This is a genomic window from Geminicoccus harenae, assembly GCF_019800005.1.
Lineage (GTDB): Bacteria > Pseudomonadota > Alphaproteobacteria > Geminicoccales > Geminicoccaceae > Geminicoccus > Geminicoccus harenae.
Genome location: NZ_JABGCL010000008.1, coordinates 56,222 through 168,048, shown reverse-complemented (window position 1 = coordinate 168,048; position 111,827 = coordinate 56,222). Strand labels below are relative to the sequence as shown.

113 protein-coding genes and 1 tRNA gene (1 of these 114 cut by a window edge) are annotated in these 111,827 nt (G+C 69.7%); 60 read left to right on the top strand and 54 right to left on the bottom strand.

Features of this window, described 5'->3' with window-relative positions; all coding sequences use genetic code 11:
- Nucleotides 1-220 precede the first annotated feature (220 nt).
- Together HLA95_RS09845 and HLA95_RS09840 are read left to right on the top strand one after the other, a co-directional pair.
- Nucleotides 221-673: an MgtC/SapB family protein gene (locus tag HLA95_RS09845; protein ID WP_191059283.1), complete on the top strand. Its 453-nt coding sequence runs from the start codon at nt 221-223 to the stop codon at nt 671-673.
- Nucleotides 674-760: 87 nt separating this feature from the next.
- Nucleotides 761-1,024, top strand: a complete 264-nt coding sequence (locus HLA95_RS09840) for a hypothetical protein (protein ID WP_222183143.1) — start codon at nt 761-763, stop codon at nt 1,022-1,024.
- Between the two features lie 745 nt (nt 1,025-1,769).
- On the opposite strand, the gene HLA95_RS09835 is transcribed toward HLA95_RS09840, so the two are convergent.
- Nucleotides 1,770-1,845: transfer RNA gene (locus tag HLA95_RS09835), tRNA-Phe, on the bottom strand.
- 537 nt (nt 1,846-2,382) lie between these two features.
- Between HLA95_RS09835 and HLA95_RS09830 the strand changes: the two genes are divergently transcribed.
- Nucleotides 2,383-2,814 carry a c-type cytochrome gene (locus tag HLA95_RS09830; RefSeq protein ID WP_222183141.1) on the top strand — a complete coding sequence of 144 codons (432 nt, stop codon included), beginning with the start codon at nt 2,383-2,385 and terminating at the stop codon, nt 2,812-2,814.
- Nucleotides 2,815-2,818: 4 nt separating this feature from the next.
- Nucleotides 2,819-3,655, top strand: coding sequence for a c-type cytochrome (locus HLA95_RS09825; RefSeq protein ID WP_191061346.1), 837 nt, complete (start codon nt 2,819-2,821; stop codon nt 3,653-3,655).
- Nucleotides 3,656-3,920: 265 nt separating this feature from the next.
- Here HLA95_RS09825 and HLA95_RS09820 read toward each other — a convergent pair whose 3' ends face one another.
- On the bottom strand, nt 3,921-4,115 hold the full coding sequence (locus tag HLA95_RS09820) for a hypothetical protein (protein WP_191061345.1): 195 nt from the start codon (nt 4,113-4,115) through the stop codon (nt 3,921-3,923).
- A 140-nt stretch (nt 4,116-4,255) separates the two neighbouring features.
- On the opposite strand from HLA95_RS09820, the gene HLA95_RS09815 reads away from it, so the two are divergent.
- From HLA95_RS09815 to meaB, 3 genes are all read left to right on the top strand, one after another.
- Nucleotides 4,256-4,678: a hypothetical protein gene (locus tag HLA95_RS09815; RefSeq protein WP_222183139.1), complete on the top strand. Its 423-nt coding sequence runs from the start codon at nt 4,256-4,258 to the stop codon at nt 4,676-4,678.
- Between the two features lie 367 nt (nt 4,679-5,045).
- Nucleotides 5,046-5,384, top strand: a complete 339-nt coding sequence (locus tag HLA95_RS09810; protein WP_191061343.1) for a hypothetical protein — start codon at nt 5,046-5,048, stop codon at nt 5,382-5,384.
- Between the two features lie 49 nt (nt 5,385-5,433).
- A complete protein-coding gene (gene meaB, locus HLA95_RS09805) occupies nt 5,434-6,462 on the top strand; it encodes a methylmalonyl Co-A mutase-associated GTPase MeaB (protein ID WP_191061342.1) in 1,029 nt (342 codons plus the stop codon).
- Here meaB and HLA95_RS09800 read toward each other — a convergent pair.
- Nucleotides 6,420-7,118, bottom strand: coding sequence for a hypothetical protein (locus tag HLA95_RS09800; protein WP_222183137.1), 699 nt, complete (start codon nt 7,116-7,118; stop codon nt 6,420-6,422). The genes meaB and HLA95_RS09800 overlap by 43 nt on opposite strands.
- Before the next feature lie 115 nt (nt 7,119-7,233).
- On the opposite strand from HLA95_RS09800, the gene HLA95_RS09795 reads away from it, so the two are divergent.
- The gene (locus HLA95_RS09795; protein ID WP_191062508.1) at nt 7,234-7,656 is read left to right on the top strand and encodes a GatB/YqeY domain-containing protein; all 423 of its coding nucleotides are present in this window, start codon (nt 7,234-7,236) and stop codon (nt 7,654-7,656) included.
- Between the two features lie 37 nt (nt 7,657-7,693).
- Here the strand turns inward: HLA95_RS09795 and HLA95_RS09790 are convergent, their stop codons facing one another.
- Together HLA95_RS09790 and HLA95_RS09785 are read right to left on the bottom strand one after the other, a co-directional pair.
- On the bottom strand, nt 7,694-9,085 hold the full coding sequence (locus tag HLA95_RS09790; protein WP_222183135.1) for a class I SAM-dependent methyltransferase: 1,392 nt from the start codon (nt 9,083-9,085) through the stop codon (nt 7,694-7,696).
- Nucleotides 9,086-9,188: 103 nt separating this feature from the next.
- A complete protein-coding gene (locus HLA95_RS09785) occupies nt 9,189-9,923 on the bottom strand; it encodes an isochorismatase family protein (RefSeq protein ID WP_223861797.1) in 735 nt (244 codons plus the stop codon).
- A 171-nt stretch (nt 9,924-10,094) separates the two neighbouring features.
- On the opposite strand from HLA95_RS09785, the gene dapB reads away from it, so the two are divergent.
- On the top strand, nt 10,095-10,892 hold the full coding sequence (gene dapB / locus HLA95_RS09780) for a 4-hydroxy-tetrahydrodipicolinate reductase (RefSeq protein ID WP_222183183.1): 798 nt from the start codon (nt 10,095-10,097) through the stop codon (nt 10,890-10,892).
- Between the two features lie 11 nt (nt 10,893-10,903).
- Here dapB and HLA95_RS09775 read toward each other — a convergent pair whose 3' ends face one another.
- The gene (locus HLA95_RS09775) at nt 10,904-11,359 is read right to left on the bottom strand and encodes a DUF4332 domain-containing protein (RefSeq protein ID WP_191060731.1); all 456 of its coding nucleotides are present in this window, start codon (nt 11,357-11,359) and stop codon (nt 10,904-10,906) included.
- A gap of 360 nt (nt 11,360-11,719) precedes the next feature.
- Nucleotides 11,720-12,211: a DUF2244 domain-containing protein gene (locus HLA95_RS09770; RefSeq protein ID WP_191060732.1), complete on the bottom strand. Its 492-nt coding sequence runs from the start codon at nt 12,209-12,211 to the stop codon at nt 11,720-11,722.
- 84 nt (nt 12,212-12,295) lie between these two features.
- On the opposite strand from HLA95_RS09770, the gene nth reads away from it, so the two are divergent.
- Nucleotides 12,296-12,991 (top strand): endonuclease III, encoded by a 696-nt coding sequence (gene nth, locus HLA95_RS09765; protein WP_191060735.1) that lies wholly within the window; start codon nt 12,296-12,298, stop codon nt 12,989-12,991.
- Here the strand turns inward: nth and HLA95_RS09760 are convergent.
- Nucleotides 12,925-14,412 carry an alkaline phosphatase family protein gene (locus tag HLA95_RS09760; protein WP_191060733.1) on the bottom strand — a complete coding sequence of 496 codons (1,488 nt, stop codon included), beginning with the start codon at nt 14,410-14,412 and terminating at the stop codon, nt 12,925-12,927. The genes nth and HLA95_RS09760 overlap by 67 nt on opposite strands.
- A 142-nt stretch (nt 14,413-14,554) precedes the next feature.
- Here HLA95_RS09760 and HLA95_RS09755 point away from each other — a divergent pair, with 142 nt between their 5' ends.
- The 5 genes from HLA95_RS09755 (at nt 14,555) to HLA95_RS09735 (ending at nt 19,723) form a co-directional block, all read left to right on the top strand.
- Nucleotides 14,555-15,820 carry an ABC transporter substrate-binding protein gene (locus HLA95_RS09755; protein ID WP_222183132.1) on the top strand — a complete coding sequence of 422 codons (1,266 nt, stop codon included), beginning with the start codon at nt 14,555-14,557 and terminating at the stop codon, nt 15,818-15,820.
- A gap of 68 nt (nt 15,821-15,888) precedes the next feature.
- Nucleotides 15,889-16,800 carry a carbohydrate ABC transporter permease gene (locus tag HLA95_RS09750; RefSeq protein WP_191062006.1) on the top strand — a complete coding sequence of 304 codons (912 nt, stop codon included), beginning with the start codon at nt 15,889-15,891 and terminating at the stop codon, nt 16,798-16,800.
- Entirely contained in the window at nt 16,797-17,633 is an 837-nt protein-coding gene (locus HLA95_RS09745) for a carbohydrate ABC transporter permease (protein ID WP_191062007.1), read from the top strand. Before HLA95_RS09750 ends, HLA95_RS09745 begins: the two co-directional genes overlap by 4 nt.
- Before the next feature lie 28 nt (nt 17,634-17,661).
- Nucleotides 17,662-18,693, top strand: a complete 1,032-nt coding sequence (locus HLA95_RS09740) for an ABC transporter ATP-binding protein (protein WP_222183130.1) — start codon at nt 17,662-17,664, stop codon at nt 18,691-18,693.
- A 79-nt stretch (nt 18,694-18,772) separates the two neighbouring features.
- Complete coding sequence (locus HLA95_RS09735; RefSeq protein WP_191061028.1) at nt 18,773-19,723, top strand: aminotransferase class IV; 951 nt, start codon at nt 18,773-18,775, stop codon at nt 19,721-19,723.
- A 40-nt stretch (nt 19,724-19,763) separates the two neighbouring features.
- On the opposite strand, the gene HLA95_RS09730 is transcribed toward HLA95_RS09735, so the two are convergent.
- Nucleotides 19,764-20,120 (bottom strand): hypothetical protein, encoded by a 357-nt coding sequence (locus tag HLA95_RS09730; protein WP_191061029.1) that lies wholly within the window; start codon nt 20,118-20,120, stop codon nt 19,764-19,766.
- Between the two features lie 836 nt (nt 20,121-20,956).
- Here HLA95_RS09730 and HLA95_RS09725 point away from each other — a divergent pair.
- The 6 genes from HLA95_RS09725 to HLA95_RS09700 all read left to right on the top strand — a co-directional run bounded on the left by HLA95_RS09725 (nt 20,957) and on the right by HLA95_RS09700 (nt 26,189).
- Nucleotides 20,957-22,360, top strand: coding sequence for a M20/M25/M40 family metallo-hydrolase (locus HLA95_RS09725; protein WP_223861641.1), 1,404 nt, complete (start codon nt 20,957-20,959; stop codon nt 22,358-22,360).
- Between the two features lie 166 nt (nt 22,361-22,526).
- A complete protein-coding gene (locus HLA95_RS09720; RefSeq protein ID WP_191060583.1) occupies nt 22,527-23,651 on the top strand; it encodes a Re/Si-specific NAD(P)(+) transhydrogenase subunit alpha in 1,125 nt (374 codons plus the stop codon).
- A gap of 20 nt (nt 23,652-23,671) precedes the next feature.
- The gene (locus tag HLA95_RS09715) at nt 23,672-23,959 is read left to right on the top strand and encodes a proton-translocating transhydrogenase family protein (RefSeq protein ID WP_159712282.1); all 288 of its coding nucleotides are present in this window, start codon (nt 23,672-23,674) and stop codon (nt 23,957-23,959) included.
- 11 nt (nt 23,960-23,970) lie between these two features.
- Nucleotides 23,971-25,389 (top strand): NAD(P)(+) transhydrogenase (Re/Si-specific) subunit beta, encoded by a 1,419-nt coding sequence (locus HLA95_RS09710; protein WP_191060582.1) that lies wholly within the window; start codon nt 23,971-23,973, stop codon nt 25,387-25,389.
- A 117-nt stretch (nt 25,390-25,506) separates the two neighbouring features.
- A complete protein-coding gene (locus HLA95_RS09705) occupies nt 25,507-25,758 on the top strand; it encodes a type II toxin-antitoxin system Phd/YefM family antitoxin (RefSeq protein ID WP_191060581.1) in 252 nt (83 codons plus the stop codon).
- A complete protein-coding gene (locus HLA95_RS09700; protein WP_191060580.1) occupies nt 25,755-26,189 on the top strand; it encodes a PIN domain-containing protein in 435 nt (144 codons plus the stop codon). Before HLA95_RS09705 ends, HLA95_RS09700 begins: the two co-directional genes overlap by 4 nt.
- Nucleotides 26,190-26,200: 11 nt before the next feature.
- Here the strand turns inward: HLA95_RS09700 and arfB are convergent, their stop codons facing one another.
- Entirely contained in the window at nt 26,201-26,623 is a 423-nt protein-coding gene (gene arfB / locus HLA95_RS09695; RefSeq protein WP_191060579.1) for an alternative ribosome rescue aminoacyl-tRNA hydrolase ArfB, read from the bottom strand.
- A gap of 116 nt (nt 26,624-26,739) precedes the next feature.
- Here arfB and HLA95_RS09690 point away from each other — a divergent pair, with 116 nt between their 5' ends.
- Nucleotides 26,740-27,498, top strand: a complete 759-nt coding sequence (locus HLA95_RS09690; RefSeq protein ID WP_191060578.1) for an SDR family NAD(P)-dependent oxidoreductase — start codon at nt 26,740-26,742, stop codon at nt 27,496-27,498.
- 9 nt (nt 27,499-27,507) lie between these two features.
- Here HLA95_RS09690 and HLA95_RS09685 read toward each other — a convergent pair whose 3' ends face one another.
- The 8 genes from HLA95_RS09685 to rpsU form a co-directional block, all read right to left on the bottom strand.
- Complete coding sequence (locus HLA95_RS09685) at nt 27,508-28,674, bottom strand: MFS transporter (RefSeq protein WP_222183128.1); 1,167 nt, start codon at nt 28,672-28,674, stop codon at nt 27,508-27,510.
- 136 nt (nt 28,675-28,810) lie between these two features.
- Nucleotides 28,811-29,854, bottom strand: a complete 1,044-nt coding sequence (locus HLA95_RS09680) for a sulfate/molybdate ABC transporter ATP-binding protein (RefSeq protein WP_191061438.1) — start codon at nt 29,852-29,854, stop codon at nt 28,811-28,813.
- A gap of 24 nt (nt 29,855-29,878) precedes the next feature.
- A complete protein-coding gene (cysW, locus tag HLA95_RS09675) occupies nt 29,879-30,760 on the bottom strand; it encodes a sulfate ABC transporter permease subunit CysW (RefSeq protein ID WP_191061439.1) in 882 nt (293 codons plus the stop codon).
- Nucleotides 30,757-31,539, bottom strand: a complete 783-nt coding sequence (gene cysT / locus HLA95_RS09670; RefSeq protein WP_370467480.1) for a sulfate ABC transporter permease subunit CysT — start codon at nt 31,537-31,539, stop codon at nt 30,757-30,759. The genes cysW and cysT overlap by 4 nt, the downstream gene beginning before the upstream one ends.
- Nucleotides 31,540-31,634: 95 nt before the next feature.
- Nucleotides 31,635-31,901 (bottom strand): hypothetical protein, encoded by a 267-nt coding sequence (locus HLA95_RS09665; protein WP_222183126.1) that lies wholly within the window; start codon nt 31,899-31,901, stop codon nt 31,635-31,637.
- 83 nt (nt 31,902-31,984) lie between these two features.
- Nucleotides 31,985-32,488 (bottom strand): hypothetical protein, encoded by a 504-nt coding sequence (locus HLA95_RS09660; protein ID WP_222183124.1) that lies wholly within the window; start codon nt 32,486-32,488, stop codon nt 31,985-31,987.
- A complete protein-coding gene (locus HLA95_RS09655; protein WP_222183122.1) occupies nt 32,485-33,234 on the bottom strand; it encodes a phosphoadenylyl-sulfate reductase in 750 nt (249 codons plus the stop codon). The genes HLA95_RS09660 and HLA95_RS09655 overlap by 4 nt, the downstream gene beginning before the upstream one ends.
- A gap of 262 nt (nt 33,235-33,496) precedes the next feature.
- A complete protein-coding gene (rpsU, locus tag HLA95_RS28125; protein WP_159712318.1) occupies nt 33,497-33,703 on the bottom strand; it encodes a 30S ribosomal protein S21 in 207 nt (68 codons plus the stop codon).
- A gap of 160 nt (nt 33,704-33,863) precedes the next feature.
- Between rpsU and def the strand changes: the two genes are divergently transcribed.
- From def to HLA95_RS09635, 3 genes are all read left to right on the top strand, one after another.
- Nucleotides 33,864-34,424, top strand: a complete 561-nt coding sequence (def, locus tag HLA95_RS09645; protein ID WP_191062116.1) for a peptide deformylase — start codon at nt 33,864-33,866, stop codon at nt 34,422-34,424.
- Nucleotides 34,421-35,095, top strand: a complete 675-nt coding sequence (locus HLA95_RS09640; RefSeq protein ID WP_222183120.1) for a COQ9 family protein — start codon at nt 34,421-34,423, stop codon at nt 35,093-35,095. The genes def and HLA95_RS09640 overlap by 4 nt, the downstream gene beginning before the upstream one ends.
- Before the next feature lie 111 nt (nt 35,096-35,206).
- The gene (locus HLA95_RS09635) at nt 35,207-35,995 is read left to right on the top strand and encodes a sulfotransferase family protein (RefSeq protein WP_191061691.1); all 789 of its coding nucleotides are present in this window, start codon (nt 35,207-35,209) and stop codon (nt 35,993-35,995) included.
- Here the strand turns inward: HLA95_RS09635 and HLA95_RS09630 are convergent.
- On the bottom strand, nt 35,971-37,248 hold the full coding sequence (locus HLA95_RS09630) for an MFS transporter (RefSeq protein WP_191061692.1): 1,278 nt from the start codon (nt 37,246-37,248) through the stop codon (nt 35,971-35,973). The two genes, HLA95_RS09635 and HLA95_RS09630, sit on opposite strands and share 25 nt — an antisense overlap.
- Nucleotides 37,249-37,375: 127 nt before the next feature.
- Between HLA95_RS09630 and HLA95_RS09625 the strand changes: the two genes are divergently transcribed.
- A complete protein-coding gene (locus HLA95_RS09625) occupies nt 37,376-39,973 on the top strand; it encodes a DUF2339 domain-containing protein (protein ID WP_222183118.1) in 2,598 nt (865 codons plus the stop codon).
- Between the two features lie 6 nt (nt 39,974-39,979).
- Nucleotides 39,980-41,959, top strand: coding sequence for a hydantoinase/oxoprolinase N-terminal domain-containing protein (locus HLA95_RS09620; protein ID WP_222183115.1), 1,980 nt, complete (start codon nt 39,980-39,982; stop codon nt 41,957-41,959).
- 7 nt (nt 41,960-41,966) lie between these two features.
- On the opposite strand, the gene HLA95_RS09615 is transcribed toward HLA95_RS09620, so the two are convergent.
- From HLA95_RS09615 to HLA95_RS09590, 6 genes are all read right to left on the bottom strand, one after another.
- Nucleotides 41,967-42,905 carry a lysylphosphatidylglycerol synthase transmembrane domain-containing protein gene (locus HLA95_RS09615; protein WP_222183113.1) on the bottom strand — a complete coding sequence of 313 codons (939 nt, stop codon included), beginning with the start codon at nt 42,903-42,905 and terminating at the stop codon, nt 41,967-41,969.
- Nucleotides 42,902-43,894 carry a glycosyltransferase family 2 protein gene (locus tag HLA95_RS09610; protein WP_191061129.1) on the bottom strand — a complete coding sequence of 331 codons (993 nt, stop codon included), beginning with the start codon at nt 43,892-43,894 and terminating at the stop codon, nt 42,902-42,904. Before HLA95_RS09610 ends, HLA95_RS09615 begins: the two co-directional genes overlap by 4 nt.
- Nucleotides 43,891-45,414, bottom strand: a complete 1,524-nt coding sequence (locus HLA95_RS09605; protein WP_191061128.1) for a glycosyltransferase family 39 protein — start codon at nt 45,412-45,414, stop codon at nt 43,891-43,893. The genes HLA95_RS09610 and HLA95_RS09605 overlap by 4 nt, the downstream gene beginning before the upstream one ends.
- A gap of 84 nt (nt 45,415-45,498) precedes the next feature.
- On the bottom strand, nt 45,499-45,906 hold the full coding sequence (locus tag HLA95_RS09600; protein ID WP_191061127.1) for an SRPBCC family protein: 408 nt from the start codon (nt 45,904-45,906) through the stop codon (nt 45,499-45,501).
- Nucleotides 45,903-47,078, bottom strand: a complete 1,176-nt coding sequence (locus tag HLA95_RS09595) for a hypothetical protein (RefSeq protein WP_222183111.1) — start codon at nt 47,076-47,078, stop codon at nt 45,903-45,905. Before HLA95_RS09595 ends, HLA95_RS09600 begins: the two co-directional genes overlap by 4 nt.
- 7 nt (nt 47,079-47,085) lie before the next feature.
- Nucleotides 47,086-47,436, bottom strand: a complete 351-nt coding sequence (locus tag HLA95_RS09590; RefSeq protein ID WP_191060635.1) for a hypothetical protein — start codon at nt 47,434-47,436, stop codon at nt 47,086-47,088.
- 218 nt (nt 47,437-47,654) lie between these two features.
- Between HLA95_RS09590 and HLA95_RS09585 the strand changes: the two genes are divergently transcribed.
- Together HLA95_RS09585 and HLA95_RS09580 are read left to right on the top strand one after the other, a co-directional pair.
- Complete coding sequence (locus HLA95_RS09585) at nt 47,655-49,055, top strand: L-serine ammonia-lyase (protein ID WP_191060634.1); 1,401 nt, start codon at nt 47,655-47,657, stop codon at nt 49,053-49,055.
- Between the two features lie 155 nt (nt 49,056-49,210).
- Nucleotides 49,211-50,347, top strand: coding sequence for a PDDEXK family nuclease (locus HLA95_RS09580; protein ID WP_191060633.1), 1,137 nt, complete (start codon nt 49,211-49,213; stop codon nt 50,345-50,347).
- 34 nt (nt 50,348-50,381) lie between these two features.
- On the opposite strand, the gene HLA95_RS09575 is transcribed toward HLA95_RS09580, so the two are convergent.
- The gene (locus HLA95_RS09575; RefSeq protein ID WP_255513235.1) at nt 50,382-51,278 is read right to left on the bottom strand and encodes a DMT family transporter; all 897 of its coding nucleotides are present in this window, start codon (nt 51,276-51,278) and stop codon (nt 50,382-50,384) included.
- A 345-nt stretch (nt 51,279-51,623) separates the two neighbouring features.
- On the opposite strand from HLA95_RS09575, the gene HLA95_RS09570 reads away from it, so the two are divergent.
- The 5 genes from HLA95_RS09570 to HLA95_RS09550 all read left to right on the top strand — a co-directional run bounded on the left by HLA95_RS09570 (nt 51,624) and on the right by HLA95_RS09550 (nt 56,239).
- Nucleotides 51,624-52,094: a YbaK/EbsC family protein gene (locus HLA95_RS09570; protein WP_191060631.1), complete on the top strand. Its 471-nt coding sequence runs from the start codon at nt 51,624-51,626 to the stop codon at nt 52,092-52,094.
- A gap of 138 nt (nt 52,095-52,232) precedes the next feature.
- A complete protein-coding gene (locus tag HLA95_RS09565; protein ID WP_191061972.1) occupies nt 52,233-53,837 on the top strand; it encodes a GMC family oxidoreductase in 1,605 nt (534 codons plus the stop codon).
- A 1-nt stretch (nt 53,838) separates the two neighbouring features.
- The gene (locus tag HLA95_RS09560; protein ID WP_222183109.1) at nt 53,839-54,342 is read left to right on the top strand and encodes a GNAT family N-acetyltransferase; all 504 of its coding nucleotides are present in this window, start codon (nt 53,839-53,841) and stop codon (nt 54,340-54,342) included.
- A gap of 137 nt (nt 54,343-54,479) precedes the next feature.
- Nucleotides 54,480-54,866 (top strand): hypothetical protein, encoded by a 387-nt coding sequence (locus tag HLA95_RS09555; RefSeq protein WP_191059946.1) that lies wholly within the window; start codon nt 54,480-54,482, stop codon nt 54,864-54,866.
- 317 nt (nt 54,867-55,183) lie between these two features.
- On the top strand, nt 55,184-56,239 hold the full coding sequence (locus tag HLA95_RS09550; protein ID WP_191059945.1) for an acyltransferase family protein: 1,056 nt from the start codon (nt 55,184-55,186) through the stop codon (nt 56,237-56,239).
- Between the two features lie 506 nt (nt 56,240-56,745).
- On the opposite strand, the gene acs is transcribed toward HLA95_RS09550, so the two are convergent.
- Both acs and HLA95_RS09540 read right to left on the bottom strand, forming a co-directional pair.
- Nucleotides 56,746-58,677 (bottom strand): acetate--CoA ligase, encoded by a 1,932-nt coding sequence (acs, locus tag HLA95_RS09545; protein WP_191059944.1) that lies wholly within the window; start codon nt 58,675-58,677, stop codon nt 56,746-56,748.
- Between the two features lie 290 nt (nt 58,678-58,967).
- Nucleotides 58,968-59,660 (bottom strand): arylesterase, encoded by a 693-nt coding sequence (locus HLA95_RS09540; RefSeq protein WP_191059943.1) that lies wholly within the window; start codon nt 59,658-59,660, stop codon nt 58,968-58,970.
- Nucleotides 59,661-59,691: 31 nt separating this feature from the next.
- Between HLA95_RS09540 and HLA95_RS09535 the strand changes: the two genes are divergently transcribed.
- From HLA95_RS09535 to HLA95_RS09520, 4 genes are all read left to right on the top strand, one after another.
- Entirely contained in the window at nt 59,692-60,399 is a 708-nt protein-coding gene (locus HLA95_RS09535; RefSeq protein ID WP_222183107.1) for an ABC transporter ATP-binding protein, read from the top strand.
- Nucleotides 60,396-62,948 carry an ABC transporter permease gene (locus tag HLA95_RS09530; RefSeq protein ID WP_222183105.1) on the top strand — a complete coding sequence of 851 codons (2,553 nt, stop codon included), beginning with the start codon at nt 60,396-60,398 and terminating at the stop codon, nt 62,946-62,948. Before HLA95_RS09535 ends, HLA95_RS09530 begins: the two co-directional genes overlap by 4 nt.
- Before the next feature lie 350 nt (nt 62,949-63,298).
- Nucleotides 63,299-63,994, top strand: coding sequence for a Bax inhibitor-1/YccA family protein (locus HLA95_RS09525; protein WP_322100120.1), 696 nt, complete (start codon nt 63,299-63,301; stop codon nt 63,992-63,994).
- A 98-nt stretch (nt 63,995-64,092) separates the two neighbouring features.
- Nucleotides 64,093-65,085 (top strand): esterase-like activity of phytase family protein, encoded by a 993-nt coding sequence (locus tag HLA95_RS09520; protein WP_191060881.1) that lies wholly within the window; start codon nt 64,093-64,095, stop codon nt 65,083-65,085.
- Nucleotides 65,086-65,101: 16 nt separating this feature from the next.
- Here the strand turns inward: HLA95_RS09520 and HLA95_RS09515 are convergent, their stop codons facing one another.
- Both HLA95_RS09515 and rpmB read right to left on the bottom strand, forming a co-directional pair.
- Entirely contained in the window at nt 65,102-65,659 is a 558-nt protein-coding gene (locus HLA95_RS09515) for a VUT family protein (protein ID WP_191060880.1), read from the bottom strand.
- Between the two features lie 25 nt (nt 65,660-65,684).
- Nucleotides 65,685-65,981, bottom strand: coding sequence for a 50S ribosomal protein L28 (gene rpmB, locus HLA95_RS09510; protein ID WP_159712367.1), 297 nt, complete (start codon nt 65,979-65,981; stop codon nt 65,685-65,687).
- A 262-nt stretch (nt 65,982-66,243) separates the two neighbouring features.
- On the opposite strand from rpmB, the gene HLA95_RS29095 reads away from it, so the two are divergent.
- The gene (locus tag HLA95_RS29095; protein ID WP_222183103.1) at nt 66,244-66,621 is read left to right on the top strand and encodes a phasin family protein; all 378 of its coding nucleotides are present in this window, start codon (nt 66,244-66,246) and stop codon (nt 66,619-66,621) included.
- Nucleotides 66,622-66,737: 116 nt separating this feature from the next.
- Nucleotides 66,738-67,778, top strand: coding sequence for an alpha/beta hydrolase family protein (locus HLA95_RS09500; protein WP_222183101.1), 1,041 nt, complete (start codon nt 66,738-66,740; stop codon nt 67,776-67,778).
- On the opposite strand, the gene HLA95_RS09495 is transcribed toward HLA95_RS09500, so the two are convergent.
- Entirely contained in the window at nt 67,751-68,332 is a 582-nt protein-coding gene (locus HLA95_RS09495) for a nitroreductase family protein (protein WP_191062359.1), read from the bottom strand. The genes HLA95_RS09500 and HLA95_RS09495 overlap by 28 nt on opposite strands.
- Before the next feature lie 162 nt (nt 68,333-68,494).
- Here HLA95_RS09495 and HLA95_RS09490 point away from each other — a divergent pair, with 162 nt between their 5' ends.
- From HLA95_RS09490 to HLA95_RS09440, 11 genes are all read left to right on the top strand, one after another.
- A complete protein-coding gene (locus tag HLA95_RS09490; protein WP_191062358.1) occupies nt 68,495-68,932 on the top strand; it encodes a MaoC family dehydratase in 438 nt (145 codons plus the stop codon).
- A 72-nt stretch (nt 68,933-69,004) separates the two neighbouring features.
- Nucleotides 69,005-69,964 (top strand): bifunctional riboflavin kinase/FAD synthetase, encoded by a 960-nt coding sequence (locus tag HLA95_RS09485; RefSeq protein ID WP_191060988.1) that lies wholly within the window; start codon nt 69,005-69,007, stop codon nt 69,962-69,964.
- Nucleotides 69,964-72,783 (top strand): isoleucine--tRNA ligase, encoded by a 2,820-nt coding sequence (gene ileS, locus HLA95_RS09480; RefSeq protein WP_191060986.1) that lies wholly within the window; start codon nt 69,964-69,966, stop codon nt 72,781-72,783. The genes HLA95_RS09485 and ileS overlap by 1 nt, the downstream gene beginning before the upstream one ends.
- Entirely contained in the window at nt 72,780-73,253 is a 474-nt protein-coding gene (gene lspA / locus HLA95_RS09475; protein WP_191060985.1) for a signal peptidase II, read from the top strand. The genes ileS and lspA overlap by 4 nt, the downstream gene beginning before the upstream one ends.
- Nucleotides 73,250-73,864, top strand: coding sequence for a DUF3035 domain-containing protein (locus HLA95_RS09470; RefSeq protein WP_222183099.1), 615 nt, complete (start codon nt 73,250-73,252; stop codon nt 73,862-73,864). The genes lspA and HLA95_RS09470 overlap by 4 nt, the downstream gene beginning before the upstream one ends.
- Before the next feature lie 14 nt (nt 73,865-73,878).
- Nucleotides 73,879-75,201 carry a M16 family metallopeptidase gene (locus tag HLA95_RS09465; protein WP_222183097.1) on the top strand — a complete coding sequence of 441 codons (1,323 nt, stop codon included), beginning with the start codon at nt 73,879-73,881 and terminating at the stop codon, nt 75,199-75,201.
- A 59-nt stretch (nt 75,202-75,260) separates the two neighbouring features.
- On the top strand, nt 75,261-76,514 hold the full coding sequence (locus HLA95_RS09460) for a M16 family metallopeptidase (protein WP_223861684.1): 1,254 nt from the start codon (nt 75,261-75,263) through the stop codon (nt 76,512-76,514).
- A 26-nt stretch (nt 76,515-76,540) separates the two neighbouring features.
- On the top strand, nt 76,541-78,358 hold the full coding sequence (mutL, locus tag HLA95_RS09455) for a DNA mismatch repair endonuclease MutL (RefSeq protein ID WP_222183095.1): 1,818 nt from the start codon (nt 76,541-76,543) through the stop codon (nt 78,356-78,358).
- Nucleotides 78,359-78,553: 195 nt separating this feature from the next.
- The gene (gene fdxA / locus HLA95_RS09450; RefSeq protein ID WP_191059640.1) at nt 78,554-78,895 is read left to right on the top strand and encodes a ferredoxin FdxA; all 342 of its coding nucleotides are present in this window, start codon (nt 78,554-78,556) and stop codon (nt 78,893-78,895) included.
- Between the two features lie 251 nt (nt 78,896-79,146).
- Nucleotides 79,147-79,650 (top strand): CarD family transcriptional regulator, encoded by a 504-nt coding sequence (locus HLA95_RS09445; protein ID WP_159712393.1) that lies wholly within the window; start codon nt 79,147-79,149, stop codon nt 79,648-79,650.
- Nucleotides 79,651-79,752: 102 nt separating this feature from the next.
- Nucleotides 79,753-80,157, top strand: a complete 405-nt coding sequence (locus HLA95_RS09440) for a GNAT family N-acetyltransferase (RefSeq protein ID WP_191059641.1) — start codon at nt 79,753-79,755, stop codon at nt 80,155-80,157.
- A 68-nt stretch (nt 80,158-80,225) separates the two neighbouring features.
- Here the strand turns inward: HLA95_RS09440 and gshB are convergent, their stop codons facing one another.
- Nucleotides 80,226-81,188: a glutathione synthase gene (gene gshB, locus HLA95_RS09435; RefSeq protein ID WP_191059642.1), complete on the bottom strand. Its 963-nt coding sequence runs from the start codon at nt 81,186-81,188 to the stop codon at nt 80,226-80,228.
- Between the two features lie 93 nt (nt 81,189-81,281).
- Between gshB and HLA95_RS09430 the strand changes: the two genes are divergently transcribed.
- Nucleotides 81,282-81,641, top strand: coding sequence for a histidine triad nucleotide-binding protein (locus HLA95_RS09430; protein WP_191059646.1), 360 nt, complete (start codon nt 81,282-81,284; stop codon nt 81,639-81,641).
- A 3-nt stretch (nt 81,642-81,644) separates the two neighbouring features.
- Here the strand turns inward: HLA95_RS09430 and HLA95_RS28120 are convergent, their stop codons facing one another.
- Together HLA95_RS28120 and mdoH are read right to left on the bottom strand one after the other, a co-directional pair.
- Nucleotides 81,645-81,770: a hypothetical protein gene (locus HLA95_RS28120; RefSeq protein ID WP_255513187.1), complete on the bottom strand. Its 126-nt coding sequence runs from the start codon at nt 81,768-81,770 to the stop codon at nt 81,645-81,647.
- 103 nt (nt 81,771-81,873) lie between these two features.
- Nucleotides 81,874-83,619 (bottom strand): glucans biosynthesis glucosyltransferase MdoH, encoded by a 1,746-nt coding sequence (gene mdoH, locus HLA95_RS09425; protein WP_222183093.1) that lies wholly within the window; start codon nt 83,617-83,619, stop codon nt 81,874-81,876.
- Between the two features lie 582 nt (nt 83,620-84,201).
- Between mdoH and HLA95_RS09420 the strand changes: the two genes are divergently transcribed.
- The 7 genes from HLA95_RS09420 to HLA95_RS09390 all read left to right on the top strand — a co-directional run bounded on the left by HLA95_RS09420 (nt 84,202) and on the right by HLA95_RS09390 (nt 90,406).
- Complete coding sequence (locus tag HLA95_RS09420) at nt 84,202-85,491, top strand: nucleotide sugar dehydrogenase (protein ID WP_306422268.1); 1,290 nt, start codon at nt 84,202-84,204, stop codon at nt 85,489-85,491.
- Complete coding sequence (locus tag HLA95_RS09415) at nt 85,466-86,035, top strand: tetratricopeptide repeat protein (protein WP_191059644.1); 570 nt, start codon at nt 85,466-85,468, stop codon at nt 86,033-86,035. Before HLA95_RS09420 ends, HLA95_RS09415 begins: the two co-directional genes overlap by 26 nt.
- A gap of 75 nt (nt 86,036-86,110) precedes the next feature.
- Nucleotides 86,111-87,244 carry an MlaE family ABC transporter permease gene (locus HLA95_RS09410; RefSeq protein WP_222183091.1) on the top strand — a complete coding sequence of 378 codons (1,134 nt, stop codon included), beginning with the start codon at nt 86,111-86,113 and terminating at the stop codon, nt 87,242-87,244.
- Nucleotides 87,245-87,246: 2 nt separating this feature from the next.
- The gene (locus HLA95_RS09405) at nt 87,247-88,026 is read left to right on the top strand and encodes an ABC transporter ATP-binding protein (RefSeq protein ID WP_191059720.1); all 780 of its coding nucleotides are present in this window, start codon (nt 87,247-87,249) and stop codon (nt 88,024-88,026) included.
- Nucleotides 88,027-88,036: 10 nt separating this feature from the next.
- A complete protein-coding gene (locus HLA95_RS09400) occupies nt 88,037-89,011 on the top strand; it encodes an MlaD family protein (protein WP_191059721.1) in 975 nt (324 codons plus the stop codon).
- A complete protein-coding gene (locus HLA95_RS09395) occupies nt 89,008-89,676 on the top strand; it encodes an ABC-type transport auxiliary lipoprotein family protein (protein WP_191059722.1) in 669 nt (222 codons plus the stop codon). Before HLA95_RS09400 ends, HLA95_RS09395 begins: the two co-directional genes overlap by 4 nt.
- A gap of 28 nt (nt 89,677-89,704) precedes the next feature.
- Nucleotides 89,705-90,406, top strand: a complete 702-nt coding sequence (locus tag HLA95_RS09390; RefSeq protein ID WP_191059723.1) for a hypothetical protein — start codon at nt 89,705-89,707, stop codon at nt 90,404-90,406.
- Here the strand turns inward: HLA95_RS09390 and HLA95_RS09385 are convergent.
- Nucleotides 90,403-91,389: a 2-hydroxyacid dehydrogenase gene (locus HLA95_RS09385; RefSeq protein WP_191059724.1), complete on the bottom strand. Its 987-nt coding sequence runs from the start codon at nt 91,387-91,389 to the stop codon at nt 90,403-90,405. The genes HLA95_RS09390 and HLA95_RS09385 overlap by 4 nt on opposite strands.
- 170 nt (nt 91,390-91,559) lie before the next feature.
- Between HLA95_RS09385 and HLA95_RS09380 the strand changes: the two genes are divergently transcribed.
- Nucleotides 91,560-92,057: an SH3 domain-containing protein gene (locus tag HLA95_RS09380; RefSeq protein ID WP_191059725.1), complete on the top strand. Its 498-nt coding sequence runs from the start codon at nt 91,560-91,562 to the stop codon at nt 92,055-92,057.
- A gap of 100 nt (nt 92,058-92,157) precedes the next feature.
- On the opposite strand, the gene irrA is transcribed toward HLA95_RS09380, so the two are convergent.
- From irrA to miaB, 19 genes are all read right to left on the bottom strand, one after another.
- Nucleotides 92,158-92,595 carry an iron response transcriptional regulator IrrA gene (gene irrA / locus HLA95_RS09375; RefSeq protein ID WP_191059726.1) on the bottom strand — a complete coding sequence of 146 codons (438 nt, stop codon included), beginning with the start codon at nt 92,593-92,595 and terminating at the stop codon, nt 92,158-92,160.
- Between the two features lie 122 nt (nt 92,596-92,717).
- Complete coding sequence (locus HLA95_RS09370) at nt 92,718-94,136, bottom strand: NAD(P)H-dependent flavin oxidoreductase (protein ID WP_191059727.1); 1,419 nt, start codon at nt 94,134-94,136, stop codon at nt 92,718-92,720.
- A 202-nt stretch (nt 94,137-94,338) separates the two neighbouring features.
- Entirely contained in the window at nt 94,339-96,606 is a 2,268-nt protein-coding gene (gene pnp / locus HLA95_RS09365; protein WP_222183089.1) for a polyribonucleotide nucleotidyltransferase, read from the bottom strand.
- A gap of 202 nt (nt 96,607-96,808) precedes the next feature.
- Entirely contained in the window at nt 96,809-97,078 is a 270-nt protein-coding gene (rpsO, locus tag HLA95_RS09360; RefSeq protein ID WP_191061312.1) for a 30S ribosomal protein S15, read from the bottom strand.
- Nucleotides 97,075-98,019, bottom strand: coding sequence for a tRNA pseudouridine(55) synthase TruB (truB, locus tag HLA95_RS09355; protein WP_191061311.1), 945 nt, complete (start codon nt 98,017-98,019; stop codon nt 97,075-97,077). Before truB ends, rpsO begins: the two co-directional genes overlap by 4 nt.
- A complete protein-coding gene (gene rbfA / locus HLA95_RS09350) occupies nt 98,016-98,453 on the bottom strand; it encodes a 30S ribosome-binding factor RbfA (RefSeq protein ID WP_222183087.1) in 438 nt (145 codons plus the stop codon). Before rbfA ends, truB begins: the two co-directional genes overlap by 4 nt.
- Nucleotides 98,450-101,161: a translation initiation factor IF-2 gene (infB, locus tag HLA95_RS09345; RefSeq protein ID WP_222183085.1), complete on the bottom strand. Its 2,712-nt coding sequence runs from the start codon at nt 101,159-101,161 to the stop codon at nt 98,450-98,452. The genes rbfA and infB overlap by 4 nt, the downstream gene beginning before the upstream one ends.
- Entirely contained in the window at nt 101,158-101,832 is a 675-nt protein-coding gene (locus HLA95_RS09340) for a DUF448 domain-containing protein (protein ID WP_191058360.1), read from the bottom strand. Before HLA95_RS09340 ends, infB begins: the two co-directional genes overlap by 4 nt.
- Nucleotides 101,829-103,370, bottom strand: a complete 1,542-nt coding sequence (gene nusA, locus HLA95_RS09335; RefSeq protein ID WP_191058363.1) for a transcription termination factor NusA — start codon at nt 103,368-103,370, stop codon at nt 101,829-101,831. The genes HLA95_RS09340 and nusA overlap by 4 nt, the downstream gene beginning before the upstream one ends.
- Before the next feature lie 8 nt (nt 103,371-103,378).
- Complete coding sequence (gene rimP / locus HLA95_RS09330; protein ID WP_255591731.1) at nt 103,379-103,933, bottom strand: ribosome maturation factor RimP; 555 nt, start codon at nt 103,931-103,933, stop codon at nt 103,379-103,381.
- Between the two features lie 101 nt (nt 103,934-104,034).
- Nucleotides 104,035-104,508 (bottom strand): hypothetical protein, encoded by a 474-nt coding sequence (locus tag HLA95_RS09325; RefSeq protein ID WP_191058358.1) that lies wholly within the window; start codon nt 104,506-104,508, stop codon nt 104,035-104,037.
- Nucleotides 104,486-105,208 (bottom strand): tRNA (guanosine(46)-N7)-methyltransferase TrmB, encoded by a 723-nt coding sequence (trmB, locus tag HLA95_RS09320; RefSeq protein WP_191058357.1) that lies wholly within the window; start codon nt 105,206-105,208, stop codon nt 104,486-104,488. Before trmB ends, HLA95_RS09325 begins: the two co-directional genes overlap by 23 nt.
- Before the next feature lie 2 nt (nt 105,209-105,210).
- Nucleotides 105,211-106,386, bottom strand: a complete 1,176-nt coding sequence (metK, locus tag HLA95_RS09315) for a methionine adenosyltransferase (RefSeq protein ID WP_191058356.1) — start codon at nt 106,384-106,386, stop codon at nt 105,211-105,213.
- A 170-nt stretch (nt 106,387-106,556) separates the two neighbouring features.
- Entirely contained in the window at nt 106,557-107,081 is a 525-nt protein-coding gene (locus HLA95_RS09310) for a helix-turn-helix domain-containing protein (RefSeq protein ID WP_191058355.1), read from the bottom strand.
- An 18-nt stretch (nt 107,082-107,099) separates the two neighbouring features.
- Nucleotides 107,100-108,662 carry an apolipoprotein N-acyltransferase gene (lnt, locus tag HLA95_RS09305; RefSeq protein WP_191058354.1) on the bottom strand — a complete coding sequence of 521 codons (1,563 nt, stop codon included), beginning with the start codon at nt 108,660-108,662 and terminating at the stop codon, nt 107,100-107,102.
- Nucleotides 108,655-109,572, bottom strand: coding sequence for a hemolysin family protein (locus HLA95_RS09300; protein WP_191058353.1), 918 nt, complete (start codon nt 109,570-109,572; stop codon nt 108,655-108,657). Before HLA95_RS09300 ends, lnt begins: the two co-directional genes overlap by 8 nt.
- The gene (ybeY, locus tag HLA95_RS09295) at nt 109,569-110,078 is read right to left on the bottom strand and encodes an rRNA maturation RNase YbeY (protein WP_191058352.1); all 510 of its coding nucleotides are present in this window, start codon (nt 110,076-110,078) and stop codon (nt 109,569-109,571) included. Before ybeY ends, HLA95_RS09300 begins: the two co-directional genes overlap by 4 nt.
- Nucleotides 110,075-111,133 carry a PhoH family protein gene (locus HLA95_RS09290; RefSeq protein ID WP_223861399.1) on the bottom strand — a complete coding sequence of 353 codons (1,059 nt, stop codon included), beginning with the start codon at nt 111,131-111,133 and terminating at the stop codon, nt 110,075-110,077. Before HLA95_RS09290 ends, ybeY begins: the two co-directional genes overlap by 4 nt.
- Nucleotides 111,130-111,827: the 3' portion of a tRNA (N6-isopentenyl adenosine(37)-C2)-methylthiotransferase MiaB gene (gene miaB, locus HLA95_RS09285; protein WP_191058351.1), read on the bottom strand. 667 nt of this gene lie beyond the right edge of the window; the window shows 698 of its 1,365 coding nt (coding positions 668-1,365); its start codon lies beyond the right edge, outside the window; the stop codon is at nt 111,130-111,132. The genes HLA95_RS09290 and miaB overlap by 4 nt, the downstream gene beginning before the upstream one ends.

The following is a 111,827-nucleotide window of genomic DNA, read 5'->3' as shown; positions in this document are numbered from 1 at the left end:
CATCATCGGGTCGGCGGCCGCCTCGCTGCCGGGCCGGCAGGAAGTCGGCCGGGCCTGTGCCGGACCGGCTCGAAGGGGAAGCTCCTCCCTGTGTATCGTTACACAAGACTTTACGGATCCGGCCGCCGCTGACAAGCAGCCAACTGCCGGGATATGCCCTGGCTGGCGGGGCGGAGATCGGGGGCGTGGGTCCGCCACCAGCCAGCCGGGGGAGCGGGCCGTGGAACTCGAAGAAATCGCCACTCGGATGGGGCTCGCCACCGGTGCCGGCCTGCTGCTGGGCCTGGACCGGGAATTGCGCGGGATCTCCGCCGGCATCCGCACCCATGCCCTGGTCGCAATGAGCTCGGCACTGATCATGATCTCGAGCCTGATGCTGTTCACCGAGCTGCGCGGCGAGACGGGTGCCACCATCGATCCGCTGCGCTCCATCCAGGGGCTGGCCCAGGCGATCGGCTTCGTGGCGGCCGGCGCCGTGTTCGTTTCCAAGTCCAACGTCCACAACCTGACCTCCGCGGCCAATCTGTGGCTGGCGGCAGCACTCGGCATCGCGGCGGGTGCCGGCCAGTACCGGCTGGTGCTGGTGGGCCTGGTCCTGGGCTTGGTGATCGTGACCCTGGTGCGCGTGCTGGCCCGCTTCATCCCCGGCAGCGCCAAGATCAACGAGGACTGAGCCGGGCGACATCGCCCATGGCGGCCGCCGCCAACATTGACTCTCCCGCGTCCAAAGGTTACGGTTCATCCATGTTCGGGAGGATGAATGATGTTTCTGATGGACATGCTGGAAACCCTGCTCCGTACGCTTGGCGGCATGTGCGGCCGGATCATCGCCGAGGCCCGGGAGTGCCCCGGCCTGAGCACGCTGCTGGTTGCCGCCGCGATCCTCGGCAGCGGCGGGGCGATCCTACTGGCCCTGGCCGCGGCGACCGCCACCTACGTTCTGCTGGGTGGCATCCGGCGCGACCGCATGGACCTGGCGACGCGCCAGGAACAGGCACTCCACCGCCATGTGTTCGGCGACTGAGCCCCCACGCTGACCTCGTCCTGCTTCGCCTGCCTGGCAGAATATTCGCCCGGCAGGCGAGGCGATCCGCTCCTCTGCCTCATGCCCTGGCCTTTCCCCGGGCTCGTCATGCCTTCGAACGGCTTGCGGAGCGGCGAGGGCAGAGCACAGCCAGCGTTACGGCCGCGGTCACGAGCCGGTATGGCCTGATCATGGCACCCGCTCCTGGCTGACCGTATCAGCGCGGCCGTCGGACCCTTGCTTGTCCGGCCGGCGGCACCGGTGAGGAAGCTGGTGTGCTGGCCGCTAGATGCGGCGAGGGGGCTGACGCGGGCTCCCTGATCAGGCCCGCCTTCGCACGGCACCGGGTCATGCTCTGTGGGGCGCCGATGGGCCGATGAGCATGGCGGACGAGCGACAGGGCTTCATCGTCTGGCGCAGTCTGCGGCTGCGCCATCACACGGTTGCAGACGGTGTCGGGTTCCCAGGGGACCGGGCGGCGGGGCCCGATTCTGTCCAGCACCATGTGTAGCCGCTCAGGCGCCAGCACTGTCGACCGCCAAGTAGCTCATCTCAGGCATAGCCTTGCCCTAAGCCCGTTCGCCCTGCATCGCCGCCGTCTCCGCATTCCTGAAGATCAGGATAATCTTGCAGCTGGGAACCAAGCCCCGCCGCCAGCCGGTGGCGACCGTGTGCAAGAAACGGATGCGGCCGCCGAGCCTGCTGCTCGTCGAAGCCCGTGATCCTGCCATGCGCATGAAGGGAGTGGTGCCCAGGGACGGATTTGAACCGCCGACACGCGGATTTTCAGTCCGCTGCTCTACCAACTGAGCTACCTGGGCGCCCGCGTCGGTGGCGGGTTGTTAGCGACGGTCGGCGGCGCTGGCAAGCCTTCCCGTTGTGCTGGCTCCGCTTCGAGATGAAACGCGCGGCCGGCGCGGCAGGAACCACCGCTGCATGGGCATGCGTGCCATCCTCAGGAGGGCCGGGTCCGCCGCACTCGAGCCCTGCGCATGCTCAGGCAGGCGAATGCGATCATCCGATGTGGAAAATCCTTCTTCGGGCCTCGAACTGCCAGCCGGCCGCGCCGCAGGCCCGGCCGAAGCGGCAAGGGCAGGGGGCAACGGCCAGCACATTCGACAGTCAGGCCCGCCGGAACTCGACCAGCTTGTCGACCTGTCGAACAATATCCCGCCTACGTCGCGAACTTGCGCTGCTGTGCTGCTTCGGAACACGCCGTGCCGAGCCGGTCGGGCGGGCGCGGCCGGTTCGATTTTTCTCTCCCCTGGCCGCAACGAGAGCTTCGCGGCACCCCGGATTCATTCTAGAAAAAGCCATGTTCTGCTGGAGAGGCTGATATGCGCTTATCCCGATATGCCGTGATTTTCGCCGTCGTCGCCGGATCGACCCTGGGTGCCGGCTCGATCCTCGCTGCCGACGGCGTCATTGCCAAGCGTCAGGCCGACATGAAGGCCATGGGCAAGGAGATGGGTGGGATCAAGGACACGCTGGCCGCCAAGGGCGACCTGGCCAAGGTCCAGGCCCATGCCGAGACGATCCGCAAGATCATGGCCGATGTGCCGGCCCTGTTCCCGGCCGGCAGCGATACCGGTCCCACCGATGCCCTGCCCGCGATCTGGACCGATCAGGCCGGCTTCGACACCGCGGCCAAGCGCGCCGACGGGCTGGCCGATGCCCTGGCTACGGCCGCCGGCACCGGCGAGACCGCCGCCGCCACCGCGGCCTTCGCAGCGCTCGGCAAGAACGGCTGCGGCGGCTGCCACCAGACCTACCGCAAGCCGCAAGGCTAAATCTTTGCGCCTGGCATGCACGATCCTGCTGGCTGGGCTGGGCTTCGCCTGGCCCGCGGCCGGCATGGAGCGGGGTGAGCTCCTGTTCCACCTGGGCGGCTGCCAGTCCTGCCACTCGAGAGAGGGCGCGCCGCCGCTTGCCGGCGGTGCGCCCCTGGTCACCCCGCTCGGCACCTTCCACCCGCCCAACATCACGCCCGACCCTAAGACCGGGATCGGCAACTGGAGCGAGGACGACTTCCTGCGCGCCATGGCCGAGGGGATCGCCCCGGACGGCTCCCCCTATTATCCGGCCTTTCCGTTCGCCAGCTATGCGCGGATGACCAAGGACGACCTGCGGGCACTCTGGGCCTATCTGCGCGACGAGGTGGCGCCGGCGGAACATCCGTCGCCGCCACACGAGCTGACCTTCCCGTTCTCGCTGCGCACCGGCCTCTGGGCCTGGCGCTGGCTGTTCTTCGACCCGGCGCCGATCGAGCCTGATCCGGCGCGGGACGCGGCGTGGAACGAGGGCGCCTATCTGGTGCGGGGTCCCGGCCACTGCGCGGAGTGCCACAGCCCCAGGACCTTCTGGGGCTTCGGCGTCCCGGATCCGGACCAGGAGCTCGCCGGCAATCCCGGCGACCTGATCACCGGCCGGGCCCCCGCGATCACCCCCGATCCAGAGCATGGCATCGGCAAGTGGAGCCCCAGCGACGTGGACTTCTTCCTGTCGCTCGGCATGACTCCCGAGGGCGACTTCGTCGGCGGCGAGATGGCCAAGGTCGTGGAGAACTCCACCGGGCCCATTCCTGAACAGACCCGCGCCGCCATTGCCTTCTTCCTCCTTACGCCCCGCTAGCCACCCCCGGACCCGCAGCCGGAGGGGAGGGCGGCAAGGTGGAACATGGCGACGCGCCCACGGGATCTGCCGACCGGCGTCTGCGGCCACGGGTTTTGAGGCAGCTAGGAAGCCCTCTCTGTTGAACCTGCCGTGGTTGATCGAGGGCGGCACTGTTCCAGCATCTGCGTTGGCGGCACCGGCTTGAGCTGGTCCACATCACGTCCGCCAGCACAGTGCGCATCGTGGACCGTCCAGATGCAGTCACGTCGGCAGTTCACCAGCGTCAGCTTGGATCGGCACTCAGGCGTTCAACAAGTGATCGTTCGACGCGCGGGTTACTGACCAGAACAACCAGTACCTCATGATCGGCTGCCGCGTCGTTCATCTGCACCAGCAGGCGGCAAAGGGCTTCTCCGGGAGCGCCTGGATGGCTCTCCCGCCACATCTGCGGCCGGAACAGATCCAGGCAGCGCTGCAAGGGACGGTTCGGCTGGCAGGTCAGGCTGTAACACAGGCGCGCCCGATCTCCCGCGCCTCCACGGGCTTCATGCCTGCCCCGCACCTCGCACTATGTCACGTGGCGTGCCGGCATCACTGAGGTCGGCCTGGCTGGCTCACATGGACGAAGGTGCTCTGGATCAAACCGACATTGCTCCTGGCGCAGCGGGTCAGGCCAGATCGATTGGCGACTTTGGCGGTCTTATTCCGCTCTATGCCAAGGTCGCCGATGCCATCGTGGATGACCAGCCGGTCGTCGATGCCGGTCACGACAGCGAGGCCAGCGACCGCTTCCGCCAAGAAGGGCCAGGGATCGACAGCCTGATCCCGGCCAGGAAGTGTCGTCCCGCTGCTGTGCCCGCCACCTCCTGTGCCGGCAGGAGACGGCCAGAAGATGGGGTAAAGAGGCGATCTCTCGATCAGCCTAGCCATTCACGGCCTTCTGTAAGGGCCTTGGCAAGACCAACTCGTGACGAATTCGAGGTGGATCAGGCCGGTGACAGCAGGTGGAAGTCGGTGGTGATGTGGACGCGTTGGCCGTAGCGGACGGTGAGGGGGACGGAACCGGCTGAACCAGGCCATGCTGCGCTCGATGATCCATCGCTGCTGCCCGAGCTTCTCGCTATGCTCGATCCTGCGTCGGGCGTTATCCTGCGTCGGTGCAGTGCTCTGCGGCAGAAGCCAGATTCGCAGCCGCCGGATCAGGTCCGGGCGGGTTCTTGACCGCGTGCAGCTTGTCCGGCCGGTTCCCGGCCTGCCGATGCTGCCGAATCGGTGGCACCGCCTCGACCAGTGGCCCCTCGGCAGCATTCTGGCTGCCGTCCCTTTGGGCGACGGATCCATGGCCATCTGACCGTAGATGGGGCCGGGCCTGCCGCGGCCGGTCGGGCGCAGCCTCCGCCAGCAGGTCATGTCTGACCTGCAGTCCATCTCCTTCGGCAGGAAGCTCATGGATCGACAGCAGATGGTCGGCCCGATCCGTACAGCGGGTGCGGCCAGCACGGAGCAAGGACCCGATGGCTACGGGCAGCACGAACACCGTGCCTTCCAGTTCTCCGCGATCATCAACCTGCGGGCGGCCACTCCTCGGGTGTGGTCCACGCGTCGGCAGGAGTGGTTGGGCCACTCGGCGCACCGCGCCGACACGTGCAGCAGGTCTTGTGACGGGCTCCTGAGGCTGCGCCGTCACGAGGCGATTGTCGGCTCGTTCGCTCCTGCCAGCCGGCTGCCGCCACTATGGAAGCTGTGAACCGGGCTACCCTGGGCTTTGCCCAGCGGCTAGGTGGGGAGCGATGAGCATGACGAACATCGCGCCGGTGACCGCCGATCTGGCCAGGCGCCTGCTCGCCGGGGAGCGGGCGGCGCTGGCCCGTGCGATCACCCTGATCGAGAGCCGCAGGCCCGACCACCAGGCGGAGGCGCAGGCACTGCTGCGCCTGGTCCTGCCGCATGCCGGCCGTGCCAGGCGGATCGGCATCACCGGTGTTCCGGGCGTGGGCAAGAGCAGCTTCATCGAGGCGTTCGGCACCATGCTGACCGGGGCCGGGCACAAGGTGGCGGTGCTCGCGGTCGACCCTTCCAGCACGCGCACCGGCGGCTCCATCCTGGGCGACAAGACCCGCATGGCCAGACTGGCGACAGACCCTGCCGCCTTCGTCCGCCCGTCGCCATCGGCCGGCATGCTGGGCGGGGTGGCGCGCGCCACCCGGGAGGCAGGCCTCCTGTGCGAGGCGACGGGCTATGACGTGGTGCTGGTCGAGACGGTGGGGGTGGGCCAGTCGGAGACGAGTGTCGCCGACATGGTCGACCTGTTCCTCGTGCTGATGCTGCCGGGTGCCGGCGACGAGCTGCAGGGCATCAAGAAGGGCCTGATCGAGCTGGCGGACCTGATCGCGGTCAACAAGGCGGACGGCGAGCAGCGGCTCGCCGCGGAGCAGGCGCGCCGTCACTATGCCAATGCGTTGCGCATCCTGCTGCCCGAGGACGCGGCTTCACGTCCGGACGTGCTGACGGTCTCGGCCCTGACCGGGGCGGGTCTGCCCGAGCTGTGGGCGGGCATGGTGCGCTGGCTGGACCGGATGAGTGCCACCGGCCAGCTCGACCAGAAGCGCCGGACCCAACAGCTGCGCTGGCTGGACGCGCTGCTGCATGCCCGGCTCCTGGAGCTGCTGGCCCGCGATCCGGGCAGCGCCGCGGAGCTGGCGCGTTGCCGGGCGGAGGTGGCGGCAGGCACGGAGACGCCGTTGCGGGCGGTCGAGCGGGTGCTCGCCGCCTTCGCCGCGGATCAGAAGCCGAACCCGATGCCTACCCCGACCCTGCTGCCGTAACTGCCGAAGCTGCCGAACCCGCCATAGCCGACGCCGCTATAGCGGTCATAGGCGTAGCGCTCGTACGGGTCGGGGAACAGCCGGTCGCCCACGGCCTGGAGCAGGTCCGTCGCATCCGCCGGCGTGTCGCCGGCGGCGACCGCCCGCAGATGCGCCACCGTGCTGGGGCCGTCGCAGACCAGGGCGGCCACCCGCCGGCCGTCGCCGAACCCGGAGCCCAGCACCGCGTCGGGCGCGCAGGCGCGCCAGGGCGAGAGCTGTTCCGGCGGGCCGAACAGGAGCAGCACGCGCGGCCCGCTGTTCTGCGCCTCCGGCTGGATCGTGAAGTCAGCACCTCCCCTTACTCCTTGCGCCAGGGCCGCTGCCACTTCCGGCGGGGCCAGGCCGCCCGGTGCGGTGCCCGTGGTCACCACCGGCATCGGCCCGCTCCGGTTGACGTTCTCCAGCAGGGTCCGGGCGGAACGAGGGTCGCCGTCCGCGGCCGGCCCTACCTCCGGCCCACCGGCGCAGGCGCCAAGCGCCAGCAGCCCGGCCAGGCAGGCTGCGCGCAGCGGCGGCGATCCCGTCCTTCTCGCATGCGTCCCTGCCGTCCGCTCATCCCGCATCGTCGCAGCCCCATCCACCTTGCCGCAAAGGCAGGCCCGCCGCCGCGACACCGTTTCGCTCCCGGCTCCGCGACCCTACATCTGCATCAACGCCGGGCGATCTGCCCGGCTCCCTGCCGGGCCGCCAGCGCGCCGGCCGGGCTTCTTCCCCCTTCCGGACGATGTCATGGCCCTGTTCGATCAGCTCCGCTCCGACCGGCTCGCCGCGATGAAGGCGCGCGACGAGGTCGCCAAGAACCTGCTGGGTACCCTGATGGCGGCGGCCGGCAAGGACGACAAGTCGCCGGACGACGAGACGGTGGTGCGCACGGTCCGCGCCTTCCTCAAGAATGTCGAGGAAACCATCGGCCACCTCGCCGGCCGCGACACGTCCGTCCAGGAGCGTGAGCGCGCGATCCTCACCGGCTACCTGCCGGTCATGCTCGACGAGGCCCAGACCCGCGCCGAGGTCGAGGCGGTGGTCGCGGCCCTGCCCGAGCGCTCGCCACGGCAGATGGGCAAGGTGATGGCGGAGCTGAAGGCCCGCCACGGCTCGGCCATCGACCTCAAGCTCGCCAGCCCGATGGTGAAGGCGGCGCTGGAAGGCTGAGCAGCGCCGGTCGCTCCGGGCGGGCACCGGCACCTCGTCAGGCAGCCCGTCGGGGAATCTGGGCGAAGCGGGCGTTGCGCGAGCGCAGCATGGCCGGGCTGGGCTCGAAGCCTTGAGCCTCGCCGAGCCGGCGGGCGAACAGCTGGCGCCGCCGCTCCAGCTCCGGGGTGAATGCCCGGCTGTGCCGGTAGCGGTTGAGCCAGGGATACAGGAAGGCCCCGCCGTGGAAGCCGGAATGGGCGACCAGGCGCGCGGTTGCATGGATCAGCCCGAGCTCGGCCGTTTCGGGCGCATCGGCCGCCATCGCCAGCTCCCAGCGCGCCGGCCCGTCCGCATCACCCGCCTGGTCCGCCCGCGGCAGGATCGGCAGGAACGGCTCATCCAGGCGCAGTTGCCCGGCCTGCAGCAGGTGCAGGAGCGGGCGCATCGCCTCCAGGGCAGCGCCTCTCGCACCGGTGGCGGCCAGCAAGGCGGCCAGGGTGGTCAGCCGGGCCGGGCGGTCCATCAGGTCGACGAAGTCGCGCAGGCCGCCGAGCCATGCCCGGACCAGCCGCCCGGTCCAGGCGATCCGCGCCGGCAGCGGCAGGCCCGCCGCCAGCCCGGCCTCGATCCTGCGCACTAGATCCGGCCAGCCCGGGGCCAGCGGCCCCGGCAGGGGCGGGACATCCAGCTCAGCCCGTGCCAGTTCCTCGGCATGCGCCAGCAGGCCTCGCTCGGCCAGCCCGGCCTGACGCTCCAGCGGGCAGGCGATCAGATTGGTGGTGAAATCGTCCAGGAAGCCGGCATCGAGCGGTGCTGCCGCGCCAAAGCCCGGCAGGAGATGGTGCAGCGCATAGCCATGTTCCTGGAGCAGCAGGCCGGCCTCGCCGGCGGACCCGCCATCGGCCGGGCCGATGGGCAGCACCAGGATCGGCCGGGACGATTCCAGCAGTCGTCGGCTACCTGCGAGCATAGCGAGCGGGTCGGAACCGAGCCGGACCAACTCGAACGGCCCATGGTCCGCAGCCAAGCGGTCCAGCGTGGTAGCCGGCTGCGCGGCGCCGGTTTCCTCCGGCGAGGCGATCCGGGCCAGAAGGGGTGTCAGCGGGTCCAGGCGGTTGCCGGCGCGGATCGCCTGGAGGCGGGCATGACCTGCCGGCAGCGGATCGCAGGCCAGCACGGCGCCGGAGGGGCCGACCCGCCCTGTCAGCGTCGCCGGGAGGATCCCGCAGCCCGGTGCGGTGTCCAGCACGCGCCAGCCCGGCCGCACCAGCCGTCGCAGCCAGCCATGTTCCGGCTCGTACCAGTCCTCCTGCTCGAACATGACCCAGGACGCCATGGCGCCCAGATCGTTGGCGGCCAGGATCCGCACGCCGCCCGTGACCTCAATCTCGATCGCCTCACCGCGTCGGCGGGCCGGGTCGAGGCGCAGGTCCGCCCCTCCCGTCAATCGTCTGTGTCGCCCCGTCATGTCCTGTCCCGCCGGCCGCCATCCGGGGCGAGCATAGACGGCGCCGGTTAACGCATTCCTAATGGCCGGCCCATGCGCCGGGTCAGTCCCGGATCTCGCTGGCGAGCACGGCCCCGCGCGCGGCCATCACGTAGAGGCCCATATGGTGGGTGAGCGCCTGCGGGTGGGCGGCGGTGTCCGGCAGGCCCAGATGGCGGGCCGTCTCGAGCGGCAGATCGTAGGTGGCGCAGGCCGGCTCCAGCACCACGACATCGCGCAGCGTGGACAGGAGCCCGTGATTGCGCGCCGACAGCACGGTCGCGACGAAGTCCAGCACGCAGATGTCCGTGCAGATCCCGGTCACCACGATCGAGCGGAGCCGGTTGAGCGCGATCCAGTCCACCACCCGGTTGTGGGTGACGCCGTGACCCGGATGGGCCGGCTCGATCGCGCTGACGAAGCCGTTGATGCAGTCCGAGCGGAGCAAGGTGGCGAGCGGCTCGCCTTCCAGCCAGGCCAGCTCGTCGACCAGCTCCTCGTGGCCACTGCCGCGCAGGCAGTGGGGCGGGTAGGGCGGCTCGGGCCGGTCGGGCTCATGGGTGTCTAGAAAGGCCAGGATCGGGTGCCCGGCCGCCGTGAACCGGCGGGCGAGATCATCGATCTCGCGGATCATCCGGCTGACCTGCGGGTTCGGGACGGCGGGCGCCAGCGGACCGGCGCCGACCGTGCAGAAACCATGGACGACGTCGACAATCACGAGGCCGACTGGCCCCTCGCCAGGCGACCACGGCGCCATCGCGACGGGCAACTGTTCCTGGATCGATCCTGCTGCGCTCACCGCTGGCCCCTCCTAGTTGCGTTCAGCCCGCAAGCGGAGAGTAACGGCTCCCCGCGTGCGCGTCGCCTTGCTTGCGCCGTCCTGCGGAAACGGGCACCACCGCCGCGGCTGGTGATGGCGGGCGCAAGCCCCGCGCCGGCCGGACGGGGGCGGAGAGTGGACATGGAGCAGATCAAGGTCGGGATCATCGGCTGTGCCGGGCGGATGGGGCGCAGCAACCTCGCCGCCGTGCTGGATGCTCCCGGTCTGGCCCTGGCCGGGGGGGTCGAGCGCCCGGACCACCCGGCCCTGGGCGAGGACCTCGGGCTGCTGGCAGGCCGGGATCCAGTGGGCCAGCCGGCCAGTGCCGACCTCGCGGCACTGGTGGCGGCGGCCGATGTCCTGATCGAGTTCTCGAGCCCGGAGGCGACGCTGGCCCATCTGCAGGTCGTGGCCGCCGCCGGCAAGGCCCAGGTGGTCGGCACCACCGGCTTCTCGCAGGCGGAGTTCGCCGAGCTGGTGCGGCTCGCGGGCACCTGCCCGGTGCTCTGGGCGGCCAACATGAGCCTGGGCGTGAACCTGCTGCTGGGCCTGGTCGAGCGGGTCGCCGCCACGCTCGACGACGACTGGGACATCGAGATCCTGGAGATGCACCACCGCAACAAGGTCGACGCGCCATCGGGCACGGCGCTGGCGCTGGGCCGGGCGGCGGCTGCCGGGCGCGAGGTCCGGCTCGACGAGGCCGCGGTGCGCAGCCGCGACGGGATCACCGGGGCCAGGCAGCCGGGCACGATCGGCTTCGCCACGCTGCGCGGCGGCGATGTCGTGGGCGAGCATGTCGTGCTGTTCGCGGGCGATGCCGAGCGGATCGAGCTCGGCCACCGCGCCACCGACCGGCGGATCTTCGCCCATGGTGCGGTGCGGGCGGCGCGCTGGCTGGCCGGCCGGCCGGCCGGGCTCTACGGCATGCGCGACGTGCTGGGTCTCTGACTGGAGCGCCGCTAGCGGCGCAGCGACATGCCCAGCGTGCTGGCGGCATGGCGCGGATCGTCGACCCGCTTGGGCAGGTGCCGCGCCTGGGTGACCCAGTCCGCGACCTCCTCCGGCGTGGGCGAGCGGCGCGAGATCCGTTCCTGGCGATTATACTCGCGTACCCGGTGATGGAGCTGCGCCGGCTCTTCGGCGGCGAGCTGCGCCACCGTGCTGATGCCGATCTCCTCCAGGATCAGGCCGAACACCGCGCCCAGCCCGTCGATGCGCGCCAAGTCGGCGCGGTGCACGATGACCATGAGGTCGGCCTCGTCGAGCCTGGTCTGGGCCAGGAGGATGCGGCGGGCGGACTCGCTGCCGGCCGCGCGCAGCAACTGCTCGCAGGTGGTGATGCGGCGGCCCTTGAGCGCCAGGCGGATCGCCGAGGGCAGGCCGCGCAGCTTGCTGAGCGGCAAGTCGCTGGCCATTCGGGCGCCCTCTGACGAAGTCATTCTCATCGAGTTCATGTCGTCTTCGCCTGTCACGCACCGGGATCCTGCATTCGCGCCGTGACGGCTACACCTATAGCGCGAATCTCGTCTGCCGATACCCAGGCGAATAAGGCAAACATTGCTTCCGGTCCACATTCCTGATCGTCGCACCGGAAATAAGACCAGTTCAGCGAGGTCTTCATACAAAAAACCGACGCGGACCTTCAGATCTGGCTACCGGCTCGTGAACGCAACGCACCGTACGGTGCCGAGTATCCGGGTGACGATAGAACCTGTCCAACGGAATGTGTGTGGCTTCCTTCCGGAAATGGTGGAGACGAGCCGCACGCTTCCGGCTCAGAGCGGCATGAGGGTCTTGGTACTGCCCAGTGCGGTACGCAGCGCCTGTGCCAGCTCGGCACGTTCGCGCGGCGTCAGGAACGCACCGATATGCACTCTTGTGGTGTGGTCGCGGACCCGCACCAGGCTCAGATGGCCGGCCGGCTGGTCCAGCTCGACCCGGGTGAAGTAGGGCAGGAGCCGCCATTCGGCCGAGCGGCCGCGATGGTCGACCCGGCGGATGGTCAGCCGCTCCCGCACCAGGTGCACGGCCTCGAAGGCGCGCGCACGGCGCCGTACCACGGCAAAGCCCAGGGCCAGCGCCAGCACGTCCAGGCCGAGAAAGCCGATCACCGGCCAGGCACCGGCCAGGAAGGTGGCGAGCCCGATCGCGCCCGACAGGACGGCGAAGCCGCCCACCACCAGGATGAAGCCGTTCCGCGAGATCGGCGGGTTCGGGTAGATCACCGCGTCGAACAGCACCGGTTCGGCCACGGGGCGCTCGCTCATTGTCACCTCGATCGCAGGCAGCAACGGATATATGACCGGCGGCAACCCGGAACAGCCCCGACCAGGCGGACCATGAGCCAGGCCATGACAGCGGAGCGGGTCGAGGCGATTTTCGCCCGACTCGCCCAGAATGATCCAGCCCCGCAGACGGAACTCGTCTACACGACTCCCTTCACATTGCTGGTAGCGGTGGTCCTCTCGGCACAGTCGACCGATGTCGGCGTGAACAAGGCGACCAAGGGGCTGTTCGCCGCGGCACCGGATGCCAGGAGCATGGCGCGGCTGAGCGAGGCGGAGGTGGGCGAGCATATCCGCACCCTCGGCCTGTGGCGCAACAAGGCGAAGAACGTCGTGGCGCTGGCCCAGGAACTGGTGGAGCGCCATGGCGGCGAGGTGCCCCACGACCGGGCCGCCCTGGAAGCCCTGCCGGGGGTGGGGCGCAAGACCGCCAACGTGGTCCTGAACGTCGCGTTCGGCGAGCCCACGATCGCGGTCGACACCCATATCTTCCGGGTCGCCAACCGCACCGGCCTGGCACCAGGCAAGACCGTGGAGAAGGTCGAGCAGGGCCTGCTGGAGGTCGTGCCGGAGCAGTACCGCATGGGTGCGCACCACTGGCTGATCCTGCATGGCCGCTATGTCTGCAAGGCTCGCCGGCCGGAATGCTGGCGCTGCGTGATCGAGCCCTGGTGCCTCTACCCGGACAAGCAGCTCTATTCGAAGCGGCCGACCGGACCCGCCGGGGTCAGCAGTGCCGAGGACAGGCGGCGGTCGGCGTAGCGCATCCGCCAGGACAGCATGCCGGACGCGAGCCGGGCGTACACTGGCGCCAAGGCGGGGTCTCCGGCACGGTCGGCCAGCCAGTGCGGGTCGCTGGCGAGGTCGAACAGGAGGTCGGGCAGGCCGGCGAAGGCCACCAGCGCATGGTGCCCGTCCATCCGCACCGCCAGCCCGCATTGGTGGTCGCCCAGGCCCAGCGCGTTGCGGTGCCAGCCGGTCTCCAGGTCGCCGACATCGTGCTCGTAATGGACGGCATCGCGCCAGCGCTGCGGCTCCTGGCCCTGGATGAAGCCTCCAAGGTCATGGCCGTCGCACTGGAGCGGGACCGGCAGGCCCGCCGCCTGCATGAGGGTGGGCATCAGGTCGACATGCTCGGTGAACGCCGCCACCCGCCGGCCGCGGGCACCCGCCGGGTGGCGCGCGATCATCGGTACGTGGAAGGCCTGCGGGAAGAAGCCGGACTTGCCGATCATCCAGTGGTCGCCGGCCATCTCGCCATGGTCGGCGGTGAACAGCACCAGCGTGCGTTCCAGCAGCCCGGTTCTGGCCAGATGCGCCAGGAGGCGGCCGACATGGTGGTCCACCTCCTCGATCAGGCCCAGATAGACCTGCCGGATCCGTTGCAAGGGCAGGCCATCCAGGCCTTGCGTGCCGCCCAGATGCGGCTGGAACCAGTCGCCCAGGGGGCGGCGCAGATGAGCGGCCAGCCAGGGGTGCAGCAGGCCTTCGGCGGCCGGGTCCGCGCGGCGCACCGACGGGGGCAGGAGTTCCGGATCGACCGAGGCGTGCCAGGGAGCGGCGGCCACAAAGGGTGGGTGCGGCTTGATGTAGGAGAGGTGCAGGAAGAAGGGGTGGGGGCTCCGCCGTTCCAGGAACGCGATGGCCTGGTCGGTCAAGAAGGCGGTCTCGCTGTCCTCGGCCCGGAACGGCGCTGGGGCGCCCAGCGGGCCACCATAGAGTTCGGCCAGGGAGCGCTCGCCATAGCCTCGCTCCCGCAGATGCTCCAGCCAGGGCAAGGCACTCTCCAGCATCAGGCAGACCGGCCGGTAGCCGGGTGCGATCCCCTCGTAGGTGAGGAGGCGCGGATCCGTGGCAGGGAGGTCACGCGGGTCGGCGCTGGTGTCGGTATAGCCGAACAGGATGGGATCCCAGCCCGCCTTGTGCAGTTCCACCGCGAGCGTGGTGTGGCGCCGGTCGAGCGGCGTCCCGTTGCGGATCGAGCGGTGGTTGAAGCCGTAGGTGCCGGTGTGGAGGCAGGCGCGCGACGGCCCGCAGGGAGTCATGTTGGAGAAGTGCCGGGTGAACAGCACGCCGTCCGCGGCCAGCCGGTCGAGGTTCGGCGTGCGCACGGCCGGGTGGCCGACCGCGGAGAGGCAGTCGCCGCGCCACTGGTCCGCCGTGATGAAGAGAATGTTCAGCACGCCTGCCCCCGCCGCCGCGGGCGATGGTGACGCGGGAACGGCGCCTGGGCAACCGGGCGGCCCGGGTAGGCAGGAGGGGTGGACAAGCGGGAGCGGTGCGCGCCACCCTTCCGGCGGAAACGAATGGTCGGGGAGAACGACGATGCCGAAGCTCGCGACGTTCGCGGCACTGGCCGCCCTGATGGTCGGCGCCAGTGCGCAGGCTGCCACGATCTCGATCTCCTGCGGTTCGGTCGGGGCGGAGCTGGAGTTCTGCCGGACCGGCGCGGAGGCCTGGGCGAAGCAGACCGGCAACGAGGTGGAGATCGTCTCCACGCCCAATTCCGCCACCGAGCGCCTGGCGCTCTACCAGCAGCTGCTCGCGGCCGGCTCGGGCGATGTCGACGTGTTCCAGATCGACGTGGTCTGGCCGGGCCTGCTCGGCAGCCATTTCCTCGACCTGTCCGGCGAGTTCTCCCAGGAGGAGGTCAGCGCGCACTTCCCGGCGATCATCGAGAACAACACAGTGGAAGGTGCACTGGTGGCGATGCCCTGGTTCACCGATGCCGGCCTGCTCTATTACCGCAAGGACCTGCTGGAGAAGTACGGCCTGCAGCCGCCCGAGACCTGGGAGGAACTGTCCGCGGCCGCCAAGCAGGTCCAGGACGGCGAGCGCGCCGCCGGCAACGACCGGATGTGGGGCTATGTCTACCAAGCCAAGGCCTATGAAGGGCTGACCTGCAACGCCCTGGAATGGATCGACAGTTTCGGCGGCGGCCAGATCGTGGATGCGGAGGGCAAGATCACGGTGGCCAACCCGCAGGCGGCAGCGGCCCTGACCTGGGCCGCCTCGACCGTGGGCCAGATCTCGCCCGAAGGCGTGCTGAACTACCAGGAGGAGGAGGCGCGCGGCGTCTTCCAGGCCGGCAACGCCGTGTTCATGCGCAACTGGCCCTATGCCTGGGGGCTCGGGCAGGCGGAGGACAGCCCGGTCCAGGACAAGATCGGCGTGGCGGCCCTGCCCAAGGGCGGCGAGAACGGCAAGACGACCGGGACGCTCGGCGGCTGGCAGCTCGCAGTCAGCAAATATTCCGACAGCCCTGCCGAGGCGATCGACCTGGTCCGCTTCCTGAGCTCGCCCACCGAGCAGAAGCGCCGGGCGATCGAGGGGGCCTACAACCCGACCATCCCGGCCCTCTACCAGGACACCGACGTGCTGGAGGCGGCCCCCTTCATGGGCGACCTCTACGAGACCTTCACCAACGCGGTGGCGCGGCCGGCCCGGGTGACCGGCGCCAGGTACAACCAGGTCAGCGCCGAGTTCTACAACGCGGCGCACCAGGTGCTGAGCGGCCGGGCCGAGGCCGCGGCGGCGCTCGATGCGCTGGCCGACCGGCTGGACCGGCTCAGCCGCGGCGGCCGCTGGTGAGCCCGGCTGCCGGGAGCACCGTGCAGGCAGGGGCATCCGGCCGCGCTGGCAGGCAGTAGGCGGGCGCCATGGCAGGGCCGACCATCTCCCGCCTGACCCGGACGCGCACCCGGGCCGCCTGGCTGTTCCTGGCGCCGATGCTGGTGGCACTGGCCCTGGTGGCGGCCTGGCCGCTCGGCCGGACGGTCTGGTTCGCCTTCACCGACGCCAACCTCTCCGACATGGGTGCGGCCGGGTTCGTGGGCCTGGCCAATTTCGAGTATCTGCTGACCGACCCGGACTGGTGGCGCTCGGTCTGGAACACGCTGTTCTTCGCCCTGGTCTCGGTGTCGATCGAGACGGTGCTGGGGCTGGCCATCGCCCTGGCGCTCAATGTCCACCTGCCCGGCCGCGGCCTCCTGCGTACCGCCGTGCTGATCCCCTGGGCGATCCCGACCATCGTCTCGGCGCAGATGTGGGCCTGGATGCTCAACGACGTGTACGGCGTCCTGAACGAGCTGCTGATCCTCTTGGGCATCATCGACCAGGGCATCGCCTGGACCGCCAATCCCGATACCGCCATCTGGGCGGTGATCATGGTGGATGTGTGGAAGACCACGCCGTTCATGGCGCTCCTGCTGCTGGCCGGCCTGCAGATGCTGCCGACCGAATGCTACGAGGCGGCGAAGGTCGACGGGGTGCATCCGGTGGAGGTGTTCTGGAAGGTCACCCTGCCGCTCCTGATGCCGGCCCTCCTGGTCGCGGTGATCTTCCGCCTGCTCGATGCGCTCCGGATCTTCGACGCGATCTACGTGCTCACCGGCAACAACCAGGCGACCATGTCCATGTCGGTCTACGCCCGCCAGCAACTGGTCGACTTCCAGGACGTGGGCTTCGGCTCGGCCGCCTCGACCCTCCTGTTCCTGACCATCGCGCTGTTCACCGCGGTCTACCTGACGCTCGCCCGGATCGGCAGCGGCCAGGCGGAGGAGCGACCATGAGCCGCCGCACCCGCCGCCGGCTCGGCCGGGTCGGCTTCTACCTCCTGATGGCGCTGATCGTGCTCTACGCGGTCTTCCCGTTCTATTGGGCGATCGTGAGCTCGTTCAAGCCGGGCTCGGAGATGTTCCGGATCGACTTCTTCCCGCCGCCCAATCTCGCCAACTACTACGCCGTGTTCGCCGAGCAGCCGTTCGGCCGCAACATCCTGAACTCGCTGATCGTGGCCTCCGCCGTGGTGGTGCTGTCCCTGGCGCTGGGGCTGCTGGCCGCCTTCGCGCTGGGCAGGATCCGCTTTCGCGGCCGCTCGCTGCTCCTGTTCACCATCCTGGGCGTGTCGATGTTCCCGCAGGTGGCGGTGCTGTCCGGCATGTTCGAGCTGGTCCGCGCACTCGGCCTCTACAATCGGCTGCCGAGCCTGGTCCTGAGCTACCTGATCTTCACGCTGCCGTTTACCGTCTGGGTGCTCACCACCTTCATCCGGGCACTGCCCAAGGAGTTGGAGGAGGCGGCGATCGTGGACGGGGCGAAGCCCTTCACCATCGTGACCCGGGTATTCCTACCGCTGCTGGGCCCGGCGCTGATCACGACCGGCCTGCTCGCCTTCATCGCCGCCTGGAACGAGTTCCTGTTCGCGCTGACCTTCACCCTGTCCGGCGAGCAGCGCACCGTGCCGGTGGCGATCGCCCTGATCTCGGGTGCTTCGGCCTATGAGCTGCCCTGGGGCAACATCATGGCCGCGAGCGTGGTGGTGACCGTGCCGCTGATCGTGCTGGTCCTGATCTTCCAGCGCCGGATCGTGTCGGGGCTGACCGCCGGGGCCGTGAAGGGGTGAGTGCCATGCTGCGGCCGGGGGGAGAGTGATGGCCAGGATCGAGCTCGCCGGAGTCGGCAAGCGGTTCGGCTCGGTGGAAACCATCCGGGACGTGAACCTCGACCTCCATGACCGCGAGTTCGTGGTGTTCGTCGGGCCTTCGGGATGCGGCAAGTCCACCCTGCTCCGGCTGGTGGCCGGGCTGGAGGACGTCAGTGCCGGCGAGATCCGCTTCGACGGCGAGGTGGTCAACGAGCTGACCCCGCCCGAGCGCGGCATCGCCATGGTGTTCCAGTCCTACGCGCTCTACCCGCACATGAGCGTGTACGAGAACATGATGTTCGGCCTGAAGCTGGCGAAGACCGACCGGGCGGCGGCCGAGCGGCGGGTGCGCGAGGCGGCGCGCATCCTCCAGCTCGACCGGCTCCTCGACCGCAAGCCGCGCGAGCTGTCCGGCGGGCAGCGCCAGCGGGTTGCGATCGGCCGGGCGATCACCCGTGACCCGAGGGTCTTCCTGTTCGACGAGCCGCTCTCCAACCTGGACGCCGCGCTGCGGGTGCAGATGCGCATCGAGATCGCCAAGCTGCACCGGCGGCTGGACGCGACCATGATCTACGTGACCCACGACCAGGTCGAGGCGATGACGCTGGCCGACCGGATCGTGGTGCTGGATGCCGGCGAGGTCCGCCAGGTCGGCACGCCGATCGAGCTCTACCAGCATCCGGCCAACCGGTTCGTCGCGGGCTTCATCGGCTCCCCAAAGATGAACTTCCTGCCGGCCACCTACCCCAAGGGCATTGCGATCCCGCACGAGGCGGTGGAGGTCGGCGTGCGGCCCGAGCATCTGCGGCTGGGCGAGCCGGCGGATGCATCGGTGGAGGGGCGGGTGCTGGCGGTGGAGCGGCTGGGGGCGGAGAGCTGGGTCTATGTCGACCTGGGCCTCGATGACCCGCTGGTGGTCAAGCATGCCGGCATGGCCGACCTGCCGCCGGAGGGTGCGGTGACGGTCGGGCTGCCGGCCGAGGCCTGCTACCTGTTCGACGGGCAGGGGCGCAGCCTGCCGCGGGCCGCCTTCGGCTGAGGCTCGCTGCGCTGGCGCTTCCCGTCCCGTCCTTCTACGCTGTCGCAAATGGCCTTCGGTGCAGGGGAGGGGCGAAGCGATGACGTTGCCGAACGAGCGGGTTGCGTGGTTCAACGGCGAGTTCATGCCGGAGCGCGAGGTGCGGATCCCGTTCCGCGATTCGAGCTGGATCTATGGCGACGGCTGCTTCGACATGACCCGCAGCTTCGGCCACAAGCTGTTCAAGGTGAAGGAGCACGTCCAGCGGCTCTACCGCTCCCTGAAATATCTGCGGATCGACCCGGGCTATGGGCCCGAGGAGATGTGCCGGCTCAGCGAGGAACTGTTCGAGCGCAACCGGCACCTGCTGGGCCCTGACGACGACTACTGGCTGGCCCAGCGGATCAGTCGGGGCGTGCGGCCGGTAGAGGGCGACAATCTCGACCATCACGGGCCGAACATCGTGCTGGAATGCATGCCGCTGCCGTTCCGCCAGCGCGCCAGCCTGTACGAGGAAGGCATCAAGGTGGCGGTGCCGTCCGCGAGGCGCACCCCGCCGGAAAGCCTGAGCCCCAGGATCAAGTCGCACAACTACCTGAACCTGATCGTGGCGAGCCAGGAAGTGCACGCCATGGACCCATCGGCCTGGGCGATCCTGCTCGACATCAACGGCAACCTGTCCGAGGGCCTGGGCTCCAACATCTTCGTGGTCAAGGACGGGGTGATCCTGACCCCGCACGAGCGCTACGTGCTGCCCGGCGTGTCGCGGCAGACCGTAATCGACTTGGCGAGGTCCGAGGGGCTGCGGCTGGAGGAGGCGGATATCGACCTCTACGACGCCTATAATGCCGACGAGGTGTTCATCACCTCGACCTCGCTCTGCCTCTGCCCGGCCAGCCGGGTGAACGGCGTGGAGATCGGGCCCAAGGGGCAGGTCTGGGGGCCGGTCACGCGCCGGCTGGCGGACGCCTATTGCCGGCTGGTCGATTTCGACTGGGTGGCGCAGTACCGCCGCCATCTCGACCCGAGCGCGCCGTCCCGGCCGTTCTGACGGATACCTGTGCCTGAGTGCTGCTCGATCCCGAGCGCGCTCAGCGCAGCTCGAAGGTCTGGCCGTCCACGGTGATCACCGTGACCTCGAGCAGGTGCGGGTCGGTGAGGCTCGGGTGGCCAGCCACCACCACCGGGGTGCCGGGGGCGAGCTGCGCCTCCGTCAGGCCCTGCGCGGCCAGGGCCGCGGGCGAGTCCAGCAGGCAGCGCCAGCTCTGCTCCTGCGCAGCCAGCACGACCACGAGCTCGGGCGGGCGATAGGTCACCTCCGCCACCGGGGCCTCGATCGTCAGCAGGGCGTTGGGGTCGAAGCCCGCCGGGACGTCCCGGCCTGGAGGTGCTGCTGCGCATCCCGCCAACACGCCCGCGAGCATGGCGATCGTCACGCGCCGGTGCATGGTCGTCTCCTCGGAGGGGCCGATGTCTTCCAGGCGGGAATGACCACGGCATAGCCCTGCCTGGGAAGCGGGTGCTCCCAAGAAAAACGGGCAGCCGGTTGCCCGGCTGCCCGTCCATCCAGCCTGACCCACTGTGCGAGCCAGTGGCGGCTGACCATACAACTGCGACGCAAAACAGGCGCCGGCTAAAAATCTAGTATCGCACGCAGCACATATTCATGAGGATTTGTCTCGCGCAGACGCAGGACCTCGGGGATCGATCCGAAGTAATTCTTCGGCTCATCAATCTTGAGGAAACGGCTCCTGAACGTCCGATGCGATCCGTATCTTCGTCACGAGGGCAAGGCGTCAGCGACGAACTTCATCGCGGGCGACCTGACCTGGGGACGGCCGTACGTAACTATCACCTTTTTGAGTGCCAATCTGTCGGCACGCGCACAATCTCCGATTTTGAACGGCTGATCAACTATTTCCTGCGACATAAAACGTTCAAGATCTAGCTTTTCCAGGAAAAGCCGGCCAGTGGCTGGCAAGGTGAAACGGCTGGCAGGCAAGATCAACCGTTACCATTCACAAGCTGAACCACCCGGACGATGCAACGCAGTCATCCGGCAAGCATGCCGGAGTATGCGGGTTATTGCCGGAAGCGTCGGCCTTTCGCCCGGCCATACCAACCTGGGACCCGAGGTGACAGGTATGTTCTGTTTTCGTCGTTCCGGTTACTTCCGGAAAGACATGCGGGCCGATCCCGGGGAGCCCGTCTCGCCCCTGGTCGCGCCTCGCGCAGGCTGGTAGCAGCCAGCCACAATCTGACCGCTGCCGGAGTAGCCGATCCCGTGACCCAGCTCGAACTCGCCCCCGTCCTGGCCGAGGTGGATCGGCAGTTCCCGGCGGCGCTGGAGCGGCTCAAGCAGTTCCTGCGCTTCCCCTCGATCGCCACCGACCCGGCCTATCATGCGGCCAGCCGCGACTGCGCCGCCTGGCTGGCGGCGGAGCTGGGCGCGATCGGGTTCGAGGCAGGGCTTCGGCAGACGCCGGGCATGCCGATGGTGGTGGCTCACCATCCCGGCCCGCCGGGCGCGGACGTGCCGCATCTGCTCTATTATGGCCACTACGACGTCCAGCCGGTGGATCCCGTCGAGCTGTGGGACAGCCCGCCCTTCGAGCCGACCGTGGTGGGGGCGCCGGGGGCGGAGCGGGTGGTCGCGCGGGGTGCCGTGGACGACAAGGGTCAGGTGATGACCTTCGTCGAGGCGTTCCGCGCCTGGATGCAGGTGCACGGCACGCTGCCCTGCCGGGTGACCGTGTTCGTCGAGGGCGAGGAGGAGGGTTCCTCGCCGTCGCTCGAACCGTTCATGCGGGCCAACCGGGACGAGCTGCGGGCCGATCTGTGTCTGATCTCGGACACCGGCATGGTCTCTCCTGACCAGCCCGCCATCACCACCTCGCTGCGCGGCCTGGCCTATGTGGAGGTCACGGTGCACGGGCCCGCCATGGATCTCCATTCCGGCATGTATGGCGGGGTCGCGGTCAACCCGAACAACCTGCTGGTGCGGATCCTGGCCGAGATGACCGACGCCGACGGGCGGGTCACCATCCCCGGCTTCTATGACGGCATCGAGGAACCTTCGCCGGCGGTACTGGCCTCCTGGCGGGACTTCCCGGTCACCGAGGCCGAGTTCCTGGGTGCGGTCGGCCTCACCGGCCCCCATGGCGAGCGCGGCCGCTCCTTCCTGGAGCGCAACTGGACCAGGCCGACCCTGGACATCAACGGGATCTGGGGCGGCTATACCGGCGACGGCACCAAGACCGTGATCCCGGCCAAGGCGTCCGCCAAGATCAGCGCGCGGCTGGTGCCAGGGCAGCACTGGGAGCGGATCGCGCCGGCGATCCGCCAGTTCGTGGTGGACCGGCTGCCGCCCGACTGCCGCCTGACCTTCCAGGATTTCGGCTCCTCGCCCGGCATCACCGTGCCGACCGAGGGGCCCTGGATCGAGGCGGCGCGCGCCGGAATCCGGCAGGTGTTCGGCCGGGAGCCGGTGCTGATGGGCTGCGGCGGCTCGATCCCGGTGGTCGGCAGCATCCGCGAGATCCTGGGCATGGACACGCTGCTGGTGGGCTTCGGCCTGGATGACGACCGGGTGCACAGCCCGAACGAGAAGTTCGACCTGATCTGCCTCCGCCGCGGCATCGCCACCCACGCGGCGCTGCTGGACCGGCTGGCGTCCGTGCGGCGCTGACCACCGCCGGCGGGAGCACCCCGGACCGGCAGGAGGAGGCCGGCTGCGGCCGCCTGCCGTGCCGGCCGGGTGCATCTGCCCACTTGCCGGATCGGTTTCGCTTCCCTAAGGCGCCCTGGGTGCGACATCGTAGCGCCCGATCAACTCTCGGCGGGAAGAGCGTCCAATGCAGATCGGGGTGCCGAAGGAGCGCGCCGCGCACGAGCGTCGTGTCGCGGCGACACCAGAGACGGTAAGAAAGCTGAAGGCGCTCGGGGTCGACGTGCTGGTCGAGGCCGGTGCCGGTGCCAGTTGCGAGATCGCCGACCAGCTGTTCGCCGATGCCGGGGCCACGATCGTGCCGGATGCGGCCGCCGTGTTCGCCGCCGACATCGTGCTGAAGGTCAAGCGGCCGGACGAGCGCGAGATGGCGCTGCTCCGCCCGGGCCAGGTCCTGGTGGGTCAGCTCGACCCCTACATGAACAAGGACCAGGTGCAGGCCTATGCGGGGAAGAAGGTCGCGGCCTTCGCCCTGGAGCTCCTGCCGCGCACCACGCGCGGCCAGGCGATGGACGTCCTGTCCAGCCAGGCCAACCTCGCCGGCTACAAGGCGGTGCTCGATGCGCTGGAGCATTATGCCCGCGTGATGCCGATGATGATGACCGCGGCCGGCACGGTCACCGCCGCCAAGGTCTTCATCATGGGGGCTGGTGTGGCCGGCCTGCAGGCGATCGCGACCGCACGGCGCCTGGGTGCCGTGGTCACCGCCACCGACGTGCGCCCGGCCGCCAAGGAGGAGATTGCCTCCCTGGGTGCCAAGTTCGTGGGCTTCATCCCCGAGGGTGCCGCCACCGCCGGCGGCTATGCCCGCGCACTCACGGCCGAGGAGCAGGCCAAGCAGCAGGAAGTGATTGCCGAGCACATCAGGAACCAGGACATCGTGATCACCACCGCCCTGATCCCGGGCCGCAAGGCACCGGTCCTGGTGACCGAGGCGATGGTGGCTTCGATGAAGCCGGGCTCGGTGATCGTGGACCTGGCGGTGGAGACCGGCGGCAATGTCGCGGGCTCGGCGGTAGGCGAGGTGGTGGAGAAGAACGGCGTGAAGATCGTGGGCAACCCGAACGTGGCTTCCCGCCTAGCGCCGGCCGCCTCGACCCTCTATGCCCGCAACCTCCTGAACTTCGTGACCCTCCTGGTCGACACCGAGACCAAGGGGCTGGTCATCAACCGCGAGGACGAGCTGATCAAGGGCACCCAGCTCACCGATGCGAATGGTGCCGTGGTCCACGACGCGTTCCAGGCCGCCTGAACGACGCTGGAGAAGAGAACATGGAACTGATCGATCACAGCGTCTTCAACCTGATCATCTTCGTGCTGGCGATCTTCGTCGGCTACTACGTGGTCTGGTCGGTCACCCCCGCGCTGCATACGCCGCTCATGGCGGTCACCAACGCGATCAGCTCGGTGATCATCGTGGGCGCCCTGGTGGCCATGGGCTCCGGCAGTACCATCGCCCTGGTGTTCGGCTTCATCGCCGTGGTTCTGGCGGCGGTGAACATCTTCGGCGGCTTCGCGGTGACCCACCGGATGCTCGCCATGTTCAAGAAGCGCGGCTGAGGAGTGCCCGGATGAGCCCCAACCTCGCCGCCATTGGCTACCTGATCGCCGCGGTCTGCTTCATCGTCAGCCTGCGCGGACTGTCCTCGCCGGCCACCTCCCAGCGCGGCCTGCAGGCCGGCATCCTGGGCATGGGCCTGGCGATCGTCATCACGCTCCTGTCCCTGCAGCAGCCATCCGTCCTGGCCTACGTGCTGATCGCCGCAGCGCTGGTGATCGGCGGTGGCGCCGGCTTCTACATCGCCCGCACCGTGGCGATGACTGCGATGCCGCAGCTGGTCGCGGCCTTCCACTCCCTGGTGGGCCTGGCCGCGGTGTTCGTCGCCGCCGGTGCGTTTGCCAGCCCCGAGGCCTTCCACATCCTGGTGCCGGGCACCACCGACACGATCAAGGGCCTGTCGCTCGTCGAGATGGGCCTGGGTGCGGTAGTCGGTGCCATCACCTTCACCGGCTCGATCATCGCCTTTGCCAAGCTGCAGGCGATCATGGGCTCGGCGCCGATCATGCTGCCGGCCCGCCACCTCATCAACATCGCGATCGGCGTGGCCATCCTGCTGCTGCTGATCTGGCTGATCGTGGCGCAGAGCACCACCGCCTTCGTGCTGCTGATCCTGTTCTCGCTCCTGATCGGCGTGCTGCTGATCATCCCGATTGGCGGCGCCGACATGCCGGTCGTGGTGTCGATGCTGAACAGCTATTCCGGCTGGGCGGCGGCCGGCATCGGCTTCACCCTGAACAACCAGGCGCTGATCATCACCGGCGCCCTGGTCGGCAGCTCGGGTGCGATCCTCAGCTACATCATGTGCAAGGCGATGAACCGCTCGTTCATCTCCGTGATCCTGGGCGGGTTCGGCGAGAGCGGCGGTGCCGCCGTTGCCGGTGGCGAGCAGAAGCCGGTCAAGTCGGGTGCTGCCGAGGACGCCGCCTTCATGATGCAGAACGCGCAGAAGGTCATCATCGTGCCAGGCTACGGCATGGCGGTGGCCCAGGCCCAGCACTCGGTGCGCGAGCTCTACGACGCGCTCACCAAGGAGGGCGTGGAGGTCAAGTTCGCGATCCACCCGGTGGCGGGCCGCATGCCCGGCCACATGAACGTGCTGCTGGCCGAGGCCAACATCCCCTACGACGTCGTCTTCGAGATGGACGACATCAACAGCGAGTTCGGTCAGGCCGACGTGGCCTACGTGATCGGCGCCAACGACATCACCAACCCGGCCGCCAAGACCGACAAGACCTCGCCGATCTACGGCATGCCGGTGCTCGACGTGGACCGGGCCAAGGCGGTGTTCTTCGTGAAGCGCTCGATGGCGGCCGGCTATGCCGGCATCGAGAACACGCTGTTCAGCCAGGACAACACGATGATGCTGTTCGGCGACGCCAAGAAGATGACCGAGTCGATCGTCAAGGCGATGAGCGGCGGCGGGCACTGAGCGGCCGGCATCTGGCGATGCATGGCGACGGCGCCGGGGAAGACCCCGGCGCCGTTGTCGCTTGTGGAGGCCGGGCTCATGTCCTACATTTGCCGGTAATGTAGGACGGGGTCGACCATGCGGAAGGTCAGCGCTCGAGAAGCCAACCAGAACTTCGCCAAGCTGCTGGCAGACGTCGCAGCCGGTGAAACGGTGGTGATCACTAAACGTGGCCAGGAGATCGCAAAGATGGCGCCGGTCTCGTCCCAACCACGTGGCACGGAAGCGGAGCGGCAGGCCAGGATCGACGAGTTCATCCGCTGGCTGCGTCGAGGCGTCGAGTTTCCCGAAGCATTCGAGTTCAACCGGGACGAGATCTACGACCGTTGATCGGGGTCGACACCAACGTCCTCGTCTATGCAGCGCGGCGGTCGGATGATCCGCGTCATTTCAGGGCTGCGGCGATCGTCGAGATCCTGCTGACCGAGCAGCGCCTGTTCCTCCCGCTGCAGACCCTGGCCGAGCTGCATCATGTGCTGCGCCGCAAGGCCGGCATGGCGCCGCAGGAACTGGCCAGCAGGATCGGCACCTACCTGGAACTCGCCACGGTCGAGCCATACCGGCCGGACGACCTCACACGCGCGATGGAAGCGGTTGCAAGGCATCGGCTGTCGCTTTGGGACGCGCTGATCTGGGCGGTGTGCGATCGGATGGAGGTGGCGGTCCTGCTGAGCGAGGACCTGCAGGATGGCCGGATGCTCGGCGGGGTGATGTTCGTCAATCCGTTCGGTGGCCGGATGGCGCGCTTCCTGACGATCTGATCGACCTCTCTTCAGTCGTGCTCCGCCGGCCGCCGGCGCATCGACTTCACGCCCGAGCGTTGTGACTTTGCCTGCAGCCGGCGCTCCTTCGCACCCTTGGATGGCCGGGTAGCACGGCGGGTCTTGGGCCGGATCGCGGCTGCCTGGATCAGCGCCACCAGGCGGGCCAGGGCGTCCTCGCGGTTGCGCTCCTGGGTGCGGAAGTTCTGCGCATGGATGATCAGGATGCCGTCCTGGGTCAGGCGCGAGCCGGCCAGGCGGATCAGGCGCTGGCGGACGTCCTCGGGCAGGGAGGGCGAGTTCAGGACGTCGAAGCGCAGCTGCACTGCGGTCGACAGCTTGTTGACGTTCTGGCCGCCCGGGCCGGACGCGCGCACGAAGCTCTCGTCCAGCTCGCGCGGATCCAGCTGAATGGTCGGGGTGACGGGGATCATCGGCGGGTTTCCGGCCAGGGGCGGCTCTTCATAGCGGAAGGCCGGCGGCGTTGACCACCATGGCACCGGCCGCGAATCATCCAGCGCCCTTCAGCCAGAATAGCGAGAACCTGCCCATGCTCCTTGCCGACAAGACCATCCTCGTCACCGGCGCCACTGCCGGCATCGGCCAGGCGATCGCCCGGGAGATGGCCGGGCGTGGTGCCAGCCTGCTGCTCACCGGCCGCAACGAGGCAGCCGGCCGGGCGCTGGAGGCGGAGCTGGCGGGCAGTGGCGGGAAGGCCCGCTTCGTCCAGGCCGACGTGACCGATCCGGGCGCGGCCAAGCTGCTGACGGAAGCGGCCGTCGCGACGTTCGGCCGGCTGGACGTGCTGGTGAACAATGCGGGCATCGTCATCCGCGGCGACGTCCTGCACTGCACCGACGAGGACTGGGAGCGGATCATGGCGACCAACGTCACCGCCCTGTTCCGGCTGAGCCGCGAGGTGCTGCCGGTGATGCAGCGCCAGGGCGGCGGCGCCATCGTCAACATCGCCTCGGACTGGGGGCTGGTCGGCGCGGTAGGCGCGGTGGCCTATGGCGCCAGCAAGGGGGCGGTCGTGCAGATCACCCGCTCCATGGCGATCGACCACGCGCGCGACGGCATCCGGGTCAATGCCGTCTGTCCGGGTGATACCGATACGACCATGCTGGACGGAGCGATGGCGGGACCGGACCGGGCGGCCGAACTCGAACGGATGGGCCAGGCCCTACCGCTCGGCCGGGTGGGCCAGCCCATCGAGATCGCGAAAGTCGTAGCCTTCCTCGCCTCGGACGATGCCAGCTTCATCACCGGTGCCTGCCTGCCCGTGGATGGCGGCAACACCGCACAATAGCGGCGGCGCTCAGTCGCCCGCGACGACCCGGCCGGCCGCCAGCAGCAGCACGACGCCCGCCAGTGCCAGCAAGCCCAGGGAGGCGGCGAGGCCGATCCCGTGGGCGAGCAGACCGATCAGCGGCGGGCCGGCCAGGAAGCCGAAATAGCCGATCGTGGTGACCGCGGCGACGCCGGCACCCGGGCTCACGCCCGGCAGGCGGGCCGCAGCGCCGATCAGGATCGGCACGATGTTGGCGGCGCCTAAGCCGATCAGGCCGAAGCCCGCCGCTGCCAATGGCGCCACCGGCACCAGCGTGGCGACCAGGAAGCCCAGTGCTATCAGGATGCCGCCGCCGCGCAGCACGGTGACCCGGCCGAAACGTGCGGTAGCCGCGTCGCCGACGAAGCGGCAGCCGGCCATTGCCAGCGAGAAGGCGGCAAAGCCCGCCGCCGCCGTGGCCGGGGTAGCGCCGGTGTTCTGGATCAGGTGCAAAGCACTCCAGTCGGCCGAAGCACCTTCGACCACCATCACCATCATGGCGAGCAGGCCCAGCGCCAGCGAGGCCCGGTTGGGCAGCATGAAGTGCGGCTCGGACTCGTGGCGGTCCGGGTCCGGCAGGGGCTGTACCCAGCGCCACACCAAAGCCAGCGCCAGGGCGAACAGGACGGCGGCCAGCAGCATGGCACCGCCCTCGTCCAGCCCCATCCCGATCAGCAGCCCGCCGATCGCGGCACCCGCCAGCCCGCCCAGACTCCAGAAGCCGTGGAACGAGGACATGGTCGGGCGCGCCCGGGCCCGCTCGACATCGGTGGCCTGTGCGTTCATCGCGACGTCCAGGCCGCCATTGCAGATGCCGAACAGGAGGGCCGCGGCGAACAGGCTGGGCAGGCCAGGGGCGAGCACCGGCAGGGACATCACCAGCACGAAGCCGGCGGCAAAGCCGAGGGTGGCGCGATCGGCGCCGTAGCGGCCGGCCAGCCAGCCCGCCGCCGGCATCGCCGCGATAGCGCCGGCCGCGACCGTGAGCAGCATCATGCCGAGCATGAACTCGTCGATGCGCTGGGCGGTACCGATCAGCGGGATGTGGACGGCCCACAGGCCGATGGCCGTGCCGTTGATCATGAAGATGGCCGACGTTCCCAGCCGGTTGCGCCCGACCCGCTCTTCCGCAGGCAGGGTGGCAACGGCACTCACGACGGCAGCTCCGCGCCCCGCCGGGCATCCGGCAGGATCATCGCCAGGATCGCCCGCTGGCGCTGTTCCGGCAGGACATCGATGGAACTCGTCATGGATTGCCCGGTGGTTGGTGCTTGGTCGTGCACGACAACGGTCAGGCCGCTGGGAAGATCCGGACATTGGCCGGGCGAAGATGCACGGCATCGCCCTTGGCGACGCACAGGTCGCGCCAGCGCGCCGGCGGCAGCGAGACCTCGACCGGGTCGCTGCCCTCGAGGTCCAGGTCGATCCGGATCACCGGGCCCAGCGCCGTGACGTGGCGGACCAGGGCCGGCACGCTGTCCGGCCGCGGCTCCCGGCTGATCTCGATCTCCTCGGGCCGCACATAGGCGATGCCGTCGCCAGCGGCTCCCTCCAGCGCGAAGCTGCGGCCCAGCACGCGGGCGGTGTTGCCCTCGCCGCGATAGGGGACCCGGTTCACCTGGCCCAGGAACTCGTACACGAACGGGTTGGCCGGCCGGTCATAGATCTCCGCCGGGGCACCGATCTGCTCGATGCGGCCCTTGTTCATCACCACCACCCGGTCGGCCAGCTCCAGCGCCTCCTCCTGGTCGTGGGTCACGAACACCGAGGTCAGGCCCATCTCCTGGTGGAGGCGGCGCAGCCAGCGGCGCAGGTCCTTGCGCACCTGGGCGTCCAGCGCGCCGAACGGCTCGTCCAGCAGGAGCACGCGGGGCTCGATGGCGAGCGCTCGGGCCAGCGCCACGCGCTGGCGCTGGCCGCCGGAAAGCTGGGTGGGGTAGCGATGCGCCATGCCTTCGAGCTGGACCAGGCGGAGCAGCTCGCCGACCCGCTCGGCGATCGCGGCGCGGGTCGGGCGCTGCGCGCGCGGCTTGACGCGCAGGCCGAAGGCGATGTTCTCGAATACGGTCATGTGCCGGAACAGGGCGTAGTGCTGGAACACGAAGCCCACCGCCCGCTCGCCCACCGCCCGCGCCGTAGCATCGTCGCCGTTGAACAGCACCTGGCCCCGGTCCGGGAATTCCAGCCCGGCGATGATGCGCAGCAGCGTGGTCTTGCCCGAGCCGGAGGGTCCGAGCAGGGCGACGAGCTCGCCCTGGTGGATCACCAGGTCGAGATCGTCCACGGCGCGGAAGCCGCCGAACTCCTTGGCCACACCCTTGACCGTGATCGTCATCGCAAAAGGGCTCCGATAGTCCGGTCAGTGGCGCCGGGTCGCGGCGAGCTCGGCACCGTAGCGCCATTCCAGCACGGTCTTGATCACCAGCGTGACCAAGCCCAGCAGGGCCAGGAGGCTGGCGACCGCGAAGGCAGCCGCCGACTGGTACTCGTTGTAGAGGATCTCGATGTGCAGCGGCATGGTGTTGGTCAGGCCGCGAATATGGCCGGAGACCACCGACACCGCACCGAACTCGCCCATCGCCCGGGCGTTGCACAGGAGCACGCCGTAGAGCAGGCCCCATTTGACGTTGGGCAGGGTGACCAGCCGGAAGGTCTGCCAGCCCGATGCGCCCAGCGACACCGCGGCCTCCTCGGCTTCCCGGCCCTGCTCGGCCATGAGCGGGATCAGCTCGCGGGCGATGAACGGGAAGGTCACGAAGATCGTGGCCAGCACGATGCCCGGCACCGCGAACACGATCTTGATGCCGAGGGGCGCCAGGAAGGGGCCGAGCAGGCCGCTCGTGCCGAACAGGAGCACCCAGACCAGGCCCGAGATCACCGGCGAGACCGAGAAGGGCAAGTCGATCAGCGTGATCAGCACCGACTTGCCCGGGAAGTCGAACTTGGCGATCGCCCAGGAGGCGCACAGGCCGAAGACGAGGTTCACCGGCACGGCGATCGCGGCGACCAGCAGGGTGAGCCGGATCGCCGCCAGCGCGTCGGGCTCGAGGATCGCCGCCACATAAGTGTCCCAGCCGGCGCGGAGCGCTTCCACGAACACGGCGATCAGCGGCAGGACCAGGAAGCCCAGGAGGAACAGGACCGCGATGGTGGTGAGCAGCCAGCGCACGCCCTGGCCTTCCCGGGTGGCGCGCCTGGGTGCGGGCAGGGCGTTCGCGGCGGGAGTGACGGTCGCGATCATCGCCGCTCGTAGCTCCGGCTCCAGGCCTGCAGCAGGTTGATCAGCAGCAGGAGGAGGAAGGCGCCCAGCAGCATCAAGACGCCCACCGCGGCGGCACCCGAATAGTCGAACTCTTCCAGGCGGATCACGATCAGCAGGGGTGCGATCTCCGATTGGTAGGGCATGTTGCCGGCGATGAAGATCACCGAGCCGTACTCGCCGACCGCCCGGGCGAACGCCAGGGCGAAGCCGGTCAGTGCCGCCGGCAGGATGCTGGGCAGGATCACCCGCACGACCGTCTGCAGCCGGCTGGCACCGAGCGTGGCGGCGGCTTCCTCCACTTCCTTCTCGAAGTCGGCCAGCACCGGCTCCACCGTGCGCACCACGAACGGTAGGCCGATGAACACCATCGCCACCACCACGCCCACCGGGGTGAACGCCACCTGCAGGCCCAGCGGCTCGAGGAACTGGCCGATCCAGCCGTCGCCGGCGAACAGCGCGGTGAGCGTGATGCCGGCCACTGCGGTCGGCAGGGCAAACGGCAGGTCGACCGCGGCATCGAGCAGGCGCTTGCCGGGGAACGGGTAGCGCACCAGCACCCAGGCGACCAGCATGCCCATTACGAGGTTGATCAGGGCCGCGATCAGCGCGCCGCCGAAGCTCAGGCGCAGCGCTGCCAGCGTACGCGGGTCGGTGGCGACCGACAGGAAATGGGCCGGCCCGTCACCCAGGCTGCGGACGAACATCGCCGCCAGCGGGATCAGGACGATCAGCGACAGATAGGTGACCGTCACCCCCATGGTCAGGCCGAATCCAGGCAGGACCGGGCCCTGGCGGCGACGGGCGATGCTGGCGGTGCTCACGCGGAATGGCCGTTCGTCATGGCGGCTTTGGATCAGTCGGCTACCAGCAGATGCAGGGCGGCGGCTTCCGGCACCGGGGCATCGCCCTGCAGCGACACGGGCATCACCGGCACGGGCGCCTCGGGACGCGACGGGCCGGGCTCGGCGACCCGCAGGGGCAGGGCCGCCTCGGCCCGAACCTCGGGCTGCACGGATGCCGGCCGCTCCGGGGAGCCGCCCAAATGGAGGAATGGCAGGAGGATGGCCAGGCCGCCAAGCGCGAGGATGCCGCGGGCTCGTCGACGGGTCAGTCCGCCCATGGGCATGCTCCAGTTGATAAACTCTACTAATTTAGTAGTCTAATTTGGAGCAGCTTGCACGTGGTTTCTGCGGGGTCCGATGTTCAACCGGCCACGACGGCGGCCGGCGGCCACAGGTCGACCGCCGCCGGCGTGCAGGAATGGGACGCGGCGGCCGGGCACGGGCGGAACGATGCGACCAGGGCCAGCGCAGCCGTCGGCAGGGTGGCGGGCGAGGCGTGGACACGGCCGGGACGGCTGGCGGCATCGCCACCCAGCTCCACGAACAGGGTGCCGGGCCCGTCCGTCGGGGCACTGGATAACTGTCCGGCCCGGCCCAGCTCGATCCGCGTCAGTGCCTGAGGGGTGCCGGCCAGTTCCGAGGCCAGGAGCTGCAGCCGCGGATCGTGCGCCAGCCGGCCGAGCGGGGTCGCCTCGTCCAGGCCGATGACCAGGCTGGAGCTGCCCGAGGCACGCAGGCGCGAGCTCGCCTCGACCAGAAGCCAGCCGACCTCGTCGGCCGGCAGGAGCGGCCAGGGCCGGGGCGATGGCAGGCCGGCGCGGTGGTGCCGCGCCACCGGGTCGGCCGCCGGTGCCAGGATCGTCATATGCCGCCTCCATGCGAGACGTGGATGCCGCACTCGGTCTTGCTGGTGCCCGCCCAGCGGCCGGCGCGCGGATCCTCTCCGGCCGCGACCGGCCGGGTGCAGGGGGCGCAGCCGATCGAGCGGTAGCCCTGCTCGACCAGGGGATGGGCGGGCAATGCGTGGTTCTGCCGGTAGGCCTCCAGGTCGTCCGCCCCCCACTGGGCCAGGGGATTGATCTTGAGGCGGCCCGTACCCTGCTCGACCTCGAAAGTCGGCAGGCCCTGGCGCTGCCCGCCCTGGAAGCGCTTGCGCCCGGTGATCCAGGCGGCAAACCCATCGAGGGCCTGGTCGAGCGGCTCGGTCTTGCGGAAGTGGCAGCAGACGTCGGGATCGCTCGCGTGGAGATCGCCGCGCGGGTCGAGCCGGCCCAGCATGCGCAGGTCGGGCACGGCACTGCGCACGTCGCGCAGGCCCAGACGCTCGATCAGCAGGGCGCGATAGGCGAGGGTCGCCGGGAAATGGGCGAGCGTGTCCAGGAAGATTACCGGGATGTCGGGATCGACACTCGCGGCCATGTGCAGGAGCACGACGCTTTCCGCGCCGAACGACGACACCAGGGCGGTCCGCCCACGCAGGCGGCCACCCGGCCCCAGCACTGCCGCCAGCAGGTCCTGCCCGCACAGATGGCCATGAGCCTGGACCAGCGCTGCGCACTGGCCGGCGAGATCGGCCTGGTCGGGCCTCGACTGGACGGCGGCTTCGGGCATGGCATCCTCCGGACGCATCGGCGCGGGAGGTGAAACTACAGCTCATGCCGACAACCGCCGATCGATATTTCGTAAACTACACTGTAATCTGAGCTATATATCGGTAACTAATTGTAGAACGTCAAAAGGGTGTCGAACGCAACGAGCCCGCCGAGTCGCCCCGGCGGGCTCAGATCGTCTGCTGCATGGCTGCGCTCCAACAGGGCAAGGCCGCGGGCGAACCGCCCGGGTCACTCCTCGTCAGGGCGTCGGCGCGCGATCCCTAGAGTTCGTCGCGCTCGGCGCGCTTGCGCATCAGCTTGCGGAACCGACGGACGGCTTCCGCCTTCTCGCGGGCACGGCGTTCGGAAGGCTTCTCATAGTGCCGGCGCATGCGCAGCTCGCGGTACAGGCCTTCACGCTGCATCTTCTTCTTCAGCGCGCGCAGTGCCTGGTCGACATTGTTGTCGCGGACCTGGACCTCGACGATGGTCGTTCTCCTCGGCGAAAAGGGGACAGGAAATGCATCGCGGTCGTGGTGCCGACCGACGCGGCGGCGCCTATAGCACCCTCGCTGCGTCCGGGCAATATCGCCGCCGCCGAACTGCTTGCAGGTGACGCCCGCGCGCTCAGGCTCTAGAATCCGGGCCATGACCGTCCTGCCTGTCCTGCGCATGGGCCATCCCGTGCTGCTCCAGGTCGCCCAGCCCGTCGGCGACCCGACCACCCCCGCCATCCACCGCCTGGCCGCTGACATGGTCGAGACCATGCACGCCGAGGAGGGGATCGGCATCGCCGCCCCGCAGGTGGGCCAGTCCCTGCGGCTGATCGTGGTGCTGCCGCTGCGTGCCCGGCCCAGAGACGGTGCGACCGAGGAGGTCGAGCCGCTGGTGCTGGCCGACCCGGTGCTGGAGCCGGTCGGCGAGGCGATGGAGGAAGGCCTCGAGGGCTGCCTGTCGATCCCGGGCCTGCGCGGCGAGGTGCCGAGATTCGCCAGGCTGCGCTGGCGGGCGCGCGATCTGGCCGGCCAGGAGATCGGCGGGATCGCCGAGGGCCTGTTCGCCCGGGTGCTGCAGCACGAGGTCGACCATCTGGACGGGATCCTCTACCCGATGCGGATGACCAACCTACGTTCCCTGGCATTCCTGGACGCCGTGCCGGATGACGCGCCGGAGGGTGGCCAGGCAGCGGCAAAGGACAGCGGCCCATGAAGTCGGACGAGGCATTGGCGCTCAAGGCGGTGGAAAAGGACCGGCTGTTCGAGATGGTCCTGCAGCACGTGCCGTTCGACGGCTGGGGCAGCAAGAGCCTCCAGGCCGCCGCCGCCGACCTCGGCATGACGCCCATCACCGCGCGCCGCCTGTTCCCGCAGGGCCAGGAGAGCCTCCTGGCCTGGCTCGGCGACTGGCTGGACCGGCAGGCGGCCAAGCGCCTGGCCGACGAGGACCTGGAGCGGCTGCGCATCCGCCAGCGCATCGCCCGGCTGGTCACGGTCCGCCTGGAAGTGCTGGCGCGGCACAAGGAGGCGATGCGCCGGGCCGTGGCCGCAGGCGCCCTGCCGCGCAACCTGTACGCCACCTCCCGCCGGATCTGGTCCGGGGCGGACGGCATGTGGCGGATGGCGGGCGACCAAGGGACCAGCCGGGAGCTCGACTACTGGACCCGGCGCGGCCTGCTGTCGGCAGTGTGGGTCTCGACCTTCCTGTTCTGGCTGGAGGACCGCAGCGAGGGCGATGCCGAGACCAGGGCGTTCCTCGACCGGCGGATCGACAACGTGATGTCGGTGGCGCGCCTCAAGGGCCGGGTGGAGAACGTCGTCCGCGGCCTGCCGGGCCTGCGGGTGTTCCTGCGCGAGCCGCGGGCCGGCAGCTACCGGAGCTGAAGCCGAGGCCTGGCCGGGTGCTTCCCATGGGGCGCCCTGCCGGCCTATCACTCGGCCCGGGCCGAGGCTGACGGGCCCGCGGGATCTGCTTCGCTCCTCCTGGATGGCACGATGATCGTCTATGTCGCGACCTGGCCGCGCTGCGGAAACAGCGTGCTGCGCGACCTGTTCTGGCTGAACTGGCGCCTCACGGTGACCGACCCCTACATGCCGGAAGCCGGGATCGCGACCTGGCGGGAGATCATGACCCGCAAGCATGGCATCGTGATCGACCCGGACCGGCCGCAGGTGTTCCGCCTGGGCGAGGCGGTGGGCCTGGTGCCGGGCTGGCTCGGCTGGCTCACCGAGGAGCGCCGCCAGGAACTCGCCGCCGAGCCGGTCACCTACTACCTCAAGACCCACGAGCCGCCCTTTGAGAGCTATCTCAGGGGCGAGCGGGTCGTGCAGATGATCCGCCACCCGCTCCCGGCCTGCTGGTCCTGGCACTGCCTGAGCAAGGAGGACAAGGAACTCGCCCCGGAGTTCCTGGCGGTGCGCGGCAACGGCACCACGCTCACCGGCTATGTCGAGTTCCACGAGCGCTGGCTCGCGGCGCAAGTGCCGACCATCAGGCTGGCCTATGAGCGGCATATCCAGCATCCCGAAGCCAGCGTGCGCACGATTGCCGCCTATCTCGACCTGCCGCTCGACCAACCGAAGGTCACGAGCTTCGAACGGATGAACACCATGAACCCGGTCCGCTACCGGGCCGGCAAGGTCGCCGGCTGGCAGGGCAGCGAGGAACAGGCCACGGCGATCTGGTCGGCCTGCGCCGAGGTGGCGGGGCGGCTCGGCTACCGCTCGATCAACCCGGCCCCGCCCGAGCGCCAGCCGGTTCAGGCCTCGGCAGGCTCCTCCTGACGGACCGCCTGCGCCTCCTCGCGCCGGGTGGCGCTCACCTCCTGGGTCAGCACCGTGCTGTAGGGGCTGCCGGTCGGGATGGCCTGGGCGGGGCCGCGCTCGATCGCATTCGGTGCCCGGCGCCGGGTCATCCGCCACAGGGCGAACAGCCCGATCGCGGCATGGGCCACCGCCAGCAGCAGCGGAAAGGCGTAGATGCCGACATGCTCCATCACGAAGGAGGTCAGGGTCGGGCCGATGGCGGCACCCAGGCCGTTGGTGAGCAGCAGCGCGCCGCTCACCCCCACGAGCTGGTCCGGGCGCATGAAGTCGTTGGTGTGCGCCACGCCCAGCGAATACATGGGCAGGCTGAGCCCGCCGAACAGGAAGAACAGCCCCAGCACCAGCATCTCGTTGCCGGGATCGGCGAACACGACCAGGGCGGACGACAGGGCTGCGCCGAACGTCACGGCCGTGATCACCAGCCGCCGGTCCAGCCAGTCGGACAGCCGGCCGATCGGCAACTGGAACAGGGCGCCGCCGATCAGCGTCACCGCCATGAACAGGGACACGGTGGCGATCGACATGCCGAACGCGCGCGCCCAGATCGGCCCCATCGCGTAGAGGCCGCCCTGGGCGATGCCGATGCCGAAGATGGTCACGAGGCCGAGGGGCGAGAGCCGCCACAGCTCGCGAAAGCCGACATGGACCGGCCGGGACGGCGGCGGCGCCTGGTTGTCGGCGAGCAGGATCGGCATCAGCCCGATCGAGAACAGCACCGAGACGAAGGCGAACAGCTGCCAGGACTGCACCGGCGCCAGGTTCAGCAGGAAGTTGCCCGCGGCGAACCCGCCGGTCTGCACCACCATGTAGAAGGAGAACAGCCCGCCGCGGGTCCGGTTGTCGGCCTTGCTGTTCAGCCAGCTCTCCGCGGTGATGTAGACGCCGCACAAAGCGAGTCCGGTCGTGAAGCGCAGGAAGAACCAGGTGATCGGGTCCACCAGGAGGATGTGAATCAGGATGATCCCGGACGCCAGCGAGGCCAGCGCCGCGAACACCCGGACATGGCCGACCGAGCCCACGAAATGGGGCACGATGAACGGTGCGGCGACCAGGCCCAGATAATAGGCCGACATCATGATGCCGGTGGCCGACAGGGCGAAGCCCTCGTGGGCCGCGCGCAGCGGCAGGAGCGTGCCCTGCAGCCCATGGCCCAGCATCAGCAGCCCCATGCCCAGGAGGAGCGACCAGGCGGACAGGATCGTTCGGGTCATCTCGTTCCTTCGCGGCCGCGGCCCATGGGTCGGACTCGGCTGGTGGCCCTGCTACCTGATCCTCTAGGCACGTTTCCAGTCGTCATCTCGCGTGGAAACGTCAAGCGGCTTGCTTGGAAGGGCTGACATGGAGGCGATCTGGCTGATGCTCGTGTTGGTGGCGGCGGCGGGCTGGTCGCAGCAGCGCCGCGAGATCCGGCGCCTGGCGGCACGGCTCGACGCCCTGGAGGGGCGGCGCCCGCCAGCACCCATCATGCCCCCGGCACCCGCCATGCCCGCAGCGCCGGTGGCCGCCCCTGCCGCGCCGGTGGCACAACCCGGCACCGTACCGTCGCTCGCCCCGGCAGCACCGCCCCCGGCACCACCGCCCGGCAGCGAGCTGGAGCGCCGGTTCGGCCAGCGCTGGCTGGTCTGGATCGGCGCCGTGGCGCTGGCGCTGGGCGGCCTGTTCGTGGTGCAGTACTCGATCGAGCAGGACCTGATCGGGCCGCGTACCCGGCTCGGGTTCGGCCTCTTGACCGGCATCGTCCTGATCCTGCTGGCCGAGCTGTTGCGCAAGCAGCCGGGCCGCCTGGGTCTCAGCGCCGGCCAGACCGCCGGTGCCGCCGCCGCCCTCGCCGCGGGCGGGGCGTCCGCCCTGTTCGGCGTCGCCTGGGCCTCGTTCGGCCGCTACGGCCTGCTGGGCCCGGAACTGGCGCTGGCGGCGATGGCCCTGGCCGCTGCCGTGGCCCTGCTGCTCGCCTGGCACCATGGCCCGCTCCTGGCCGTGATCGCCCTGGTGTTCGCCTACCTGGCCCCCGTGCTGGTGGCCACGGATGCGCCGGACCCGGTGGCCTTCGCCGTCTGGCTGGCCACGATCCAGCTGTTCCTGGCCCTGCTCCTGCTCTTTCGTCCATGGACCTGGCTCCTGGCGCTGGACCTGCTGGGCCTGATCCCCATGGGCATTCTGCTCATGGCCGCCAGCCAGACCGGCACCACGCTGGCGCCGCTCGTGGCCGCGGCCGCCGTCGTCCTGCCGGTCTGGCTGGCACGGGAGCCGGACTGGCGGGAGGACCGGCCGCCCGTCCGGGCCCTGCGCCATGTGGCCGGGGTCGGCGGGCGTGCCTGGCTGGGCGGCCTGCTGCTGGCAGCCTCTGCCATGGCGGCGAGCGAGCGAAGTGATCTCGCTTTGCTGCCGCTGCCGATCGCCGCGCTGGCCCTGGTCGCTGCCGCCCTTGCCGGTCGCGCCCGCCTCCATGTCGCCTTTGCCGGCGCCTTCGCCGTGGCCGTGGGTGCTGCCCTGGTCGACCTGCCGATCGTCGCCACCGCGATGGCGGAGATGCTGGGCGACCCCGTGACCGCCGCCCCCGCCTGGCGCTGGCTCCCCCCGGAACTGGCGCCCTATGCCTGGTTCTGCGGGCTGACCGCGGCCGCCTTCTTCCTGGCCGGCTGGACCGGCGCGTTGCACGCACGGCCAGCGGGTGGGTTCGCAGCACTGGCCGTGGTGGCCCCGCTGGTGCTCCTGGCGATCGCCTATGCCCGGATCGAGGGGTTCGCGGCTGCCCCGCGCTGGACCGTGGTGGCCCTGGTCATGGCCGGCCTGTTCCTCCTGGCCGCCGAGCGGACGGCGCGCTTCGCCGGGCAGACGGCAGCCGTGGCGGCCTTTGCGCTGGGCGTGGTCGCCGCGCTGAGCCTGGCCTTCACCATGGCCCTGGAACATGCCTGGCTGAGCGTGGCGCTGGCAGCCCAGGTGCTGGCGGTGGTGCTGGTCCATGCCCGCTTCCCGCACGGTGCCCTTGCGCGGGCCGCAGCCGCCCTGGCCGGGCTGGTGGCCGGGCGGCTGCTCTGGCAGGCGGGCGAGGCCGGTTCGAGCGAGCTGGGCGTCCCCATGGTCCTGTGGGCCTATGGTGTGCCGACCCTGTTCCTGCTGGCCGCCTGGCTCTGCGGGCGGCGCCTGGAGCCCTCCTGGTCGCGCGACGTGATCCTGCTGGCCGCCACGCTCGGCTGGATCATCGTCCTGATGCGTGCCGCCACCGCACTGGCCGGCGGCGGCCATGACGACCTGCTGGAGCCGGGCCTGCAGGTGGCGGCCCTCACCCTCACCGCCACCGGGCTGGCGCTCCGGCCGCAGACCGGCCCGGTTCGCCTCGCGACCCTTTTGACCCTGCTGGTGGCCGTGGGGAGCCTGCTGGACCCGCTCCTGCGCATCGCCGCGGGCGAGGACCTGCGCGTCCTGGATGTGCCGGTCGTGAACCCGCTGCTCCTGCTCCTGCTCGTCCCGGTGCTGGCGCTGGGCTTCCTCACCTGGCGCGGCCTGCCGGCCCGGCTGCCGCACCTTCTGGGCCCGGCCCTGCCGCTCGCAGGCGGGCTGCTCCTGCTGGCCTGGCCGATCCTGGAGATCCGCCGCTTCTTTGCGGGCTCCGTGCTCTGGGGCGAGGCCGCCATCCAGCCGGCGGAGAACTGGCTCTATTCGGCCTGGCTGGTGGTGGCCGCGGTCGGTCTCCTGGCGTTCGGCCTTTTGACCCGGCAGCGCCAGCTCCGCCTCCTGTCGCTGGCCCTGCTGGTGCTGGCGATCCTGAAGGTGTTCCTGCTCGATCTCAGCGGGCTCGAGGGCCTGTGGCGGGCAGCGGCCTTCCTGGGCCTGGGCATCACGCTGGTGGGCGTGGGCCTGGCCTACCAGCGGCTGTTCTCCGACGACCGCCATGCTACGCCCGGGCAGGACAATGACGGGACAGTGAAGGGATAGGGCGCGTTGCGGTTCAGGCTCGGGATCGATACCGGCGGCACCTATACCGACGCGGTGCTCTACACGCCGGCAGAAGGGGTGGTGCGGGCGGCCAAGTCGCTGACCACCAAGCACGACCTGGCACTGGGCGTGGCGGAAGCGGTGGCGCAGGTGCTGGGCGAAGCGCCGCCGCCGGTCGAGCTGGTCGGCCTATCCACCACGCTCGCCACCAACGCGCTGGTGGAAGGCCATGGCGGGCCAGTGGCCCTGGTGCTGATCGGCTTTGGCCCCGACGCGCTGGAGCGGGCCGACCTGAAGGAAGCGCTGCGCAGTGATCCTGCGATCTTCGTGGCGGGCGGCCACGACGCCAGCGGATCGGAGCAGGCGCCGCTGGACGAGGCGGCCCTCCTGGCCGAGGCCGGCCGGCTGGCTGGGCAGGTGGATGCGTTCGCGGTCACCGGCCATTTCGCGGTGCGCAACCCGGCCCACGAGCGGCGTGCCGCCCGGCTGCTGGCCGAGGCGACCGGTCGTCCCGTGACCTGCTCGCACGAGCTGACCGCGCGCCTGGACGGCACCCGCCGGGCCTTGACCACGCTGCTGAACGCCCGGCTGATCGGCGATATCCACCGCCTGGTCGGCGGCGTGCAGGATCTGCTGGCCAGCCGCGGCATCACCGCCCCGCTGATGGTGACCAAGGGCGACGGCTCGCTGGTCACCGCCGCCACCGCATTGCAACGGCCGGTCGAGACCATCCTGTCCGGGCCGGCGGCGAGCGTGGTCGGTGCCGCGAAGCTGTCCGGCCTGAGCGACACGCTGGTGTCCGACATCGGCGGCACCACCACCGACATCGCCTTTCTGCGTGGCGGGCGGCCGGAACTGGATGCGGCGGGTGCCAAGGTCGGCCGGTTCCGCACCATGGTCGAGGCGATCGCCGTCCACACGGTGGGGCTCGGCGGCGACAGCGAGCTTCGCCGCGACGAGCATCGCCGCCTGGTGCTGGGGCCCAGGCGCGCCGTGCCGCTCTCGCTCCTGGCGCACCAGCATCCCGCCGTGCTGAAGGAGCTGGAAACCCAGCTCGCGCGGCCGTTCTGGCGCCCGCTGGACGGGATGTTCGCCTTGCGCCTGCGCGCCCTGCCGGATCCCGCCGTGCTGCCGCGCCTCCAGCGCGAGGTCTGGGAGTGGCTGGGTGAGGGCCCGATGGCGCTGGACGAGCTGTGCGAGCGTCGCCATGCCGATCGCCAGCTCACCCGGCTGATCGACCGCGGCCTGGTGATCCGCTCGGCCTTCACGCCCTCCGATGCCGCCCATGTGCTGGGCCTCCAGGGCAACTGGAATCGCGAGGCGGCGGTGTTGGGGGCCAGGTTGCGCGGCCGGCTGGAATCGCTGGTGGACAAGGACGAGGGGCTGGAGGATCCGGAGAACTTCGCCCGCCTGGTGATGGAGCTCGCCACCCGCCAGACCGCCCTGGCGCTGCTGGGCGCTGCCTGTGCCGAGGACGGCCTGCCCGACCAGACGGCGGCCGCGCCGCTGCTGGAGCGCGCCGTGTCCGGCCAAACCGGCGGGCTGGTCCGCCCGCAGGTCACTCTGGGCCTGCCCGTGGTCGCGATCGGCGCCCCCGCCCGGCTGCTTTATCCCGAGGCCTGTGCCCGCCTGGGCACGGCCGCCGTGATCCCACCCTTTGCCGAGGTCAGCAACGCGCTGGGTGCCGTGGCCGGCGACGTGATCCAGCAGGTGCAGGTGACGATCGGCAGGATCGGCCAGGACCGGCTGCGCGTCCATGGCGCCGGCGGCCCGTTCGACACCCTCGTCCTGGCCGACGCCCTGGCCCATGCCCGTCTCGAGGCGGAGCGGCAGGCCCGCGCCAGGGCCCTGGCCGCGGGTGCCGGCGAGGTCGCGATCAGCCTGGACGAGCAGGTCACGATGGTGGACGGGATCGAGGGCGGCTCGATCTTCGTCGAAGCGGTGGTGACGGCCACCGCGTCTGGCCGGCCGGGCCTCGCCGCCTGACCGGCCGCTAGTCGGCGACCCGCGGCTCCGCCCGGCGCCACCATTGCAGCCGCGGCTCCATCAGCACCGCCAGGGCACCCAGGAGGCAGCCCGAGACGAGCAGGATGGCGTGGCAGGCGAGGGCGGCGGTGATCGCCTGCGGCAGCGGCACGCCGGCACTGCTGGCGGCCCAGGCGAACGCCGCCTGGACGGGCCCGAGCCCGGCGATGCCCTGGAAGGGCAGGGCGAAGGCCAGGTTGGCACACGTGCCGGCGAACACTGCGGTCGCGAGGTCGACCGGCTGGCCGAGCGAGGCAAACGCCAGCCATGCCACGGCGGCATGGCAGAACCAGACCAGCAGGGACAGGGCGGTGACCCGGCCGAACGTGTGCCGGGCCCGGGCACGTGCCAGCACCTCCGCCACGGTCGCGAGCTTCTGCACCCGATGCACCACCAGCCGGCCGCCCAGCACCAGCAGCAGCGGGGCCGCCAGCGCCAGGCAGGCCGCCAGTGCCGCCAGCCAGCGCCACTGCGCCAGGGCCGGGACCGCCCAGCTCGCGGACAGCGCCAGCATGGCGCCAAGTGCGCCCAGGTCGAGCAGGCGCACGGTGAGCAGGGCACCGGTGCCGGCCGCCAGGTCCACGCCCATCAGCCGGCGTGCCAGCAACGGAAAGGCGGCCTCGCCCAGCTTGAAGGGCAGGAGGAAGTTGAGCGCGATATGGACGCAGGAGATGCGGAAGCTCGCGAGCAGCCCGCCGCTGCGCATCCGCTCCAGCAGCAGCACGAACCGCCCGGCCCTCCCTAGCTGGAGGAGCACCACCAGCGGGAAGGCCAGGAGGAGGATGCGCAGGTCGACCGCCGCCAGCCCCTCCAGCACCGGCGCCAAGCGCTGGCTGGCCGCGAGCCACCAGAAGAACAGGCCGGTCAGCAGGATCGCTACGAGCGTGCCGAGGGTCCGCCGGCTCATTCGCCGGGGCCGCCGGTGCGCGCCCGGATCAGGTTGCCACTCTCCACCGGCCGGGTCCGGGCGTTGATCAGCTCGGCCAGCATGCCGAACAGCACGGTCTGCACGCCCACGATCACCAGGAGGATGGCCAGTTGGAGCAGCGGCCGGTGGCCGATCAGCTCGCCGGCGAATACTTTCAGGCAGAACAGGTAGAAGAGGATCAGCGCACCCGCCGCGCCAATCGCGACGCCCGCCCCGCCGAACAGGTGGCCCGGCCGCTGGTCATAGCGGGTGATGGTCAGCACGGTGAGCAGGTCCACGGCACCGCGCAGGAGGCGCTGGAGCCCGTACTTGGACTTGCCGTGCCGGCGCGGATGGTGCGTCACCACCAGCTCGCCCACCTCGAACCCCAGGCCATGGGCCAGCAGCGGCACGAAGCGATGCAGCTCGCCATAAAGGCGGATGTCGGTGAACACCTCGCGCCGGTACGCCTTGAACCCGCAGTTGAAGTCGTGCAGCGGCACGCCCGACACTTTCGCGGTGACGAGGTTGAACAGCCGGCTCGGCAGGGTCTTGTGCGCCGGGTCGTGGCGGATCTGCTTCCAGCCCGAAACGACGTCCAGCCCGGTGGCGATCTCGGCCATGAAGCGAGGCAGCTCGGCCGGATCGTCCTGCAGATCGGCGTCCATGGTGACCACGACCGCGGCCTGGGCCTCGCGGATGCCCAGGTCCAGCGCCGTGGCCTTGCCGAAATTGCGCCGCAGGCGCAGGCCGCGCAGCTTCGGCCGCTCCGCTGCCAGCCGCTCGATCTCGGCCCAGGAACCGTCGGTCGAGCCATCGTCGACGAGGATCACCTCGCGCAGCGGGAGGCTATGCTCGGCACAGACCGCTAGGATCCGGCGGGTCAGCTCGTCCAGCGTCCCGGCCTCGTCCTTGATCGGGATCACCACCGCCAGGTCCAGCGCCGCGGTGGCGGCCGGCACGGCATGGCTGCGCAAGGGCGCGTTCATCGGCACTCCCCGTTCGGCTGCTCGAACAGCAGATAGCCGATCGACAACCGCCGCTCGACCGCCCCCAGCAGCGGGGCAGTGACCGCGCCGCGCCGCGCCGGCAGCGACGCATCGACGCCGAGCTTGGCCCGGGCTCCCTCCAGCAGTTCCGGCGGAGGCGGGGTGCCCGGCTCGGGCGAGATCCAGGCGAGCAGGCACTGGCCATTGCCGGTGGGCGGGCCGAACACGCCGGGCGGTGCGCTCGTTTCGACCACTCGGGATTGCGGCATGCGCACGCGCAGGTTGCCGCCCAGATGGAGGTCGCCGACCACCACCGTCCCGTCCCGGAAGCCTGCCTGGCGCAGCCCGTCGGCGATGGCATCGAACGGATAGAGGATCCGGCACTTGCCCAGGCAGGCATCGCCGCCGGCCAGCGGGATGGCCACGCGCATGCCGAGCGTCACCACCACCAGCACGGCCAACACGGCGAGCCAGCGGCCGATCGGCAGGTGCTGCGGGGCGAGAAAGGCGGCGAACAGGATCGGCAGGGGCAGGAGCGGGCCGATCATCCAGCGCTCGCTGTAGTTCACGCCGCCGAAGGGCACGACCAAGAGGGCGTGGAGCAGGAGGGCGATGATCACATAGGTGCCGAGCACCCGCACCGCCGGCCGGGCGACCTGCTCCCGGCGGCAGCGGCGCAGCGAGGGCAGGAACAGGATGCCGGCCAGGACCAGCCAGGGCTGGGCGAAGGCCAGGGCCGCCACCAGGAGGTCGCCCAGGCTGGCCAGCTGGCTCCTCGCACCGCGCACCAGCACCGCCGTCCCGGCCTCGCCCATCGACTTGTGCCCGAGCAGCCACCAGGCGTTCGGCAGGACGATCACGAGGGCCACGGCGGCGGCCAGCAGCGTGCCCGGATGGAGCACGACGCGGCGCAACTCGGGCAGGATCAGGCCGGTCAGTACCAGGGCCAGGCCGGCGAGGGCGAAGTTCCACTTGCCGAGCACGCCCAGGCCCAGCGTCACGCCCAGCAGGAAATAGTCCAGGTAGGTCTGGCGCCTGGCCAGCCGGGCCGACAGCCAGAGCAGGACCGCGACCGCGGTCGCCAGCACCGTCGAATGGGTCAGGTCGACCTGGGCGTACCAGCCGAACGTGTACATGGCCGGCAGGGCCAGGACCGCCACCGCCGCCCGCCCGTCATCGCCGAGCCACAGGCGCGCCGCCTGCCAGTAAGCCAGGCAACAGCCGCCCAGGAACAGGTAGCGCAGCACGGTGATCGGCACGTGTCCGACCCCCAGCACCGGCTCCAGCAGGAGCAGGAGCCAGGTGAACAGCGGCGGCTGCTCGGTCCGGTAGCCCCAGGACCAGGCCTGCGCCGAGAGCGCCTGCTCCGCGTCGTCCATGCCGAGCGTCGGGCCGGTGAGGAGGCGCAGCACCGCATGGAGCAGGAGCCAGAGGGCGAGGATGCCCAGCACCACACGGGGCTCGGCCAGCCGTGCCGCCATTGATCCGCTGGGCGGGGAACGGGTCAGCGCATGCTGCACGGCGCAGCCTGCGGTGTTGCGGCGGGACCGGCCGGGACTCGGTCGGTTGGCGTGGCAGCCATGCTCATGGGGTCGTCCGTCGGCTCAGGCGGTCGCCGTTTCGAGCAGGGACTTCAGCGCTTGGAGGTCGCGCTGCACCCACGCCGCATCGGCGGTGAACTTTTCCTCCGTCACCCCGTCCGCGCGCAAGAGGGTGAACATCACCAGGCAGCCATCCCCGTTCGGGATCACCCGCATCGCATTATGGGTGCGGGTGCCGTCCGGTGCGGTCACGTCATGGTCCAGCACACCGTACGGGTTGGGCGGGGTGAACCGCACATGCCAGCTGCCGTCCGGCCCGTCGACCAGGAAGCCGTCACCGTCCGCACGGAAATTGCGGCCGAGCCCGGAAGCCCAGGCCGGGAAATTCTCCGGCACCGACAGATAGGCGTTCACCTCGTCCCAGGGCCGGTCGATCGCCACGCTGACCGTCCGGGCAGGCAGGACCGTCATGCCAGCACCTCGCGCAGGCGATCGGCCAGGGGTGCCAGCTCGGCCGGCTGCAGGCAGATCGGGTTGATGAACAGGCAGCCGCTGCGGTGCCGCTCGGCGTCCAGCCGGAGCGACGGGCTGCCGGTTTCCAGGGCCATCACCACCGGCCAAGCCTCCCGCTCCACCAGTTGGAGCCGCAGGAGCGGCACGCTGCCCGGCACCAGGGAGACGGTCAGGCCGGGAATGCCACCGAGCCGGCCCTGCAGCTCCTCGAGCAGCCCCGTCCAGCGCGCGGTGCGCGCATCGTCGTCCTCGGCCAGGAACAGGTCGAGCGCGGTCAGCAAGCCTACGATCTGCTCCTTGCCGACCTTGCACGGCCGGCCGATCCCGTGCGGCGGCAGCCCCTTGAGCCGCGTCAGGTCGATGAAGGCCGGATCGGGCCGGAACTGCTCCAGCCAGACATCCAGGTCCAGCATCTGCAAGGCGGCCGCCATGATCAGGTCGCGCCGGCCGGCCAGGATGCCCGATGCCTGCGGCCCGCCCAGGGCCTTGCCGCCCGAGAAGGCCACCAGATCCGCACCTTCGTCGATGAAGCGGCGCAAATTGGCGGCCGGCGGCAACTGGGCCGCGGCATCGACGATCACCGGGATGCCGGCGGCCCGCGCCACCGCCACCAATTCCGGCAGCGCCGGCTGGGCGTCCGGTCCTGCGACATGGAGGATCGCCGCCGTGTCCGGCCCCAGCGCGTCCTCGAACTCCCAGGCCTCCGCGTCGCGTACCCCGGCCCCGGCGAACCGGTCGGGCAGCCCGACCTCGACCAGCCGCACGCCGGCGGTGCGCACCGCATGGTCGTAGAAATTGCGCTGGGAGCGCGCCACCAGCACCTGGTTCCTCATGCCGCGCGTGTGCGGCAGCCGGGCCATCCGGCCAGGGTCGAGCCCGGTCACCGCCGCAGCGGTGGCGAGCAGCAGGCCGGCCGCGGCACCGCTGGTGACCAGGCCCGCCTCCGCACCGGTCACGGTAGCGATCTGCCTGGACGCCGCTGCCTGCAACTCGGCCATGTCGACGCAGGCGGCCGCAGCCTCGGCCATCGCCGCCAGCACGGGCGGCGCGATCGGCCCGCCCGAGAGGCGGGTCGCCGGCCCCTTGGCGTTGATGATCGGGCGGACCCCCAGCCGGGCATAGGCGGTCATCGCCGCTTCAGAACCCGTTCGGGTTGCCGGGCACGATCGTGCCCCTGCCGTTCTCCTGGCCGTCCTTGAGCCAGGTCACGGACTGCCCGTCGATCTCGACCTCGTAGCAGGTGGCCGGCTCCTCGCCGTAGCGAAAGCACATCCGGTCGTCGCGCACCCGCCAGCTGCCCTCGTAGTCGCGGCTGCGGATGCTGCCGTCCGCATCGTAATACTCGACATAGGGCCCGGTGAGGGCCATCTCCCCCTCGACCGTATGGCCGCTCAGCGCCTGGCGGATCGCCTCGTTGTCCGCCGGCTCGGCACTGGCGGGAGCGGCCGCCAGGACGAGGAAGGGCAGGGCTAGGACGAGCCTGTGCATGCGCTACGGTTCCGTTTGGGCTGGGGTTGACGGCATCGGTGCCGTGGAAGAACGGCTGCACAGCTAGGCCGGGCTCGTGGCATGGGCAAGACATGGGTGGCAGGAGCAAGGCGTGGAGAGTGTCGTGATCCGAAGCGGATCGGCTGCTTGCGTGGAAGCCGCACGGCGCCGTCTGTGCCATCATAGGCGCATGTCCTGGCAATGGTTTACCTGAGCTGATGTCGATCAGCGTCTTCGACCTCTTCAAGATCGGGATCGGCCCGTCCTCGTCGCACACGGTGGGCCCGATGCGCGCCGCCCGGAGCTTCGCCCTGGCCCTGGCCGAATCCGGCCTCCTGGAACGGACCGCTTCGGTCAAGGCGGAACTGTTCGGCTCGCTGGGCGCCACCGGCGTCGGCCACGGCTCGAACCGTGCGGTGATGCTGGGCCTGGAGGGCGAGGCCCCCGAGAGCGTCGACGTCCTGCGCATCACCGAGCGGGTGGCGGCGATCCGGGCGAACAAGTGCCTCTCCCTGCTCGGCCGGCACGAGGTGCCGTTCGCCGAAGGCACCCACCTCGTCCTGCACCGCAAGCGCAGCCTGCCGTTCCACCCGAACGGGATGCGCTTCGCCGCCCTGGACGAGGCGGGCAGGGAACTGCATGCCGCGGTCTATTACTCGGTGGGTGGCGGCTTCGTGGTGGACGAGGCCGAGGCCGGAGCCGACCGGATCAAGCCCGACCGCACGCCATTGCCCCACCCGTTCACCACCGGCGACCAGTTGCTGGCGATCTGCCGGGATACGGGGCTTCGGATCAGCGACGTGATGCTGGCCAACGAGCGGGCCTGGCGCGACGAGGCCGAGATCCGCCGCCGCCTCCTGGAGATCTGGGCGGTGATGCAGGCCTGCGTGCAGAACGGCTGCTGCCGCGAGGGCGTGCTGCCGGGCGGGCTCAAGGTGCGCCGGCGCGCCCGCACCCTCTACGAAAAGCTCCTGGCCGAGCCCGAGCGCTCGCTCACCGACCCGCTCACCATCATCGACTGGGTGAACCTCTACGCGCTCGCCGTGAACGAGGAGAATGCCGCAGGCGGCCGGGTCGTCACCGCCCCCACCAACGGTGCCGCCGGCATCATCCCGGCCGTGCTGCACTACTACGCCCGTTTCGTGCCCGGCCAGAACGCGGACGGCATCTGCCGCTTCCTGCTGACCGCCGGCGCCATCGGCATCCTGTTCAAGGAGAACGCGTCGATCTCGGGTGCGGAGGTCGGCTGCCAGGGCGAGGTCGGCTCCGCCTGCTCGATGGCGGCGGCCGGTCTGGCCGAGGTCATGGGCGGCTGCCCGCGCCAGGTCGAGAACGCCGCTGAAATCGCGATGGAGCACAATCTGGGCCTGACCTGCGACCCCATCGGCGGCCTGGTCCAGATCCCCTGCATCGAGCGCAACGCCATGGCCTCGGTGAAGGCGATCAACGCCGCCCGCATGGCGCTGCGCGGCGACGGCGAGCACTTCGTCAGCCTGGACAAGGTGATCCGCACCATGCGCGAGACCGGAGCCGACATGAAGACCAAGTACAAGGAAACCGCCCGCGGCGGGCTTGCCGTGAACGTGGTCGAGGTGCCGGTCAGCGTGGTGGACTGCTGAGGTGCACCGGCACTGAATGCATCCTGGAAAGCACGGTGTGGTGGCCAGTAACGGGTTGGTGCTCTTAACAGAACCTTCTTAATCTGCCCCTGCGAGATTGGGAGGCGACGGGGCAGGCCCGAAATGGGTATGCTCCAGTTCCGGCGGGGTTAACCTTGAGCGAGCATATCTACCAGATTGATGCGGAAGGACAGTTCACGGAGCTGCAGCGCAGCCCGTACGATTCCGAACTGTTTCTGCAGGAACTGATCAGCCGGCATCCGGCTCTGCTGAACCAGGTGGCAGGCGAAGCTGGTGCGCTCCTCCTGGTCCGGCGTGAGCAGCCGGTTCCCGACGCGCAGGCAAACTCTCGCTGGTACCTTGATCACCTGTTTCTCGACCGCGAGGCCGTGCCCGTCCTGGTCGAGGTGAAGCGTGCGACCGATACGCGAGCGCGGCGTGACGTGGTCGCACAGATGCTTGATTATGCTGCAAACGGCATCGCATTCTGGCCGATTGATCAGATCACGGCCGCCTTTGCAGCAACCGCTACGGCCAATGGACAAGATCCGGATGACCTACTTGCGGCCTTCTTGCAGGGCAATGATCCAGAAACTTTCTGGCGCCAAGTGGAAGCCAACCTGCGGTCTGGTCGGATCCGGCTCGTATTCGCCGCCGATCACATCCCACGTGAACTTACGAGAATCGTGGAGTTTCTGAACGAACAAATGCGCCCGGCGGAGGTGCTGGCCATTGAGATCGACCAGTTCACGAGTGTCACGGGCCACCGCACGCTGGTCCCCCGACTGGTCGGAGCCACCGAGCGGGCGCGCAGTGGCAAGGCGGTGCTGCCGCCGAGTGAACCGGCCAGCGAACTGGAATGGCTGGGGGCGGTCGAGGCGCAGTTCGGGCCGGCCGCCAGAGCTGGCGCCGAGCAACTGATCCGATGGTTCAGGGAGGATGGCTGCGAGGTGGTCTTCACCGACAACCAAGTCTCCTTGTGTACGCGGCTCAGGCGCAGCGACGGGAAGCCGAGTTGGCCCTTCTTGCTGCGCAAGAGCAGCGGGCGCCTGGAGCTGTCGCTGCGCAACTTGACCTGGGTGCCGGGCTTCCAGGACACGCCCAGCCGCGTCGCCTTGCTCGCGCGCTTCCAGGCGCTGCCGGCAGAGGTGGCGGCCACAGGCAATCCGGCCGGCTGGCCCAGCATCGCCCTGAGCGAGATCATTCGACCGGCGTGCTGGAGCGCCTTCACGGTCTTTGCCCGCGAGGTGCTTCATACGATCCGCAACGGTCCGCCCGAACATCAGACGTAGTTGGTCCCGGTCAGCTCGATAAAGCCCCAGCCCCCTAGGTCGGCTGTCTCTTTCCCAGCAACCGCATGACCATCCGCAGCAGCCGCCCATCGATCACGCCCAGGCCGAGCGCGATCAGGGCCGTGCCGCCCAGCTGGCGCGGCTGCAGGGGCTCGTGGAGGAACAGGCTGCCCAGGAGGATGGCGCCGGGCGGGACCAGCAGGGTGACCAGCAGGAGGTTGGTGGCGCCGACCGTGGCCAGGAGCCGGAAGTAGAGGACATAGGCCAGCGCGGTCGACAGGAGTGCCAGGCCGAGCAGGGCCCACAGCGCGGCCGCGCTCGGCATGGGCAGCAGCCAGGGGCGGTCGGCCAGCAGGGTGACCGGGACGAGCAGCAGGCTGGAAGCGGTGAGCTGCCCGGCGGCACCGGCCATGGGGCTCACCCCCAGGACGCGGAAGCGTCGGCCGAAAATGCCGGCCAGCGCGTAGCTGATGGCAGCGCCCAGGCAGGCCAGCTGGGCGGTCAGGCCATTGCCCAGGGCCTGGAGCGCGTCGCCCCCGATCAGCACGGCCACGCCCATGAAGCCCAGCATCACGCCGCTCAGCCGGGCCCGGGTCAGCTTCTCGTCCGTGGTCAGCGCGTGGGCGAGCAGCACGGTGAACAGGGGCGTGGCGGCATTCAGGATCGCGGCGACACCGCTGGCCAGATGCTGCTGGCCCCAGACGATCAGCCCGAACGGCAGACAGTTGTTCAGGAGACCCATCACGCCGAAGGCGCCCCAGAGACGGGCCCCGCCAGGAAGCCGCTGGCCCGCTGCCCGCAGGACCAGCTGCAGGAGCAGGGCGCCCAGGGCGACCCGCAGGGTCACCACCGAAAGGACGGGCAGTTCGGCCACCGCCACCGCATTGAACAGGAAGGAGCCGCTCCAGAAGGCGGCCAGCGTCAGCAGCATGGCCCATTCGGCAGAAGTCATCGGCGCGTGGGGGCGAGAGGATGGCATCGGCATCCGTGGCAGACGGTGTGGGTTGGCGCCTGCCGGATGCTGCTGGGGCCGGTGGCCCGGCTATCCGTTTCTTGCGGACCTATCCCGAGATGCCGCTCGCCATGGCCCGTTCCATTTTTTCATGAAGCTCCCGCAATCTTCGTGCTATGATCCGGAACATGGCGCGCCAAGACGCCGTGCCGGATGAAACGCCCGGTTTGATGATCGTCGGGTGGCGGTGGCGGTGCCTCTTAGGGCATCGTCACCGCCTCGCGCGGGCTCGACCTGCACCGTCGCCGGTGTAGAAGATGCGGCATGACCGATGCCGAAACTCCCGTGGAGCGGGTCCGGCGCGTGCTGGGGCCGAACTACCCGGTGCGCCGATTCGACCAGAGCACCGCCACCTCTGCCGATGCGGCTGCCGCGATCGGCTGCACCATTGCCCAGATCGCCAAGTCGCTGGTGTTCCGGCGGGCGAGCGGTGATCCCGTGCTGGTGGTGGCTTCGGGCGCCAACCGGGTCGACGAGAAGAAGCTGGCGGCCCTGCTCGGCGAGAAGGTCGGGCGGGCCGATCCCGCGTTCGTGCTGGCGAGGACCGGCTACCCGGTGGGCGGCGTGGCGCCGGTCGGGCATGATCCGGCCGTCGCCGTGTTCCTGGATGCCGACCTGGCGGGGCTGCCGGAGATCTGGGCGGCGGCGGGGGCTCCCGATGCGGTGTTCCGCCTGACCCCGGACGATCTGCAGCGCCTGACCGGCGGCCGCTTCTGCGAGCTGGCGCGGCGCTGAGGCCGGCGGCCTTGTTGGCGGCTGCAACGGTGCAACCGTAGTCGTCGGTGCCGGAGCCATCCGTGGTCGTGCCGGCGCCGCTGCTGCTTGCCCCAGCCGGCCAAGCCCGGCACTGATCGCGCAGCGAGCCGGGGAGGGATGGTCGCGGTGGATCTGGGCGAATTCGACTATGTCATCGTCGGGGCGGGCTCGGCCGGCTGCGTGCTGGCCAACCGGCTGTCGGCCGATCCATCCGTGCGGGTCTGCCTGCTGGAGGCCGGCGGGCGGGACAACTGGATCTGGATCCACATCCCGATCGGCTATCTCTACACCCAGAACAACCCCCGCACCGACTGGTGCTTCAGGACCGAGCCGGAGCCGGGCCTGAACGGGCGCAGCCTGAACTACCCGCGCGGCCGGGTGCTGGGCGGCTGCTCCGCGATCAACGGCATGATCTACATGCGCGGCCAAGCGGCGGACTACGACCATTGGCGCCAGCTGGGCAATGTCGGCTGGGGCTGGGACGACGTGCTGCCCTGCTTCACGCGCATGGAGGACTTCGTCGGCGGGAGCTCGGAGCTGCACGGGGCCGGCGGCGAGTGGCGGGTCGAGAATCCCAGGATCTCCTGGCCGATCCTAGACGCGTTCCGGGAAGCCTGTGCGGAGGTCGGCATCCCCAAGACCAACGACTTCAATACCGGCGACAACGAGGGCTGCGGCTACTTCCAGGTCAACCAGAAGAAGGGGGTGCGCTGGACTGCCGCCAAGGCGTTCCTGCGCCCGGCCCTCAAGCGGCCGAACCTGCGGATCGTGACCGAGGCGGAGGCGCGCCACCTCCTGTTCGACGGGCGGCGCTGCATCGGGGTGGCGCTGGTGGACGGCCGCACCGTGCGGGCACGGCGCGAGGTGATCTCCTGCGCCGGTGCGGTGATGAGCCCGGCACTCCTGCAGCGCTCGGGCATCGGCCGCGGCGACTGGCTGTCGGAGACCGGCATCGAGCTGCGCCACGACCTGCCGGGTGTCGGCGCCAACCTCCAGGACCATCTGCAGCTCCGCCTGGTTTATCGCGTCCAGGGGATCGGCACGCTGAACGAGCGGGTCGGCTCGATGTTCGGCAAGGGCCGCATGGGGCTGGAATATCTTCTGTTCCGCAAGGGGCCGCTCACCATGGCGCCCTCGCAGCTGGGCGCCTTCACCCGCTCCGACCCGCGCTTTGCCACGCCCAACATCGAGTACCACGTCCAGCCGCTCTCGCTCGACAAGTTCGGCGACCCGCTCCATCCGTTCCCGGCGTTTACCGCCTCGGTATGCAACCTGCGGCCGACCAGCCGCGGTGAGGTCCGGGTCACCAGCGCCGACCCGCGGGTCCATCCCGCCATCCGGCCGAACTACCTGGCTACCGACGAGGACCGGCAGGTCGCGGTGGAATCGATCCGGGTCACCCGGCGGATCTGTGCCGCACCCGCCCTGGCCCGCTACGTCACGGAGGAGTTGCGGCCGGGCAGCATGGTGCAGGACGAGGCCGGGATGATCCGCGCCGCGGGCGACCTCGGCACCACGATCTTCCACCCGGCCGGCACCTGCCGCATGGGGCCTGAGGACGACCGGGGGGCGGTCGTGTCGCCGCGCCTGCAGGTGCACGGGCTGGACGGGCTGCGGGTCGCCGACGCCTCGGTGATGCCGACCATCACCTCGGGCAACACCAACAGCCCGAGCATGATGATCGCGGAGAAGGCGGCCGACCTGATCCTGGACCGGGCCTGAGGTGAGCGTGGCGGTCCGCCCGGAACGGGCAGGGGACGAGGCGGCGATCGCGGCACTGATCACCGCTGCCTTCGCAACGGCGCCACATCGCAGCGGCACCGAGGCGGCGATCGTGGCCGAGCTGCGCCGCTCCGGCCGGCTCGCCCTGTCCCTGGTGGCGACGGCCGGCGCGGAACTGGTCGGCCACGTGGCCTTCTCGCCGGTGACGATCTCGGATGGCAGTGCCGGCTGGTTCGGCCTGGGCCCGCTGGCGGTGGCGCCCTCCTGGCAGCTTCAGGGGATCGGCCGAGCGCTGGTGGCAGCCGGGCTGGAGCGATTGCGCGCGCGCCAGGCGGCCGGCTGCGTGGTGCTGGGTGACCCGGCCTATTACCGCCGGTTCGGCTTTGCCCCTGATCCCGACCTGGTGCTGCCGGGCCTGCCGGCCGGATATTTCCAGGCCATGAGGCTCGGGCCGGGGCGCGCCGCCGGGACCGTCCGGTTCGACCCGGCATTCTTCACTTCCTGAGCCGCATTCATCTTCTGGATCGGGACTGGGCGGGTCGAGCGGGCAGATTCAGCCGTATTTCCGGATGCGCCCTTGTATCCTCTTGCGCCGACGCGAAGTAGCGGGCCTCCTGGCCGCGACAAAGCGATAGGTGCACCATGCTCGCAGCGCTGGCTTTCCTTTCCGGCATGGTTCTGGCGGGCTACGGCGTCGGCCGCTGGTATCGCGAGCGCGAGGCCGTGATGCTGGCGGAGATCAGCCATCATTTCGAGCGGCGCCAGAAGCAGATGCTGGCGCGGATCGACGAGGGCGACCAGGCGCTGCTGGCGGCCTATCGCGAGCTCGACCGGCTGGAGGGGCAATTGGAGGCCGGCCTGCGCGAGCTGGGTGAGGCCCGGAGCGAGCTGGCGGAGACGGTGGCCGACAAGCAGCGGCTGGAAAACATGCTCTACGGCCAGCCCCAGCCGATGCTGCGCAAGCTCGCGGCCCCGGCCCCGCGCGAGCGGCGCGACTGGCCGCTGCGGCATGCCCAGCAGGCCTCGTGACGGCGGCCTAGCACCGGAAATCTGCCGTCTTCCTCGGCATCACGCGGCGACCGCCGACTGTTGAATCGTCCTCGCCTTGTTGGCATTGCTCGGAAGCGATGAAACACAAAGTTGATTATGAACGGCATGTAACGTGAGCCATTGCGCCCACTTGCCATTCGGCTGACGCTGCGCGAATCTCGACTGGCCGACCCTTGTTCGGGCATCAACGTCGCTACTTCACGCACCCTCGCCCATGCCGCTCGAACAGTGCCCGCCCGCAATGTATCTTGCCGGGCAGTGATCGCTGGTCGCGGCGGGCCGGAGCAAGAAACGCCTTGAAGCAATCCATCCAGACATTGCGCGGCCTGGCCTGCATCTTCCTGGTCGCCTACCACACGATCGGCAGCGCGCCCGACCGCGGCCTGCTGATGGGGGACGGCACCCTGCTGCGCCACCTGGCGGAGTCGTTCCAGTATCTGCGCATGCCGCTATTCGCCTTCGTGGCCGGCATCGTCTACACCTTCCGCAGCGTGTCGCCGGGCCAGCATGTCGGCGGCTTCCTGATCGGCAAGGCGCGCCGGCTGCTGATCCCGCTCCTGGTGGTCGGCACGCTCCAGTTCATCATCTCGGGCGTTTCCAAGGGCATGACGGCCAGCGAGCTGCTGGGCGTCGTCTGGCTGCCCGTATACCCCTATGAGCATTTCTGGTTCCTCCAGGCGATCTTCATGATCTTCGTGCTGGTGGCGTTCCTCGACTCGTTCGGCCTGCTCGTGCAGCGCGCGGCGGTCGTGGCGGCGCTGATCCTGGCCGCGGTGATCTGTGCCGGCGACCTGGTCCAGCTCCAGTATTTCTCGATCCAGGGCGCCCTGTTCCTGCTGCCGTTCTTCCTGCTGGGCCTGTATTTCGGCCGGTTCGGCGATCCGCTGGCCCGGCCGGGCGGGGTGCCGATCGCCTGGGCGCTGGTCGCCGTCGGCGTCGTGGTCACCCAGGCCGGCCTGCTGGGCTATCTGGACCATCCCGTCTCGCGCGAGAGCCCGATCGGCCTCCTGTTCGGCGCGGCGTTCTGCATGCTGATCATGCGGACCGGCTGGACCAACCGTGGTCTGGGCGTGATCGGCAACTACTCCTACGGGATCTACCTGTTCCACATGTTCGGCGTGGCCGGGCTGCGCATGGTGCTGCCCAAGCTCGGCATCCACGATCCTTACGTGATGTTCGTGATCATGCTGGCCGGCGGGCTGGGCCTGCCGATCCTGGTCGAACTGGCGGCCGGCCGCTTCACCGTCACCCGCATGCTGCTCCTGGGCCAGAAGCCCCTGCGGCAAAAGCGCCCGGCGGACGCGCCCGGCGCCGAGGAGCGGGTGGCCAGGGAGCGTCTGGCCGCCCGCTGAGCCGGGCGGTCCTATCGCCGGCGGCTAGCTGCTCCGGCCCCGCGCCATCGAACATGACGATCCCGCCATGATTGCGGCTGCGGGTCCTGAAGCCTCCGAACCACAGGTGACAGGCTGGTTGCCCCCCAGCCTCCTCCCATCTTGGTCCAACCCGGCGGTTAGGCCGTGACCGGAAAGATCCCGTCACCATGGGAACCCGCAGCCTCAGTCCTGCCACTACAGGTTTCTGCATCCGTCTCGCTGCCACACCGTGGCGCAGACGGCACAGTCTGTTGCGACGGAGTCAGATTACTGTTGTGAAACCCCTGGAGATGGACTAGTCGTCATGGGACAGCGATGTGAGCGGTTCCCCCCCAGGACGTACAGCATAGCTGGCATTACGCTCCCGAACAGGGAGAAGGGCGGCCCGGACTGGACCGCCCTTTTTTGTTTTCTGGCCTCGGCCGCGTACATCCGCCGGGGCGGCTCCAGCCGGACTGGAACCGCCGACCGGCGGGGGATCGTGCCTAGCGCTTCAGCCGGTTCGCCACCAAGTCGGCCACCACGGACGGGTCGGCGAGCGTGCTGGTGTCGCCCAGCTGGTCATGCTCGTTCGCCGCGATCTTGCGCAGGATCCGGCGCATGATCTTGCCCGAGCGGGTCTTGGGCAGGTTCGGCGCGCACTGGATGAAGTCCGGCGTGGCGATCGGTCCGATCTCCTTGCGCACCCACTTCACCAGGTCATCGCGCAGCGCCTGCGACGGCTCGATGTCCTTCTGCAGGGTCACGTAGCAGTAGATGCCCTGGCCCTTGATGTCGTGCGGGAAGCCCACCACCGCGGCCTCGGCGACCGCCGGGTGTGCCACCAGGGCGCTTTCCACCTCGGCCGTGCCCATGCGGTGGCCGGAAACATTGATGACGTCGTCGACCCGGCCGGTGATCCACCAGTAGCCGTCCTCGTCCTGGCGGGCACCGTCGCCGGTGAAGTACATGCCCTTGAAGGTCGAGAAATAGGTCTGCACGAACCGCTCGTGGTCGCCATAGACCGAGCGCATCTGGCCGGGCCAGCTGTCCAGCATCACCAGGTTGCCCTCGCCGGCCCCCTCGATCAGCTTGCCGTCATTGTCGACCAGCGCCGGCTTCACGCCGAAGAACGGCCGGGTCGCCGAGCCGGGCTTGAGCACGGTGGCGCCGGGCAGCGGCGAGATCAGGATGCCGCCGGTCTCGGTCTGCCACCAAGTGTCCACGATCGGGCAGCGCCCGTCGCCCACCACCCGATGGTACCAGAGCCAGGCCTCCGGGTTGATCGGCTCGCCTACCGAGCCCAGCAGGCGCAGGGACGCGCGCGAGGTCCGCTTCACCGGCTCGTCGCCCTGCTGCATCAGCGCCCGGATCGCGGTGGGGGCGGTGTAGAAGATCGTGACGTGGTGCTTGTCGATGACCTCCCAGAACCGGGAGACCGACGGGTAGTTCGGCACGCCCTCGAACATCAGCGTGGTCGCGGCGTTGGAGAGCGGGCCGTAGAGGATGTAGCTGTGCCCGGTCACCCAGCCGACATCGGCAGTGCACCAGTAGACGTCGCCGTCCTTGTAGTCGAACACGTATTTGTGGGTGAGCGAGGCGAAGACCAGGTAGCCGCCGGTCGTGTGCAACACGCCCTTCGGCTTGCCGGTCGAGCCCGAGGTGTAGAGGATGAACAGCGGGTCCTCCGCGTTCATCGGCTCGCAGGCGCATTCCTCGCTGGCCTCGCGCGCCTCGTGCGACGCGTCGAAGTCGCGGCCCTCCTGCATGTCGACCGCGATGCCGGTATGGCGGAACATCAGGACCTTCACGTCGTCCGGGCACTTCTTCAGCGCCGCGTCGACATTGCCCTTGAGCGGCACCGGCTTGCCGCCGCGCAGCCCGCCATCCGCGGTGACCACGAGCTTGCTGCCGCAGTCCTTGATCCGGTCGGCCAGCGAATCCGGCGAGAAGCCGCCGAACACCACCGAATGGACCGCACCGATCCGGGCGCAGGCCAGCATGGTGTAGGCCGCTTCGGGGATCATCGGCAGGTAGATGGTGACCCGGTCGCCCTTCTTGACCCCGTGCGCCTTGAGCACGTTCGCGATCTTGCAAACCCGGCGGAGCAACTCGCGGTAGGTGACGATCCGCTCGTACTCGGGATTGTCCGCCTCCCAGATGATCGCCACGCGGTTGGCGTGCCGCGGCAGGTGCCGGTCGATGCAGTTGTAGGCGACGTTGAGCTCGCCGTCCTCGTACCACTTGATCGAGACGTCGCCGTCGAACGAGGTGTTCTTCACCTTGGTGTAGGGCTTGCTCCAGTGCAGGCGCTGGCCCATCTCGCCCCAGAAGGCCTCCGGCTCCTCGATCGATCGGGCGTACATGGTGCGGTAGGTCAGGTCGTCGATCAGCGCCGTCTGCGCGAACGAGGCAGGGACCGGAAACGTCTCGGACATTGTTATCTTCCTTTCGGCGCCCAGGGCCCGGGACGGTCTGGCCGTCGCCCCGAAAATCCCATGGCGGGCGGCTGCTGCCGCCGGCTTCCCCTTCGCTGATTTTCCTTCGCGGCGTGCGAAGACGCAACCGGCGTCACCACCCGGCGGCCGTTCCGGGAGCCGCGCGCCGGGCGTTCAGCCGCCAAGGATATCCACGCATTCCACGTATTTCTCCACAATCCCGCAGCCCGGCGATGCAGATCTGCCATCGGCCCGGCAAGACCAGCACTCGGCCGCCTCCGGACCGCGCCTCAGGAAACCTTGTCCAGCCATTGCCCGATCGCGGGCGTGATCCTTTCGACGAGGATCTCGATGCCGGCCGCGGTGGGATGAATACCGTCGGGCAGGTTGAGCGTGCGGTCGCCGGCCACCCCATCGAGGAAGAACGGGTAGAGCGGGATGTCATGGCGCTCCGCCACGTCCCGATAAACCTGCGCGAACGACTTTCCATAAGCCGCGCCGAGATTTGGCGGGGCCAGCATCCCGGCCAGGAATACCGGCACGCCCGCGGCCGAAGCCTTGCCGATGATCGCGTCGAGGTTGCGCTCGAGCTGATCGGTGGGCAGGGCACGCAGCGCGTCGTTGGCACCCAGCTCGACGATCAGGTGGCTGGGCTGGTCCGCCAGCACCCAGTCGACCCGGGCGAGCCCGCCAGCCGAGGTGTCGCCCGACACCCCGGCATCGATGACCTGGCAGTCCCGGCCGGACGCCTGTAACGCTGCCTGGAGCCGCGCCGGAAATCCTTCGTTCACCGAAAGCCCATAGGCTGCGGTCAGGGAATCGCCCAGTACCGCGATCCGGCAGGCTGCTTCCTGCGCCTGCACCTGGCCCGCCGGGGCCAGGGCCGCGAGCAGGACGAAGCCCGCTGCCGCCCATGGCCGCAGCAGGGCCAGGAGCCGGCGGATCGGTGCCGTGCGGTTGCCGGCGGCGCCCTGGCTGGCCATCTGTGCACGAATGCCTGAATGTGAGGACCGGATGATCAATCTCGTGGACCTTCGTCTCGATCTGACAGGGGCCGCCGGACGGGTCTCGATCCTCAAGGGCGTCGACCTTCAGGTCCCGGCAGGGTCTGCAGTGAGCGTGGTGGGTCCGTCCGGCTCCGGCAAGTCGAGCCTGATCGCGGTGATCGCCGGCATCGAGCGGCCGACCGGCGGCAAGGCGATCGTGGACGGGGTCGACATCGCCACGCTGGACGAGGACGGACTGGCCCGGTTCCGGCGCGGACGGCTGTCCATCCTGTTCCAGAGCTTCCACCTGATCCCGACCCTGTCGGCGCTGGAGAACGTCGCGGTGCCGCTGGAGCTGATGGGCCGGCGCGACGCGCTGGAGCGCGCGGAAGCGGCCCTGGCCGAGGTGGGCCTGGCCCACCGGATCGACCATTATCCCGGGCAGATGTCGGGCGGCGAGCAGCAGCGCACCGCGCTGGCCCGCGCCCTGGTCACCGAGCCCACCATCCTGCTGGCCGACGAGCCCACCGGCAATCTCGACCGCGCCAATGGCGGGCATGTCATGGAACTGCTGTTCGCGCTCCGCCGCCAGCGCGGCACCACGCTCTTGCTGGTGACCCACGACCCGGAGCTGGCCCAGGCCTGCGACTGGACCTGCCGGATGGAGGATGGCCGGCTGACCGCCCCGCCGCATCTGGCCGCTTCCGCCGACCAGAAGCTGCGGCAGCCGGCATGAGCACGCCCGCCACGATCACGCGGCGCCTGCCGTTCGCCCTGTCCTTCGCCCTGCGCGACCTGCGCGGCGGCCTGCGCAGCTTCTGGCTCCTGCTGCTCTGCCTGGCACTCGGCGTGGCGGCGATCGGTGCGGTGGGCCTGCTCTCCGCCGCGGTGGACCATGCGGTCGAGCGCGATGCGCGCAGCCTCTTGGGCGGCGATCTCGTGGCCGAGGCCTCGGGCGAGCCGATCACGGTCGAGGAACTGGGCCCGGCCGTGCCGGCGGGCAGCACGTCGCGCTCGACCGTGCGGATGAGCGGGCTCGCCATGAGCGAGGGCAGGGGCGAGGACGGCTCGTCGCGCAGCCTCGCCATTGCGCTGAAGGGCGTGGAGCAGCCCTGGCCGCTGCTGGGCCAGGTCGAGCTCGACCCGCCGCTGTCGGTGGCCGAGGCGCTGGCCGATGGCGGGGTGGTGGTGGAACGCACCCTCCTGCCGCGCCTGGGAGTCGAGGTCGGCGACCGGATCCGCCTGGGCGACGGGCTGGTCACCATCCGCGCGGTCCTGGTGAGCGAGCCCGAGCGGGTCCAGGGCATCTACGGCCTTGGTCCGCGCGTGGTGGCCTCGATCGACACGATCCGCGAGGCCGGCATCCTCCTGCCGGGTGCGGTGACCACCTGGTCACGCGCCATCGTCCTGCCGGACGGTACTGATGTCCCAGCCATCCAGGCCGCGATCCGCGAAACCACGCCCGGTGCCCGGTTCCGCCTGCGCGGGGTGGAGGAGATCCAGCCGCAGGTGGCGCGCTTCACCGACCGGCTGGCCAGCTATCTGACGGTCGCCGCCCTGGCCGCCCTGCTCACCGGCGGGATCGGCATTGGCCTGGCCGTGCAGGGCTGGCTGGTCCAGCGCCGCGCCGGCATCGCCACCCTGAAGGCGCTCGGCGCCACGCCCGGCCAAGTCCTGCTGGTCTATGCCTTGCAGGTGACCCTGGTGGCGACGCTGGCGGCCCTGCTGGGGGCACTCGGCGCCTATGCCCTGGCTTCGCTGTCCCGCCTCCTGCCGGCCGAGCTGATCCCGTTCGAGCTGGGCGACGTGTTCGCCGCCTGGCCGCTCTTGCGCGCCGGCCTGCTGGGCATCGCGACGGCCCTCCTGTTCGCCGCCGTGCCGCTCCTGGACGCACGCGACCTGCCGGTGGCGGCCCTCCTGCGCCCGGCCGCGGCCGAGCAGCGGCACGGGGGCTGGCGGCCGCGCCTCCTGGTACTGGGGCTGGGCGTGCTGCTGGTGGGCGGGCTCGCCGCACTCACCACACCGAGGCCCGAGATCGGCGCCAGCTTCGCCCTGGCGGCGCTGGTAGCCGCCGGCCTGCTCACCCTGCTCGGGCGCGCGGTACTGGCGCTGGTGGGTCGGATCGCCCGCCATGGCCCGCTGGTCCTGCGCCTGTCCCTGGCGCGGCTGAACCGGCCGGGCTCCACCGCGCTCCCGGTGGTGGTCGCGACCGGTACCGCCCTGTCGGTCCTGGCCACTGTCCTGTTCGTCCAGCAGTCGCTCGACGCCGAACTGCAGAACAGCCTGCCGGAACGCGCCCCCTCGGTCGTGTTCATCGACATCCAGCCGAACCAGGTCGAGGCCTTCGACCAGGTGCTGGCGCGCTTTCCCGAGGCTGTGCTCGACCAGCGCGCCCCGGTGCTGCGCGCCCGGGTGTCGGGCATCAAGGGCGTACCGGTCGAAGAGGCGGCGATCGGCGAGAACGTGCGCTGGACGGTTCGGCGCGACCGCGGCCTGTCCTGGACCGCCGACCCGCCGCGCGACGAGCCGCTGGTCGCCGGCTCCTGGTGGCCGGAAGACTATAGTGGCCCGCCGCTGGTCTCGGTCGAGGACGACGTCGCCGAGGGCTATGGCGTCGGCGTGGGCGACACCCTGTCCTTCAACGTGCTGGGCCGCACGATCGAGGCGACCATCGTCAACCTGCGCCGGGAAATCGACTGGTCGCGGGCCCGGATCGACTTCGTGTTCCTGTTCAGCCCGGGCCTGCTGGAGCAGGCGCCGCACACCCTGGTCTCGACCGTGCGGGTGCCGCCGGAACAGGAGCCGGCGCTGCTGGACGCCATGGCGCAGGCCCTGCCCAACGTGACGCCGATCTCGATCAGTGAGGTCAGCCGGCAGATCGGCATGGTGCTGGGCCGGATCGGCTTCGCCGTGCAGGCGGTGGCCTCGGTGACTTTGGGGGCCGGGCTGCTGGTGCTGCTGGGGGCGCTCGCCGCATCCCGCCGCCAGCGCCGCCAGCAGGCCGCTCTGATGAAGGTGCTGGGTGCGACGCGCGCCGACCTGCTGCGCCACTTCCTGATCGAGCACGCAGCCCTGGGCTTCCTGTCCGCCCTGGTGGGCCTGCTGGTGGGCGGCATCGCCGCCTATGTGCTGGTGGGGCCGTTCATGAACCTAAGCTTTGCCGCCGAGCCCGGTACGGCCGGCTTGCTGGCGCTGGCGGCGGTGGTGCTGACCGGGCTGGTGGGGGCGGTCTCGACCTGGCGCCTCCTGGCCCGGCCGATAGCCCCGGTCCTGCGCACGTCGTGAGGCTGGTCGCGCGAGACGAACGCATGGGCGTGCCGGACACCGCAAGTCGCCGTTTTTGGGTGGTGCCGTTTCGTCTTGCGGCCGCCTCGCTGGGCCGGCCGATGATCTTGGCCGGCCGCCACTTCATCGTGACGAGACCTTGGCCCGGCCGACGATCTTCGGAAAATGTCGTCAACCCGCTGAATTGTAACGATATGTATCACTATCGCATGCACCCGGATCCGGCCGTCTGGTCTTGATGCACAATGGGTGATCGCTATATTCTGCAGGTATGAGCGTCGGCCACCTGAGGTCGCCGCCGCCCCTGAGGAGGTTACATGGCATTCGGCACGGATCCCCGCTTGGCGCGCATGGGCGGACGTGTAGCGGTCGACCAGGTCGACGCGGGCCTGCGCCGCTACATGCTGTCGATCTACAACTATATGGGCCTGGGTCTGGCGCTGACCGGCATCATCGCGATGTTCGTGGCCGCGACCCCAGCCATCTACGTCCCGATCTTCACCTCGCCGCTCAAGTGGGTGGTGATGCTGGCGCCGCTCGGCTTCATCTTCTTCCTGGGCTTTAGGCTCCAGCAGATGAGCGTATCCGCGGTACAGATGACCTTCTGGGCCTTCTGCGCCGTGATGGGCCTGTCCATGGCCTCGATCTTCCTGGTGTTCACCGGTGAGAGCGTGGCCCGGACCTTCTTCATCACCGCGGCCGCGTTCGGCGCCCTGTCGCTCTATGGCTACACCACCAAGCGCGACCTCTCGGTGATGGGCACGTTCCTGATGGTCGGCCTGTTCGGCCTGATCATCGCGATGGTGGTCAACATCTTCGTCGGCTCCACCGCGATCCAGTTCGCCGTCAGCGTCGCCGGCGTGCTGATCTTCGCCGGCCTGACCGCGTGGGACACGCAGCGGCTGAAGGAGATGTATCTGGAGAACATGGAGCCGGGTGCCCAGACCAAGCTGGCGGTCATGGGGGCGCTGACCCTCTACCTGGACTTCATCAACATGTTCCAGTTCCTGCTGCAGTTCATGGGCGTGCGGACCAACAGCGAGTAACTCGCGGCGTGTCGCACGGCTCTTGACCGGGCTGGGGGCCGGCCGTCCTGATGGGCGGCCGGCCCTTTGTTTTTCTGGCCTTCTTCCGGATCCGCCCCTTGCCCAGATGCTCCAGTGCGCTCGCACTCGTCCTGCTGCTCGCTGCCTGCGCTGCGGAGCCGCCGCCCGCCTGGGCCGATGCCGAGGCAGGGTCGGTGCAGCGCGTGCCGGTGCAGGGGCTGGAGCTGCCGCAGCGTCTGGCCGAAGGTGCCGTGCTCACCGCAGCCTGGGAGCTGCGCTCGCAGCTCCCGATCACCGGCCTGTCCGCCATGGCGCTGGACGGCGAGCGGCTGCTGCTCGGCACCGACCAGGGCGACCTCCTGGAAACGTCCTGCCCGCTCGGGCAGCCGCTGACCGAATGTGCGGAGGAGTGGCGGTTCGACGGGCGGCTGGTGGCGCGTGGTTCGCCCCGGGCCGATCTCGAGGCCCTGGCGATCCGCCCGGACGGCAGCGTGGTGCTGGGCCTGGAGAACATGCCGCGCCTGGCGCTGCTGGAAGGCGAGCCCGGCGACTACCGGATCGGCCGGCTGGAAGGGGCGCCCGACCTGCGCTTCCTCGATCGGAATGCCGGGCCGGAAGCGGTGGCGGCCCTGCCGGACGGGCGATTGCTCACCATCCCGGAAGGGGCTGTGGAGCCGGATGGCCGGGCCCTGGTCCTGCTGCAGGACAAGGAGGGGAACTGGCAGCGGCACTGGCTGAGGCTGCCGGCGGCCGACCTCCTGCCGGTCGAGGCCACGGTCGCAGGCGGCCATCTGTTCGTCCTGCTGCGCCGCTTCGGCCTCCTGTCGGGCTGGCGCGGCGAGATCCTGGCGCTGCCGCTGCATGCGCTGGACGAGCCGGGCGACACGTTCACGCCCCGGACGATCGCCACCATCCGCCACGAGCCGCTCGGCGACAATCACGAGGCCATGGCGGTCCGCCAGCTCCCCGACGGCAGCTATTCGCTGCTGGTGGCCAGCGACGACAACGGCTTCGCCCTGCAGCGCCGGCTGCTCCTGGCGTTCACCTGGCAGCCATCGTCAGGTGGAGGGATGATGGGCGGGGAGGGGTGACCGGCAGTGCGCCTGGTCAGGACGCGGACGGGCTCGGCAGGGCCGGGGCGCGCAGGTTCATGATCGCGCGGAACGGGATCAGCAGCACCAGCGCGATGGCCAGCTTCACGGCGAGGTCGCCCACGGCCCAGCTCAGCCAGGGCAGGCCGGTGAAGGCGAAGGCGCCGCCGAAGAACACCGCGGTGTCCCAGACCGAGGCCAGGACCGAACCCACCAGCGGCGCTTTCCACCAGGATGCACGGCGCAGCCGGTCGAAGATGGTGATGTCGAGCAGCTGCGAGCTCAGGAACGCCGCACCGGAGGCGAGCGCGATCCGGACATCGGACAGGAGCATCGACAGGACCACGCCCAGCGCGAAGCCGACATAGGCGACGTGGCGCGCGCGCTTGGGCCCGTACCAGCGATTGGTGAGGTCGGTGACCAGGAAGGCCAGCGGGTAGCTGAACGCCCCCCAGGTCAGCCAGTCATTGATCGGGAACTGGACCAGCCAGTTCGAGGCGGCCACCACGGCCACCATCGCCGCCACCGCTTCGATCGGCAGGGTACGCGGCGCAGCGGTCGTGACAGCCGGCATCGACGGGATCAGCCTAAAAGGAAGGTCAGGCCTGGGCGGCCGCGGCGCGGGCAGCCAGCACCCGCTCCTGGACGCGGGCCAGGTCGGAAGGCAGGTCCTTGCGCGACGCCTCGACCAGGAAGCCGTCCAGGCCGCCATGCTTGTCGATGGTGCGGATCGCCGCCGCGCTCAGGCGGACGCGGAACTGCTGCTTCAGGCTCTCGCTGTAGAGCCGGCGGTACTGCAGGTTCGGCAGGTACCGGCGACGGGTCTTGTTGTTCGCGTGGCTGACATTGTTGCCGACGAGAACGCCCTTGCCCGAGACGGCGCAGCGACGTGCCATGGGAAGATCCTCAACTGAATTCTTGACCGATCGGACGAACGGGACCCGCAGGTGGCGGAAGTCCGGCACGCAGTGGCGCGCATCTAGCCCCCGGGCGCTTGGCCGTCAAGCGCCCCGCCAGGAAGGGTACACGTTCAGCATTATGCTGCACTGCACAAAAAAGTCTCTTGAAAGCCAAGGACCCCCCGCTTATCTAGGATTTGTGCGGTGCAGCATAGTGACTGACGGCCGCCCCCCATTGCCGCCAGACAGGAGAGTCCCCGTGGCTTCTTACGCTTTTCCCGCCCCGAAGTTCGATGCCGATCTGTTCGTCGCCATCCAGAAGCGCAACGTCGATGCCTTCACCGGCGCCTCGCAGATCCTCGCCGACGGCATGCGCACCCTGGCGCAGCGCCAGGCGGAGATCGCCCAGGCCTCGTTCAAGCAGTTCATGGCCGACAGCCAGACGTTCATGACTGCGAAGCCCACCGAGGTGAAGCCGGGCGACGTCGCCGCCAAGGTCAAGACCTCCTATGAGGCCGCCATCGCGAACGTCCAGGAGCTCGGCAACCTCGTGGTCAAGGTCCAGACCGACGCCATGAACGTGCTGAACAATGCCGCGGTCGCCAGCTTCGACGACATGAAGAAGATCGCCGCCTGAGCGATCGCCAGCACGGCCGGGCTTGCCCCGGCCGTCCGGTTCGAGAAAAGAGGCAGTGCCGGCCGGCACTGCCTTTTTTTGTTGTGGCGGGCGAGGCGGTCGGTCCGGGAGGACGGATGACGCGGCTCTGGATCGCCCTGTTGCTGGCCCTGGCGAGCCTGTCGGCCCAGGCCCAGGCTCCGCCCGAGCCCGGCATCCGCAGCCTGCCGGCCCCGGTCGCCGGCGGATCGATCGATCTGTGGTTTCCCGCCGCTGCGGGCGGCAGGCCCGAGACGGTCGGGGCTTCCCCCGTCTTCCAGGGCGTGCCCGCGCGCCGCGACGCTGCGCTGCCGGACGGCAGGCTGCCCCTGATCCTGCTGGCCCATGGCGGCCTGCGCGCCAGCCCGCACCTCGGTGACTGGCTGGCGGCGGCACTGGCCAGGCGCGGCCATCTCGTCCTGGTGATTCCGCCCGCCGCTCATGCCGAGGCCGATGCGGCCGCAGCCGTCCAGCAGGTCTGGCAGCGGCCGGTCGATCTCGCCATGGCACTGTCCGCCCTCGATGCCGAGCCGGAGCTGGCCGACCGGGTCGACCGGGACCGGGTGGCGGTGGTGGGGTTCTTCCTGGGCGGCACCGCTGCCCTGGCGCTGGGCGGTGCGGAACTGGACCTAGCACGCTTCCGGATGACCTGCAGGCACCACCCCGCCAGCCCCGACTGCCACTGGTTCGCCCGGCAGGGTGTGGATCCGGCGGCGCTGGACCTGGCCGGCATTGCCGGCAGCCGCCGCGACCCCCGCATCCGCGCCGTGGTCGCCGTGAACCCGGAACTGGCCGCCAGCTTCGCGCCAGCCAGCCTCGCGGCCCTTGCGGTGCCGGCGGTGATCCTGAGCCTGGGCGAGGCCAGCGATCTGCCGCCCTGGCTGGACCCCGCACCCCTGGCCGATGCCGACCCCGGCCTGCGCCCCCGCATCATCCCGGATGCCGGCCCGTTCAGCGCCTTTCCCGAATGCGCGGCGGCGGCACCGGCACTGCTGGCGGAGGAGGGGGAGGACGATACGCTGTGCCGGGAGCCGGCCGAGGGACCGCGTGCCGCGGCTCACCAGCGGATCGCCCTGGCGATCGCCGCGGCACTCGCCCGGAGCCTTGCCGGTCAGCCGGCCTCGGGCCCGGTCCAGTAGCGGGTCAGCTTGGCCGGGTCGGTCTTCGGGCTCGGCTGGTGCTCCGCCTCATAGGAGCCGATGAACAGAAAGCCGGTGATCACGTCGTCGCCGGCACAGCCCAGGCCGGCACGCACCACCGGGTCATAGGCGTTCTTGCCGGTGACCCATTTGGCGGCAAAGCCCTTGGCATGGGCGGCGAGCAGCATGTTCTGCATCGCGGCCGCACCCGCGGCCAGCTGCTCGACCGCCGGGATCTTCGGGTGGTCGGCCCGGACATGGGTGATCACCGCGATCACCGCAGCCGCGCGCTGCGGGTTGCGGCGCTGCTTGTCCAGGTCGGCCTCGGCCGTGTCCGGGTTGGCCGCCAGCGCCGCCTCGACGAAGAGTTCGCCCAGCACCCGGCGCGCCTCGCCGGTCACCACCAGGAAGCGGAACGGCGAGATCCGGCCATGATCGGGTGCCGCCGCCCCGGCCGCCAGGATCGCATCCAGCGTCGCCTGGTCCGGGCCGGGGCTGCCCATCTTGAGCGGCGGCACGCTCGTGCGGCTCATGATCGCGGTCAAAGCATCCATCTCGCTATCCTCTGCTGGCCGGCCCGTGCTGGCTGATGCCGCGGCTGGCCTCGTGACGTAGCTGGCTACCGCCATAGCGCTGCCCTTGTTGCATTGCGAGATGCGGCCGCGCTAGGCCGGGGTGGCACGTCGCTGCCGGATCAACCGCTGCCGTAGGATCACATGTCCGACCAGGGCCATTATCTCGAGGATCTGCAGCCCGGCATGACCGCCTCGCTCGGCAAGACGGTCACCGATGCCGATCTGGTCCTGTTTGCCGGCGTGTCCGGCGACACCAACCCCGTCCACCTGGACGAGGAGTTCGCGCAAGGCACCATGTTCAAGGGCCGGATCGCGCATGGCATGCTGATCGCCGGCGTGATCTCCGCCGTGCTCGGCACCCGGCTGCCCGGCCCCGGCGCCATCTATGTCAGCCAGTCGATGAAGTTCCTGGCCCCCGTGCGGGTCGGCGACACGCTGAAGGCATCGGTCACGGTGCGCGAGATCGACTACGAGCGCCGCCGCGTCACCCTCGATACCGAATGCCGCGTGCGTGACACCAAGGTGCTGGCCGGTGAGGCGACCCTCATGGTGCAGCGCCGCCCGCGCCAGGCCGCCTGAGCGTGCCGGCGCGCCGTCGGGGGCGGGGCGGGCAGGCTTGACCCGGCCTTTGCCCTCGCGCATCTGCCGCACATGCAGGTCCATCGCCATCTCGACCGTCTGCCCGACGCCGCCCGCGGCCTGGCGCTCGCCATCGGCAATTTCGACGGCGTCCATCTGGGGCACCGCGCCATTCTGGGCCGGGCGGCCGCGGAAGGGCGGGACCTGGGCGTGCGCACGGGCGTGCTGACCTTCGAGCCGCACCCGCGCGAACTGTTCCAGCCGGATACGGCACCCAGGCGCCTGACCCCGCTCAGGCGCAAGCTGGAGCTTTTGGCGGAGATCGGCGTCAGCCATGTGGTGGTGCCGCGCTTTACCCGCGCCTTCGCCGCCCGTTCGGCTGCCGACTTCGTGGATGGGGTCCTCCTCGGCCAGCTCGCCGCCAGGGTGGTGGTGGTGGGGGAGGATTTCTGTTTCGGCAAGGGCCGCGGCGGCGATGCGACCTTCCTCGCTGAACGCCTGAGGCGGCACGGCGTGGCGACCATCGTCCACTGCAAGGTGTCGATCGGCGGCGAGACCTGTTCCTCCACCCTGATCCGCAGCCTCCTGGCCGAGGGCGATGCGCGCGCCGCGATCCGGCTGCTCGGCCGGCCGCACGTGGTGGAGGGCATGGTGGTCAAGGGTGCCGGGCTCGGCAGCAAGCTGGGCTTTGCCACCGCCAACCTCCAGCCGCTCCATCCGCGGGCCCTGCTGCCGGCCCACGGCGTCTATGCCGCCAAGGTCGGGATCGTCGGCGAGGACAAGAACGAGCCGCGCCCGGCCGTCCTGAACTGGGGCCGACGGCCGACCGTGGACGGTGTCAAGGAGGTCCTGGAGGTCCATCTGTTCGACATGGCGCGAGACCTCTATGGTAGGCGCCTGCGGGTGGGTTTCGTCGAGCGGCTGCGCGGCGAGATCCGGTTCCCGAACCTGGACGCGCTGGTGGCCCGGATCCACGAGGATGCCGCAGCCGCCCGCGCGCTCTTGTCGTCTCCCCTGCCGACTGCCGAATGATGAGCCAGGATCTGAAGAGCACGGTCTTTCTGCCCAAGACCGATTTCCCGATGCGGGCGGCCCTGCCCGAGCGCGAGCCCGCGATCGTCCAGCGCTGGATCGAGACGGGGCTCTGGGAGCGAATTCGGCGGCAGTCGAAGGGCCGGCCCCTGTTCGTCCTGCACGACGGCCCGCCCTATGCCAACGGCAACATCCACATGGGCACGACGTTGAACAAGGTCCTGAAAGACCTGATCAACCGCTCGCGCCAGATGCTGGGCCATGACGCCAACTACGTACCCGGCTGGGACTGCCACGGCCTGCCGATCGAGTGGCAGATCGAGCAGGAATACCGCAAGCGCGGTGCCGACAAGGACGCGGTGCCGATCGTCCAGTTCCGCGCCGAGTGCCGCCGGCACGCCGAAAAGTACCTGGACATCCAGCGCAAGGAGTTCCAGCGCCTGGGCTGCCTCGGCGACTGGGACAATCCCTACACGACGATGGCCTTCTCGTCGGAAGCGGCGATCTTCGAGGAGCTGGCCAAGTTCCTGAACAACGGCTCGCTCTATCGCGGGCTGAAGTCGGTGATGTGGTCGACGGTCGAGAAGACCGCGCTGGCCGAGGCCGAGGTCGAGTATCACGACCATACCTCGATCTCGATCTGGGTGCGCTTCCCGCTCACCCGCGCCCTCGACCCGGCACTCGCCAACGCCGCCGTGGTGATCTGGACCACCACCCCCTGGACGATCCCGGCCAACCGGGCGATCGCCTATGGCGAGGAGATCGCCTATGTGCTGATCGAGCCCACTGAGCTGGCCGAGGGCTCGACCGTGCAGCTGGGCGACCGGCTGGTGGTGGCCGAGGAACTACTGGAATCCTTCCTCGCCAGTGCTGGGATCACCGGCCATGCCCTGCGCGGCCGCTTCCCTGGCACGGCGCTCGCCAGTGCCAAGGCCGAGCATCCGCTGAAGGGTCTCGCCGGCGGCTACGGCTTCGACGTGCCGCTGCTGCCCGGCGACTTCGTCACCACCGAGCAGGGCACGGGCCTGGTCCACGTCGCGCCCTCGCATGGCGAGGACGACTTCAACCTGGGCACGGCGCATGGCATCGCCGCCGAGGACACGGTGGCGCCGGACGGCACCTACACCCCGATCGTCCCGGGCTTTGCCGGCATCCACGTGTTCAAGGCGCACGAGCCGGTGATGGCCGCGCTGGCCGAGCGCGGGGCGCTGCTGGCCTCGGCACCTTTGGTCCATTCCTACCCGCACAGCTGGCGCTCCAAAGCGCCGCTCATCTTCCGCGCGACCGCCCAGTGGTTCATCGCGATGGATGACGAGAACCGGCTGCGCGAGAAGGCGATGGCCGCGATCGCGGCCACCACCTTCGTCCCGGACAAGGGCCGCAACCGGATCGGCTCCATGGTCGAGAGCCGCCCGGACTGGTGTGTCAGCCGCCAGCGCGCCTGGGGTGTTCCGATCGCAGTGTTCGTCGACAAGGCCACCGGCGAGCCCCTGCGCGACCCGGAGGTGTGCCGGCGGATCGCCGATGCCTTCCGCGCGGAAGGGGCCGATGCCTGGTGGTCGCGCGACCCGCAGGAGTTCCTGGGCGACAAGTACCGCGCTGAGGACTTCGAGAAGGTCGACGACATCCTGGATGTCTGGTTCGACTCCGGCTCGACCCACGCCTTCACCCTGGAAGGCCGCGACGACCTGCGTTGGCCGGCCGACCTTTATCTCGAGGGTTCCGACCAGCATCGCGGCTGGTTCCAGTCCTCGCTCCTGGAAAGCTGCGGCACGCGCGGCCGCGCCCCGTTCGAGGCGGTGCTGACCCACGGCTTCGTGGTCGATGCCGCCGGGCGCAAGATGTCGAAGTCCCTGGGCAACGTCCTTTCGCCCATGGACCTGATGAAGACCCATGGCGCCGACATATTGCGCTTGTGGGTGGTCTCGACCGACTTCGCCGAAGACATCCGGATCAGCAAGGACATCCTGGAGCGCACCGCCGACAGCTACCGCAAGGCGCGCAACACGCTGCGCTACCTGCTGGCCAACCTCCACGGCTTCACGGCCGCCGAGATCCTGCCGGACGAGGAACTGCCGGAGCTGGAGCGCTGGGTGCTGCATCGCCTCGCCGAGCTGGACCGGGCGATCCGGGCCGGCAATGAGGCTTATGACTTCCTGGGGCCCTACAAGGACCTGCTGGAGTTCGCGGCGATCGACCTCTCGGCCTTCTATTTCGACGTGCGCAAGGACGCGCTCTATTGCGATCACCCGGACGATCTGCGCCGGCGTGCTGCGCGCACCGTGCTGGACCGGGTGTTCGACTGCCTGGTGCGCTGGCTGGCCCCGGTCCTGGTGTTCACGGCCGAGGAGGCCTGGCGCTACCGGCACGGGGAAGGGGTGGACAGCATCCATCTGGAGCGCTTCGCCGACCTGCCGGAGAGCTGGTACCGGCCGGAGCTGGGCGAGCGCTGGGCCGAGGTCCGGGAGCTGCGCCGGGTGGTGACGGGCGTGCTGGAGATCGAGCGGCGCGAGAAGCGGATCGGCAGCTCGCTGGAAGCCAGGCCCACTCTGTACGTGACCGAGGCGCAGCACCAGGTCCTGGCCGGCCTGGACGTGGCCGAGCTGTGCATCACCTCCGGCCTGGATGTGGTGGTGGGCGAGGCGCCGGCCGACGCGTTCCGCCTGGACGACGTGGCGGGTGCCGCAGCCAGGCCACGTCCGGCCCAGGGCGAGAAGTGCCTGCGCTGCTGGCGGGTCCTGCCCGAGGTCGAGCCGTCGCCAGAACATGTCTGCCAGCGCTGCACCACCGTGCTGGGCCGGCTGCGGGTGGCTGCATGAGCCATGTCCGCCCGGCCCTGATCCTGGCACTGGTCGTGTTCGCCCTGGACCAGGTCTCCAAGGAAGTGATCCTGGCCGTGGCGGACGCCCTGCCCAGAGCAGTGCTGCCGTTCTTCAACCTGGTGCTGGTCTGGAACCCCGGGGTGAGCTTCGGGATGCTGGGCGGCGACCAGGCCACCGAGCCTTGGATCCTGGTGGGGCTGGCGCTCCTGATCACGGTCGGCCTGCTGGTCTGGCTGTTCCGCGAGCGCGACCGCGGCACCGCCCTGGCGATCGGGCTGGTGCTGGGCGGTGCCATCGGCAACGTGATCGACCGGCTGCGCCATGGTGCGGTGGTCGACTTCCTCGACTTCCATGTGGCCGGCTATCATTGGCCGGCGTTCAACCTCGCCGATTCGGCGATCGTGGTGGGGGCGCTGCTGCTCGTGGCGGAGAGCTTCATGGTCAAGAAGAAGGAGGCCGCGTCGTGAGAAGCCTCGGGACCGGCCTGCCCAGGCTGTCAGCCGGGCTGGCGCTGCTGCTGCTGGCAGGCTGCGGCGAGACCACCGTCCAGGAGCAGTTGGGCCTGGTGCGCAGCGGGCCGGACGAGTTCCAGGTGGTGCGCCAGGCACCTTTGGAAATGCCGCCATCCATGGCCGAGTTGCCCCCGCCCCGGCCGGGTGCGCCGCCGATCAGCCAGGCCGACCCGTCGCGGCAGGCGCGCAACGTCCTGCTCGGTGCCGCCACCACCGCACCGGTGGCGACCGCCGCCCTGGATCCCGCCGCGGCACCGGCGTCCGCCCCGGTGGATCGGACCTCGCCCGGCCAGCAGGCACTCCTGGCCGCCACCGGCGAGGCCGGCGCCGATCCGGACATCCGGCAGGTGCTGGCGCAGGAGGGGGTCGAATCGACCTCGATCAGCGATCGCACCTTCCTGTTCATCGCGTTCTGGCAGAAGCCCGATCCGGAGGACCAGCCGGGCGTGGTGCTGGACCCGGTGGCCGAGAGCCAGCGCCTGCAGGAAGCGGGCATCAACGCGGCCGAGCGGCCGCTCACCATGCGCGTCGGCAGCGTCCCGCTCGCAGCACCGCCGATCAACTAGAAGAGGGCGCCGCCTTGTCCGATCCCGCCTCCGGTCCCGCGCTCGAACCTGCGGAAGTGGTGCCGCCCCGGCGCGGCCTGTTCCACCCCAGCACCTTCACGCTGGACAACGGCATGCAGGTGGTGGTGGTCGAGAACCACCGCGCCCCGGTGGTGGCGCACTGGGTCTGGTACAAGGTGGGCTGCGCCGACAGCCCGATCGGCAAGTCCGGCCTGCCGCACTTCCTCGAGCATCTGATGTTCAAGGGGACCGACAAGATCCCGCCCGGTGCGTTCAGCAAGGAGGTCGCGCGCCAGGGCGGCAACGACAACGCCCAGACCAGCCTGGACTACACCGCCTATTTCCAGCTGATCGCCAAGGACCGCCTGCCGCTGATGATGGAGATGGAGGCCGACCGGATGGCCAATCTCCGGCTGGTCGACGAGATCGTCTATCCCGAGCGCGACGTGATCGTGGAGGAGCGCCGCCAGCGGATCGACAACGACCCGGGCGCGCAGCTGGCCGAGCAGATGGGGGCGCTCCAATACCTCCATCACCCCTACCGCCTGCCGGTGATCGGCTGGATGCACGAGATCCAGAGCTATACCCGCGAGGACGCGCTGGCGTTCTACGAGCGCTGGTACGGGCCGGAGAACGCGATCCTGGTGATCGCCGGCGACATCACCGCGGACGAGCTGCGCCCGCTGGCCGAGGCCAGCTATGGCCGCCTCCAGCGGCGCGGCACGCCCGAGCGGGTCCGCCTGGCCGAGCCACCGCAGCTCGCCGAGCGCCGGATCGAGCTTGTCGACGAGCGGGTCGGCCAGCCCCTGGTGATGCGCTCCTATCTGGTGCCGTCCTTTGCCAGCGCCGGCAGCGACCACGCCTATGCGCTGGAAGTGCTGATGGAGTGGCTGGGCTCCGGCGGCACGGCCGAGCTTTATCGGGAGCTGGTGATCGAGCAGGGCATCGCCGCCAATGCCGGTGGCTTCTACCGGGGCGTGGCGCTCGATCCGACCATGCTGCGCGTCTATGTGGTGCCGCGGCCAGGGGTGAGCCTCGACACGGTGGAGGCGGCCATGGACGCGGTGCTGGACCGGGTGGTCCGGGACGGCATGCCCGACGAGGCGCTGGCGAGAGTGCAAAAGCGTATGCTGGCCGAGGCGGTCTATGACCGGGACAGCCTGATGGGTGCGTCGCGCTATTTCGGTGCCTGCCTGTGCAGCGGCCTGACCGTCGAGGATGCCGAGGCCTGGCCCGAGCGGATCGCTGCGGTCGACGGTGCCGCGATCCGGGCAGCGGCCGCGGTCGCGTTCGACCGGCGCCAGGCCGTCACCGGCCGGCTGCTCCAGGCCGGCTGATCCCGATCCAGCCACGACCCGCCCCCGAAGCAACCAGAACCAGCAAGGAGTGCCGCAGCTTGGTCCCCGTTCAGGAAGTGACGACCGCGGGCGGCATCCGCGCTTTTCTGGTCACCGAGCGTGCCGTGCCGTTCCTTTCGCTGGGCTTCCACTTTCGCGGCGGTGCCCGGCTGGACCCCCCGGACGGCGAGGGCCTGGCCGCGTTCGCCGGGGCGGTGATCGACGAGGGGGCCGGCCCCTATGACAGCCAGGCCTTTCGGCGCGAGTTGGAGGACAATGTCATCCGGCTGGGCTTCGACGTCGACCGGACCGGCTTCAGCGGCCATCTGAAGACGCTGACCGCCACCCGCGACCATGCCTTCGAGCTGCTGCGCCTGGCCTTGTGCGAGGCGCGGCTGGACGAGGAGCCGGTGGAGCGGGTGCGCGCCCAGCTCCAGGCCGAACTGGCGAGGCGCGCCAAGGAGCCGAACGCGCAGGCGCGCCGCCACTTCTTCAAGGGCATGTTCGGCGACCATCCCTATGGCCGCTCGATCCGGGGCACGCCCGAGACGGTGGCGGGCTTCGGCGCGGACGAGGTGCGCCGCTACGTGACGGAGAACCTGCGCCGGGACGACCTGGTGGTGGGCGTGTGCGGCGACATCGACGCCGCCACGCTGGCGCCCTTGCTCGACCATGTGTTCGGCAGCCTGCCGAGCGGCAGCGTGTGGAGCCGCGAGCAGGACGTGCCGCTCGCCGGCCCCGGCCTCGCGATCGTCGAGATGGACAACCCGCAGACGGTCGCGATGTTCGGCCATGGCGGCATCGCGCGCCACGATCCGGAGTATCATGCGGCCTATATCGCCAACCACATCCTGGCGGGCGGCGGCTTCTCCTCGCGCCTGATGGAGGAGGTCCGCGAGAAGCGCGGCCTGGCCTATGGGGTCAGCGCCTCGCTGGTGGAACTGGAAGGCGCCCCGCTCTGGGTGGGCCAGGTCGCGACCAGCAACGACCGGGTGGCGCAGAGCCTGGAGATCATCGCGGAGGAGGCGGGCAAGCTGGCGCGCGGCATGCTGGAATCGCCGGAGCTGGAGGACGCGCGCACCTATCTCACCGGCTCGTTCCCGCTGCGCCTGACCAGCAACGACCAGGTCGCCGGCATGCTGACCGGCATGCTGATGCTGGGCCTGGGCGCGGACTTCCTCAAGCGGCGCAACCAGCTCATCGAGGCGGTGACGCTGGCCGACGTGCAGGCCGCGGCCGCCCGGCTGCTCCATCCGGAAGCCATGCGGGTGGTGGCGGTCGGCCGGCCGCAAGGCCTGGTCGCCACCGGCTGACCAGGGACCGCCGGAAGGAAGCGCCCATGCCGGTCTGCCGCCTGCCCGACCAGCTGGTGAATCGGATCGCCGCCGGCGAGGTGATCGAGCGGCCGGCCGCCGTGGTCAAGGAACTGGTCGAGAACGCGCTGGACGCGAACGCGTCCCGGATCGAGGTCGGGGTGGAGCAGGGCGGGCGGGCCCTGGTCCGGGTGGTGGATGACGGCCAGGGCATGGACGAGGCAGACCTGGCCTTGTGCGTCGAGCGCCATGCCACCAGCAAGCTCGCACCGGATGCCGACCTGGTGCGCATCGCCACGCTGGGCTTTCGCGGCGAGGCGCTGGCCTCGATCGGGGCGGTGGCGCGGGTGAGCATCACCACCCGCACCCGCGACGCGGCGACCGGCGCCGTGCTCGAGGTCCAGGCCGGCCGGATCGCGCCGATCCGCCCGGCCGGCACCACGCCCGGCACCCGGATCGAGGTGCGCGACCTGTTCTTCGCCACCCCGGCCAGGCTGGCCTTCCTCCGCTCGGAGCGCGCCGAGACCCAGGCGATCCTGGACCAGTTCGACCGCCTGGCGCTGGCAAGGCCCGAGATCGCGTTCAGTCTCACCGTGGACGGGGTGGAGCGGCGGCGCTTCGAGCCGGCGCGGCAGGCCGAGGGCCGACTGGCAGCGCGGGTCGCCGCCGTGCTGGGCGAGGGCTTCCTGGCCGACGCGCGCCCGGTCGCGGTCGAGCGGGACGGGGTGGCCCTGGAGGGCTATCTGGGCCTGCCCACGGAGGCGGCCGGGGGGCGCCGGCCGTTCCTGGTGGCGGTGAACGGCCGGCCGGTGCGCGACCGGCTGATCGAGACTGCGCTCCGGGTCGGCTATGGCGACACGCTGGCGGGCAACCGCCTGCCGGGCGCTGCGCTGACCCTGCGCCTTTCCCACGAGCGGGTCGACGTCAACGTCCACCCGACCAAGACCGAGCTGCGCTTTCGCGAGCCGGACCTGGTGCGCAGCCTGGTGATCGGCGCGGTGCGCCGTCATCTGGACGGGCAGGGGAGCCTGACTGCCCGCGCCCTGGGCGAAGCGGCCTTGGCCCGCTTTGCCGCCGGCCCGGCACCGCAACCGGTGCCAGAACGAGCGATGGCCACCGGCTGGACGGCACCATCCGGCTGGGACCGGCGACCGGCTTCGCCCGGGCTGAAGGAAGCCGCCGCGGCGTTTGCCTATCAGGGTCGGCTCGAGGTCGGGGCACCCTCGGGTGCGGCGGCGGCCGCGAGCCCGGCGCCACCGGCCGAAGCCCATCCGCTGGGGGCGGCCAGGGTCCAGCTCTTCGATGCCTATGTGCTGGCCGAGACCAGGCAGGGCTTCGTCCTGGTCGACCAGCACGCCGCGCACGAGCGGATCGTCTATGAGCGCCTGAAGGCGGAGCTGGCGCGCGGTGCGGTGGCCCGCCAGGGCCAGCTCGTCCCGGTGGTGGTGGAATTGCCGCCGCACCAGGTCGACCTGCTGGTCGGCGCCGAGGCGGAGCTGGCGCGGCTGGGCCTCCTGCTGGAGCGCTTTGGCACGAGCGCGGTCCTGGTCCGCGAGAGCCCGGCCATGCTGGGCCCGGCTGACCTGACCGGGCTGGTGCAGGACCTCGCCGCCGACCTGGACGAGCATGGCGGTGCCGAGGCCCTGCTGCGCTCTCTCGAGCGGGTGGCGGCGACCATGGCCTGCCATGGCAGCGTGCGCGCCGGCCGCCGCCTCCATCTGGCCGAGATGGACGCGCTCCTGCGCCAGATCGAGACCACCCCGAACGGCGGCACCTGCAACCATGGCAGGCCCACCTGGATCGCCATCGACCGCGCCGCCCTGGACCGGCTGTTCGGCCGCTGAGCGGCGGGTACCGCCCCTGGCCGGAGCCGGCCGAGGGAGGGCAGGGTGCGCGCGAATGCCGCACAATCTCGACGTGGTGAGGAAAAATCGCTATATGTCGTCTGCCGCAGGATCCGGCGCGCGCGGCGTCGCATGCGGGCTCGAGGCCGGTGGCAGCCATGTCTCCGGCCTTTTACGTGGGAACTCGGAGTATTCATGGCCTACGTGGTCACGGAAGCCTGCATCAGGTGCAAGTTCACGGATTGTGTCGAGGTCTGCCCGGTAGATTGCTTCTACGAGGGCGAGAACATGCTGGTCATCAATCCCGACGAGTGCATCGACTGCGGCGTATGCGAGCCGGAATGCCCGGCCGAGGCGATCGTGCCGGACACGGAGTCGGAGGGCGAGAAGTGGGCGGAGCTCAATCGTGAGTTCTCCAGCCAGTGGCCTAATCTTACCCGAAAGCGGCCTGAGCCAGACGACGCGGAGAGCTTCAAGAACATGCCCGGCAAGTACGAGCAGTTCTTCAGTGCCAAGCCCGGCGAGGGCAATGGATAGGCCCGCAGACAGGCCGGGGTGCATTGCACATACAGGATGACGACGCGTTGCCGTGGCCGGTGGCGTCGGGATCCGAAATGTGGTATGTATCTCTTGTTGAAGACAATTTGTCTGCTTCTCCTACTGCTCGGCCCGACTTGCCTGCCTGCGTGGGTCATCGAGGCGCCGACGTCGTAGCGTTCACATCGGAGTGAAGCGTCGGGATGGCTGCGAACGGCCAGTCCCTGACGAGACGCGAGGGAAAGTGCCGAATGGCCAAAAAAGAACTGGCTTTCGAGCCTGGTGATCACATCGTCTATCCCTCCCACGGTGTGGGTCGGGTACGCAGCGTGGAGACCGAGATCATCGCCGGCTTCGAGCTGGAGATGTATGTGGTCGGCTTCGAGAACGAGCGCCTGACGCTGCGGGTGCCGGTCAACAAGGCGGCGAAGGCCGGGATGCGCAAGCTCAGCTCGCGCGAGAAGATCTCCTCGGCGCTCGAAGCCCTGAAGATCAAGACCAAGCCGCGCCGTTCCGTGATGTGGAGCCGCCGCGCCCAGGAGTATGAAGCGAAGATCAACTCGGGCGATCCGGTCGCGATCGCGGAGGTCGTCCGCGAGCTGCACCGCGCCGAGGATGCCGAGCAGTCCTATTCCGAGCGGCAGATGTACCGCGCTGCCCTGGAGCGCCTGGCCCGCGAGGTCGCGGCGATCGACAAGGTCGACGAGGCCGAGGCCACGCGCCGGCTGGAGAAGGTGCTCTCGGCCGCGGCCTGAGCCCGTTCTTCCGCTTCGAAACGACGGGGGCCTGACGGCCCCCGTTTCGTTTTAGGCAGGGACCAGCCGCCAGCCGGCGCCGACCAGCCTGGAATCCAGCCGATGACAATCCGCTACGTGCAGGAACCCGACCTGGACGCCCAGGCGTTCCGCGACCTCCTGGCCGCCACCACGCTCGGTGCCCGGCGGCCGATCGACGACCTGCCCCGGCTGGAGCGGATGCTGCGCCAGGCCGACATCGTCCTGACCGCCCGGGCCGGCACGCAACTGGTCGGCATCGCCCGGGCGATCACCGACTTCGCCTATGCCTGCTATCTCTCCGATCTGGCGGTGCATGCGAGCTTCCAGCGCCAGGGGATCGGCCGGCGCCTGATCGCGGAAACCCACGCGGTCGCCGGCACATGCAGCACGCTGGTACTGGTCGCCGCCCCAGGTGCCGAAACCTTCTATGCCGGGATCGGCATGGCCAAGCTGCCGAGCAGCTGGGCCATCTGGCGCTCCAGCTAGCGCCGCTGCCGCCCGGGTCCGTCCCTTTTGCACGAACGAACCCGGCAAGTGGCCGCGCGGCAGCCTGCTCAGACCGCCGAGCCGCGGTTCTCGGCGACCCGTTCCTGGATCACGTCCCAGATCTGCCCCTCGATCGAGACGCCATCGAACCGGTCGATCTCCTGGATGCCGGTGGGCGAGGTGACGTTGATCTCGGTCAGGTAGTCGCCGATCACGTCGATGCCGACGAAGATCAGGCCGCGCTGCTTGAGGGCCGGGCCGATCGCCTCGCAGATCTCGTGCTCGCGATGGGTGAGCGTGCTCTTCTCCGCCCGGCCGCCGACATGCATGTTGGCCCGCGCTTCGCCCTCGGCCGGCACGCGGTTCACCGCACCCGCGACCTTGCCGTCCACCAGGATGATCCGCTTGTCGCCCTGGCGCACCGCGGGCAGGTAGCGCTGCACCATCAGCGGCTCGTTCAGGAAGCGCGCGAACAGCTCGTGGAGGCTGCCGAGATTGGTGTCGTCGGGCTTGAGGTGGAACACGCCCGCCCCGCCATTGCCGTAGAGCGGCTTGACGATGATGTCGCCATGGTCCCTGCGGAACGCCCGGATCTCCTCGATGTCGTAGGTGATCAGGCTGGGCGGCATCAGCTCGGCGAACTGGGTGACGAACAGCTTCTCCGGGGCGTTGCGGACATGGTGCGGGTCGTTGACCACCAGCGTGGTCGGATGCACCCGGTCGAGCAGGTGGGTGGTCGAGATATAGTTCAGGTCGAACGGAGGGTCCTGGCGCAGCAGGACCACGTCGACCCCGGCGAGGTCGAGGATCTCCGGCTGGCCGAACTGGACATGGTCGCCCTCGACGCGCTGCACCCTGATCGGCCGGGCCTTCGCCAGCACCCGCCCGTCCCGCCAGGACAGGTTCTTCGGCAGGTAGTGGTAGAGGCCGAAGCCGCGCCGCTGCGCTTCCAGCGCCAGGGCGAAGGTGCTGTCGGCGTTGATCGCCACGGTCTCCAGGGGGTCCATCTGGATGGCCACCGCTAGCGACATCTACTCACTCCTTGGCTTGACACATTGGCTTGACACGGGCGGCGTAGACGCGCTCCGCAACGGGACAGGAACCCAACCGTGGCGAGGGTAGTGATGACCTACGACCCGAACAACATCTTCGCGCGCATCCTGCGCGGCGAGATCCCCAACCGGACGGTCTACGAGGACGAGTTCGTGCTGGCCTTCCACGACATCAACCCCCAGGCGCCGACCCACGTGCTGGTGATCCCGAAGGGGGCCTATACCGATCTGGCCGACTTCAGTGCCAGGGCCGGCGCCGAGGAACTGACCGGCTTCTTCCGCGCCGTGGCCAAGATCGCCGACCAGCTCGGCATCGTGGCGCCGGGCTTCCGCGCCTTGTGCAACACCGGCAAGGACGCTCACCAGGAAGTGCCCCACTTCCACCTGCATCTGTTCGCCGGCAAGCCGCTCGGGCCGATGCTGGCGCGGTGAGCCTCAGCCGGGATCGAGCTCGGTGGGCTGGTCCGGCTCGGTCGGCAGGTTGAGCGTGCAGGCGGTCAGAAGACCGCCGGCCAGCGCCAGGACCGCCAGGGTGCGCAGCAGCACGCTCATCGTCGCCATGATCCTTCCTTGCCCAACTCCCCGCCAGCATCCCTTGCGGCCAGCGTAGCGGCAACGAAAAAGGCGGCCTCGCGGGCCGCCTGTCGCCTCCGTTGCGACCCGATCAGGCCACGGCCAGGAACGGTGCCCGCACCGGGGTTCTGGCCGCACCGGCCGACCACCAGGTCGCCACCGGGCCGAGCCACAGCCCGGCCAGGACCGGCGCCAGCCAGGGCAGGGCGGTCGGCGAGAACCACAAGGCCATGACCAGCAGCACCACACCCACGCCCACCGGCAGCATGTGCGTGCTCCACACCTCGCCCCAGCTCAGGCGCCGGGCACCGCGCGCCTGGGCACCCCAGGCATCCACCTGCCCGCGCAGGGTCTGGAGCAGAAAGCGGGTGTGGAAGACCATGAAGAGGGGCGAGGTCAGGGTGGAGAAGATCTGCTCGCCGATCACGTCGCGCCAGAAGCGCCAGCTGGAGCGCTCCTTGCCCTCGGCCAGCGCATGGGTGATGCCCAGCACTTTCTGGGCGAACAGCAGCACCAGCGTGATCATCAGGATCGACGGCAGCACCGCACCGGCCTCGCCGCCGCCCGGGCTCACGATCAGGCTGGTCACCACCAGCGCCATCCAGACCGCCGACACCATGTAGGCCCAGGCCCCCATGAAGAAATGGAGGCGGCTGAGCGGATGGAGGCCGTGCATGCGGAGCAGGCGCAGGTGCTGGAGGTTGCCCTGCATCCAGCGCCGGTCGCGCTTGATCTCGTCGATCAGGGTGGGCGGGCTGTCCTCGACCGCACCGTCCAGCTCATAGGCCAGCCAGACCCGCCAGCCACTGCGCCGGACCAGGGCGGCCTCGACGAAGTCGTGGCTCATGATCGGCCCACCCAGCGGCGCCTTGCCCGGCAGTTCCGGCAGGCCGCAATTCTCGGTGAAGGCGCGCACCCGGATGATGGCGTGGTGGCCGTAATAATTTGCCTCGCTGCCGGCGAAGATCGACAGGCCCGCCGACGCGATCGGCCCGTAGATGCGGGTCGCCAGCGCGCGGTAGCGGGTGAAGCGGGTCTCGCCTTCGGTAAGCCCCGGCGAGACCTGGATGATCCCGGCATCCGGGTTGGCGTCCATCAGCCGGGAGAGCGAGGCCAGGGTACGGCCGCTCATCAGGCTGTCGGCGTCCAGGATCAGCATGTAGTCGTAGCGGCCGCCATGGCTGCGGCAGAACTCGGCGATGTTGCCGGCCTTCTTACCGTAATTGTCGGTCCGCACCCGCCACATGATCCTAAACTGCGGCCAGGAGCGCACCAGGCGCTGCCACTCGCGCCGCTCCTTCTCGATCACCGACTCGATGTTGCTGTCCGAGAGGATGTGGAAGGCGAAGCGGCCGTCCATCTTGAGCGCCGCCAGGTCGCGGATCAGGCTCTCCAGCTTGCCCAGGCTTTCGCGCGGGTCCTCGTTGCGCAGCGGCATGAGCACGGCGGTGCGGCCGCGCGGCGGCAGGAGTGCCGCGGTGCTGGTCGGCCGGTTCATGCCCGCAGGCGGCACGCCGCGCTTGAGCGCCAGGAATCCCGCCACGGTGAGTGCGAAGCCGAAGGCCAGCCAGCCGAAGCACAGGGTGAACAGGGTGAGCAGGACGATCTCGCCCGCCGACAGCCCGTCCGCGGCCAGCCCCGCGCCCAGCCACCAGGTCGCCGTGCCGGTGAGCGTCAGCCAGATGCCGATCACGAGCAGCCGCCAGCCGGTCGAGTGCGGATGCGAAGGCAGCGCCACGGGCCGGGGCAATGGCTCGGTGAAGCCCTTGACCGGCATGTCCGCCGGGGCCGGATCCAGGGCCAATGCCAAGCTATCTCGATCGACAACACGGTCCATGATCTGGTCCAGCCTCGCTACATGCGCTGATGCAATGGGTATATCGACGTGCGGCGGAAGTTCCGCGAGGGCTATCGCCCCTTCTTCCCCCCGGCCTCACGCCACCGTGAGAAATCGTCCGGTGACGGCTGGCCGATCCATCCTGCCAACGCGCGATGATGCGGTTCGTTCCATCATCCACGCTGTAGAAATGCTCAGCATCGTCCCGCCATGCCCCGCTCGTCCCGCCGGACGGTTGCCCAGGCGGCGCGATCCCATCCGGTCATCTGCGTCATTCCCCATGTCCCGGCCCCGGCCATCAAAGCTGCCTTTTCCCAAAAATCTTCGTTCTTCAGCAACTTAACAGGGTTCTAGGGCATCGCGCATGTACGCTCTCTCAGGCCGGTTCGCAACGGCGCACATGCGAGACGGTGGCCCGTGAACGGCATGGACACGCATGGTTCGGATGCGAATTCTGCAAGGGTCGCAAAGCTGCGGATGCAGCCCGCCAGGATGGCTTGGCGCTGCCAGTCGGGCTATGCACGTGCCGAATTCGGCACCGGCTTCCGGCTGTTCCGGCAGCCTGCCCCTTGGATGATCTGCATGGACCACGGACGCAGGATATCGGTCATCGGGCTGGGATATGTCGGCCTGCCGGTCGCCGTGGCCTTCGGCCTGAACGGTGCCGGGGAGGTGGTGGCGTTCGACATCGACGAGCGGCGGATCGCGGAGCTGACGCGCGGCCATGACCGGACCGGCGAGGTCGAGGCGGGACGGCTGCGGGCGGCGCGGCTGCGTCTGACCAGCAATCCCGCCGACCTGCAGCGGGCCGACTTCCACATCGTCACCGTGCCGACCCCGATCACGCCCGCCAAGCAGCCGGACCTGCGCCCCCTGATCGCGGCCTCGCGCACGGTGGGCCGCCAGCTCGGCCGGGGCGGCATCGTCGTCTACGAGTCCACCGTCTACCCGGGCGTCACCGAGGAGATCTGCGCGCCGATCCTGGAGCAGGAATCCGGCCTGACCTACCAACGCGACTTCACGCTCGGCTACAGCCCGGAGCGGATCAACCCGGGCGACAAGGAGCACCGGCTGGAAACGATCGTGAAGGTCGTGGCCGGCAGCGACGAGGCGACCCGGCAGGTGGTGGCCTCGGTCTATGGCTCGGTGGTGGCGGCGGGTATTCACGAGGCGCCCTCGATCGCGGCCGCGGAAGCTGCCAAGGTCATCGAGAACACCCAGCGCGACCTCAACATCGCGCTGATGAACGAGCTGGCGATCATCTTCGGCCGGCTCGGCATCGACACCAGCGACGTGCTGGCGGCCGCCTACACCAAGTGGAACTTCCTGCGCTTCCAGCCGGGCCTGGTGGGCGGCCACTGCATCGGCGTCGACCCCTACTACCTGACCAGCCGGGCCGAGGAAGCCGGCTACGTGCCCCATGTCATCCTGGCCGGGCGCCGGATCAATGACGGGATGGGCCGCCACATCGCCGACGAGACGATCAAGCGCCTGGTCCGTTACCGCCGCGCCAACGACGCCCTGGTCACCGTGCTGGGCTTCACCTTCAAGGAAGACGTGCCCGACGTCCGCAACACGCGGGTGGTCGATATCGTGGCGCGGCTCGAAGAGTTCGGCATCCGGGTCCAGGTGCATGACCCGGCCGCGGACGCCGAGGCGGCCCTGCACGAGTACGGCATCACCCTGCGCAGCACCGATGCACTGGAACCCGCCGACGCGGTGATCGTCGCGGTCAAGCACCGGGCCTTCGAGGCCGGCGGCTGGGACTTCGTCCAGGGGCTGCTGAAGGCGGGGCAGGGGCCGGTCATGGACGTGAAGGGGCTGCTCGACCGCGCTTGTGCCCCCGATGGCATCGATCTCTGGCGGCTCTAGCCGCCGCACCCTCCTGGGCCTCCTGCCTGCCCTGCTCGCCACCCGGCGGGCACTGGCCGACCAGCACGACCCGGCCCTTGCTGACCTGTTCGCCCGGCTGCGAGGGGCGGATGCGGTCGAGGCGCCGGCGATCGAGGCGCAGATCCGGGCGATCTGGTATCGCCATCCCGACCGGATCGCGACCAGCCTGCTGGACGAAGGCGTGGTGCTCCTGAGCGACCGGCAGTGGTCCGCGGCATACCGGCGGTTCGACGAGCTGGTGCAGCGCGCGCCCGACTTCGCCGAGGCCTGGAACCAGCGTGCCACCGCGGCCTTCCTGCTGGACGAGCTGGACACGGCGGTGCGTGACATCCAGCGCACCCTGGCCCTGGAGCCCCGCCATTTCGAGGCGCTGGCGCGGCTGGGCGAAGCCTTGCTGAAGCTCGGACAGCCGGAAGTGGCCCTGCGCGCCTTCGAGGCGGCGCTCGCCATCCACCCGACCATGGCCAACGTGCGACGGCGGGCCGATGAAGTGCAGGCACGGCTGTTCGGGCGGGACATCTGAGCTTCCCGTGCCGTGATCTGCCCGTCTACGGTCGCGTTGGGCCATTTGGGCCCGAGGCGGGGAGCATCCAGGCGCGTGCGTGCCACCCTGAAGGCGGAGCGGCAGGGCGACCAGGCCGTGGTGACGGGCGCTGGCACCTGGCTGGTCGACCAGGCGGACTGGCTGGCGGTGCGGTTGCGGCGCCTGCCGGTGCGGCTGGCCGGTGTGCGCCAGGTGAGCCTGGACCTCGGCGGCATCGAGCGGCTCGACACCAGCGGCGCTTGGCTGATCGCCCGGACGGAGCGGCGCCTCCAGGACGCCGGGGTGGAGGTCACGACCGAGCCGCCGCAGGGGCCGGGGGACGCCGACCTTCTCCAGCATGTGCGCAGCCTCCCACTGGCCCATCCCCGGCTGGCGGAGCCGCCCGGCGCGGTCGTGGCCCTGCTGGGGCGGGTCGGCCGGGCCATGGAGGAGGCAGGGCGGCTGGCCGTGGCCCTGCTGGGCTTCTATGGCGCCATCTTCCTGCGCACGGCGGCGGCCCTGGCCCGGCCCCGGCAGATCCGCTGGACCGCCCTGGCCCACCATATCGAGCAGACCGGCCTGGGTGCGGTCGGGATCACCGCCCTCCTGTCGTTCCTGATCGGGCTGGTGATGGCCTGGCAGGGGGCCACCCAGCTCGTGCGGTTCGGCGCCGACATCTTCACCGTCGACCTCCTGGCGATCGCGGTGCTGCGCGAGCTGGGCGTGCTGCTCACCGCGATCATCGTCGCCGGGCGGACCGCCAGCGCGTTCACCGCCCAGATCGGCGCCATGGTGCTGAACGAGGAGATCGATGCGATGCGGGTGATCGGGATCGACCCGATCGACACGCTGGTCCTGCCCCGCTTCTTCGCGCTGCTGCTGGCCATGCCGATCCTCACCTTCATCGCGGACGCCGCCGCCCTGCTGGGCGGGGCGATGGTGGTGCTGTTCGAGCTGAACATCCCCTGGGTCCAGATGGTCGGCCGGTTCGGCGAGGTGGCGACGCTCACCCACCTCCTGGTGGGCTTGGTCAAGGCGCCGGTGTTCGCGTTCGCGATCGCGCTGATCGGCTGCTGGAACGGGCTCCGGGTGGAGCGCAATGCCGAGAGTGTCGGCCGGATGACCACCCAGTCGGTGGTGGCCTCGATCTTCCTGGTGATCGTGGTGGATGCGCTGTTCTCCATCCTGTTCGTCCGGCTCGGGATCTGAGCATGGCGGATCTCGACCCGATCATCGAGGTGCAGGGCCTGGTCACCCGGTTCGGCGAGCGCACCATCCATGACGGGCTGGACCTGACGGTGCGGCGGGGCGAGGTGCTGGGCTTGGTCGGCGGCTCCGGTTCCGGCAAGTCGGTCCTGATGCGCACCATCCTGGGCCTGCTCCGACCCAGTGCCGGCACGATCCGCCTGCTGGGGGCCGATCTCGCCTCCCTGTCGCGCGACAAGCTGGTGGCGCTGCGCAGCCGCACTGGCGTGCTGTTTCAGGACGCTGCCCTGTTCAGCACGCTGACCGTGGCTGAGAACGCCCAGGTGCCGATGCGCGAGCGCTTCGGCTGGCCCAAATCGCTGCTGGCCGAGATGGCCTGCCTGAAGATCGCGCTGGTGGGCCTGCCGGACGATGCGCGCGACAAGTACCCGTCCGAACTCTCGGGTGGCATGCGCAAGCGGGCGGGCTTGGCCCGCTCCATCGCGATCGATCCCGAGGTGCTGTTCCTGGACGAGCCGACCGCCGGGCTGGACCCGATCGCGGCCTCCGCGTTCGACGAGCTGATCCTGCAGCTCTCCCGCACGCTCGGCCTCACCGTGGTGATGATCACCCACGACCTGGATTCGCTGATGCGGATCACCGACCGGGTGGCGGCGCTGATCAACGGCAGGGCCGTGGTCGCGCCGATTGATGAACTGCGCAGGCTCGACGACCCCTGGTTGCGCCAGTACTTTGGCGGGCCGCGGGGGCGGGCGGCGCTCGAAGCCGGGCAGGCAGCGGGCTGAGCGGAGGCCGATGGAGACGCGCGCGCATCATGTGGTGGTAGGGATCTTCGTCCTCCTGGGGCTGGTCGCGATCGCCGTGTTCGGCGCCTGGCTGGCGCGCTCCTCGCTCGACCGCAAGACCGACCGCTACGAGATCATCTTCACCGGTGCGGTGACCGGCCTGCAGGCCGGCAGCGGCGTGCGCTATCGCGGCATCCCGGTCGGCCGGGTGGTCGATCTGCGCATCGATCCCGAGGACGTCAGCCGGATCCTCACTTTGGTCGACCTGGATGCGGGCACGCCGGTCAAGACCGACACCGTGGCCTCGGTGGAGGCGCAGGGGATCACCGGCCTGTCCCTGGTCCAGCTGGAAGGCGGGACCCAGGACGCGCCCAACCTGATGGAGGCGAGCGAGGCGCGCCCGCCGCGGATCCCGTCCCGCCCGGGCGCCTTCCAGCAGCTCGTCCAGACCACCCCGGAACTGCTGGCCCGCGGCGTCACCCTGGTGGACCGCGCCATCGCCCTGCTCGACGACCAGAACGTCGCCGCCATCGGCCGGACCGTCGCCAATCTCGAGAAGGTCACCGGCACGCTGGCCGCGCGCAGCGAGGGCATCGACAAGACGCTGGTGGACGTGCAGGCGATGGCCGCCGATCTGCGCGTGGCGAGCGCCTCGATCGTGGATCTGTCCGGCGGTGCCAAGGACGTGCTGAAGACTGCGGACGGCGCGTTCGCCACGCTCGGCAACCAGGGCAAGACCACGCTGGAGGCGCTGGGCAAGGCCAGCGTGGCCCTGGAGCGGGTCAGCCGCCGCCTCGACGACTTCCTGGACGACACCACCGTGCCCATCGCCGACTTCTCCCGGACCGGGCTCTACGAGCTGACCCAGCTGGTCGGCGAGTTCCGCGACCTGACCGCGACCCTGTCACGGGTGGTGAACCGCTTCGACCGCGACCCGGCCGGCTATGTGTTCGGCGGGACCAGGCGGGGGATACCCACGGAATGAGCAAGCACCTGCCGCGGCGCGGCCTCATCGGCACCATCGGGGGCGCCATCGGGGCTGCCGGCGTCGCCGGCTGCGCCGGCCTGGACGTCCTGAACGCACCGCCGCCGCGGATCTTCGAACTGACCCCCAAGAGCTCCTTCCCGCCCGACCTGCCGGACACCGGCGCCTCGCTGGTGATCGACGTGCCGACCGCGTCCAGCGGCCTGAACACTTCGCGGATCGCGGTCCGCCCGATGCCCACCGCCATCGACTATTATGCCGACGTGGTCTGGGTGGACGTGGCGCCGGTGATGATCCACACGCTCATGATCGAGACCCTGGAGAACAGCGGCCGGGTCGACGTGTTCAGCCGTACCGACCTGGCGTCGCGCGCCGACTTCGCCCTGCTCTGCCATATCCGCGAGTTCCAGGCGGAGATGCAGCAGCAGGCCCAGACGCCGCTGGCCCATGTCCGCCTGCAGTTCCGCCTCCTGCGCATGCCGCAGCGCATCTCGATCGATTCCAGCTTCGCCGACTTCCGGGTGCCGTCTGCCAGCAGCGCCATCGAGGATGTCGTGGCGGCCCATGACGATGCGCTGGGCGCCTGCCTGAAGCAGATGGCCGTCTGGGTCGTCGAGACCATCGTGGCCAACCCGCCGGCTGCCCGGCCGGCCAGGAATGCCTGAACCACCCTCTCGATCGGAACCGAAGCGCTTGCGTCCCATCCTCCTGCACCTCCATGTGCCGCGTGCATCCGGCTCCAGCTTGTATGCCTGGTTCCGCCGGGCGCTGGGTCCTGCCGGCGTCGTCCAGGCCAATGCCGCTGCAGCGGTTCACCGCGCGGTGGCCGGCCGCAAGTCTGAGAATGAGCCAGCCGTGGTGAGCGGCCACTTCCTCCATGGCGTGCATGAGGGGTTCCCTGATCAGCCCTACTGCTACGCCGTCCTCCTGCGCGAGCCGGCCCGGCGGGTCCTGTCCCTGTTCCGTTACATCCGCAGCCTGCCGCATCACGACCTCCATCCGGTCCTGAACCAGCCGGGCATGACCATCGAGCGGTTCTACCTCGAGCGCCTGCCCGGCACCGGGCCGCGCAACGCCACCGTGGCACAGCTCGCCGGCATCCTCGGCACCGGCGTCACTCCGGCCGAGCCGCATCTGGAGCAGGCGCTCCGCAACCTGCTGGGCGGGAACACGATCTTCGGGCTGGCGGAAGATGCCGGGCCGCTCCTGGCAGAGGCCGCCGGCTTCCTGGGCCTTGATCATCCCCCGGAGTTCCCGGCCGTGAACCGGCTGGACGCCAGGGAGGCCTGGGGCGGCAGCGAGGCGGACCTGGCGGCGATCACCGCCGCGAACCAGCTCGACCTCGCTCTTTATGCCCGGGCGAAGGCGGCCCTGGCGGATCGGGCAGCCCTCTAGACCATCGAGGGCAGCACCCGGTCCGGCGGCCGGTGCCCGTCGACGAAGGCCTTGATGTTGATGATCACCTTCTCGCCCATGTCGACCCGCCCCTCGATGGTGGCCGAGCCCATGTGCGGCAGCAGCACGACGTTCCTGAGCTCGCGCAGGCGCGGGTTGATGGCGGGCTCGTGCTCGAACACGTCCAGCCCGGCCCCGGCGATCTCGCCGGCCCGCAGCATCCGGGTGAGCGCCGCCTCGTCGATCACCTCGCCACGGCTGGTGTTCACGATGATGGCGTGGCGCTGCAGCAGCTTAAGCCGCCGGGCGGAGAGCAGGTGGTAGGTCGCGGGCGTGTGCGGGCAGTTGATCGAGATCACGTCCATCCGGGCCAGCATCTGGTCGAGGCTGTCCCAGTAGGTGGCCTCCAGCTCCTGCTCCAGGGAGGGATGGACGCGATGGCGGTTGTGGTAGTGCACCGCCAGGCCGAAGCCGCGGGCCCGGCGGGCCAGCGCCGTGCCGATCCGGCCCATGCCGACGATGCCGATCCGCTTGCCCCAGATCCGGTGGCCCAGCATCGCGGTGGGCGTCCAGCCGGTCCAGTCGCCGGACCGCGCCAGGCCCTCGCCCTCCACCAGCCGGCGCGACACCGCCAGGACCAGCGCCATGCACATGTCGGCCGTGTCCTCGGTGAGCACGCCCGGGGTGTTGGTGACGGTGATGCCGCGCGCATGCGCGGCCTCCACGTCGATATGGTCGACGCCGGTGCCGTAGTTGGCGATCAGCCTGAGCTGGCTGCCGGCCTGCTCGATGACGCTGGCGTCCACCCGGTCGGTGACGGTCGGGACCAGCACCTGCGCGGTCTGGATCGCGTCGACCAGCTCCGCCCGGCTCATCGGCTGGTCGTCCATGTTCAGCCGGGCGTCGAACAGCTCCCTCATGCGCGTCTCGATCACGTCCGGCAGCTTGCGCGTGACGATCACGAGCGGGCGGTTTCGGCTCATCAAGCATCCCCTTGTGCCGCAGCGGAGGCGGCCGGCAGCCGCGCCGGGACATTGGCAGAAACCGCAGGCTCCCTCAAACGCGACAGGTGGCTGCGCTCGGTTTCGCAGTTGCTCCCCCTGCCGTTCGCTGGCTATCGACCATCCCGTCCATGGAGTGGCGGATGAAGTCCTTGCGTCGTTTTCTTGTGGCGGTGGTGGCACTGGTTGCGGCCGCTGCGCCGGGTCATGCCCAGGATGGCGGGCCGCGCAGCACCGGGCAGCCGCTGCCGCGCTTCGTGAGCCTGAGTGCGGACGTGGTCAACATGCGCACCGGACCGGGCGAGCAGCACCCGGTGCTGTGGGTCTACCGGCGCAACGGCCTGCCGGTGAAGGTGATCGGCGAGTTCTACCAGTGGCGTAAGGTGCTGGACCACGAGGGCGATGTCGGCTGGATCAAGTCGAACCTCCTGTCCAACCGCCGCAAGCTCCTGGTGGTCGGGCAAGGCCCGGTCGACATCAAGCGCAATGCCGCGATCGAGGCGCGGGTCGTGGCGCAGGCCGAGCCGGGCGTCATCGGTGACCTCGAGACCTGCGACACCGCCTGGTGCCTGATCGACCTGGAGACGGCCGAGGGCTGGATCCCGCGCGACCATGTCTGGGGCCTGCTGGAAGGCGAGAAGCTGGACTGACCCGGGCGGCGGCACTTTCCGCCGCTGACGCAAAAAGGGCCCCGCAACGACCGTTGCGGGGCCCTTCCATGCAGTCCTTCCGGAACGGTACCGGCTGGCTTCAGGTGCGGGTGCGGCTGTTGTGGCCGCGGACGTCGCGCACCCGGATGATCACGTCGATCCGGTCGATCACCTTGCCGACCGGCGGCTCGGGCAGCTTCTTGAACTCGATCGCATCCTCGGCGACGTCGATGATCTCGCCAGTGTTCTTGTCGAAATAATGCCAGTGCGAGGTCGGGTTGGTGTCGAAGTAGGACTGGCCGGAGCCGACCACGACCTCGGTGAGCAGGCCCGCCGCGGTGAACTGGTGCAGCGTGTTGTAGACGGTCGCCAGCGACACCGGGATGGCGTTGGAGCGGGCTTCCTGGAACAGGTCCTCGGCGCTCACGTGGCGCGGACCGTTCTCCAGGAGCAGCTTGGCCAGGGCCAGGCGCTGGCGGGTCGGCCGCAGGCCGCAAGCCTTGAGCTGCCGAAGGGCGGTTGCATAAGGACGCTGCATGAACAATCCACTACAGGCTGACGAACCGGAACAACGGGCTGCGCGGAGTCCTATACAGGACCAAAAAGGTCCAGATCAATCCACCGCGCGGCGGATCGGCGCATCTTCGGTGCGCCTGCGACCTATTCGCCGGTCAGGATGCGCTGGACGAGCTGCTTTACCGTCGGGATGAACCCGCCCTTGTAGAACGGGTCCTGGCCGAACCGGTAGGCATTGTGCCCGCTGAACATGAGCTGGTTGTCGATCGGATCGCCCCGGCCGTGCGCGATGTCCTGCAGGGTCTTCTGGATGCAGAAGCTGCGCGGGTCGGGCTGGTGGCCGGTGGCGTAGTTGTCCCGGTCCTTCCAGGCGCTGAACCGGCAATGGCTGAGGCAGCCCATGCAGTCGGCCTGGTCGCGGCGGATTTGCCGGGCGCGGTCGGGCGCCACGAAGATCAGCGTGCCGTCCGGCGTGCGCATCGGCTGGGTGAAGCCCTCCACCATCCAGGCGGTGGCACGGGCATGGTCGGCAGGCGTCAGATAGACGCCGTGATTGGAGCGGCCATAGGGCAGGAACACCGTCCGGCCATCCGCGTCCGACGGGTCGTCGGAATAGGCCACCTGCCGCTCGGAGCGCTCATAGAGCTCGTTCAGGAAGCTGTTGCGCACGGCCGAGCTGTAGAAGCCGGTCGGGCTGAACTGGTGCAGGGCCACCTCACCAGGCGCGACACCGAGCAGCCGCTCCTTCCAGGCCTGCGGGATCGGGCTCTCCTGGGTGAGCAGCGGCCGCGTGCCGAACTGGAAGGCGATCGGCCCCAGCTCCTTGTTGCCGATCCAGTTCATCCATTCCTTGAGGTGCCAGACGCCGCCCGCCATCACGATCGGGATCTGGTCCAGCCCCATCTCGCGCATCATCTTGCGCAGCTCGAGCACGCGCGGGAAGGGGTTCTCCGGCTGGTCCGGGCTCTCGGCATTGGACAGGCCGTTATGGCCGCCGGCCCGCCAGGGATCCTCGTAGACCACCGCGCCCAGCCAGTCGCCGAACTTGTGGTAGGTCCGCTTCCACAGGGCGCGGAACGCCCGGGCGGAGCTGATGATGGGGTAGTAGTGCACCTCGTGCCGGGCGCAGATCTCGGCCAGGCGGTAGGGCATGCCGGCACCGCAGGTAACGCCATGGATCAGGCCCTTGGCCCCTTCCAGCACCCCGGTGAGCACGCGCTCGCAGCCACCCATCTCCCAGAGCACGTTCAGGTGGATGCGGCCTTCGCCCTGGCGCAGCTCGTGCGCGATCCGGGCCTGGCTGATCGCACCCTTGGTCGAGTACTCGACCAGTTCCTCGTGCCGGGCCTTGCGGTCACGCCCCTTGTAGATGAGCGGGACGTACTCGCCGTTGTCGTCGATCAGGTCGGCATTCACGCCGGAGATCGTGCCGACGCCGCCTGCGGCGGCCCAGGCACCGGCACTGGTCCCATTGGAGGCGGCGACACCCTTGCCACCTTCCACCAACGGCCACACCGAAGCTCCGGAAATGAACATCGGATCGACGATCGAAGCTGCGGTCATCTAGCGCCTACCTGGGATTTCGCTCGGGCTGCCGCCGTCATCGTGGAACGAACGGCCTGCCGATTGTTGGCAACACCGATCCGGACGCGCCGGCGGCGCGCCCTGCATATATCGGGCCGTCACGATAGTATGGCGTCGAATGGGCCCGGCAACAAGGCGACGCCCGAAACATCGCCAGAGCCGCCGGGCCATTGCGCCGGCTTCAGTCCTCGCGGGACCGGCGCGGACGGTCGTCGCCGCCACGGCGGCGATAGCCGCCCTCGCGGTCGCCGCCCCGATCGCCACGATCCCCGCGGTCACCACGGTGTTCGCCGCGGTCGCCCCGGTCACCGCGGCCCTCGCCGTCGTCCTCGCGGCGCGGCCGGCGCTCGACCTCGATCCGCTCGCCGGTCTCCTGGTCGACGGCGCGCATCGACAGCTTGACCTTGCCGCGGTCGTCGATCGCCAGGATCACCACCTTGACCTGGTCGCCCTCTTTGAGGACGTCGGTGACCTTGTTGATGCGCTCGTTCTTGATCTCCGAGATGTGCAGCAGGCCGTCCTGGCTGCCCATGAAGTTCACGAACGCACCGAAATCGACGATCCGGACGACCTTGCCGCTGTAGACGTGGCCGATCTCGGGCGAGGAGGTCAGGCCGCGCACCCAGTCGACCGCCTGCTGGGCCTTGAGCGCGTCGGAGGACGCGATCTTGACCGTGCCGTCGTCGTTGATGTCGATCTTGGCACCGGTGACCTCGCAGATCTCGCGGATCATCTTGCCGCCCGGCCCGATCACCGCGCCGATCTTGTCGGTCGGGATCTGGATCTGCACGACCCTCGGCACGGTGTCGCGCATCTCCTCGCGCACCCGGCCGAGGCCCTTGGCCATCTCGTCCAGGATGTGCATGCGCCCGCCCCTGGCCTGGTTGAGCGCGATCTCCATGATCTCCTGGGTGATGCCGGTGATCTTGATGTCCATCTGCAGGGCGGTGACACCCTGCTCGGTGCCGGCCACCTTGAAGTCCATGTCGCCGAGATGGTCCTCGTCGCCCAGGATGTCGGACAGGACGGCGAAGCGCTCGCCCTCCTTGATCAGGCCCATGGCGATACCGGCCACCGGCCGGGCGAGCGGCACGCCCGCGTCCATCATGGCGAGCGAGGCGCCGCAGACCGAGGCCATCGACGAGGAACCGTTGCTCTCGGTGATCTCCGAGACCACGCGGATCGTGTAGGGGAACTGGTCCTTGGCCGGCAGCACCGGGTGGGTCGCCCGCCAGGCCAGCTTGCCGTGGCCGATCTCGCGGCGCCCGGGCGAGCCCATGCGGCCAGTCTCGCCCACCGAGTAGGGCGGGAAGTTGTAGTGCAGCATGTAGTGGTTGCGCGAATCGCCGGTCAGGTCGTCAACGATCTGCTCGTCCTGGCCGGTGCCGAGCGTCGCCACCACCAGCGCCTGGGTCTCGCCGCGGGTGAACAGGGCGGAGCCATGCACGCGCGGGAGCACGCCCACCTCGGCCACGATCGGCCGGACCGTCACCAGGTCGCGGCCGTCGATGCGCCGCTTGGTGTCGAGGATGCTGCCGCGGACGATCTGGGCTTCCAGGTCCTTGAACAGGGACTTGAGCAGCGCCTTGCGGTCGATGTCGGCATCCGGCCACTGGGCAGCGACCTTGGCGCGGGCGAGGTCGACCTTGTCGTGGCGCGCCTGCTTGCCCTTCTCGGCATAGGCGGCGCGCAGGTCCTCGCCCACGAGCTTCTCGAGCTCGGCGGCGAGCTGGGCGTTGTCGGACTCCTCGAGCTCCCAGGGGTCCTTGGCGCACTGCTCGGCGAACTCGATGATCAGGTCGATGACCGGCTGCATCTCCCGGTGGCCGTGCATGACGGCACCCAGCATGACCTCCTCGGGCAGCTCCTTGGCTTCCGATTCGACCATCATGACCGCATCCGCGGTGCCGGCCACGACCAGGTCGAGCTCGGAGGTCTTAAGCTGCTCGACCGTCGGGTTCAGGATGTAGCTGCCATCCTGGTAGCCGACCTTGGCGGCCGCGATCGGGCCCAGGAACGGCACGCCGGAGATGGTCAGCGCCGCCGAGGCGCCGATCATCGAGATGATGTCGGTGTCGGTTTCGCCGTCATGCGCCAGCACGGTGGCGACGACCTGGACCTCGTTCTTGAACTCGCCGGGGAAGAGCGGACGGATCGGCCGGTCGATCAGCCGGGAGATCAGGGTCTCCTTTTCCGACGGGCGCCCTTCGCGCTTGAAGAAGCCACCGGGGATCTTGCCCGCGGCGAACGCCTTCTCCTGGTAGTTCACGGTCAGCGGGAAGAAGTCCTGACCGGGCTTCTTCTCCTTGGCGGCGACCACCGTGCACAGCACGACGGTCTCGCCGTGGGTGGCCAGGACGGCGCCATCGGCCTGGCGGGCGATCTTGCCGCTCTCCAGCGAGAGCGGCTTGCCACCCCAGGTCATCGACTTGCGGGTAAGGTTGAACATATCCCCAGATTCCCTTCGTCGCCCCGTCCGTCACGTTCGGCGGGGTCTACTTCCATGACCGCGGCCCCGGAATCGGCCGGCCGCGGTCAGGGAAGGGCCGGACCGTGCGCACCTCGCGGACGGTCCGCCTCCGGCGACCGCAGCCGATCAAGTCGGTCACGGTCGCCGGACGCAGGGGGCGCCTTCTAGACGGCGCCCCGGATCACTTGCGCAGGCCGAGACGCTCGATCAGCGCCTTGTAGCGGTTGGCGTCCTTGCGCTTCAGATAGTCCAGCAGGCTGCGCCGCTGGCCGACCATCATCAGGAGACCACGGCGGGAGTGGAAATCCTTGTGGTGGGTCTTCAGATGCTCAGTCAGGTTGGTGACCCGCTCGGACAGGATCGACACCTGGACCTCGGGCGAACCAGTGTCGCCCGGGTGGGTGGCGTATTCCTTGATGAGCTCGGCCTTGCGCTCGGCGGTGATCGTCATCGTCTACGTTCCATCGGCATCGTGGTCATGAATACGCGGACCGGCTGCAATTCGCCTTCCTCGAACCGAGTAAGCGCGACCAGCCGGCCGCCCCACATCGCCCGGACCATCGGCTCGGCCCCGAGTTCCCCCTCGATCATGTGCGGGAGAGCCACGATGGCCTGGCCGGCGGCCAGACGGTGGGCTTGCGGTTCCGTGACGGCGAGCGCCGGGATGCCGGCCAGCGCGGTCGCCACGGGAACAAGCACCTGCGGCAGGCTTTCCTCGGCGATCAGCGCCTCGAGGTCGTCCAGCCGCACGGATGATTCGATGTTGAAGGGGCCAACCGCGGTGCGGCGCAGCTGGGTGACATGGGCGACGGTGCCGAGCGCCTCGCCGAGGTCGCGCGCCACCGCCCGCACATAGGCGCCCTTGCCGGAGCCCATCGCCATGACGGCGTGGTCCGCATCCGGCATGTCCACCAGCTCCAGGCTGTCGATCCGGATCGGGCGCGGCTCCAGCACCACTTCCTCGCCACGCCGGGCAAGGTCATAGGCGCGCTCGCCATCGATCTTGACCGCGGCATAGATCGGCGGCCGCTGCATGATCTCGCCCCGGAAGTCCGGCAGCACCGCCTCGATCTGGTCGCGGGTCGGCCGCACGTCCGAGCGGGCGATCACCACGCCGTCGCTGTCGTCCGTGTCGGTCGCCTCGCCGAACCTGATCGTGAACTCGTAGGCCTTGCGGGCGTCCATCACGTACATGACGGTCTTGGTCGCGTCGCCCAGGGCAATCGGCAGGACGCCGGTCGCCAGCGGGTCGAGCGTGCCGCCATGGCCGACCTTCTGCGCGTTGGTCGCCCGCTTGATGACGTTGACCACATGGGTCGAGGTCATGCCGCCGGGCTTGTCCACGCACAGCCAGCCATGGATCGGGATGCCCTTGGCGCGTCTGCGGCTCATTGGGGGTCTTCCTCGCCGTCGCGCGGGGGCAATGACGCCAGCTCGCGGGCCAGCAGGGTCTCGACCTTCGATGCCTCGCCGAACGTCTCGTCCGGGACGATGCGCAGGCGCGGGCCGTATTTCAGGTCCATCTCGCGGCCGAGCCGCGCGGTCAGGTGGGGGCAGGCGCGGATCAGCGCCTTCATCACCTCCGGACGGATCCGGTCGCGGCCGAGCTCGGCGACGAACACGGTGGCCTGCTTGAGGTCCGGGCTCATCCGCACCTCGGACACGGTCACCTGCGCGTCCTGCAGTTCGGGGTCGTGCAGCTCATGGCGCATGAAGACATCGGCGAGGCGGTGCCTTACCGCCTCGCCGACCCGCATCTGCCGTTGTGACGGCGCACCGGAGCGGGCGCTGCCGCCCGCTCCGTGGCCACGGGAACGTCCGCTCACAGGCTTCGCGCGACCTCCTGGACCTCGTAGGCCTCGACGACATCGCCGATGCGGATGTCGTTGTAGCCCTCCAGCGAGAGACCGCACTCGAAGCCCTCGCGCACCTCGCGGACATCGTCCTTGAAGCGCTTGAGCGAGCCCAGCGCACCCTCGTGGATGACCACGTCGTCGCGCAGCAGGCGCACCCGCGAGGTCCGCCGGATGAGGCCGTCCGTGACGCGGCAGCCGGCGATCTTGCCGATCCGCTGCACCACGAAGATCTCGCGGATCTCCGCATGGCCGAGGGTGACCTCCTTGGCCTCCGGCGCCAGCAGGCCGGAGAGGAGCGCCTTCATCTCGTCGAGCAGCTCGTAGATGATCGAGTAGTAGCGGATCTCCACGCCATCGCGCTTGGCTAGCTCGCGTGCCGGCGCATTGGCCCGCACGTTGAAGCCCAGGATGACGCCGCCCGATGCCGCCGCCAGAGTGACGTCGCTCTCGGTGATGGCACCCACGCCGCCATGCAGGATCCGCACCGAGACTTCCTCGGTGCCGAGCTTCTGCAGGCCGGCCGAGACCGCCTCGAGCGAGCCGTGCACGTCCGTCTTGATCACGACCGGCAGCTCCTTGAGCTCGCCTTCCTTGATCTTCGAGAACATGTCCTCCAGCGAGCCGCGGGCACCCGCGGTCGCCACGAGCTGGGCCTCGCGCTTCTTGCGCTGCCGGTACTCGGCGATCTCGCGAGCGCGCTCCGGGTTGTCGGTCGCCGAGAGCAGGTCACCCGCACTCGGTACGCCGTCCAGGCCCAGGATCTCGACCGGCACGGACGGGCCGGCCTCGACCACGTTCTGGCCGCGGTCGTCGACCAGCGCGCGGATACGACCCGAGGTCGTGCCGCACACCACCGTGTCGCCGACCCGGAGCGTGCCCTTCTGGACCAGTGCGGTGGCAACCACGCCGCGGCCGCGGTCGAGCCGCGCCTCGATGATGGTGCCCTGCGCCTCGCGGTCCGGGTTGGCCTTGAGATCGAGCAGCTCCGCCTGGAGCTGGACCGATTCGATCAGCTTCTCCAGGCCCAGCTTCTTGAGCGCCGACACCTCGACCGCCTGCACGTCGCCGCCGAAGTCCTCGGTGACCACGTCGTAGCTGAGCAGCTCGCTCTTGACCCGGCCCGGTTCGGCCTCGGGCCGGTCGATCTTGTTGATCGCCACCACGATCGGCACCTTGGCCGCCTGGGCGTGGCGGATCGCCTCGATCGTCTGCGGCATCACGCCATCGTCGGCCGCGACCACCAGGATGACGATGTCCGTCACCGAGGCGCCGCGGGCGCGCATCTGGGTGAACGCCGCGTGGCCGGGCGTGTCGATGAAGGTCACCGGCATACCCTGGCCGATATCGACCCGGTACGCGCCGATGTGCTGGGTGATTCCGCCGGCCTCGTGCGCCGCCACGTCCGCGTTGCGGAGCGCGTCGAGCAGCGAGGTCTTGCCGTGGTCGACATGGCCCATGACCGTGACGACCGGCGAGCGCGGCTGCAGGTCGACGTCCTCGTCGGTCGTCAGGCCCTCGATGCCTTCCTCGATCATCGATTCGGACACGCGCCGGACCCGGTGGCCGAACTCGGACACCACCAGCTCGGCCGTATCCGCGTCGATGATCTGCGCCGGCGTGGCGAGGATCTTGTTCTTCATCAGAACCTTGATCACCTCGCCGGAGCGTACCGCCATGCGGGTGGCCAGGTCCTGCACGGTGATGACGTCCGGGATCGCCACGTCACGGACGATCAGCTCGGTCGGCTGCTGGACCTGCTGGCGGCCCTTCTGCTGGCGGCGGCGCATGGCGGCCACCGACGGGGTGCGCCGCTCCTCGATGTCGCCCTCGGCGCCGATCACGATCCGGCCCTTGGCCTTGCCGGCATCGTCCTTGCGGGCGGCCGGGGCCATGAGCTTGGGCGCCTTGGCGGCGGCCTTACCCTTGACCGGGCGCTTCTCCTCGAGCGACTCGAAGCCAAAGCGCGCGGTCGGCTGCGGCGCACGCGGCGCCTCGGGCGCGGCAGCGGCCGGCCTGGCTGCCGGGCGTTCCTCGGCCCGCACCGGTGCAGGGGCAGGGGCCTCGGCCGCCCGCGCGGCCGGCGGCGCTGCCGCGGCAGCCTTGCGCTCCTGCTCCTCGAGCAGGCGGCGGGCCTGCTCCTCGGCCTTGCGGCGGATCTCCTCCTCGCCCTTGCGCCGAGTCTCTTCCTCGGCGCGACGCTTGGCCTCGGCCTCGGCCTCGACGCGGCGCCGCTCGTCCTCGACCGCCCGCTGCCGCGCCTCTTCCTCGAGGCGCTTGCGATCCTCTTCGGCGCGGCGCTGGTTGATGATCACCGCCTGGAGGCGTGCCTGCTGCTCGGCCTCGGTCAGGGCGCGCAGGCGCACCGGCCCGCGATTGCCGCCGCCGGAGCCGCGCGACTCGCCGCCCGGGCGGCCGCTACCCGCCGCCGGCGCGCGGCTGGCCTGGTCGGCCCCTCCGCCGGACGTCGGGCGCGGTGCCACTGGAGCCTGACCGGTCCCGCGCGACTTGCGCACTTCGACCTGGACCGGCTTGCTCAGCACGCCGTGCGAGCGCGCCTGCTTCACCGTGCCGACGTCGACCGTCTTGCGGGGGAGATCCATGCGACCGGCGCTGCCGCCGGTGCCAGACGGGCGGAGGCCGATCCGGGCTTTGTTGTCCTGACCCTTCGGATCGTTCATGAGGCGAGCCGTTCCTGTCGTTCGGTCGATGTCGTCATCGTCATCGTGGTGGGGTGATCCGTGCCAGCCTGCCGGAATCCGGCCAGGCGGCGCGTGATCGCCAAAAGCGGCGTGGCGTGGCTCTCGTGGGTGACCACGAGATGGACGGCCTCGTCGCGGCCGAGTGCCCGGCCAAGTTCTGCGCGATCGAACAGCCGGACCACCGGCAGGTCGACCGCAAGCCGGCCCAGCTTTTGCAGCCCGTCCTCCGCTGCGTCCATAGCCTGGATCAGAAGCCTGCCCCGCTTGGCGCGCAGGCAGCGCTCGACCTCGTCGAAGCCGTTCACCAGTGCGCCGGCGCGGCGGGCCAGCCCGATCCGGTCCAGGCCGCGGCGCACCAGGGCGGCCTCGACCTGCTGGGGAAGATCGTCCGGAACCCGGACCTCCGGGCCGACGGCACGGGCGAGCGCCCGCCGCTTCAGCGCCAGCTCCAGGCTGGTGCGGTCGGCTTCCAGCCAGAAGCCGCGGCCGGGCAGGCGAGCGTCGACGTCGAAGACCAGCCGGCCCTCGGGATCACGGACAAAGCGGAGCATGCCAGCGCGGTCCTGGCGCTCGCGCGACAGGACGGAGCGGCGCGGGTTGCGCGCCGTGCCGGCAGTCTCCTCGATGATCGCGATCGTCGTCTCGCTCAAGCGTGCTCCGTTTCCGTTTCAGTCTCGGCGGCCGGCGGCTCGATCCAGCCGAGCGCCACCCGTGCCGCCATGATGATCTCGCCCGCCGTCTCGCCGGTCAGACCGGCATCGGGCAGGAGCTCGACCAGCTCGTCGCCGGAGAGGTCGGCCAGATCCTCCAGCGTCTTGATGCCCTTGCGGCCGATCTCGACCGTGTGGGCCAGCTCCAGCTGCTCGAACTGGAGCAGGTCGTCGGCGATGCCGAGCTCGGCCGCCTCGGCGGCCAGCGCCTCCTGCTGCTCCTGCAGCCAGGAATGGGCGCGCTCGATCAGGGCCTGTGCGATCTCCTCGTCGAAGCCCTCGATCGCCGCCAGTTCCTCCGGCGGGCAGAAGGCGACGTCGGCGACCGTATCGAACTCCTCGGTGGCGAGCAGCTCGGCGATCACGGTCTCGACGTTCAGGGCCTCGGTGAACAGCTCGATGCGGCGGCGGAAGATCGCCGAACGCTTCTCGCTGTCCTCCGTCTCGGAGATGATGTCGATCTCCCACCCCGTCAACTGGCTGGCGAGCCGAACATTCTGGCCGCGCCGGCCGATCGCGATGTGCTGCATGTGGTCGGGCACGACCACCTCGATCCGGTTGTTGTCCGGATCGAGCACCACGCGCGACACCTCGGCCGGGGCCAGGGCGTTCACCACGAAGTTGGCCGGGTCGGGCGACCAGGGGATGATGTCGATCTTCTCGCCGGCCAGCTCCTGCACGACCGCCTGGACGCGGCTGCCGCGCATGCCGACGCAGGCGCCGACCGGGTCGATGCCGCCCTCGCGCGAGTACACGGCGATCTTCGCCCGGCTGCCGGGATCGCGGGCGCAGCCCTTGATCTCGATGATGCCGTCATAGATCTCCGGCACTTCCTGCTCGAACAGCTTCGCCATGAACATGGGATGGGTGCGCGAGAGGAAGATCTGCGGGCCGCGGGTCTGGTGGCTCACGTCGTAGAGATAGGCCCGGATCCGGTCCTTGTTGCGGAACAGCTCCCTGGGGATCAGGTCGTCGCGCCGGCAGATGGCTTCCGCCTTGCCGAGGTCAACCAGCACGTTGCCATGCTCGATCCGCTTGATCTCGCCGACCACGATCTCGCCGATCCGGTCCTTGAACTCGTTGTACTGCCGCTCGCGCTCGGCCTCGCGCACGCGCTGGACGATCACCTGCTTGGCCGACTGGGCGGCGATCCGGCCATAGTCGATCGGCGGCAGCGGGTCCTCGATCACGTCGCCCTCGTGGGCGGCCGGGTTGAGGCGCTTGGCGTCGGCCAGCGAGATCTGCAAGGTCGGTTCAGTGACCTCCTCGACCACCTGCATCACGCGGAAGATGCCGATGTCGCCGCTCTTGCGGTCGATCTCCGCGCGGATCTCCAGCTCCTGACCATATTTGCGGCGCGCGGCGGTGCCGATCGCCTGCTCCATGGCCTCGATGACCTCGGTCGGCGAGATGCCCTTCTCCTGCGCCACGGCCTCGGCGATCCGCAGGAGTTCGGCCCGGCCGAACACGGGACCCATCGCTTCCATCAGACGCCTCCCTCGGGGCTCTCGTCCTGTACGGCGAGCCGGGCCTCGTGAGCCTGCTGCGCCTCCTTGATCAACGCGTCGGTGAGCACCAGGCGGGCCTTGCGGATGGTCGGGTAGGGCACCCGGAACTCCTGCCCGTCCTGCTCGATCACAATGTCCTCGCCGTCGACCGCCTTGATGTTCGCCTTGAAGCGCTTGCGCCCCTCGATGTCGGGCTCGACCTCCAGCTTGGCCAGGTGGCCGGCGAACCGGGCATAGTCGCCCAGCTTGACGAGCGGCCGGTCGATGCCGGGGGAGGTGACCTCCAGCGTGTACGCCCCGGGGATGGGGTCATGCACGTCCAGGATCGCCGAGATCGCCCGGCTGATGTCGGCACAGTCCTCCACGTCCATCACCCGGCTCGGCTCGGCAGGCTCGGCCATGACCTGCAGGGTCCTGCGCGTCTGGCCGAGAAGCCGGACCTGGACGAGCTCGAAGCCCATTCCACGCAGGCTTGGTTCGATCAGATCGACGAGGGTCTTGATGGGGTGGCTCCTGGAAAAACGGCATGCCAAAGGGAGCGGGCGTCGACCCACTCACCTCGCATCGGCGTGGCAGTGAACGTGGCGGTAGATACTCGCTCAGGCCGAGAAGTTCAAGGGGGAGCAGCGCCGTTTCAGCGGCCAGTCCCCATGATGCCGGCCCTTTCCATGGCACGCTGCATGATCCTCTCACCGATCTGCTGACCGTAGAGGCTGAAGGCGGCCTCCGCCGATGGCTTGTCGAAGTCCTGGACGGTCGCGCCACATTCCAACGCCAGACGGATCATCGAAGACGCGAAGTTCGAGAACTCCGTCTTGACGTCTTGCTGGTCTTCCTGGAGCGCAGCGATCAGGAAGCGTCTGAAGGCCTGCTCGTCGTCCGACGTCGTCTGCGTCTGCATGCAGGTAGCCAGTGCGATGGAATCACCCGACTGTGCCTGTGCCTGTGCCGGCAACGAAAACCCGAGCAGCAGCGCTACAAGAATTCCAAAGCAAGGGATTTGCGGCCGTAGAAGCATCGCACCAAGCCCCGCCGAATATTGCAGCAGCCGCTGATCTCGCCGGCGCCGCGCAGGAGCTTGTTTTTCACGATACGGGCTGGCTGTCACGAATGAACCGCAAGAACGTCGGCCGGCGGCCCTCGCGCGCCGCTTTCGCCTGGTAGCGGGTGGGCACATGGTCGGGCGGTGCCACCGTCCAGTCCGAGGCCCGCTCCGCCGCCCAGGCCAGCCGTGGCTCGGCAAGGGCGGCATCCAGCATCCACCGGGCATAGTCGGTGATGTCGGTCGCCAGGCGCAGCTCGCCGCCCGGCACCAGCACCCGCGCCATCTCCGGCACGGTCTGCCGGTTCACGATGCGTCGTTTGTGGTGGCGCAGCTTGGGCCAGGGGTCGGGGAACAGCACGTCGATGCGCTGCAGGCAGCGATCCTGCAGCACAAGCAGGAGCAGCCGCGCGTCGTCGGTCAGGACCCGCACGTTGTCGAGCCCGGCCGCCTCGACCTCAGCGACCAGCTTGCCCACGCCGTCCAGGAACGGTTCGACGCCCAGGAACCCCAGCTCGGGGTGGGCCTTGGCCTGGGCGGCCAGATGCTCGCCGCCGCCGAAGCCGATCTCCAGCCGGAAGCCCTGCATCGGCCGGGAAAACAGCGCCGCCGGATCGAGCCGGCCCTGCTCGGGCAGCGTGATCCGCAGTGCCGGGAGCCGCTCGTCCAGGAGCTGGCGGCGGGCGGGCTTGAGGCCCGGGCCCTGCCGCCGGCCCCAGATCTGGCGACGGACCGGGCCGGGCCCGGTCGCGTCGGTCTCGGCCATGCTCAGTTGAACGCCCGCTTCAGCTCGTCGACCAGGTTGCGGGCTTCCCAGGAGAAGCCGCCATCGGCCTCGGCCGCATGGCCGAAATGGCCATAGGCGGCGGTGCGGGCATAGATCGGCCGGTTCAGGCGCAGATGCTCGCGGATGCCGCGCGGGCTCAGGTTCATGACCTCGTTCAGCACGCTGGCGAGGCGGCTCTCGTCGACCTCGCCGGTGCCGAACGTGTCGACATAGATCGAGAGCGGCTTGGACACGCCGATCGCGTAGGAGAGCTGGATCACGCATTTGCGCGCCAGGCCTGCGGCCACCACGTTCTTGGCGAGGTAGCGCGCGGCATAGGCCGCCGAGCGGTCGACCTTGGTCGGGTCCTTGCCCGAGAACGCGCCGCCGCCATGGGGGGCGGCGCCGCCATAGGTGTCGACGATGATCTTGCGGCCGGTGAGGCCGGCGTCGCCGTCCGGCCCGCCGATCACGAAGTTGCCGGTCGGATTGACGTAGAACTCGCTTTCCGGCGGGAACCAGCCCTCGGGCAGCACCGAGCGCACATAGGGCCGCACCAGCTCGCGCACCTCGGCCGTGCTCAGGCCCGCGTCATGCTGGGTGGAGACCACGACGGAGGTGGCCGCCACCGGCTTGCCGTCGACATAGCGCAGAGTGACCTGGCTCTTCGCGTCAGGCTGAAAGCCCTTCACCTTGCCGGAATGGCGGTCGGCGGCCATGCGGCGCAGGATCTCGTGGGCGTAGTAGATCGGGGCCGGCATCAGCTCCGGGGTCTCGTCGACCGCGAAGCCGAACATGATGCCTTGGTCGCCGGCACCCTCGTCCTTGCTCTCGCCCGCGTCCACGCCCTGGGCGATGTCGGCCGACTGCTCGTGGAGCAGCACGTCGATCTGGCAGTTTCGCCAGTGGAAGCCGTCCTGCTCGTAGCCGATCGCCCGGATCGCCTTGCGCGCGGTCTCCTTGATCACCTCGCTGTCGATCCGGCTGTCGGCACCGGGGCGGACCTCGCCGGCGATCACCACGCGGTTGGTGGTGGCGAGCGTCTCACATGCGACGCGCGCGTAAGGGTACTCCGCTAGGTAGAGATCGACGACCTCGTCCGAGATCCGGTCGCAAACCTTGTCCGGATGTCCCTCGGACACCGATTCGCTGGTGAAAAGGAAGTCGTTCGAGGCCATTGATCGCCCACTCTCCGAAACCACGGGGGTCACCCAGACGCAGGCCGTGCCACAGGCACGGACCCGTCAGGTTCCGACGCTTGCTAGCTATTGGTCAGGCCGCCAGCTACTGGTCAGGCCGAATGCGCCATGGTGACCGTGGATGCTTCTGAACGGCAGGGACGTGCCGGTCAAGAAGACCGGTGCGAGCGGGACAGCGACCAATCGGCCGCGTTGCCCGGGGAATACGCCCGATCCGCCGGCGGGCGGGCAGGGGACAGGCCGGCCAGCGCCTTGGCCAGCTCGGCCAGGCGGCGGCGGATCGTGGGATCGTCGATGCGATGGAACGCGCGCACCAGTTCCAGTGTTTCCCGGTTCTCCACCGCCGCGCCGGAGACCTTGAGCGACGGGGTGGGAGCAGTGCGCGGCGCGCCGGAGAAATCGAACCGGCCGCCCCGGTCCTCGGCCAGCCCGTGTTGCGGGGCCTCGTCCATCTCGTCGAAGAACCAGGCCACCGGCGTGTCGAGAATTCGGCTAATCGCGAACAGGCGAGAGCTGCCCATACGGTTGGCGCCGCGCTCGTACTTCTGTATCTGCTGAAACGTTACGCCCAGCAGTTCACCCAGCCGTTCTTGGCTCATCCCTACGAGCGTGCGGCGAAGCTTCAGACGCTTGCCGACATGGACATCAACCGGGTCCGGATGCTCGATCGTCATTGTGGCGAGCCTGTTCGCTCAATCAGTGTCCTGTTGTGAACGAAACTCAACGAACAGGCAAGCCATGGCGAATAGGCCGATTGCTATCCAACCCCAAAGTGAACCTAGTCGGCCGCCGATCGGCCGCTCCGGCAGGGAAGCGGGCAGCTTCCCGTCGATGACACCTCGCTCGCCCAGGCCGAGCTCGGCCAGGATCCGGCCATAGGCGTCGGTCACCACCGACACGCCGGTGTTCGCGGCGCGCACCAGCGGCAGTCCTTCCTCCACGCTGCGCATCCGCGCCAGGGCCAGATGCTGCCAGGGGCCGGCACTCCTGCCGAACCACGCGTCATTGGTCACGTTGAGGAGCCACTGCGCGCGGCCGCTGCCGTCGGTGGCGGCGGAAGGATAGGCCACCTCGTAGCAGATCAGCGGGCTATAAGGAGGGATGCCCGGCAGCTCCTGCGTGGTCCGGCCGGAGCCTGGCCGGAACTCGCCCCGGGCCGCCACCGCCTCCAGCCCGATCGCCCCCAGGAGCCCGCGCAGCGGCAGGTACTCGCCGAACGGGACCAGATCGACCTTGTCGTAGCGCGCGGCGACCGCGGCCTCCGGGTCGATCACGTAGATGCTGTTGTTGGCAAAGGGCTGGCCGTCGGCGTCCTCGGCATAGTGGTTGGCGCCGGTGACCACGAACCCGCCGGCCTTCTGCGCGATCTGCGCCAGATAGGTACGCGCCACCTCGTCCCGCTCCAGCGAGAACGGCACCGCACTCTCCGGCCAGATGATCAGCCGCGGCTGGACCGGGGCCGGCTCCTCGGCCAGCTCGATATGGGTCAGGAAGTTCTCGCGCAGCCGCTGCGGGTCCCATTTGCGGTCCTGCGGGATGTTCCCCTGGACGACCCGCAGCTCCAGCTCTGTGGGCGGCGGCAGCGGCTGGGACAGGCGCCAGGCGCCATGGCCCAGCACAATCCCGGTGAGCAGCAGCGGCACGGCCAGCCCCGCCAGCCGTGCCTGCAGCCCAGGCCCGGTAACGACCAGGGCGGCAATGCCGGCAGCGGCGACCGTCACGACCGATAAGGCGGGCGAGCCGGTAAGCGCCACGATCTGCAGGCTGGCCTCGCTGACCGACCAAACCAGGGCGATCGGGTTCCAGGGAAAGCCGAACAGGGTGCCGCGCAGCCATTCCCCGAAGCCCCACAATGCCGCCAAGCCGAGCACCACCGCCAGCGGCCGGCGGATGCGCAGGAGGCGCAGGATCATCCCGTAGGCGGCGACGAACAGGGCGCATGCCAGGCAGAGCAGGAAGGTGGCGGGCAGGGCCAGGACCGCCACGCCGGCCGCCTCGGCGGAAAAGGCGATCGCGACCCAGTAGAGGCCGACCAGATGGAACCCCAGCCCGAACGCCAGCCCTGCGAGCCCGGCCCGCATCACGCCCGGGGCCCGGGCGATCGCCAGCACCAGCACGCCGAAGCCGAGCAGACCCGGCAGGACGTGCCAGGGCGGCAGGGCCAGGGCGGCCGCAGCACCTGCCAGGAGGCAGGCGAGCAGGGGATGGCGGAGAAGGATGGCCTCGATCCGGTTCCCGGGAGCCGGGTCAGTCACCCATCACCTCGAATTCGCCTGTACGGGCAGCACGTTGGTCGTGGATCTTCACACGCTCGATCCGGCGGCTCGACGCGTCCAGGATCTCGAACAGAAAGCCCGCCGGATGCGGGATCTTCTCGCCGGTCGCCGGGATCCGGTCGACCAGGGACGAGACCAGGCCGCTCAGCGTGTCGACCTCCTCGCGCATCTCCTCGTCCACCAGCTCGATGTCCAGGAACTGCTCGAGGTCGTCCAGGTAGACGCGGCCATCCGCATCCACCGTGCCGTCCGGCTGGCGGACGATCTGCCCGTCGGTGGCCGGGTCGTGCTCGTCGGGGATCTCGCCGATGATCTCGCCGACCAGGTCCTCCATGGTGACCAGGCCGTCCGTGCCGCCGAACTCGTCCACTACCACCGCCATGTGGACCCGCGTGTCCCGCATCTCGCGCAGGAGGTCCAGCACCTTCATGGACGGCGGCACCACCAGCACCCGGCGCGTCACCGCGGCGAGATCGAAGCCCTCGGGCTTGAGCATGAAGGGCAGCAGGTCCTTGACGTGGACCATGCCGATCACGTCGTCGAGTGCCGTGCCATAGACCGGCAGCCGCGTGTGCATGCCGATCTGCATGGTCTCCAGCACCTTGGCCAGCGACGCGTCCTTGGCGACCGCCTTGATGTCCGGGCGCTGCACCATGACGTCGGCGACCTGCAGCTCGCCGAAGGCCAGCGCGTTCAGGACCAGCTCGCGGACCGCGGGCACCAGCTTCTGGTCGCCCTCCTCGTCGAGGTCGCCCTCGATCAGATGCTCGATGCGGGTGCGCAGACTGCCATCCGAGGCATCGACGGCACCCGCGAAGCTGCGCAGCCGGCGCACCAGATCGCTGAACAGCGACGGGTTCTGCTCGGCCCGCCGTTGCAGTTGCCTCACCGGACTGCCTCCAGATAGGGATCGCCGATGCCGAACCGGGCCAGGATCCACGCTTCCAGCCGCTCCATCGCCAGGGCATCGGCCTCGCCGGTCTCGTGGTCCATGCCCAAGAGGTGCAGGACGCCGTGGACGACCATGTGGCGCAGATGCTGGTCGAGCGGCAGGCCGGCCTGGGCCGCGTCGCGCTGCACGGTCTCCAGCGCAATCACGATGTCGCCGAGCTCCAGCCGGCAGCCGGGCGGCAAAGGCAGGTCCGGGTCATAGGCCGGGAAGGACAGGACATCGGTCGCCTTGTCCTTGCCGCGCCACTGGTGGTTCAGGCGGCGGATGCGCGGGTCGTCGGTCAACACCACCGAGAGCTGCGCGTCCTGCAACGGTGCCGGAGCCGCCTCCGCCAAGGCGAGTTGGGCAGTGCTCCGCACCAGCCCGATCGGATCGGTGACGGCCGTTTGCCAGGCTTCCGCCTCGACCGCCACCTCGATCGGGTGACTACTGTCGTCGTTCATTGTTCCTTAGCCGGATTACTCGGCCCGCGGCCGAGCGTCCTCGCAACGCCGTCCTCGAACGTCGCGGACGGCGGTTCATGAGGCTCATAGGCCTGCACGATCTTTTGCACCAGAGGATGGCGCACGATGTCGGACGCATCGAAGCGCACGACCGCGATGCCATCGATGCCGCTCAGCCGGTCGACCGCGTCCTGCAGGCCCGAGGTCACGCCGTGCGGCAGGTCGGACTGGTTGGGATCGCCGGTCACCACCATGCGCGAGTTCTCGCCCAGCCGGGTGAGGAACATCTTCATCTGCATGGGCGTGGCGTTCTGCGCCTCGTCCAGGATCACCGCGGCGTTGCGCAGGGTGCGGCCGCGCATGAAGGCCAGGGGCGCGATCTCGATCTGCCCGGTCTCGATCGCGCGCTCCAGCCGGCCCTCGGGCAGGAGGTCGTGCAGCGCGTCGTAGATCGGGCGCAGATAGGGATCGACCTTCTCGCGCATGTCGCCGGGCAGGAAGCCCAGCCGCTCGCCGGCCTCGACCGCCGGGCGCGACAGGATCAGCCGCTCCACCGTCCGGGCCTTCATCGCGGCGACCGCGGCGGCCACCGCCAGATAGGTCTTGCCGGTGCCGGCCGGGCCCAGGCCCAGGACCAGGTCGTTCTTCTGCAAAGCCTCCAGGTAGCGCGCCTGGTTGGGCGTGCGCGGCACCACGAGCTTGCGCTCGGTGCGCACCGCCGCCTGCTGGCCGCGATAGCCGTCGGTCGGCGAGGGTTCGCCCGCGGTCACCATGCGTACGGTGGCATCCACCTCGTTGCGCCCGATCTGCTCGCCGCCGCGGGCCCGGACATAGAGTTCCTGCAGCACGGTCGCCGCGGCGTTGACGGCATCCGGGTCGTCGCCATGGACGATCACCTCGTTGCCACGCGCCACCAGGTTGACCGGGAGCAGCTGCTCCATCCGGGCCAGATGGCTGTGGTGCTGGCCGAACACGGTGGCGCAAAGCCGGTTGTCCGGCAGGACGACCCGGCGATCCGCGTGGTCGAGTTCCGCCATCGGCAGGAGCGGCTTCAAGCGGCGCGTCCTCGTTGGACAGTGGGTGAGGGCAGGAGGCGCGCCGACAGGCTGCGCGGGTTGGCGCCCGTGATCTCGACGCGGCACAGGTCGCCGACGCGGAGGTTCTCCCCCGCCAAATGGACGATCTGCAGCCAGGGGGAGCGGGCGGCCTTGTGGCCCACGTCCCGCCCGTCACGCTCGATCAGCACTTCCATCACCGTCCCGATGCTCTGCTGGTCGAACGAACGCCGCTGCGCCTCCAACAGTTCCTGCAGGGCCGCCAGCCGCTCGGCCTTTATTGCCTCGCGCACCTGCTTCTTCATCAGGCTGGCGGGCGTGCCCGGCCGCGGGCTGTACTTGAAGGAGAAGGCCTGGGCGTAGTGGACCTGCTCGACCAGCCGCAGGGTCGCCTGGAAGTCCTCGTCGGTCTCGCCGGGAAAGCCCACGATGAAGTCGGAGGACAGGGCCAGGTCGGGCTTGGCCGCACGCAGCCGGTCGACCAGCCGGAGATAGTCGTCGGCACCGTGCTTGCGGTTCATCGCCTGGAGCAGCGCGTCCGAGCCGGACTGCACCGGCAGATGGAGGAAGGGCATGAGCTGCGGCACGTCGCGATGCGCCGTGATCAGCTCATCTTCCATGTCGCGCGGGTGCGAGGTCGTGTAGCGGATCCGCGCCAGCCCATCGAGCTCGGCCAGGGCGCGGATCAGCCGGC

Excerpts from the sequence above, each read along its gene's own strand:
- HLA95_RS09840 (WP_222183143.1), top strand. The coding sequence starts at position 761 with ATGATGTTTCTGATGGACATGCTGGAAACCCTGCTCCGTACGCTTGGC.
- HLA95_RS09815 (WP_222183139.1), top strand. The coding sequence starts at position 4,256 with ATGGACGAAGGTGCTCTGGATCAAACCGACATTGCTCCTGGCGCAGCG.
- HLA95_RS09810 (WP_191061343.1), top strand. The coding sequence starts at position 5,046 with ATGTCTGACCTGCAGTCCATCTCCTTCGGCAGGAAGCTCATGGATCGA.
- meaB (WP_191061342.1), top strand. The coding sequence starts at position 5,434 with ATGACGAACATCGCGCCGGTGACCGCCGATCTGGCCAGGCGCCTGCTC.
- HLA95_RS09795 (WP_191062508.1), top strand. The coding sequence starts at position 7,234 with ATGGCCCTGTTCGATCAGCTCCGCTCCGACCGGCTCGCCGCGATGAAG.
- HLA95_RS09775 (WP_191060731.1), bottom strand. The coding sequence starts at position 11,359 with ATGGCCAGCGACTTGCCGCTCAGCAAGCTGCGCGGCCTGCCCTCGGCG.
- HLA95_RS09770 (WP_191060732.1), bottom strand. The coding sequence starts at position 12,211 with ATGAGCGAGCGCCCCGTGGCCGAACCGGTGCTGTTCGACGCGGTGATC.
- nth (WP_191060735.1), top strand. The coding sequence starts at position 12,296 with ATGACAGCGGAGCGGGTCGAGGCGATTTTCGCCCGACTCGCCCAGAAT.
- HLA95_RS09755 (WP_222183132.1), top strand. The coding sequence starts at position 14,555 with ATGCCGAAGCTCGCGACGTTCGCGGCACTGGCCGCCCTGATGGTCGGC.
- HLA95_RS09750 (WP_191062006.1), top strand. The coding sequence starts at position 15,889 with ATGGCAGGGCCGACCATCTCCCGCCTGACCCGGACGCGCACCCGGGCC.
- HLA95_RS09745 (WP_191062007.1), top strand. The coding sequence starts at position 16,797 with ATGAGCCGCCGCACCCGCCGCCGGCTCGGCCGGGTCGGCTTCTACCTC.
- HLA95_RS09740 (WP_222183130.1), top strand. The coding sequence starts at position 17,662 with ATGGCCAGGATCGAGCTCGCCGGAGTCGGCAAGCGGTTCGGCTCGGTG.
- HLA95_RS09735 (WP_191061028.1), top strand. The coding sequence starts at position 18,773 with ATGACGTTGCCGAACGAGCGGGTTGCGTGGTTCAACGGCGAGTTCATG.
- HLA95_RS09730 (WP_191061029.1), bottom strand. The coding sequence starts at position 20,120 with ATGCACCGGCGCGTGACGATCGCCATGCTCGCGGGCGTGTTGGCGGGA.
- HLA95_RS09720 (WP_191060583.1), top strand. The coding sequence starts at position 22,527 with ATGCAGATCGGGGTGCCGAAGGAGCGCGCCGCGCACGAGCGTCGTGTC.
- HLA95_RS09715 (WP_159712282.1), top strand. The coding sequence starts at position 23,672 with ATGGAACTGATCGATCACAGCGTCTTCAACCTGATCATCTTCGTGCTG.
- HLA95_RS09710 (WP_191060582.1), top strand. The coding sequence starts at position 23,971 with ATGAGCCCCAACCTCGCCGCCATTGGCTACCTGATCGCCGCGGTCTGC.
- HLA95_RS09705 (WP_191060581.1), top strand. The coding sequence starts at position 25,507 with ATGCGGAAGGTCAGCGCTCGAGAAGCCAACCAGAACTTCGCCAAGCTG.
- arfB (WP_191060579.1), bottom strand. The coding sequence starts at position 26,623 with ATGATCCCCGTCACCCCGACCATTCAGCTGGATCCGCGCGAGCTGGAC.
- HLA95_RS09690 (WP_191060578.1), top strand. The coding sequence starts at position 26,740 with ATGCTCCTTGCCGACAAGACCATCCTCGTCACCGGCGCCACTGCCGGC.
- HLA95_RS09680 (WP_191061438.1), bottom strand. The coding sequence starts at position 29,854 with ATGACGATCACGGTCAAGGGTGTGGCCAAGGAGTTCGGCGGCTTCCGC.
- cysW (WP_191061439.1), bottom strand. The coding sequence starts at position 30,760 with ATGATCGCGACCGTCACTCCCGCCGCGAACGCCCTGCCCGCACCCAGG.
- cysT (WP_370467480.1), bottom strand. The coding sequence starts at position 31,539 with ATGGGGGTGACGGTCACCTATCTGTCGCTGATCGTCCTGATCCCGCTG.
- HLA95_RS09665 (WP_222183126.1), bottom strand. The coding sequence starts at position 31,901 with ATGGGCGGACTGACCCGTCGACGAGCCCGCGGCATCCTCGCGCTTGGC.
- HLA95_RS09660 (WP_222183124.1), bottom strand. The coding sequence starts at position 32,488 with ATGACGATCCTGGCACCGGCGGCCGACCCGGTGGCGCGGCACCACCGC.
- HLA95_RS09655 (WP_222183122.1), bottom strand. The coding sequence starts at position 33,234 with ATGCCCGAAGCCGCCGTCCAGTCGAGGCCCGACCAGGCCGATCTCGCC.
- def (WP_191062116.1), top strand. The coding sequence starts at position 33,864 with ATGACCGTCCTGCCTGTCCTGCGCATGGGCCATCCCGTGCTGCTCCAG.
- HLA95_RS09640 (WP_222183120.1), top strand. The coding sequence starts at position 34,421 with ATGAAGTCGGACGAGGCATTGGCGCTCAAGGCGGTGGAAAAGGACCGG.
- HLA95_RS09635 (WP_191061691.1), top strand. The coding sequence starts at position 35,207 with ATGATCGTCTATGTCGCGACCTGGCCGCGCTGCGGAAACAGCGTGCTG.
- HLA95_RS09630 (WP_191061692.1), bottom strand. The coding sequence starts at position 37,248 with ATGACCCGAACGATCCTGTCCGCCTGGTCGCTCCTCCTGGGCATGGGG.
- HLA95_RS09625 (WP_222183118.1), top strand. The coding sequence starts at position 37,376 with ATGGAGGCGATCTGGCTGATGCTCGTGTTGGTGGCGGCGGCGGGCTGG.
- HLA95_RS09615 (WP_222183113.1), bottom strand. The coding sequence starts at position 42,905 with ATGAGCCGGCGGACCCTCGGCACGCTCGTAGCGATCCTGCTGACCGGC.
- HLA95_RS09610 (WP_191061129.1), bottom strand. The coding sequence starts at position 43,894 with ATGAACGCGCCCTTGCGCAGCCATGCCGTGCCGGCCGCCACCGCGGCG.
- HLA95_RS09600 (WP_191061127.1), bottom strand. The coding sequence starts at position 45,906 with ATGACGGTCCTGCCTGCCCGGACGGTCAGCGTGGCGATCGACCGGCCC.
- HLA95_RS09595 (WP_222183111.1), bottom strand. The coding sequence starts at position 47,078 with ATGACCGCCTATGCCCGGCTGGGGGTCCGCCCGATCATCAACGCCAAG.
- HLA95_RS09590 (WP_191060635.1), bottom strand. The coding sequence starts at position 47,436 with ATGCACAGGCTCGTCCTAGCCCTGCCCTTCCTCGTCCTGGCGGCCGCT.
- HLA95_RS09585 (WP_191060634.1), top strand. The coding sequence starts at position 47,655 with ATGTCGATCAGCGTCTTCGACCTCTTCAAGATCGGGATCGGCCCGTCC.
- HLA95_RS09575 (WP_255513235.1), bottom strand. The coding sequence starts at position 51,278 with ATGCTGCTGACGCTGGCCGCCTTCTGGAGCGGCTCCTTCCTGTTCAAT.
- HLA95_RS09570 (WP_191060631.1), top strand. The coding sequence starts at position 51,624 with ATGACCGATGCCGAAACTCCCGTGGAGCGGGTCCGGCGCGTGCTGGGG.
- HLA95_RS09565 (WP_191061972.1), top strand. The coding sequence starts at position 52,233 with ATGGTCGCGGTGGATCTGGGCGAATTCGACTATGTCATCGTCGGGGCG.
- HLA95_RS09555 (WP_191059946.1), top strand. The coding sequence starts at position 54,480 with ATGCTCGCAGCGCTGGCTTTCCTTTCCGGCATGGTTCTGGCGGGCTAC.
- acs (WP_191059944.1), bottom strand. The coding sequence starts at position 58,677 with ATGTCCGAGACGTTTCCGGTCCCTGCCTCGTTCGCGCAGACGGCGCTG.
- HLA95_RS09540 (WP_191059943.1), bottom strand. The coding sequence starts at position 59,660 with ATGGCCAGCCAGGGCGCCGCCGGCAACCGCACGGCACCGATCCGCCGG.
- HLA95_RS09535 (WP_222183107.1), top strand. The coding sequence starts at position 59,692 with ATGATCAATCTCGTGGACCTTCGTCTCGATCTGACAGGGGCCGCCGGA.
- HLA95_RS09530 (WP_222183105.1), top strand. The coding sequence starts at position 60,396 with ATGAGCACGCCCGCCACGATCACGCGGCGCCTGCCGTTCGCCCTGTCC.
- HLA95_RS09525 (WP_322100120.1), top strand. The coding sequence starts at position 63,299 with ATGGGCGGACGTGTAGCGGTCGACCAGGTCGACGCGGGCCTGCGCCGC.
- HLA95_RS09515 (WP_191060880.1), bottom strand. The coding sequence starts at position 65,659 with ATGCCGGCTGTCACGACCGCTGCGCCGCGTACCCTGCCGATCGAAGCG.
- rpmB (WP_159712367.1), bottom strand. The coding sequence starts at position 65,981 with ATGGCACGTCGCTGCGCCGTCTCGGGCAAGGGCGTTCTCGTCGGCAAC.
- HLA95_RS09500 (WP_222183101.1), top strand. The coding sequence starts at position 66,738 with ATGACGCGGCTCTGGATCGCCCTGTTGCTGGCCCTGGCGAGCCTGTCG.
- HLA95_RS09495 (WP_191062359.1), bottom strand. The coding sequence starts at position 68,332 with ATGGATGCTTTGACCGCGATCATGAGCCGCACGAGCGTGCCGCCGCTC.
- HLA95_RS09490 (WP_191062358.1), top strand. The coding sequence starts at position 68,495 with ATGTCCGACCAGGGCCATTATCTCGAGGATCTGCAGCCCGGCATGACC.
- HLA95_RS09485 (WP_191060988.1), top strand. The coding sequence starts at position 69,005 with ATGCAGGTCCATCGCCATCTCGACCGTCTGCCCGACGCCGCCCGCGGC.
- ileS (WP_191060986.1), top strand. The coding sequence starts at position 69,964 with ATGAGCCAGGATCTGAAGAGCACGGTCTTTCTGCCCAAGACCGATTTC.
- lspA (WP_191060985.1), top strand. The coding sequence starts at position 72,780 with ATGAGCCATGTCCGCCCGGCCCTGATCCTGGCACTGGTCGTGTTCGCC.
- mutL (WP_222183095.1), top strand. The coding sequence starts at position 76,541 with ATGCCGGTCTGCCGCCTGCCCGACCAGCTGGTGAATCGGATCGCCGCC.
- fdxA (WP_191059640.1), top strand. The coding sequence starts at position 78,554 with ATGGCCTACGTGGTCACGGAAGCCTGCATCAGGTGCAAGTTCACGGAT.
- HLA95_RS09445 (WP_159712393.1), top strand. The coding sequence starts at position 79,147 with ATGGCCAAAAAAGAACTGGCTTTCGAGCCTGGTGATCACATCGTCTAT.
- HLA95_RS09440 (WP_191059641.1), top strand. The coding sequence starts at position 79,753 with ATGACAATCCGCTACGTGCAGGAACCCGACCTGGACGCCCAGGCGTTC.
- gshB (WP_191059642.1), bottom strand. The coding sequence starts at position 81,188 with ATGTCGCTAGCGGTGGCCATCCAGATGGACCCCCTGGAGACCGTGGCG.
- HLA95_RS09430 (WP_191059646.1), top strand. The coding sequence starts at position 81,282 with ATGACCTACGACCCGAACAACATCTTCGCGCGCATCCTGCGCGGCGAG.
- HLA95_RS28120 (WP_255513187.1), bottom strand. The coding sequence starts at position 81,770 with ATGGCGACGATGAGCGTGCTGCTGCGCACCCTGGCGGTCCTGGCGCTG.
- mdoH (WP_222183093.1), bottom strand. The coding sequence starts at position 83,619 with ATGGACCGTGTTGTCGATCGAGATAGCTTGGCATTGGCCCTGGATCCG.
- HLA95_RS09420 (WP_306422268.1), top strand. The coding sequence starts at position 84,202 with ATGGACCACGGACGCAGGATATCGGTCATCGGGCTGGGATATGTCGGC.
- HLA95_RS09415 (WP_191059644.1), top strand. The coding sequence starts at position 85,466 with ATGGCATCGATCTCTGGCGGCTCTAGCCGCCGCACCCTCCTGGGCCTC.
- HLA95_RS09405 (WP_191059720.1), top strand. The coding sequence starts at position 87,247 with ATGGCGGATCTCGACCCGATCATCGAGGTGCAGGGCCTGGTCACCCGG.
- HLA95_RS09400 (WP_191059721.1), top strand. The coding sequence starts at position 88,037 with ATGGAGACGCGCGCGCATCATGTGGTGGTAGGGATCTTCGTCCTCCTG.
- HLA95_RS09395 (WP_191059722.1), top strand. The coding sequence starts at position 89,008 with ATGAGCAAGCACCTGCCGCGGCGCGGCCTCATCGGCACCATCGGGGGC.
- HLA95_RS09385 (WP_191059724.1), bottom strand. The coding sequence starts at position 91,389 with ATGAGCCGAAACCGCCCGCTCGTGATCGTCACGCGCAAGCTGCCGGAC.
- irrA (WP_191059726.1), bottom strand. The coding sequence starts at position 92,595 with ATGCAGCGTCCTTATGCAACCGCCCTTCGGCAGCTCAAGGCTTGCGGC.
- HLA95_RS09370 (WP_191059727.1), bottom strand. The coding sequence starts at position 94,136 with ATGACCGCAGCTTCGATCGTCGATCCGATGTTCATTTCCGGAGCTTCG.
- pnp (WP_222183089.1), bottom strand. The coding sequence starts at position 96,606 with ATGTTCAACCTTACCCGCAAGTCGATGACCTGGGGTGGCAAGCCGCTC.
- rpsO (WP_191061312.1), bottom strand. The coding sequence starts at position 97,078 with ATGACGATCACCGCCGAGCGCAAGGCCGAGCTCATCAAGGAATACGCC.
- truB (WP_191061311.1), bottom strand. The coding sequence starts at position 98,019 with ATGAGCCGCAGACGCGCCAAGGGCATCCCGATCCATGGCTGGCTGTGC.
- infB (WP_222183085.1), bottom strand. The coding sequence starts at position 101,161 with ATGAACGATCCGAAGGGTCAGGACAACAAAGCCCGGATCGGCCTCCGC.
- nusA (WP_191058363.1), bottom strand. The coding sequence starts at position 103,370 with ATGGGTCCCGTGTTCGGCCGGGCCGAACTCCTGCGGATCGCCGAGGCC.
- trmB (WP_191058357.1), bottom strand. The coding sequence starts at position 105,208 with ATGGCCGAGACCGACGCGACCGGGCCCGGCCCGGTCCGTCGCCAGATC.
- metK (WP_191058356.1), bottom strand. The coding sequence starts at position 106,386 with ATGGCCTCGAACGACTTCCTTTTCACCAGCGAATCGGTGTCCGAGGGA.
- HLA95_RS09310 (WP_191058355.1), bottom strand. The coding sequence starts at position 107,081 with ATGACGATCGAGCATCCGGACCCGGTTGATGTCCATGTCGGCAAGCGT.
- ybeY (WP_191058352.1), bottom strand. The coding sequence starts at position 110,078 with ATGAACGACGACAGTAGTCACCCGATCGAGGTGGCGGTCGAGGCGGAA.